Source organism: Streptomyces sp. NPDC002476 (assembly GCF_042889785.1).
Taxonomy (GTDB): domain Bacteria; phylum Actinomycetota; class Actinomycetes; order Streptomycetales; family Streptomycetaceae; genus Streptomyces.
On the sequence record NZ_JBIARH010000006.1, the window covers coordinates 57,672 to 171,493 of the forward strand.

The 113,822-nt window shown below is 71.7% G+C and carries 98 protein-coding genes, 5 tRNA genes, 3 pseudogenes and 1 riboswitch (2 of these 107 cut by a window edge); of the genes and pseudogenes, 24 read left to right on the forward strand and 82 right to left on the reverse strand.

Annotated elements, in window-relative coordinates:
• From ispG to ACFYXM_RS09305, 7 genes are all read right to left on the reverse strand, one after another.
• Window positions 1-456, reverse strand: the start of a protein-coding gene (gene ispG / locus ACFYXM_RS09275; RefSeq protein ID WP_389288382.1) for a flavodoxin-dependent (E)-4-hydroxy-3-methylbut-2-enyl-diphosphate synthase. It extends 699 nt beyond the left edge of the window; the window shows 456 of its 1,155 coding nt (coding positions 1-456); its start codon is at window positions 454-456; its stop codon lies beyond the left edge, outside the window.
• A 202-nt stretch (window positions 457-658) separates the two neighbouring features.
• On the reverse strand, window positions 659-1,969 hold the full coding sequence (locus tag ACFYXM_RS09280; protein WP_389288383.1) for a M50 family metallopeptidase: 1,311 nt from the start codon (window positions 1,967-1,969) through the stop codon (window positions 659-661).
• Window positions 1,966-3,219 (reverse strand): 1-deoxy-D-xylulose-5-phosphate reductoisomerase, encoded by a 1,254-nt coding sequence (gene dxr, locus ACFYXM_RS09285; protein ID WP_389288384.1) that lies wholly within the window; start codon window positions 3,217-3,219, stop codon window positions 1,966-1,968. Before dxr ends, ACFYXM_RS09280 begins: the two co-directional genes overlap by 4 nt.
• A gap of 327 nt (window positions 3,220-3,546) precedes the next feature.
• Window positions 3,547-5,493 carry an acyl-CoA dehydrogenase family protein gene (locus ACFYXM_RS09290; RefSeq protein ID WP_389288385.1) on the reverse strand — a complete coding sequence of 649 codons (1,947 nt, stop codon included), beginning with the start codon at window positions 5,491-5,493 and terminating at the stop codon, window positions 3,547-3,549.
• Between the two features lie 399 nt (window positions 5,494-5,892).
• Complete coding sequence (locus tag ACFYXM_RS09295; RefSeq protein WP_389288386.1) at window positions 5,893-7,338, reverse strand: aldehyde dehydrogenase family protein; 1,446 nt, start codon at window positions 7,336-7,338, stop codon at window positions 5,893-5,895.
• A gap of 158 nt (window positions 7,339-7,496) precedes the next feature.
• A complete protein-coding gene (locus tag ACFYXM_RS09300; protein WP_389288387.1) occupies window positions 7,497-9,113 on the reverse strand; it encodes a PucR family transcriptional regulator in 1,617 nt (538 codons plus the stop codon).
• 174 nt (window positions 9,114-9,287) lie between these two features.
• A complete protein-coding gene (locus ACFYXM_RS09305) occupies window positions 9,288-11,774 on the reverse strand; it encodes an ATP/GTP-binding protein (RefSeq protein ID WP_389288388.1) in 2,487 nt (828 codons plus the stop codon).
• A 298-nt stretch (window positions 11,775-12,072) separates the two neighbouring features.
• Here ACFYXM_RS09305 and gabT point away from each other — a divergent pair, with 298 nt between their 5' ends.
• Together gabT and ACFYXM_RS09315 are read left to right on the forward strand one after the other, a co-directional pair.
• Entirely contained in the window at window positions 12,073-13,413 is a 1,341-nt protein-coding gene (gabT, locus tag ACFYXM_RS09310) for a 4-aminobutyrate--2-oxoglutarate transaminase (protein WP_389288389.1), read from the forward strand.
• Window positions 13,414-13,560: 147 nt separating this feature from the next.
• Window positions 13,561-14,433, forward strand: a complete 873-nt coding sequence (locus ACFYXM_RS09315; RefSeq protein ID WP_389288390.1) for a phosphatase PAP2 family protein — start codon at window positions 13,561-13,563, stop codon at window positions 14,431-14,433.
• On the opposite strand, the pseudogene ACFYXM_RS09320 reads toward ACFYXM_RS09315, so the two are convergent.
• From ACFYXM_RS09320 to ACFYXM_RS09355, 8 genes and pseudogenes are all read right to left on the reverse strand, one after another.
• Window positions 14,430-14,697 (reverse strand): annotated as a pseudogene (locus ACFYXM_RS09320) (chitinase); the annotation flags it as partial. The gene ACFYXM_RS09315 and the pseudogene ACFYXM_RS09320 sit on opposite strands and share 4 nt — an antisense overlap.
• Window positions 14,698-14,713: 16 nt before the next feature.
• Window positions 14,714-15,175: a hypothetical protein gene (locus tag ACFYXM_RS09325; RefSeq protein ID WP_389288391.1), complete on the reverse strand. Its 462-nt coding sequence runs from the start codon at window positions 15,173-15,175 to the stop codon at window positions 14,714-14,716.
• A gap of 150 nt (window positions 15,176-15,325) precedes the next feature.
• On the reverse strand, window positions 15,326-16,747 hold the full coding sequence (locus ACFYXM_RS09330) for an NAD(P)/FAD-dependent oxidoreductase (protein WP_389288392.1): 1,422 nt from the start codon (window positions 16,745-16,747) through the stop codon (window positions 15,326-15,328).
• Between the two features lie 58 nt (window positions 16,748-16,805).
• Complete coding sequence (locus ACFYXM_RS09335) at window positions 16,806-17,606, reverse strand: ABC transporter permease (protein WP_073792016.1); 801 nt, start codon at window positions 17,604-17,606, stop codon at window positions 16,806-16,808.
• Window positions 17,606-18,535, reverse strand: a complete 930-nt coding sequence (locus ACFYXM_RS09340) for an ABC transporter permease (RefSeq protein ID WP_389288393.1) — start codon at window positions 18,533-18,535, stop codon at window positions 17,606-17,608. Before ACFYXM_RS09340 ends, ACFYXM_RS09335 begins: the two co-directional genes overlap by 1 nt.
• On the reverse strand, window positions 18,532-19,689 hold the full coding sequence (locus tag ACFYXM_RS09345; RefSeq protein WP_389288394.1) for an ABC transporter ATP-binding protein: 1,158 nt from the start codon (window positions 19,687-19,689) through the stop codon (window positions 18,532-18,534). Before ACFYXM_RS09345 ends, ACFYXM_RS09340 begins: the two co-directional genes overlap by 4 nt.
• Window positions 19,690-19,848: 159 nt before the next feature.
• Window positions 19,849-21,099: a PotD/PotF family extracellular solute-binding protein gene (locus ACFYXM_RS09350; protein ID WP_389288395.1), complete on the reverse strand. Its 1,251-nt coding sequence runs from the start codon at window positions 21,097-21,099 to the stop codon at window positions 19,849-19,851.
• A 42-nt stretch (window positions 21,100-21,141) separates the two neighbouring features.
• Window positions 21,142-22,656, reverse strand: coding sequence for a gamma-aminobutyraldehyde dehydrogenase (locus ACFYXM_RS09355; protein WP_389288396.1), 1,515 nt, complete (start codon window positions 22,654-22,656; stop codon window positions 21,142-21,144).
• Window positions 22,657-22,867: 211 nt separating this feature from the next.
• Between ACFYXM_RS09355 and ACFYXM_RS09360 the strand changes: the two genes are divergently transcribed.
• Window positions 22,868-23,407 (forward strand): NADAR family protein, encoded by a 540-nt coding sequence (locus ACFYXM_RS09360; protein WP_389288551.1) that lies wholly within the window; start codon window positions 22,868-22,870, stop codon window positions 23,405-23,407.
• A 102-nt stretch (window positions 23,408-23,509) separates the two neighbouring features.
• Here the strand turns inward: ACFYXM_RS09360 and ACFYXM_RS09365 are convergent, their stop codons facing one another.
• The gene (locus ACFYXM_RS09365) at window positions 23,510-24,151 is read right to left on the reverse strand and encodes a DUF4190 domain-containing protein (protein WP_389288552.1); all 642 of its coding nucleotides are present in this window, start codon (window positions 24,149-24,151) and stop codon (window positions 23,510-23,512) included.
• A gap of 242 nt (window positions 24,152-24,393) precedes the next feature.
• On the opposite strand from ACFYXM_RS09365, the gene ACFYXM_RS09370 reads away from it, so the two are divergent.
• The 3 genes from ACFYXM_RS09370 to ACFYXM_RS09380 all read left to right on the forward strand — a co-directional run bounded on the left by ACFYXM_RS09370 (window position 24,394) and on the right by ACFYXM_RS09380 (window position 27,286).
• Window positions 24,394-25,428 carry an adenosine deaminase gene (locus ACFYXM_RS09370; protein WP_389288397.1) on the forward strand — a complete coding sequence of 345 codons (1,035 nt, stop codon included), beginning with the start codon at window positions 24,394-24,396 and terminating at the stop codon, window positions 25,426-25,428.
• A gap of 232 nt (window positions 25,429-25,660) precedes the next feature.
• Window positions 25,661-26,401 (forward strand): glycerophosphodiester phosphodiesterase, encoded by a 741-nt coding sequence (locus ACFYXM_RS09375; RefSeq protein ID WP_389288398.1) that lies wholly within the window; start codon window positions 25,661-25,663, stop codon window positions 26,399-26,401.
• A gap of 87 nt (window positions 26,402-26,488) precedes the next feature.
• Window positions 26,489-27,286, forward strand: a complete 798-nt coding sequence (locus tag ACFYXM_RS09380; RefSeq protein WP_389288399.1) for an SAM-dependent methyltransferase — start codon at window positions 26,489-26,491, stop codon at window positions 27,284-27,286.
• A 249-nt stretch (window positions 27,287-27,535) separates the two neighbouring features.
• Here ACFYXM_RS09380 and ACFYXM_RS09385 read toward each other — a convergent pair whose 3' ends face one another.
• A complete protein-coding gene (locus tag ACFYXM_RS09385; protein ID WP_389288553.1) occupies window positions 27,536-28,699 on the reverse strand; it encodes a PotD/PotF family extracellular solute-binding protein in 1,164 nt (387 codons plus the stop codon).
• A 241-nt stretch (window positions 28,700-28,940) separates the two neighbouring features.
• A complete protein-coding gene (locus ACFYXM_RS09390; RefSeq protein WP_389288400.1) occupies window positions 28,941-30,380 on the reverse strand; it encodes a gamma-aminobutyraldehyde dehydrogenase in 1,440 nt (479 codons plus the stop codon).
• 164 nt (window positions 30,381-30,544) lie between these two features.
• Between ACFYXM_RS09390 and ACFYXM_RS09395 the strand changes: the two genes are divergently transcribed.
• The 4 genes from ACFYXM_RS09395 (at window position 30,545) to ACFYXM_RS09410 (ending at window position 34,585) form a co-directional block, all read left to right on the forward strand.
• Window positions 30,545-31,051, forward strand: coding sequence for an Lrp/AsnC family transcriptional regulator (locus ACFYXM_RS09395; RefSeq protein WP_389288401.1), 507 nt, complete (start codon window positions 30,545-30,547; stop codon window positions 31,049-31,051).
• Window positions 31,036-32,415, forward strand: coding sequence for an aspartate aminotransferase family protein (locus ACFYXM_RS09400; RefSeq protein WP_389288402.1), 1,380 nt, complete (start codon window positions 31,036-31,038; stop codon window positions 32,413-32,415). Before ACFYXM_RS09395 ends, ACFYXM_RS09400 begins: the two co-directional genes overlap by 16 nt.
• Window positions 32,416-32,684: 269 nt before the next feature.
• Window positions 32,685-33,422: an ABC transporter ATP-binding protein gene (locus ACFYXM_RS09405; RefSeq protein WP_389288403.1), complete on the forward strand. Its 738-nt coding sequence runs from the start codon at window positions 32,685-32,687 to the stop codon at window positions 33,420-33,422.
• Entirely contained in the window at window positions 33,404-34,585 is a 1,182-nt protein-coding gene (locus tag ACFYXM_RS09410) for a hypothetical protein (RefSeq protein ID WP_389288404.1), read from the forward strand. The genes ACFYXM_RS09405 and ACFYXM_RS09410 overlap by 19 nt, the downstream gene beginning before the upstream one ends.
• Before the next feature lie 123 nt (window positions 34,586-34,708).
• On the opposite strand, the gene ACFYXM_RS09415 is transcribed toward ACFYXM_RS09410, so the two are convergent.
• From ACFYXM_RS09415 to rpsB, 9 genes are all read right to left on the reverse strand, one after another.
• Complete coding sequence (locus ACFYXM_RS09415; RefSeq protein WP_389288405.1) at window positions 34,709-35,734, reverse strand: ABC transporter ATP-binding protein; 1,026 nt, start codon at window positions 35,732-35,734, stop codon at window positions 34,709-34,711.
• Between the two features lie 22 nt (window positions 35,735-35,756).
• Complete coding sequence (locus ACFYXM_RS09420; protein WP_389288554.1) at window positions 35,757-37,370, reverse strand: ABC transporter permease; 1,614 nt, start codon at window positions 37,368-37,370, stop codon at window positions 35,757-35,759.
• A 140-nt stretch (window positions 37,371-37,510) separates the two neighbouring features.
• A complete protein-coding gene (locus ACFYXM_RS09425; protein ID WP_389288406.1) occupies window positions 37,511-38,641 on the reverse strand; it encodes a thiamine ABC transporter substrate binding subunit in 1,131 nt (376 codons plus the stop codon).
• Between the two features lie 73 nt (window positions 38,642-38,714).
• Window positions 38,715-38,832, reverse strand: a riboswitch (TPP riboswitch).
• Between the two features lie 247 nt (window positions 38,833-39,079).
• Window positions 39,080-40,186 (reverse strand): 23S rRNA (adenine(2503)-C(2))-methyltransferase RlmN, encoded by a 1,107-nt coding sequence (gene rlmN, locus ACFYXM_RS09430; RefSeq protein ID WP_351516841.1) that lies wholly within the window; start codon window positions 40,184-40,186, stop codon window positions 39,080-39,082.
• Window positions 40,187-40,326: 140 nt separating this feature from the next.
• Window positions 40,327-41,412 carry a phosphatidate cytidylyltransferase gene (locus ACFYXM_RS09435; RefSeq protein WP_389288407.1) on the reverse strand — a complete coding sequence of 362 codons (1,086 nt, stop codon included), beginning with the start codon at window positions 41,410-41,412 and terminating at the stop codon, window positions 40,327-40,329.
• Window positions 41,412-41,969, reverse strand: coding sequence for a ribosome recycling factor (gene frr / locus ACFYXM_RS09440; protein ID WP_335938695.1), 558 nt, complete (start codon window positions 41,967-41,969; stop codon window positions 41,412-41,414). Before frr ends, ACFYXM_RS09435 begins: the two co-directional genes overlap by 1 nt.
• A 180-nt stretch (window positions 41,970-42,149) precedes the next feature.
• Complete coding sequence (gene pyrH / locus ACFYXM_RS09445; RefSeq protein ID WP_389288408.1) at window positions 42,150-42,926, reverse strand: UMP kinase; 777 nt, start codon at window positions 42,924-42,926, stop codon at window positions 42,150-42,152.
• Window positions 42,927-43,086: 160 nt separating this feature from the next.
• Window positions 43,087-43,941 (reverse strand): translation elongation factor Ts, encoded by an 855-nt coding sequence (tsf, locus tag ACFYXM_RS09450; RefSeq protein ID WP_389288409.1) that lies wholly within the window; start codon window positions 43,939-43,941, stop codon window positions 43,087-43,089.
• A 99-nt stretch (window positions 43,942-44,040) separates the two neighbouring features.
• The gene (gene rpsB / locus ACFYXM_RS09455; RefSeq protein WP_351516836.1) at window positions 44,041-44,916 is read right to left on the reverse strand and encodes a 30S ribosomal protein S2; all 876 of its coding nucleotides are present in this window, start codon (window positions 44,914-44,916) and stop codon (window positions 44,041-44,043) included.
• A gap of 355 nt (window positions 44,917-45,271) precedes the next feature.
• On the opposite strand from rpsB, the pseudogene ACFYXM_RS09460 reads away from it, so the two are divergent.
• Window positions 45,272-45,823, forward strand: a pseudogene (locus ACFYXM_RS09460) (peptidoglycan DD-metalloendopeptidase family protein); the annotation flags it as partial.
• A gap of 238 nt (window positions 45,824-46,061) precedes the next feature.
• On the opposite strand, the gene ACFYXM_RS09465 reads toward ACFYXM_RS09460, so the two are convergent.
• From ACFYXM_RS09465 to ACFYXM_RS09545, 17 genes are all read right to left on the reverse strand, one after another.
• On the reverse strand, window positions 46,062-46,628 hold the full coding sequence (locus ACFYXM_RS09465; RefSeq protein ID WP_351516862.1) for a helix-turn-helix domain-containing protein: 567 nt from the start codon (window positions 46,626-46,628) through the stop codon (window positions 46,062-46,064).
• A gap of 116 nt (window positions 46,629-46,744) precedes the next feature.
• Complete coding sequence (gene whiG, locus ACFYXM_RS09470) at window positions 46,745-47,581, reverse strand: RNA polymerase sigma factor WhiG (RefSeq protein ID WP_073784900.1); 837 nt, start codon at window positions 47,579-47,581, stop codon at window positions 46,745-46,747.
• A gap of 248 nt (window positions 47,582-47,829) precedes the next feature.
• Window positions 47,830-48,996 carry a DNA-processing protein DprA gene (locus ACFYXM_RS09475; RefSeq protein WP_389288410.1) on the reverse strand — a complete coding sequence of 389 codons (1,167 nt, stop codon included), beginning with the start codon at window positions 48,994-48,996 and terminating at the stop codon, window positions 47,830-47,832.
• A 110-nt stretch (window positions 48,997-49,106) separates the two neighbouring features.
• Window positions 49,107-50,732: a YifB family Mg chelatase-like AAA ATPase gene (locus ACFYXM_RS09480; RefSeq protein ID WP_389288411.1), complete on the reverse strand. Its 1,626-nt coding sequence runs from the start codon at window positions 50,730-50,732 to the stop codon at window positions 49,107-49,109.
• Window positions 50,732-51,088: a YraN family protein gene (locus ACFYXM_RS09485; RefSeq protein WP_351629591.1), complete on the reverse strand. Its 357-nt coding sequence runs from the start codon at window positions 51,086-51,088 to the stop codon at window positions 50,732-50,734. The genes ACFYXM_RS09480 and ACFYXM_RS09485 overlap by 1 nt, the downstream gene beginning before the upstream one ends.
• 290 nt (window positions 51,089-51,378) lie before the next feature.
• Window positions 51,379-51,687 (reverse strand): DUF2469 domain-containing protein, encoded by a 309-nt coding sequence (locus tag ACFYXM_RS09490; RefSeq protein ID WP_043444228.1) that lies wholly within the window; start codon window positions 51,685-51,687, stop codon window positions 51,379-51,381.
• Window positions 51,688-51,751: 64 nt separating this feature from the next.
• On the reverse strand, window positions 51,752-52,240 hold the full coding sequence (locus ACFYXM_RS09495; RefSeq protein WP_389288412.1) for an NUDIX hydrolase: 489 nt from the start codon (window positions 52,238-52,240) through the stop codon (window positions 51,752-51,754).
• Window positions 52,230-53,048 carry a signal peptidase I gene (lepB, locus tag ACFYXM_RS09500; protein ID WP_389288413.1) on the reverse strand — a complete coding sequence of 273 codons (819 nt, stop codon included), beginning with the start codon at window positions 53,046-53,048 and terminating at the stop codon, window positions 52,230-52,232. The genes ACFYXM_RS09495 and lepB (ACFYXM_RS09500) overlap by 11 nt, the downstream gene beginning before the upstream one ends.
• Window positions 53,049-53,100: 52 nt before the next feature.
• Window positions 53,101-54,006, reverse strand: a complete 906-nt coding sequence (gene lepB, locus ACFYXM_RS09505; RefSeq protein WP_389288555.1) for a signal peptidase I — start codon at window positions 54,004-54,006, stop codon at window positions 53,101-53,103.
• Window positions 53,906-54,982 (reverse strand): signal peptidase I, encoded by a 1,077-nt coding sequence (gene lepB / locus ACFYXM_RS09510; protein WP_389288414.1) that lies wholly within the window; start codon window positions 54,980-54,982, stop codon window positions 53,906-53,908. The genes lepB (ACFYXM_RS09505) and lepB (ACFYXM_RS09510) overlap by 101 nt, the downstream gene beginning before the upstream one ends.
• Window positions 54,975-55,745 (reverse strand): signal peptidase I, encoded by a 771-nt coding sequence (gene lepB / locus ACFYXM_RS09515; protein ID WP_389288415.1) that lies wholly within the window; start codon window positions 55,743-55,745, stop codon window positions 54,975-54,977. Before lepB (ACFYXM_RS09515) ends, lepB (ACFYXM_RS09510) begins: the two co-directional genes overlap by 8 nt.
• Before the next feature lie 45 nt (window positions 55,746-55,790).
• Entirely contained in the window at window positions 55,791-56,141 is a 351-nt protein-coding gene (rplS, locus tag ACFYXM_RS09520) for a 50S ribosomal protein L19 (RefSeq protein ID WP_148839582.1), read from the reverse strand.
• Window positions 56,142-56,303: 162 nt separating this feature from the next.
• Window positions 56,304-57,125, reverse strand: a complete 822-nt coding sequence (gene trmD, locus ACFYXM_RS09525) for a tRNA (guanosine(37)-N1)-methyltransferase TrmD (RefSeq protein ID WP_351629602.1) — start codon at window positions 57,123-57,125, stop codon at window positions 56,304-56,306.
• Window positions 57,125-57,742, reverse strand: a complete 618-nt coding sequence (rimM, locus tag ACFYXM_RS09530) for a ribosome maturation factor RimM (protein WP_389288416.1) — start codon at window positions 57,740-57,742, stop codon at window positions 57,125-57,127. The genes trmD and rimM overlap by 1 nt, the downstream gene beginning before the upstream one ends.
• Before the next feature lie 285 nt (window positions 57,743-58,027).
• Window positions 58,028-58,267, reverse strand: a complete 240-nt coding sequence (locus ACFYXM_RS09535) for an RNA-binding protein (RefSeq protein WP_005311361.1) — start codon at window positions 58,265-58,267, stop codon at window positions 58,028-58,030.
• Between the two features lie 2 nt (window positions 58,268-58,269).
• Window positions 58,270-58,707, reverse strand: a complete 438-nt coding sequence (gene rpsP, locus ACFYXM_RS09540) for a 30S ribosomal protein S16 (protein WP_073784878.1) — start codon at window positions 58,705-58,707, stop codon at window positions 58,270-58,272.
• 156 nt (window positions 58,708-58,863) lie between these two features.
• Entirely contained in the window at window positions 58,864-59,457 is a 594-nt protein-coding gene (locus ACFYXM_RS09545) for a hypothetical protein (protein ID WP_328906096.1), read from the reverse strand.
• Between the two features lie 622 nt (window positions 59,458-60,079).
• Between ACFYXM_RS09545 and ACFYXM_RS09550 the strand changes: the two genes are divergently transcribed.
• Window positions 60,080-60,940, forward strand: a complete 861-nt coding sequence (locus ACFYXM_RS09550) for a class I SAM-dependent methyltransferase (protein ID WP_389288417.1) — start codon at window positions 60,080-60,082, stop codon at window positions 60,938-60,940.
• Window positions 60,941-61,143: 203 nt separating this feature from the next.
• On the opposite strand, the gene ftsH is transcribed toward ACFYXM_RS09550, so the two are convergent.
• From ftsH to ACFYXM_RS09580, 6 genes and pseudogenes are all read right to left on the reverse strand, one after another.
• Window positions 61,144-63,057 (reverse strand): ATP-dependent zinc metalloprotease FtsH, encoded by a 1,914-nt coding sequence (ftsH, locus tag ACFYXM_RS09555; protein WP_389288418.1) that lies wholly within the window; start codon window positions 63,055-63,057, stop codon window positions 61,144-61,146.
• A 323-nt stretch (window positions 63,058-63,380) separates the two neighbouring features.
• Complete coding sequence (gene ffh / locus ACFYXM_RS09560; RefSeq protein WP_360104065.1) at window positions 63,381-64,928, reverse strand: signal recognition particle protein; 1,548 nt, start codon at window positions 64,926-64,928, stop codon at window positions 63,381-63,383.
• A 314-nt stretch (window positions 64,929-65,242) separates the two neighbouring features.
• Window positions 65,243-67,168 (reverse strand): annotated as a pseudogene (locus ACFYXM_RS09565) ([protein-PII] uridylyltransferase); the annotation flags it as partial.
• A 137-nt stretch (window positions 67,169-67,305) separates the two neighbouring features.
• Complete coding sequence (locus tag ACFYXM_RS09570) at window positions 67,306-67,644, reverse strand: P-II family nitrogen regulator (RefSeq protein ID WP_389288419.1); 339 nt, start codon at window positions 67,642-67,644, stop codon at window positions 67,306-67,308.
• On the reverse strand, window positions 67,641-68,999 hold the full coding sequence (locus ACFYXM_RS09575) for an ammonium transporter (RefSeq protein WP_389288420.1): 1,359 nt from the start codon (window positions 68,997-68,999) through the stop codon (window positions 67,641-67,643). Before ACFYXM_RS09575 ends, ACFYXM_RS09570 begins: the two co-directional genes overlap by 4 nt.
• Window positions 69,000-69,555: 556 nt before the next feature.
• A complete protein-coding gene (locus ACFYXM_RS09580) occupies window positions 69,556-71,031 on the reverse strand; it encodes a hypothetical protein (protein WP_389288421.1) in 1,476 nt (491 codons plus the stop codon).
• A 441-nt stretch (window positions 71,032-71,472) separates the two neighbouring features.
• Between ACFYXM_RS09580 and ACFYXM_RS09585 the strand changes: the two genes are divergently transcribed.
• Entirely contained in the window at window positions 71,473-72,132 is a 660-nt protein-coding gene (locus ACFYXM_RS09585) for a bifunctional DNA primase/polymerase (RefSeq protein ID WP_389288422.1), read from the forward strand.
• Window positions 72,133-72,335: 203 nt separating this feature from the next.
• Here the strand turns inward: ACFYXM_RS09585 and ftsY are convergent, their stop codons facing one another.
• Complete coding sequence (ftsY, locus tag ACFYXM_RS09590; RefSeq protein ID WP_389288423.1) at window positions 72,336-73,547, reverse strand: signal recognition particle-docking protein FtsY; 1,212 nt, start codon at window positions 73,545-73,547, stop codon at window positions 72,336-72,338.
• A gap of 180 nt (window positions 73,548-73,727) precedes the next feature.
• Between ftsY and ACFYXM_RS09595 the strand changes: the two genes are divergently transcribed.
• Window positions 73,728-74,201 carry a cytosine permease gene (locus ACFYXM_RS09595; RefSeq protein WP_389288424.1) on the forward strand — a complete coding sequence of 158 codons (474 nt, stop codon included), beginning with the start codon at window positions 73,728-73,730 and terminating at the stop codon, window positions 74,199-74,201.
• Between the two features lie 58 nt (window positions 74,202-74,259).
• Window positions 74,260-75,228, forward strand: a complete 969-nt coding sequence (locus ACFYXM_RS09600) for an LLM class flavin-dependent oxidoreductase (RefSeq protein WP_389288425.1) — start codon at window positions 74,260-74,262, stop codon at window positions 75,226-75,228.
• A gap of 55 nt (window positions 75,229-75,283) precedes the next feature.
• Here the strand turns inward: ACFYXM_RS09600 and ACFYXM_RS09605 are convergent, their stop codons facing one another.
• From ACFYXM_RS09605 to ACFYXM_RS09620, 4 genes are all read right to left on the reverse strand, one after another.
• Window positions 75,284-76,702: a sugar porter family MFS transporter gene (locus ACFYXM_RS09605; protein ID WP_389288426.1), complete on the reverse strand. Its 1,419-nt coding sequence runs from the start codon at window positions 76,700-76,702 to the stop codon at window positions 75,284-75,286.
• 237 nt (window positions 76,703-76,939) lie between these two features.
• Complete coding sequence (locus ACFYXM_RS09610) at window positions 76,940-80,587, reverse strand: AAA family ATPase (RefSeq protein ID WP_389288427.1); 3,648 nt, start codon at window positions 80,585-80,587, stop codon at window positions 76,940-76,942.
• Window positions 80,588-81,239: 652 nt separating this feature from the next.
• Window positions 81,240-81,452, reverse strand: coding sequence for a hypothetical protein (locus ACFYXM_RS09615; protein WP_389288428.1), 213 nt, complete (start codon window positions 81,450-81,452; stop codon window positions 81,240-81,242).
• A gap of 440 nt (window positions 81,453-81,892) precedes the next feature.
• Complete coding sequence (locus ACFYXM_RS09620) at window positions 81,893-82,174, reverse strand: acylphosphatase (RefSeq protein WP_389288429.1); 282 nt, start codon at window positions 82,172-82,174, stop codon at window positions 81,893-81,895.
• A gap of 168 nt (window positions 82,175-82,342) precedes the next feature.
• Between ACFYXM_RS09620 and ACFYXM_RS09625 the strand changes: the two genes are divergently transcribed.
• A complete protein-coding gene (locus tag ACFYXM_RS09625; RefSeq protein ID WP_389288430.1) occupies window positions 82,343-83,275 on the forward strand; it encodes a CAP domain-containing protein in 933 nt (310 codons plus the stop codon).
• A 48-nt stretch (window positions 83,276-83,323) separates the two neighbouring features.
• On the opposite strand, the gene mutM is transcribed toward ACFYXM_RS09625, so the two are convergent.
• The 9 genes from mutM to ACFYXM_RS09670 form a co-directional block, all read right to left on the reverse strand.
• A complete protein-coding gene (mutM, locus tag ACFYXM_RS09630) occupies window positions 83,324-84,184 on the reverse strand; it encodes a bifunctional DNA-formamidopyrimidine glycosylase/DNA-(apurinic or apyrimidinic site) lyase (protein WP_389288431.1) in 861 nt (286 codons plus the stop codon).
• An 81-nt stretch (window positions 84,185-84,265) separates the two neighbouring features.
• Complete coding sequence (rnc, locus tag ACFYXM_RS09635) at window positions 84,266-85,087, reverse strand: ribonuclease III (protein WP_389288432.1); 822 nt, start codon at window positions 85,085-85,087, stop codon at window positions 84,266-84,268.
• Between the two features lie 19 nt (window positions 85,088-85,106).
• Entirely contained in the window at window positions 85,107-85,280 is a 174-nt protein-coding gene (gene rpmF, locus ACFYXM_RS09640; protein ID WP_003965982.1) for a 50S ribosomal protein L32, read from the reverse strand.
• 2 nt (window positions 85,281-85,282) lie between these two features.
• Window positions 85,283-85,954, reverse strand: coding sequence for a YceD family protein (locus tag ACFYXM_RS09645; RefSeq protein ID WP_389288433.1), 672 nt, complete (start codon window positions 85,952-85,954; stop codon window positions 85,283-85,285).
• Between the two features lie 184 nt (window positions 85,955-86,138).
• A complete protein-coding gene (locus ACFYXM_RS09650; protein ID WP_389288434.1) occupies window positions 86,139-87,227 on the reverse strand; it encodes a cell division initiation protein in 1,089 nt (362 codons plus the stop codon).
• A 98-nt stretch (window positions 87,228-87,325) separates the two neighbouring features.
• Window positions 87,326-87,805 carry a pantetheine-phosphate adenylyltransferase gene (gene coaD / locus ACFYXM_RS09655; RefSeq protein ID WP_386608159.1) on the reverse strand — a complete coding sequence of 160 codons (480 nt, stop codon included), beginning with the start codon at window positions 87,803-87,805 and terminating at the stop codon, window positions 87,326-87,328.
• 26 nt (window positions 87,806-87,831) lie between these two features.
• On the reverse strand, window positions 87,832-88,416 hold the full coding sequence (gene rsmD, locus ACFYXM_RS09660; RefSeq protein ID WP_389288435.1) for a 16S rRNA (guanine(966)-N(2))-methyltransferase RsmD: 585 nt from the start codon (window positions 88,414-88,416) through the stop codon (window positions 87,832-87,834).
• Window positions 88,417-88,573: 157 nt separating this feature from the next.
• Window positions 88,574-90,880 carry an ATP-dependent DNA helicase RecG gene (gene recG / locus ACFYXM_RS09665; RefSeq protein ID WP_389288436.1) on the reverse strand — a complete coding sequence of 769 codons (2,307 nt, stop codon included), beginning with the start codon at window positions 90,878-90,880 and terminating at the stop codon, window positions 88,574-88,576.
• A 182-nt stretch (window positions 90,881-91,062) separates the two neighbouring features.
• On the reverse strand, window positions 91,063-92,685 hold the full coding sequence (locus ACFYXM_RS09670) for a DAK2 domain-containing protein (protein ID WP_389288437.1): 1,623 nt from the start codon (window positions 92,683-92,685) through the stop codon (window positions 91,063-91,065).
• Window positions 92,686-92,941: 256 nt separating this feature from the next.
• Between ACFYXM_RS09670 and rpmB the strand changes: the two genes are divergently transcribed.
• The gene (gene rpmB, locus ACFYXM_RS09675) at window positions 92,942-93,127 is read left to right on the forward strand and encodes a 50S ribosomal protein L28 (RefSeq protein ID WP_030928661.1); all 186 of its coding nucleotides are present in this window, start codon (window positions 92,942-92,944) and stop codon (window positions 93,125-93,127) included.
• A gap of 122 nt (window positions 93,128-93,249) precedes the next feature.
• Here rpmB and thiD read toward each other — a convergent pair whose 3' ends face one another.
• Window positions 93,250-94,086, reverse strand: coding sequence for a bifunctional hydroxymethylpyrimidine kinase/phosphomethylpyrimidine kinase (gene thiD, locus ACFYXM_RS09680; protein ID WP_389288556.1), 837 nt, complete (start codon window positions 94,084-94,086; stop codon window positions 93,250-93,252).
• A gap of 86 nt (window positions 94,087-94,172) precedes the next feature.
• Window positions 94,173-95,144, reverse strand: coding sequence for a thiamine-phosphate kinase (locus ACFYXM_RS09685; protein WP_389288438.1), 972 nt, complete (start codon window positions 95,142-95,144; stop codon window positions 94,173-94,175).
• A gap of 323 nt (window positions 95,145-95,467) precedes the next feature.
• Between ACFYXM_RS09685 and ACFYXM_RS09690 the strand changes: the two genes are divergently transcribed.
• Window positions 95,468-95,701, forward strand: coding sequence for an Lrp/AsnC family transcriptional regulator (locus ACFYXM_RS09690; RefSeq protein ID WP_389288439.1), 234 nt, complete (start codon window positions 95,468-95,470; stop codon window positions 95,699-95,701).
• A gap of 20 nt (window positions 95,702-95,721) precedes the next feature.
• Window positions 95,722-96,207, forward strand: coding sequence for a DUF3515 domain-containing protein (locus ACFYXM_RS09695; protein WP_389288440.1), 486 nt, complete (start codon window positions 95,722-95,724; stop codon window positions 96,205-96,207).
• Window positions 96,208-96,367: 160 nt separating this feature from the next.
• Here ACFYXM_RS09695 and ACFYXM_RS09700 read toward each other — a convergent pair whose 3' ends face one another.
• The 3 genes from ACFYXM_RS09700 to ACFYXM_RS09710 form a co-directional block, all read right to left on the reverse strand.
• On the reverse strand, window positions 96,368-97,525 hold the full coding sequence (locus tag ACFYXM_RS09700) for a D-alanine--D-alanine ligase family protein (RefSeq protein ID WP_389288441.1): 1,158 nt from the start codon (window positions 97,523-97,525) through the stop codon (window positions 96,368-96,370).
• Between the two features lie 233 nt (window positions 97,526-97,758).
• Window positions 97,759-98,769, reverse strand: a complete 1,011-nt coding sequence (locus tag ACFYXM_RS09705; RefSeq protein ID WP_389288442.1) for an NAD(P)H-dependent glycerol-3-phosphate dehydrogenase — start codon at window positions 98,767-98,769, stop codon at window positions 97,759-97,761.
• On the reverse strand, window positions 98,766-99,518 hold the full coding sequence (locus tag ACFYXM_RS09710; protein WP_389288443.1) for a lysophospholipid acyltransferase family protein: 753 nt from the start codon (window positions 99,516-99,518) through the stop codon (window positions 98,766-98,768). Before ACFYXM_RS09710 ends, ACFYXM_RS09705 begins: the two co-directional genes overlap by 4 nt.
• A 216-nt stretch (window positions 99,519-99,734) precedes the next feature.
• On the opposite strand from ACFYXM_RS09710, the gene cofC reads away from it, so the two are divergent.
• Window positions 99,735-100,361, forward strand: a complete 627-nt coding sequence (gene cofC, locus ACFYXM_RS09715) for a 2-phospho-L-lactate guanylyltransferase (protein ID WP_389288444.1) — start codon at window positions 99,735-99,737, stop codon at window positions 100,359-100,361.
• A gap of 10 nt (window positions 100,362-100,371) precedes the next feature.
• A complete protein-coding gene (locus ACFYXM_RS09720) occupies window positions 100,372-100,575 on the forward strand; it encodes a hypothetical protein (RefSeq protein ID WP_389288445.1) in 204 nt (67 codons plus the stop codon).
• Between the two features lie 146 nt (window positions 100,576-100,721).
• On the opposite strand, the gene ACFYXM_RS09725 is transcribed toward ACFYXM_RS09720, so the two are convergent.
• The 4 genes from ACFYXM_RS09725 to leuC form a co-directional block, all read right to left on the reverse strand.
• Window positions 100,722-101,354 carry an HU family DNA-binding protein gene (locus ACFYXM_RS09725; protein ID WP_389288446.1) on the reverse strand — a complete coding sequence of 211 codons (633 nt, stop codon included), beginning with the start codon at window positions 101,352-101,354 and terminating at the stop codon, window positions 100,722-100,724.
• A gap of 143 nt (window positions 101,355-101,497) precedes the next feature.
• Window positions 101,498-101,725, reverse strand: coding sequence for a hypothetical protein (locus tag ACFYXM_RS09730; protein WP_073784807.1), 228 nt, complete (start codon window positions 101,723-101,725; stop codon window positions 101,498-101,500).
• Window positions 101,726-101,829: 104 nt separating this feature from the next.
• Window positions 101,830-102,423 carry a 3-isopropylmalate dehydratase small subunit gene (gene leuD, locus ACFYXM_RS09735; RefSeq protein WP_389288447.1) on the reverse strand — a complete coding sequence of 198 codons (594 nt, stop codon included), beginning with the start codon at window positions 102,421-102,423 and terminating at the stop codon, window positions 101,830-101,832.
• A 5-nt stretch (window positions 102,424-102,428) separates the two neighbouring features.
• The gene (gene leuC / locus ACFYXM_RS09740) at window positions 102,429-103,859 is read right to left on the reverse strand and encodes a 3-isopropylmalate dehydratase large subunit (RefSeq protein WP_389288448.1); all 1,431 of its coding nucleotides are present in this window, start codon (window positions 103,857-103,859) and stop codon (window positions 102,429-102,431) included.
• A 174-nt stretch (window positions 103,860-104,033) separates the two neighbouring features.
• Here leuC and ndgR point away from each other — a divergent pair, with 174 nt between their 5' ends.
• Window positions 104,034-104,750 (forward strand): IclR family transcriptional regulator NdgR, encoded by a 717-nt coding sequence (gene ndgR, locus ACFYXM_RS09745; RefSeq protein ID WP_073784801.1) that lies wholly within the window; start codon window positions 104,034-104,036, stop codon window positions 104,748-104,750.
• 270 nt (window positions 104,751-105,020) lie between these two features.
• Here ndgR and ACFYXM_RS09750 read toward each other — a convergent pair.
• From ACFYXM_RS09750 to ACFYXM_RS09790, 9 genes are all read right to left on the reverse strand, one after another.
• Window positions 105,021-105,093, reverse strand: a tRNA-Glu gene (locus ACFYXM_RS09750).
• Window positions 105,094-105,119: 26 nt separating this feature from the next.
• A tRNA-Gln gene (locus ACFYXM_RS09755) sits at window positions 105,120-105,191 on the reverse strand.
• Window positions 105,192-105,203: 12 nt separating this feature from the next.
• A tRNA-Glu gene (locus ACFYXM_RS09760) sits at window positions 105,204-105,276 on the reverse strand.
• Window positions 105,277-105,337: 61 nt separating this feature from the next.
• Window positions 105,338-105,410 (reverse strand) — tRNA-Glu (locus ACFYXM_RS09765).
• Between the two features lie 26 nt (window positions 105,411-105,436).
• Window positions 105,437-105,508, reverse strand: a tRNA-Gln gene (locus ACFYXM_RS09770).
• An 87-nt stretch (window positions 105,509-105,595) separates the two neighbouring features.
• Window positions 105,596-106,315: an HAD family hydrolase gene (locus tag ACFYXM_RS09775; protein WP_389288449.1), complete on the reverse strand. Its 720-nt coding sequence runs from the start codon at window positions 106,313-106,315 to the stop codon at window positions 105,596-105,598.
• A 336-nt stretch (window positions 106,316-106,651) separates the two neighbouring features.
• Entirely contained in the window at window positions 106,652-108,124 is a 1,473-nt protein-coding gene (gene gltX, locus ACFYXM_RS09780; RefSeq protein WP_389288450.1) for a glutamate--tRNA ligase, read from the reverse strand.
• A complete protein-coding gene (locus ACFYXM_RS09785; protein WP_389288451.1) occupies window positions 108,117-108,893 on the reverse strand; it encodes a fumarylacetoacetate hydrolase family protein in 777 nt (258 codons plus the stop codon). The genes gltX and ACFYXM_RS09785 overlap by 8 nt, the downstream gene beginning before the upstream one ends.
• A gap of 146 nt (window positions 108,894-109,039) precedes the next feature.
• Window positions 109,040-109,228 (reverse strand): hypothetical protein, encoded by a 189-nt coding sequence (locus ACFYXM_RS09790; protein WP_389288452.1) that lies wholly within the window; start codon window positions 109,226-109,228, stop codon window positions 109,040-109,042.
• Between the two features lie 580 nt (window positions 109,229-109,808).
• Here ACFYXM_RS09790 and ACFYXM_RS09795 point away from each other — a divergent pair.
• Window positions 109,809-113,645, forward strand: a complete 3,837-nt coding sequence (locus tag ACFYXM_RS09795) for a nitrate- and nitrite sensing domain-containing protein (protein ID WP_389288453.1) — start codon at window positions 109,809-109,811, stop codon at window positions 113,643-113,645.
• 9 nt (window positions 113,646-113,654) lie between these two features.
• On the forward strand, window positions 113,655-113,822 hold the start of the coding sequence (locus ACFYXM_RS09800) for a roadblock/LC7 domain-containing protein (RefSeq protein WP_362021331.1). 246 nt of this gene lie beyond the right edge of the window; only the first 168 of its 414 coding nucleotides appear in the window; the start codon lies at window positions 113,655-113,657; its stop codon lies off the right edge, out of view.

Here is a 113,822-nt window from a genome sequence, read left to right on the forward strand (position 1 = left end):
GTCCAGGGAGCCCGCGTTCACGCCGATGCGGATCGGGGTGCCGTGGTCCTTCGCCGCCTTGGCGATCTCCTTGACCTGGTCGTCGAACTTCTTGATGTTGCCCGGGTTCACACGGACCGCGGCGCATCCGGCCTCGATGGCCGCGAAGACGTACTTCGGCTGGAAGTGGATGTCCGCGATCACCGGGATCTGCGACTTCCTCGCGATGGTCGCGAGCGCGTCCGCGTCGTCCTGCGTAGGGCACGCCACGCGCACGATCTGGCAGCCCGACGCCGTCAGCTCCGCGATCTGCTGCAGCGTCGCGCCCACGTCCGACGTACGGGTCGTGGTCATCGACTGCACCGACACCGGCGCGTCCCCGCCCACCGCGACCGACCCGACCTGGATCTGGCGGCTGACCCTCCGGTCGGCGAGCTTGGTCGGAACGGACGGCATTCCGAGAGAAATCGCAGTCATGCGCTGAGCATCCCCAAGGTGTGGATCGAGGTCCCGAGTTCGGCGGGCTCCGGCCTTCGAGATTACGGCACCGGGAGCGCCCCGGAGCACACCGCATCCTGGAGCGCCGCGTTCCGGTACGGTCCGGACACACGCTGTGTGCCGGGCCGTCACCGTTGGTGCACCGGCCGGTCCTCCGGGGCGCTCCGGCCGAGCCGGCAGGTCAGGTGATCTTGACCGGGTTCACGATGTCGGCGACCAGCACCAGCAGCGTGAAGCAGATGAAGACGCCCGCCACGACGTAGGCGACCGGCATCAGCTTGGCCACGTCGAAGGGGCCGGGGTCGGGCCTCCTGAAGACCCGGGCCACGTTGCGGCGCAGCGCCTCCCAGAGCGCCCCTGCGATGTGTCCGCCGTCGAGCGGCAGCAGCGGCAGCATGTTGAAGAGGAACAGCGAGAGGTTGAAGCCCGCCAGCAGGAACAACATCATCGCGACCTGGTTCTGCGCCGGAACGTCCAGCGTCATCACCTCGCCGCCGATCCTGGCCGCGCCCACGACACCCACCGGCGAGTCGGCCTCCCGTTCACCGTCGCCGAAGGCGGCGTCCCACAGGCCGGGGATCTTGGACGGGAGGGCGATGATCGAGTCGACGCCGCTCTCGATCATGTCTCCCATGCGGACCACCGAGTCACCGAAGGAGAGCGGGACGATCTCGGTCTGTGCGGCGAAGCCGAGGTAGCCGGCCTTCACGTACTCGCCGGGGACGACCTCGCCCCGGGAGTCCTTCTTGGCGACCGCGTTCTCCTTGAGCACGGCGTGGAGGGTCGTCTCCTGGCCGCCGCGCTGGACGGTGATGGTGGCCGGGCCGATGGTGTCGCGGATCTTCTCGGAGAGCGTGGCCCAGTCGTCGACCTTCTGGCCGTCGAAGGCGACGATCCGGTCGCCCTTCCGGAGCCCGGCGGCCTGCGCGGGCGAGACGTCGTCGGACTTCTTGCAGGTGTCGCGGTTCTCGCTCTGCGGGATCACGCACTTCTGGACGCCCGCGACCTCGGTGGTCTGGGTCTGGAACCCGAACGCCATGGCCACGCCGAGGAAGATGCCGACGGCGAGGACCAGGTTCATGAACGGTCCGGCGAACATCACGATGACGCGCTTCCACGGCTTGCGCGTGTAGAAGAGCCGCTTCTCGTCGCCGGGTTCGAGTTCCTCGAAGGCGGCGGACCGGGCGTCCTCGATCATGCCGCGCCATGGGGACGTGGAACGGGCCTCCAGCCGGCCGTCCGGCCCCGGCGGGAACATGCCGATCATGCGGATGTAGCCGCCGGCCGGGATCGCCTTGATCCCGTACTCGGTGTCGCCCTTCTTCCGTGACCAGATCGTCGGTCCGAAGCCGACCATGTACTGGGGGACGCGGATCCCGAAGAGCTTCGCGGTCGACAGGTGCCCGAGTTCGTGCCAGGCGATGGAGAACAGCAGGCCGATGACGAAGACGGCGATGCCGAGAATCGTCAACAGGACCGTCGAAATGCTCATGCGCGCGCCTCCGCTGTCGCCTTCGCCGAGAGTTCACGGGCCCGGGCACGTGCCCAGGTCTCCGCTTCCAGGACGTCTGCGACCGTGAGCGAAGTTCCCGCGGCGGGGGTGCCGTGCTCGGCCACCACCGCCGTGACCGTATCCATGATGCCGGTGAACGGCAGCCTTCCCGACAGGAACGCGTCGACGCATTCCTCGTTCGCGGCGTTGAAGACGGCGGGGGCGGTGGAGCCGAGCGTGCCCACGTGCCGGGCGAGTCCCACGGAGGGGAACGCCTCGTCGTCGAGGGGGAAGAACTCCCAGCTGGACGCCTTCGACCAGTCGAAGGCGGGCGCGGCGTCCGGGATGCGCCGGGGCCAGCCGATACCGATGGCGATCGGGCCCCGCATGTCCGGGGGCGTGGCCTGGGCGAGGGTGGAGCCGTCGGTGAACTCCACCATCGAGTGCACGTACGACTGGGGGTGCACCACGACCTCGATCCGGTCGAACGGGATGTCGTAGAGGAGATGCGCCTCGATGACCTCCAGGCCCTTGTTGACAAGGGTGGCGGAATTGATCGTGATGACCGGTCCCATGGCCCAGGTCGGGTGGGCGAGGGCCTCCTGGCGGGTGACGCCGGCCAGCTCCGCGCGGGTGCGGCCCCGGAAGGGTCCGCCGGACGCGGTGACGACGAGCTTGCGCACGTCGGCACGGGTGCCCGCGCCCAGGGCCTGGAAGAGGGCGGCGTGCTCGGAGTCGACCGGGATGATCTGGCCGGGCTTGGCCAGCTCCTTCACCAGCGGGCCGCCGACGATCAGCGACTCCTTGTTGGCGAGGGCGAGGGTGCGGCCCGCGCCGAGGGCGGCGAGGGTGGGGGCGAGACCGATGGAGCCGGTGATCCCGTTGAGCACGGTGTGGCAGTCGGTGGCGGCGAGTTCGGACGCTGCGTCGGGTCCGGCGAGGATCTCGGGGAGCGGTTCGCCCGCCCCGTACCGCTCGCGCAGCGCCTCGCGGAGGGCCGGTACGGCGTCCGGCGCGGAGACGGCGACGGCGCGCACCCGCAGTCGATGCGCCTGCTCGGCGAGCAGGCCGACCCGTCCGCCCGCGGCGGCGAGACCGGTGACGCGGAAGTGGTCGGGGTTGCGCAGCACCAGGTCGATGGCCTGGGTGCCGACGGAACCGGTGGAGCCGAGGATGACGAGATCCCGGCGGCCTTCCGCGGCATCGAAGACGAGGTGCGGGTCGGCGAGGGGGGCAGGGCTGTCGCTCATGCCCCCCATTGTTGCCGCATCGGCCGTGCCCGTGGACAGGGCGTCCCCCGTGCGCGGCCGGGCGGCCCGTCCTTACGACCTGGGGAGCAATAGAGAGCGGGCTCCCGACGCCCTGCGACTCCGCCTCCCGCGTTGTCGTCGGTCACCGACGCCACGCGTCGCCTCCCTCCTCCGCCTTGGACTCGAAGCCGCACGACGCCGCTCGCTGATCCACTCCCTATTGCTCCCCAGGTCGTTGGGCCGCCGGGCCCACGATCGGGCGGCTCAGCGGCCCGGCGGCCCGGTGGCTCGGCGGCCCGGCGGCTCGGCGGTCCGGTGGCCCGGCGGTCAGCGCACGCGGCGGCGGACGTCGTCCCGGGCACTGGGCCCCGGGGTGGCGTCGGCGATCCACGGGCCGTCGTCGCTCGGGTCGATGACGCCCTCCTCCAGCCAGGTGTACGCGCCGGACAGGATGCCGTCGACCAGACGCCGGTCCTGGTCGTCGGTGTTGGACCACAGGCGGGTGAAGAGTTCCTCGACCCGGATGCGGGACTGCCGGCAGAAGGTGTCGGCGAGCCGGTACGCCTCGCGGCCGTGGTCGCCGGTGGAGCGCAGGTGCTCGGCACGGACGCAGGCGGCGCTCGTCGCGAAGAGTTCCGCGCCGATGTCGACGATCCGGCCGAGGAAGCCCTGTTTGGTCTCCATCCGGCCCTGCCAGCGCGACATGGCGTAGAAGGTGGAGCGCGCGAGCTTGCGCGAGCAGCGTTCGACGTACCGCAGGTGCGAGGAGAGGTCCGGGAGCCCGGGATGGGTGAACTCCCCGTACGTGCGGGGCAGTTGCCCCGGTCCGGCGACGAGCCTGGGCAGCCAGCGGGCGTAGAAGCCCGCCGCGTTCGCCCCTGCCCTCGCCTTGGCGGCGAGGGGTTTGTCGGGGTCGATGATGTCCCCGGCGACCTTCAGGTGGGCGTCGACGGCCTCGCGGGCGATCAGCAGGTGCATGATCTCGGTGGAGCCCTCGAAGATCCGGTTGATCCGCAGGTCGCGCAGGAGCTGCTCGGCGGGGACGGCGCGTTCGCCGCGGGCGGCGAGGGACGCGGCGGTCTCGAAGCCCCGCCCGCCGCGGATCTGGACGAGTTCGTCGGCCATCAGACAGCCCGTCTCGGAGCCGTACAGCTTGGCGAGGGCCGCCTCGATCCGGATGTCGTTGCGGTTCTCGTCGGCCATCTGGGAGGCGAGGTCGACCATCGCCTCCAGGGCGAAGGTGGTCGCGGCGATGTAGGAGATCTTGGCGCCGACGGCCTCGTGCCGGGCGACCGGGCGGCCCCACTGCTCGCGCGCCGCCGACCACTCGCGGGCGATCCCGAGGCACCATTTCCCGGCGCCGACGCACATGGCGGGCAGCGAGAGCCGTCCGGTGTTGAGCGTGGTGAGGGCGATTCTGAGCCCGGCGCCCTCGGGTCCGATACGGTTCGCGGCCGGGACCCGGACGCGGTGGAAGCGGGTGACGCCGTTCTCGAGGCCGCGCAGGCCCATGAAGGCGTTGCGGTGCTCGACGGTGATGCCCGGGGAGTCCGCCTCGACGACGAACGCGGTGATGCCGCCCTTGTGGCCGTCGGACTCGGGGACGCGGGCCATCACGACGAGCAGGTCGGCGACCACGCCGTTGGTGGTCCACAGCTTCACGCCGTCGAGGACGTAGTCCTGGCCGTCCGGGACCGCCGAGGTGGCCAGCCGGGCCGGGTCGGAGCCTACGTCCGGCTCGGTGAGCAGGAACGCCGAGATGTCGGTGCTCGCCAGCCTGGGCAGGAACGCGTCCTTCTGCTCCTGGGTGCCGAAGAGCTTGAGCGGCTGCGGTACGCCGATGGACTGGTGGGCGGAGAGCAGCGCGCCGATCGCGGGGCTGAGCGAGCCGACCAGTGTGAGGGCCTTGTTGTAGTAGAGCTGGGTCAGCCCGAGTCCGCCGTACTTCGGTTCGATCTTCATCCCGAGGGCGCCGAGTTCCTTGAGGCCGTTGATGACCTCGTCGGGGATCCGGGCCTCGCGCTCGATGACGGCGCCGTCGACCTCGGTCTCGCAGAACTCGCGCAGCCGGGCGAGGAACGCCTCGCCGCGCCGGACGTCGTCCGGGGACGGCAGCGGGTGCGGGTGGATCAGGTCGAGCCGGAAGCGCCCGAGGAAGAGTTCCTTGGCGAAACTGGGCTTGTGCCAGTCCTGTTCGCGGGCGGCCTCGGCCACCCGGCGCGCCTCGCGCTCGGTGACCGTGGGGGTGTTCTTGGGTGCGGATGGGGCGGACATGAGGAACTCACCTCGCCGCAGCGTGGGGGTGGGCGGACGCGGCCGGTCCGGGCGGGGCGCGGATGCCTGCCGTGCCGTACCGAACGGTGCTACGTGTCCTGATCTACCCGATGCGCGGGCCCGCCGCCATCGGTGGCCGCCGATCGGGTCGGCGGCCACCCCGCCGGCCGTTCCCGCCGTGACAGGGCGGCCCGGGAGTGTGCGGGGAGCGCGCGGTCGTGTCCGCCTCCCGCCCCGCGTACGCGTGTACGGCCGGGCCGGGAGGGCGCGGACACGCGAAGGCGGCCGCAGCCCCCGCACAGTGGGCTGCGGCCGCCTCCGTCGCCGCCCGCCCCTCGCTGTCCAGGCGGATGGGAGCGGGCGGTACCGGTGGGCCGGGTGTCGTTCCGGTTCCGGGATCTACAGGGCGAGGCCGGTGAGGACCATCACGCGCTCGTAGGTGTAGTCCTCCATCGCGTAGCGGACGCCCTCGCGGCCGACGCCGGACTGCTTGGCGCCGCCGTACGGCATCTGGTCCGCGCGGTAGGAGGGGACGTCGCCGATGATCACGCCGCCGACCTCCAGCGCGCGGTGGGCGCGGAAGGCGGTCTGCAGGTCGTGCGTGAACACACCGGCCTGGAGGCCGTACTTGGAGGAGTTGACGGCGGCGAACGCCTCGGCCTCGCCGTCCACCTTCTGCACCGAGAGGACCGGTCCGAAGACCTCCTCGTGGGCGAGGGTGGCGTCCTGCGGCAGGTCGGCGAGGACGGTCGGCGCGTAGGTGGCGCCGTCCCGCTTGCCGCCGGCGAGCAGCTGGGCGCCGCCCTGTACGGCCTCGTCGACCCAGGACTCGACGCGCTTGGCGGCGTCCTCGCTGACCAGCGGGCCGACCTCGGTGGCGGCGTCGGACGGGTCGCCGGTGACCTGGGCCTCCACGGCCGCGACGATCTTCGGGACGAGCCGGTCGTACACCGAGGCGTCCGCGATGACGCGCTGCACCGAGATGCAGGACTGGCCGGCCTGGTAGTTCGCGAAGGTCGCGATGCGGTTCGCGGCCCAGTCCAGGTCCTCCTCGGAGGCGTAGTCGCCGAGGACGACGGCGGCGGCGTTGCCGCCGAGCTCCAGGGTGCAGTGCTTGCGCGGCACCGACTCCAGGATCGAGTAGCCGACCGGACCGGAACCGGTGAAGGAGATGACGGGCAGGCGCTCGTCCTGGACCAGGTCGGGCATCCGGTCGTTGGGGACGGTCAGCACGGACCACGAACCGGCCGGGAGGTCGGTCTCGGCCAGGATCTCGCCCAGGACCAGCGAGGAGATCGGGGTGGCCGGGGCGGGCTTCAGGATGATCGGGGCGCCGACGGCGATGGCCGGGGCGACCTTGTGGGCGCTCAGGTTCAGCGGGAAGTTGAACGGGGCGATGCCGAGGACCGGGCCGCGCGGGAAGCGGCGGGTCAGGCCGAGGCGGCCGGTGCCGCCCGCGTCGGTGTCGAGGCGCTGGGCGTCGCCACCGTTGAAGCGGCGGGTCTCCTCGGCGGCGAACCGGAACACGGAGACGGCGCGACCGACCTCGCCGCGGGCCCACTTGATGGGCTTGCCGTTCTCGGCGGAGATCAGCTGGGCGATCTCCTCGGTGCGCTCCACCAGGCGCCGTACGACGTGGTCGAGGGCGGCGGCACGGACGTGTGCCGGGGTCGCGGCGAACTCCTCGCGCACGGCGTGCGCGGCCGCGACGGCCTCCTCGATCTGCGCGTCGGTCGGCACGCCGACGGTGCCGACGAGCCTGCCGTCCCAGGGGTTGGTGACGTCGAAGCTGTCCTCACCGGTGGCCCGGCGGCCGGCGAGCCAGAAGGCGTGGGTGGAAGTCATGGAGGTTCCGGCCCTTCGGAGTCGTGGGGTGTGCTGCACCCCACCGTAGGGCCGAACGCCCGGCCTGGCGTTTGTCCGACGTGGAGCAGTGCGCCCCGGGCTTGCTACGGATTGTCCGATGTGGCGCGGGACCGGGACACTCCTCGGCGCGACGGCCCTCAGAGCCCGGGCGGCGTCTCCTGCGCGGGCGGGGTGCTCGTGGCCTTCAGGGCCAGCCACAGCTCCATCCGCACGTCCGGGTCGTCCAGCGAGCGGCCGAGGATCTCCTCCACCCGGCGCATCCGGTAGCGCAGGGTGTGGCGGTGCACGCCCAGGTCCGCCGCGGCGGCGTCCCACTGGCCGTGGTGGGAGAGCCAGGCGCGCAGCGAGGCGACCAGGTCGCCGCGCCCCTTCGCGTCGTGCTCGCGCAGGGCCCGGAGCATTCCGTCGGCGAAGGCGCGGACGGCGTCGTCGGCCAGCAGCGGCAGCACGGAGCCCGCCACCAGTTCCTCGTGCTCGACCAGTGCCCTGCTCCGGCGCCGGGCCACCGACAGCGCCTGCTCGGCCTGCTTGTAGGCGGCGGAGACGCTGGTGGGGCCCGACGGTGCGGAGAGGCCCACGATCACCCGGTCCTCCTCCTGCGCCGCCGGTGCGCGCGCCGGACGCGCCTCCCCGGTCTCCCTGGCCTCCCTGGCCTCCTGGGCCTCCGCGTGCACCGTGCAGGCGGCGACCACCGCTCCCCCGTCCGCGGCGAGGACGACGAGCCGATCGCCCTCGGGGACGGCCAGCAGCGCCTCGCCGGTCCGGAAGGCCGCGGCCTCCAGCGCCTCGCCCAGCGCCACCGGTGCGCGGGGGCCGTCCGCCTCGGCGATGAGCAGCCGGAACGGGGCGTCGAGCAGTCCCCCGTACAGGTCCCCGGCGACGGCCCTGGCGTGGTCCGGCCGGCCGGCGAGCAGCATCCGCAGCACCGCCGCGCCCAGCCGCTGCTCGGCGTCCTGGAGGGAGCGGGAGCGGGCGGTGGTGAGGGTCAGCAGGGCGACCGCCGAGTGCACCGCGTACCGCTCGGCGGTGCCGAGTGCCGCGCCGGTGCCGACGGCCAGCGCGCCCCGGACCCGGCGGCCGGTGCCCAGGGTCTGGAGCTCGACCCGGTCGTCGGTGCCGCCCACGACCACACTGGCCGGGGCGGGGCGTTCGCGCAGCCGCTCCACGTCGGGCGTGAGCCGGGCGGCCCGCCGGGCGGCCCACTCGGGGGCCGAGGCGACGACGGCGCCGGAGGTGTCGTAGAGCGCGGCCCAGCCGTCGACGTGCGCGGCGAGCCGGGCGAGGAGTTCACCGGGGCCGTCGCCCGACACCGCTGCCTTGGTCAGCTCCCGCTGGGCGGCGAACCCGGCCGTCACCGCCTGGTACTGGTCGGCGGCGATCGTCGAGGAGACGGCCTTGGCGATGGCGATGAACGGGGTGCGGCGCGGCACCTCCAGCAGCGGGAGGCCCGCCTCCTCGGCGGCGTCGATCAGGGCCCGCGGCACCTCGTCGTAGTTCACGCCGACGGCGAAGCCCAGGCCGACGACCCCGGCCCCGGCCAGCCGCCGCACGTACCGCCGCATCGCCTCGGGGTTCTCGGCGTCCAGGTTGGTGGCGGTGACGAGCAGGAACTCCCCGCCCTCCATGTACGGGACCGGGTCGGGCAGTTCGCTGGCGTGGGCCCAGCGGACGGGCACGTCGAGCCGGTCCGCCGCCGCACGCACCCTGAGTCTGAGCGCCGAGTGCTGGACGAGCGAGGCGAGAGTGGGGGGCATGGGGACCGTGGGACCTCGGGCAGTCGTTCTTCGCCGTCCCGTACGAACGGCTGCCCTCAATTCTGCCAGGGCGGCGCAGTCCGCGGCGACGGCTCGGCCGCGCCGCCACCGCCGCCCGCGCGTACCGGCGCCGTCGCCCCGTGCTTCCTGAGCCGGTCGCCCGGCCTCCCGGGGTCAGTCGCCCAGCCGTACCAGCAGCGGCGGCGCGTGCTCACCGTCGACCGACGTCAGCGAGAGCACCGCGTGCCCCGGGGGCAGTTCGTAGGCGAGCGCGGAGGCGGACCAGCGTTCGCGCTCCACCTGCCGCACGGTGACGGCGTCGACGGTGACCGCCTTGCCGGTGGCGAGCTTGCGCAGCGCGTGCATGGCGCGGGTGAACGGCTGGTCGGCGAAGACCCCGTGCTGGGCCACCTCGCGGACCGAGACCCACTCCTTGCCCCAGGTCTCCGAGAACCGCTTCCCGTCCCAGGTGGTGACGCCCGAGAAGATCATCCCGCAGCCCACCGCGCCCAGCAGGGACGCGTGCAGCCCCTCGGGGACGTCGTCGACGGTGCGCAGGGCGAGCACCGCTCCGGCGTTCAGCGGCCTGAGTCCCCTGATCCCCTGGATGGTCCGGGCGGTGAGGGTGTGGGTCGCGTCGTCCAGCACCAGACAGGCGAACACCGACCGGTCGGTGCGGGTCTCGGCCATCGCGTTGAACTGCGCGAGGACGAGGCGGGCCAGCACCCTGGACGCCGCCGCGTGGGCGCGTTCCGGGAGGTCGATCCGGACCCTGAGCGGATGCTGCCCGAAAGCCCGCAGGGAGAAGGGCCGTGCGTCCTCCCCGGTCGCGAAGAACCCGGCGAACGCGGGCCGGTCGAGGAGGGCTACGCGGTCGGCGAGCAGCGCCGCGGGGTCCGACCCGGCGCCCGCCTGCCGGGTCCGGGCGTCGAGTTCGCGGAGCATCGCGGCATGGCCGCCCGCCTCCAGTGCGCGCCGCAGTGCGCCGAGGGCCCTCTCGTCCCCCGCGAGCAGTTCCCGCAGTTCGGGGACGGACGGGAAGTGTCCGTGGACCGTCCGGTAGGGGCCGAGCAGTTGTCCCAGGGCCAGGGCCGCGCGCCGGCCGTCCAGTTCGGGGATGTCCCCGGCCAGCCCCTCCGCGAGGGTGGCCGCGGCCTCATCGGGGTCGGTCGATCCGCCGTACAGGTCGAAGTCGTGGACGGACGAGGGGTCGCCGATCCTGACGACGACGTCGTACGCGTCGTCGGGTCCCAGGGGCGTGCCCGCGGCACCGACGGCGAGCACCGCCACCGCACCGGTCAGCGCCTGGAGGGCGAGCGTCTCGACGACGGGACGCACCAGCCCGGTCGTCTTGCCCGCGCCGGCCGGGCCGACCGCCAGCAGGGACGTGCCCAGCACGGCGGGGTCCAGGGCGACCCCCGAGCCCCGGCGCGCGTAGGGGTTGCGTTCGTCGTCCGCGCAGCCGCCGATGCGGACCTGGCCGGTCAGCAGGTCGTGGCGGGCGGTGCGCAGGGGGAGGTCGCGGTGGCCCGAGGGGTGCAGGAAGGCGTCGGCGCCCCGGCGCACCACCGTCTCGTCGAAGGACGCCGGGCCGTCGTGGCGGGACCGGGCCCGTGTCCAGGCGTGGTGGACGCGCACGCAGTCCACGTCGTTCAGACGTCCGCCGCGCACGGCCGAGGTGAGCACGTCCGCCGCGGCGGTCAGTCCCGCGGCCCGCAGCGCGGGCCACCGGGCGGCGTCCGTCCCGGAGGCGGGCGACGGGCCCTGCCCGGCCGCGGGAGGAACGGCCTCCGGAAGGCCGCCCGCCGGCCGCGCGGCCGCGCGGCGCGCCGACCGGGCGCGGAGGGCGGCGCGCCAGCGTCCGGCCCGGGCGAAGGGCCACACGACCGCGGCGATGACCAGGGCGTATGCGCTGTAGGCGACCACCGCCGCCAGGTACGCGCTGCCGCCGCCCTGCAGCCAGCTCTGCGGGATCAGGTAGAAGACGACGTCCAGCAGGGGCACCGTGCTGTTCCCGACCAGCCACAGCGCGAACAGGGCGCCGAGGCCCGAGGCCCACAGCCGGGCCCGGTCCGTGTTGGATCCCGCCCAGTGGCGGAAGATCCCGGACCAGTGCCCGAGGCGGGCGGCCCACAGCCCGGCGAGCAGCACCAGCAGCTGGTAGTAGAGCGTCTCGATGCTGTACGCGGCGCGCGGGACGTAGTCCGCCCGCAGCGTCTCGAACACCCACCAGTCCCCCGGTGTGATCGCCACCAGGGGCACCTTCACGTACGGGATGCGGAAGTCCGCGAGCAGCGCCCAGACCAGCAGCCAGAGTCCCAGCGTGATCAGCGGCCCGAGCAGGGAGGGCCGGGGCGGCTTCTCGGCGGGCCGCGGCACGTATCCGTACCGCCAGATGCCGGGCGCGGCGGCGGGGCGGAGGGCGTTCAGCCACTCGGCGACCGGCGGCCCGGTCCGCGGAAGCCCGGCGGGCATCGGCGGCGCCGCGGGGGGAGGCCCGGCGGGCCTGGGCGGGGCGGCGGGCGGCGGTCCGGCCGGGCGCGGCACCACGTGCCGGGAGGCGCCGGGGCTGACGTGCCCCTGCTGCGTACCGTCCTCGCCCCGCACATCGTGCGGGTCACCGCTCGTGCCCCGCGCGCCGTGCACGTCGTCGCTCTTCATGAACCGTCGCCCCCCTGACCGGCCGGGTCCGTCCGCTGCCCCGGTCAATCTAGTGCCCCTCCCGGTGCTGTCCGCCCCGTCGCGCCGCCCGGGGTGCGCGGCGGGTCCGGCGGGGCTCCCGGGCGGCGGCCGTACGGGTGGTGTCCGCGCGTCCCGGCACCCCCGCGTCCGGTGCGTGCTATGTCCGCGACGGACAACGCCGCACGGCCACCACTCCCGAACGGAACATGCCGGACCCCCGGTCCCGCCCCTAGCCTGCAGGCAGAGAAGCGTCCGAAACACCCCACAGGAGCCCCGCATGACCTCTCTTCCGCAGGAGCGCCGCCTCGTCACCGCCATTCCCGGCCCGAAGTCGGTGGAGCTTCAGGCCCGTCGTACCGCGACGGTGGCCGCAGGCGTGGGCTCCACCCTGCCGGTGTTCGCCGCGCGCGCCGACGGCGGGATCATCGAGGACGTGGACGGCAACCGTCTGATCGACCTCGGTTCCGGCATCGCCGTCACGTCGGTGGGCGCCTCCGCCGAGGCCGTCGTACGCCGCGCGTCCGCCCAGCTCGCGGACTTCACCCACACCTGCTTCATGGTCACGCCGTACGAGGGCTACGTCGAGGTCTGCGAGCGGCTCGCCGAGCTGACGCCGGGCGACCACGCCAAGAAGTCCGCGCTGTTCAACTCGGGCGCCGAGGCCGTCGAGAACGCCGTCAAGATCGCCCGCGCGTACACCAAGCGTCCCGCGGTCGTCGTCTTCGACCACGGCTACCACGGCCGTACCAACCTGACGATGGCACTGACCGCCAAGAACATGCCGTACAAGCAGGGCTTCGGCCCGTTCGCGCCCGAGGTCTACCGGGTGCCGGTGGCGTACGGCTACCGCTGGCCCACCGGTGCCGAGAACGCCGGGGCCGAGGCGTCCGCCCAGGCCATCGACCAGATCAACAAGCAGATCGGCGCGCAGAACGTCGCCGCGATCATCATCGAGCCGGTGCTCGGCGAGGGCGGGTTCATCGAGCCGGCCAAGGGCTTCCTCCCGGCGATCGCGCAGTTCGCCAAGGACAACGGCATCGTCTTCGTCGCGGACGAGATCCAGTCCGGCTTCTGCCGCACCGGCCAGTGGTTCGCCTGCGAGGACGAGGGAATCGTCCCGGACCTGATCACCACCGCCAAGGGCATCGCGGGCGGCCTGCCGCTGTCCGCCGTGACCGGCCGCGCCGAGATCATGGACGCCGCGCACGCCGGCGGCCTCGGCGGAACCTACGGCGGCAACCCGGTGGCCTGCGCCGGTGCGATCGGCGCCATCGAGACGATGCGCGAGCTGGACCTGAACGGGAAGGCGAAGCGCATCGAGGAGATCATGAAGGGGCGGCTCGCCGAGATGCAGGCGAAGCTGCCGAACGGCGACGTCATCGGCGACATCCGCGGCCGCGGCGCGATGATCGCGATCGAGCTGGTGAAGTCCGGTTCGAAGGACCCGAACCCGGAGGCCGCCGCGAAGCTCGCCAAGGCGTGCCACGCGGAGGGCGTCCTGGTCCTCACCTGCGGCACCTACGGCAACGTCCTGCGCTTCCTGCCGCCGCTGGTCATCGGCGAGGACCTGCTGAACGAGGCGCTCGACGTCCTCGAACAGGGCTTCGCCGGCGTCTGACCCGTGCGACCCCCGGACCGGTCCGCGGCCCTGCTCGCGGGGATGGTCCGGGGGCCTCGTGAGGGCTGTGAAGAAGGTGTGCGGGGCCGATGGCGGGATCCGTTTCCGGCTGTCGGTCCCCCTCCCGCTGCCGTACGGTTTCCGCAGATGAGAGAAACACCCCGCCCGCAGGGGACTGCCGGCGACGCCGGGCCGACGCTTCCCCAGCACCGTCCCGGCCGTGCCCTCGCGCACACCACTGGAGCCTCCGGCTCCGGAACTCCTCACCGATCGGATGGCCGCGCGCCCCAGACCCCCCGGGGCGCGCGGCACACCGGTCCGGCCGGCCGCCCCGGAACCTCCCCCCCTGTTCCCGGGCGGCCGGCCCTTCTCGTTCTCCTGGCTTGCGGGCTCCTGGCCCTCCTCGCGCTCGTCACCTGGCAGGTCGCGGCCGACGGACCGCTGCGCGGGGCGGACGAGCGGGCCGCCCGGGCCGTCGTCGGACACGGCCCCGCCCCGCTGACCGAGTTCCTCGCCGATCTCGGCAACGCACAGGTCGCGCTCCCCGTGCTGGGGTGCGCGATCGTGTGGGCGCTGCTGCGCGGGGAGCGGCGCGGGGCGTTGTACGCGGCGCTCGCCATGGCCGCGGTGCCGCTGCTGGTCGTCCCGCTGAAGGACTGGATCGCCCGCCCGGGACCGCTGACCGGGGCCACCGGTTACTACCCCTCCGGCCACGCGGCGACGGCCGCGGTGGCGTACGGCGCGGCGGCGCTGCTCACCGCGCGGTGCGCGCGGGACGCGGGCGGTGAGCGGTGGGCGCGGGGCGGGCGGCGGTGGGTGCGGACATGGATGATGCCCGTCGCCGCCGTCCTGCTGACGGCGGGGACGGGCATCGGTCTGGTGCTGCGCGGCTATCACTGGCCGCTGGACGTGCTGGGCAGCTGGTTCCTGTCCGGACTGCTGCTCCTGCCGTCGTACCGGGTGGGCCGCGCCGGGAGCGGGACGCGTCGGCGGCCGAAGCAGGCGTCGAAGTTCTTCTAGAACTCCCCGTTGTCGAAGCGGTCCCAGTTGATGGACCACGTCATCAGCCCGCGCGGCCCCGGCCGGGTGCCGTGGGTGGTGTACGAGCCGCGGTCGGTCTTCCTGGTCAGGCAGTTGAGCGCCTTGGCGGCCTCGGCGGGCGAGGTGTGGCCGTGCCGGCCCGGGTGGAGGCGGGCAGGCCGATGGCGACCCGGTCCGGTCACCGGCCGCCGGGAAGCCGGTGAGCAGCATGTGGGTCACGGCGATGTGGAAGTCGCGTCGACCGCTACCTGACTCGTCGTCAATTACCGTTTCTCTCGGCCTTCATGGCCGCCGCTTCATGCATCGCGAGTTCGAGGAGCGTCGCGTCGTTGAGCACTCCCGAGCCGTCCGGCGGGATGAGCCAGCGCACCGCACCGACGACCCGGCGGCCCGGATGCGGCACGACGATCCACGCGCCCCGGCCCGCACCGCGCACCCCGGTGCCGATCCAGCCGTCGACGGTGCCCGGCGGCACGAAGAAGCCCATGCGGGCGTCGCCGAAGTCGGAGAGGACCGGCCCCGGCCGGTCGACGAGACGGGTGAGCACGTCGAAGGTGGGATGCCCCAGGTCCCCGGGGAGAATCAGCACGTCCCAGCGCCTGCCCGCGGGAAGGAGCGCGACCCCCCTGGGATCGCGCTCCCACATCCACCGGCAGGCGTCCGGGTCCGGCGCCACCGATACCAGCCACTCGACCGCTGCCCTGACCCCCGCGCCAGCCATGACCGGCCCTCCGTTCCGTATCGACCGGCTCCGTGTCGCCGGTACGTCCACACGGGGAGAGAGGGGTGACGCCGTTCCATTACGCGAGTTGCTTACCCATTGGCAGTGACATAGGTCACGCCGCCGGGTGGTCCCTGCGCGGGGCGGCGGTCAGCTGTCGAAACCGAGCCCCAGGCGGTCCATGGTCCGCAGCCACAGGTTGCGGCGCCCGCCGTTGTCGTCCGCCCTGGCCAGGGACCTCTTGGTGAGTTCGATCCCGGCCCAGGCGAAGGGCTCCGGGGGGAACGGCAGCGGCTTGCGGCGGACCATCTCCAGCCCGGTCCGCTCGTTGCGTTCGCCCGCCAGCAGGTCGAGCATCACCTCGGCCCCGAACCGGGTGGCCCCCACGCCGAGCCCGGTGTACCCGGAGGCATAGGCGACCCTCCCCCCGTGGGCGGTGCCGAAGAACGCGGAGAAGCGGGAACAGGTGTCGATCGCCCCGCCCCAGGCGTGGGTGAAGCGGACCCCGGCCAGCTGCGGGAAACACTCGAAGAACTGGCCCGCGAGCTTGTGGAACGTCTCCGGACGCTGGTCGAGGGCCGCGCTCAGCCGGCCGCCGTACGGATAGACCGCGTCGTAGCCGCCCCACAGGATCCGGTTGTCGGCCGACAGCCGGAAGTAGTGGAACTGGTTGGCGCTGTCGCCGAGCCCCTGCCGGTTCTTCCAGCCGATCGCGTCGAGCTGTCCGGCGGTGAGCGGTTCGGTCATCAGCGCGTAGTCGTAGACCGGGACGGTGTACGGACGCACGCGCCTGACCAGCGAGGGGAAGATGTTGGTGCCGAGGGCCACGTGCCGGGCGAACACTCTCCCGTGCCGGGTACGGACCGTCATTGCCCCGGCGGCCCCGGACAGTTGGAGGCCGGGAGTGTTCTCGTACATCCGCACGCCCAGTCCGAGGCAGGCCCGCTTCAGGCCCCAGGCCAGCTTGGCGGGGTGCAGCATGGCGACCCCGCGCCGGTCCCACAGCCCGCCCAGGAACGTGGGCGAGTCGACCTCGGCGCGCAGCGCGTCCCGGTCCAGGAACTCCAGCCCCGTGAAGCCGTGCCGCTCGGCCTCCCGGTGCCAGTCGCGCAGTTCCTCCAGCTGGTGCGGCTGCGTGGCGACGTCGATCTCGCCGGTGCGTTCGAATTCGCAGTCGATGGAGTACCGGGCGACGGCCGCCTCGATGGCGTCGAGGTTCCGCGCGCCCAGTTCCTCCAGCTTCTCGATCTCGTCGGGCCAGCGCTCCAGGCCGTTGGGCAGGCCGTGGGTCAGGGAGGCGGCGCAGAACCCGCCGTTGCGGCCCGAGGCGGCCCAGCCCGCCTCGCGGCCCTCGATCAGGACGACGTCCCGCCCGGGATCGCGTTCCTTGGCGATCAGCGCGGTCCACAGGCCGCTGTAGCCGCCGCCGACGACGAGCAGGTCGCAGTGCTCGTCCGCGGTGAGCGGGGGCAGCGCCTCGGGCCTGCCGGGGTCGTCGAGCCAGAACGGGACCGGGCTCGTGTCGGAGAGTGAGAGTGATGACGCAGCGGTACGCATGGCTTTGGGGGCCATGGCTTCCAACTCCTTCGGGGCTTTCCGTAGCGCGCCCGCGTTAGCCGTCCGTCGGACGTCAGCGGGCGCTGTTCCTCCGCCGGTTCGCGATCAGCTGACCGGCGACGACCACCAGGACGGCGATGACGAACATGGCCGTTCCGATGACGTTGATCTGCACGGGCGTACCGCGTTGCGCCGATCCCCAGACGAACATGGGGAAGGTCACGGTGGAGCCCGCGTTGAAATTGGTGATGATGAAATCGTCGAAGGAGAGCGCGAAGGCGAGCAGCGCTCCCGCCGCGATCCCGGGGGCGGCGATCGGCAGCGTCACCCGCAGGAAGGTCTGCACAGGTCCCGCGTACAGGTCGCGGGCCGCCTCCTCCAGCCGCGGGTCCATCGACATCACGCGCGCCTTCACGGCCGTCACCACGAAGCTCAGGCAGAACATGATGTGCGCGATGAGGATCGTCCAGAACCCGAGCCGCGCCCCCATGTTGAGGAAGAGCGTGAGCAGCGAGGCGGCCATGACGACCTCGGGCATCGCCATCGGCAGGAAGATCAGCGAGTTGATCGCGCCGCGCGCCCGGAAGCGGTAGCGGACCAGCGCGAAGGCGATCATCGTGCCGAGGACGGTCGCGCCCAGCGTCGCCCAGGCGGCGATCTGGAGGGACAGCGACAGGGAGCCGCACATGTCGGCCACTCCGCACGGGTCCTTCCAGGCGTCCGTGGAAAAGTGCTGCCAGGCGTAGTTGAAGCGCCCCTTCGGCTTGTTGAACGAGAACACCATCACGACGACGTTCGGAAGGATCATGTAGGCGAGGGTCAGCAGACCCGCGATGACGACGAGGTTCCGTCGTATCCAGCGCAGTACGGGCATCAGACCAGGTCCTCCGTCCCGGAGCGGCGGATGTAGACGGTGACCATGATCAGGACGACCGCCATGAGGATGAAGGAGAGCGCGGCTGCCGTCGGGTAGTCGAGCACGCGCAGGAACTGGGTCTGGATGACGCTGCCGACCATCTTGGTGTCGGTGGAGCCCAGCAGTTCCGCGTTGACGTAGTCGCCGCTGGCCGGGATGAAGGTCAGCAGCGTTCCGGAGACGACCCCCGGCATGGAGAGCGGGAAGGTCACCTTGCGGAAGGTGGTGGCGGGGGTGGCATACAGGTCGCCGGCCGCCTCGTGCAGCCTGCCGTCGATCCGTTCCAGCGAGGTGTAGAGCGGCAGGATCATGAACGGCAGAAAGTTGTACGTGAGACCGCAGACCACGGCCATCGGGGTGGCCAGCACCCGGTTGGACTCGGTCCAGCCGAGCCAGCCGGTGACGTCCAGGACGTGCAGGGTGTTCAGTACGTCGACGACCGCGCCGCCGTCCGCGAGGATCGTCTTCCAGGCCAGCGTGCGGATCAGGAAGCTGGTGAAGAACGGCGCGATGACCAGCACGAGGACGACGTTGCGCCAGCGCCCGGCCTTGAACGCGATGAGGTACGCGAGCGGGTAGCCGAGCAGCAGGCACAGGAGCGTGGCGGTGCCCGCGTAGAGCAGGGACCGGACGAACTGCGGGTAGTAGTCCTTGAGCGCGTCCCAGTACGTCTGGAAGTGCCAGGTGACCTCGAAGCCCTTCTCCAGGGACCCGGTCTGCACGGACGTCGACGCCTGGTAGACGAGCGGCAGCGCGAAGAAGACGACGAGCCACAGGATGCCGGGGAGCAGCAGCCAGTACGGGACGAGGCGTCTGCGGGTGGAGGCCCTGCGGACCTCCGGTTCGGTGACGGGCGCGGCGGGCGGCGCCTCCTCGGTGACGGTCACGCCGCGTCCTCCACCGTCTCCACGCCCGCCGCGATGTCCTGATCGGCGTCCAGTCCGAAGGTGTGCGCCGGGTTCCAGTGCAGGACGACCTCGGCGCCGGCCGTGAGTCCGGCGCGCCGCTCGACGTTCTGCTCGTAGACCTGGAGCGCCCTGCCGGCCGGGCTCTCCACCACGTACTGGGTGGAGACGCCGATGAAGCTGGAGTCGGTGATCCGGCCGGTGACCCGGTTGCGGCCGTCGGCTATCGTGTCCGCCTCGTCGGCGGGGACCAGCGACATCTTCTCCGGTCGCACCCCGAGCAGCAGCCTGCCGCCGCTCGTGGCCGGGGCGCTGCATCGCTCGCGGGGCAGCCGCAGCTTCCCGCCGCCGGCCGTCACGACGACCTCGCCGCCCTCCGTGCCCGCGGCGACGATCTCGGCCTCGATGAGGTTGGAGGTGCCGAGGAAGTTGGCGACGAACGTCGTCCTCGGGTTCTCGTACAGGTCGGCGGGGGCGCCGAGTTGCTCGACCCGGCCGGCGTTCATCACCGCGACGGTGTCGGCCATGGTCATGGCCTCCTCCTGGTCGTGGGTGACGTGGATGAAGGTGATGCCGACCTCGGTCTGGATGCGCTTGAGCTCCAGCTGCATCTGGCGTCGCAGCTTGAGGTCGAGGGCACCGAGCGGCTCGTCGAGGAGCAGCACCTGCGGGTGGTTGATCAGGGCGCGGGCGACGGCGACGCGCTGCTGCTGGCCGCCGGAGAGCTGGTGGGGCTTGCGCTGGGCGAAGTCGCCGAGCTGGACGAGGTCCAGCATGTCGGCGACCTGCTTCTTCACCGACTTGATGCCGCGCCGGCGCAGGCCGAAGGCGATGTTCTCGGCGATGTCGAGGTGCGGAAAGAGCGCGTAGCTCTGGAAGACCGTGTTGACGGGCCGCTTGTACGGGGGCAGGTCGGTGATGTCCCGGTCGCCGAGCCGGATCGTGCCGGTGGTCGCCTCCTCCAGGCCCGCGATCATGCGCAGGGTGGTGGTCTTGCCGCAGCCGGACGCGCCGAGGAGCGCGAAGAAGGAGCCCTGCGGGACGGTCAGATCGAGCGGTTTGACGGCGGTGAAGGAGCCGTACGTCTTGCTGATCCCGGTGAGGCGGACGTCGCCGCCGGTCTGCTGCTGTGTCATGGGTCGCGGTCCCAGTGGTGTGTCGGGTCCCAGTGGTATCAGGGGAGGTCGGACGGGAAGGGCGGAGCGGTCGGGCGGCGGGAGAGCCGGTGGGCGTGGCCGGGTACCGACGCGGGTGGCCGGAGGTCCGGGGAAGCGGTCGGGCTCCGGCGGAGGCGGTCAGGCTCCGATGAGCTTGGCGAACTTCTCCTCGTACGCCGTCTCCTCCTCGGCGCTGAGCGAGCGGAAGGCGTGCGACCTGGCCGCCATCTCCTCGTCGGGGAGGATCAGGACGTTGTCGGCCATCGCCTTGTCGATCTTCGCCAGCTCGTCGCGGACCCCGTCCACCGGGCAGACGAAGTTGATGTACGCGGCGAGCCGGGCGGCGGTCTTCGGCTCGTAGTAGTGGTCGATGAGCTTCTCGGCGTTGATCTTGTGCCGGGCGTTCACCGGGACGAGCAGGTTGTCGCTGGATATGACGTAACCGGCGGCCGGGATGGCGTACTTGATGTCCGGATTGCCCGCCTGGAGCTGGATGATGTCCCCCGCCCAGGCGACGCAGGCGGCGATGTCGCCCTTGTCGAGGTCGGCCGTGTAGTCGTTGCCGGTGAAGCGCCGGATCTGCCCCCGGTCGACGGCCTTCTGGATCCGGCCGATGGCGGCGTCGTAGTCGGCGTCCGTGAACGATCCGGGGTCCTTGCCCATGTCGAGCAGGGTCAGGCCGACGGAGTCGCGCATCTCCGAGAGGAAGCTGACCCGCCCCTTCAGCTTCGGGTCGTCGAGCAGCTGGGTGACGGAATCGACCTTGCGGCCCCCGGTCGCCTTCGCGTTGTACGCGATGACGGCGGGGATGCCCGCCCACGGGTAGGAGTGGGCGCGGCCGGGGTCCCAGTCCGGCGAGCGGAACTGGGCGGAGAGGTTCGCGTAGGCGTGCGGCAGGTTCGACGCGTCGAGCCGCTGTGCCCAGCCGAGCCGGACGACGCGGGCGGCCAGCCAGTCGGTGAGGCAGATGATGTCGCGCCCGGTGTCCTGGCCGGCCGCCAGCTGGGGCTTGATCTTCCCGAAGAACTCGACGTTGTCGTTGATGTCCTCGGTGTACTTGACCCGGATCCCGGTGCGTTTCGTGAACGCCTCCAGGGTGGGCCGGTGCTTGCCGTCCCCGGTGACGTCCATGTACTCGGTCCAGTTGGAGAAGTGGACCTCCTTCTCCTTCGCCGAGTGGTCGTCGGACGCCGCGGCGGCGTCCCCATCCCGCTGCGCGGGCGGGATGCCGCACGCGCTCAGCGTGCCCAGTCCGCCGACCGTGAGCGCCCCCAAACCGGCGGCGCGGAGCAGCGACCGGCGGGTCAGGGCGCCCCGGCCGCCGGTCATGCTCCGCCGCATCGCGGCCAGTTGGGCCGCCGAGAGGCGCTCGGGCTGGTAATGCTCCATGCGCGTTGCCCTTTCGGATGGGTGGGGCCGGGGCCGGCCGGGCTATCGGTCCCCGAAGATCGTGCGGTGCCAGTCCTTGCGGGCGACCGCGGTGTTGTCGTACATGACGTGCTTGACCTGCGTGTACTCCTCGAAGGAGTACGAAGACATGTCCTTGCCGAAGCCGCTGGCCTTGTATCCGCCGTGCGGCATCTCGCTGATGATCGGGATGTGGTCGTTGACCCAGACGCAGCCCGCCTTGATCTCGCGGGTGGCGCGGTTCGCCCGGTACAGGTCGCGGCTCCAGGCGGAGGCGGCGAGTCCGTACGGGGTGTCGTTGGCGAGGCGGATGCCCTCGTCGTCGGTGTCGAAGGGCAGCACGACCAGGACGGGGCCGAAGATCTCCGACTGGACGACCTCGCTGTCCTGGGCGGCGTCGGTGATCAGGGTCGGCCGGTAGTAGGCGCCGTCCGCGAGCTCACCGCCGGGGGCCTCGCCGCCGGTGACGACGGTGGCGTACGCGCGGGCCCGGTCGACGAAGCCGGCGACCCGGTCCCGCTGGGTGTGGCTGATCAGCGGGCCGAGGTCCGTGGACGGGTCGAACGGGTCGCCGAGCCGGACGGTCTCCATCAGCTCCGCGACGCGGCGCACGAAGGCGTCGTACAGCGGGCGCTGGACGTAGGCGCGGGTGGCGGCGGTGCAGTCCTGGCCGGTGTTGATGAGCGCCCCGGCGACCGCTCCGTTGGCCGCGGCCTCCAGGTCGGCGTCGTCGAAGACCACGAAGGGGGCCTTGCCGCCGAGTTCGAGGTGCAGTCGCTTGACGGTGGCGGTGGCGATCTCCGCGACCCGCTTGCCGACCGCGGTGGACCCGGTGAAGGAGGTCATGACGACGTCCGGGTGACCGACGAGGTGCTCGCCCGCTTCCTTGCCCACGCCGGTGACGATGTTGATCACGCCGTCCGGAATGCCCGCGGCGGTGGCCGCCTGCGCGAACATCAGCGAGGTCAGCGGGGTGATCTCGGCGGGCTTGAGCACGATGGTGTTGCCCGCGGCGATCGCCGGGAGGATCTTCCACGCGGCCATCTGGAGCGGGTAGTTCCAGGGCGCGATGGAGCCGATGACGCCGATCGCCTCGCGGCGTACGTACGAGGTGTGGTCGCCGTCGTACTCGGCCGCCGACCTGCCCTCCAGGTGGCGGGCGGCGCCCGCGAAGAAGGAGGTGTTGTCGACGGTGCCGGGCACGTCGAACTCGGTGGACAGCTTGATCGGCTTGCCGCACTGGAGGGACTCGACGTACGCGAAGTCGTCAGCCTGTTCGGCGAGCACGGCGGCGAAGCGGTGCATCGCCTCGGCCCGTTCGGCGGGCGTCGCGCCCGACCAGCCGGGGAACGCCTCGCGGGCGGCCGCGACGGCCGCGTCGACGTCGGCGGTGCCCGCCAGTTCGTAGGTGTACACCGCCTCGCCCGTCGCCGGGTTCACCACGTCGTGGTGGCGCCCCGATGTGCCGGGCCGCAGCTTTCCGCCGATGTACTGTGCGCCGTCCGCGAACCGGTCCCGCACCTGGATGGTGTTGCCCATGACGCTCTCCTCCGCCGCGTTCGCACGAGGCGCGCGGCGTAGTTCCTGCTGGAATTGAGTGCCGATCCTGGCAGAGGCACTCAACCCCAACAAGTGATTCCGTTGTTGCCTTTTGGTTACGCAACGGAATCCTTCGACCATGTGTCGCGTAGACGCGGAATTACGGGACGGAGTGTCAGTGGCGGATGCCAGACTCACGTGCATGGGACACATGGACGACCTCCTGGCGCGGACCCGGCGCGGCGAGAAGGTGAAGTACCTGCGCTTCTGGGGGCACCGCCCACTGCCCGACGGGCGCGTCGGCGCGAGCTGTCTGAGCCAGTGGTGGCCGTCGCCGTTCGAGGTCGACGGTGTACGGTACGCGACGGCGGAGCACTGGATGATGGCCGGCAAGGCGCGGCTGTTCGATGACGCGGAGGCCGAGCAGCGGGCCGTGGCGGCGAAGGGCCCGGCGCAGGCGAAGAAGGCGGGCCGGCTGGTCCGCGGCTTCGACGAGGCGATATGGGAGCGCGAGCGGTACGCCCTGGTGGTGGCGGGCAACGTCCACAAGTTCGGGCACGATCCGCGGCTGCGGGAGTTCCTGCTCGGCACCGGGGAGCGGGTGCTCGTCGAGGCGAGCCCCGTGGACCGGATCTGGGGCATCGGGCTGGCGGCGGACGATGCGCGCGCCCAGGACCCCGCGGCATGGCGGGGGCTGAATCTGCTGGGGTTCGCCCTGATGGACGCGCGGACGGCGCTGCGCGCGGGCTGAGCCGTACCGCGCGCCGACCGGACCGCAGGGACAGGAGTGGCGGGGGCGGACGGCCGGACGGGCCCACGTGCGACCCGTCCGGCCGGAGCGCGCCCGTCCCGGCTATCGCGTGACGTCGACGACCAGGGACGTGGAGTAGGGGTCCTCGTAGGTGGACTCGTCCTCGAATTCCTCGGGGTGGGCCACGACCACCCAGATCATGAAGGTGAGGAACGCCGCGCCGAGAACCAGACCGACGGACCCCATGATGATCCCGGCGAGCGCCTGGCCGCTGTTGTCGGCCTCGCCCCGGCCCGCCCGCTTGCGGCCCAGGATGCCGAAGACCAGGGCGAGCACGCCCAGGACGATGCCCGGTATCCCCCACATGCAGAGCAGGCAGAGGGACAGGATGCCGAGCACCATGGCCGCCGTCCCCATGCCGTTGGCCGGTGGCGCGGTGCCCCAGGCCGCCTGCGGGTATCCGGTGTACCCCGGGTACCCGTACTGCGGTGCGGGCGCGGCGGGGTAGCCGTACTGCCCCACCGCGGGCGGGATCTGCTGCCCCGGCCCGTTCGGCGCGATCGGCGGGGGCGGTACCGCCCCGAACGCCGCGCCCGGGCCCGGCACGGACCCGCCCGGCACGGCCGGGCCGGGGGTCGGCGCGGCCGGTGCGTGCCCGTGCTCCGCCCCCGGCATCGAGGTGACCGTCGGCTGGTCGTGGACGGCCGGCGGCCGGGGCTCCCCGGCAGGCTTGTCCAACGGCACCTTCCGCGGATCACCGGTCGGCCTGTCCGGCGGGACGCTTCTGTTCGGCGGAGCCCATGGATCGCGCGGCGCCGCCCCGTCCGCGGGCTGCTGTGTGTTGTCTGACATGGGCCTCCCCCATCGTGGTCCCGTCATGCTACGACCCGTCCCCCTGCCCGGGGACCGGGCCTACGATGATGCCCGTCCCCCGCCCGGCCACCCGCGCCCGGCAGTCTCGACGTCCCACGCCACCGGAGAGTCCGATGACCGATCTGCGCCCCTTCATCGCGGGGCTTCCCAAGGCGGAACTGCATGTCCACCATGTCGGTTCCGCCTCGCCCCGCATCGTCGCCGAGCTGGCGGCGCACCACCCCGACTCCAGGGTGCCCACCGACCCCGAGGCGCTGGCCGACTACTTCACCTTCACCGACTTCCGTCACTTCATCGAGGTCTACCTCTCCGTCGTGGACCTGATCCGCACCCCGGAGGACGTCCGGCTGCTGACGTTCGAGGTCGCCCGGGACATGGCCCGGCAGAACATCCGCTACGCGGAGCTGACGGTCACGCCGTTCAGCTCGACCCGGCGCGGCATCCCCGAGCGGGCGTTCATGGAGGCGATAGAGGACGCCCGCAAGGCCGCCGAGGCGGAACTCGGGGTGGTGCTGCGCTGGTGCTTCGACATCCCCGGCGAGGCCGGACTCGAAGCCGCCGAGGAGACCACCCGGCTCGCCGTGGACCTGCGCCCCGAAGGACTCGTCTCGTTCGGGCTCGGCGGCCCGGAGATCGGGGTGGAGCGCCCGCAGTTCAAGCCCTTCTTCGACCGGGCGATCGCCGAGGGCCTGCACTCCGTTCCGCATGCCGGGGAGACCACCGGGCCGCAGACCGTCTGGGACGCGCTGACGCATCTGCGTGCCGAACGCATCGGCCACGGCACGCACTCCGTCCGCGACCCGGAAGTGCTCGCCCATCTCGCCGAGCACCGCATTCCGCTGGAGGTCTGCCCGACCTCGAACATCGCGACCCGCGCGGTGGCCGACATCGAGCAGCACCCGGTGAAGGAGATGGTGCGGGCGGGCGTCCTGGTCACCATCAACAGCGACGACCCGCCGATGTTCGGCACCGACCTCAACAACGAGTACGGGGTGGCCGCCCGGCTCCTCGGTCTGGACGAGCGCGGCCTCGCGGGCCTGGCGAAGAACGCCGTCGAGGCGTCGTACCTCGACCCGGCGGGCAAGCGGGCCCTGACGGCGGAGATCGACACCTACACGGCCGGCCGGCTGGAGCGGACCGCGCTCTGACGTGCCGGTGCCAGGGCGCCACCGTGACCGCACGGCCGCCGACGCCCCGGCACCGCCCTCCGTGCGACCGCCGACGCGCCCCGGCCGGCACCACGGCAGGTCCGCACGCCCACCGGCCCCGGCCGCCGACGGACCCGGTCGGCACCGCGCCGTCGGCACGCCCCCGGCCTCGGCACGCCCGGCCGCACCACCGCCGCGTCCCCCGCTCGTACCCACTCGTCACAATGGCCGCATGGCCAGCACCGCCGACCTCGCCTCCACTCCCGCCACCGCCCGTCGCGTCACCGCCGTGGCTCATCGCGGCGACCCGTACCGTGCCCGCGAGAACACCCTCGCCTCGATCCGGTCCGCCCTCGAACGGGGCGCGGACGCGGTCGAGATCGACGTGCGGGTCACCCGCGACGGCGTGCCCGTCCTGCTGCACGACGCGACGCTGGACCGGCTCTGGGGCCACGACGTGCGGCTCGACCGGCTCACCCACGACCGGCTCGCCGAACTGACCGGAGGCGGCGTGCCCACGCTGCGCGAGGCGCTGCGCGCCTCCGGAGGGCGCCGCGTCATGGTCGACCTGCCCGGTTCCACCGACGCCTCGGTGCGCCGGATCGTCGGCGTGATCCGCGACTGCGGCGCCGACGGGCGGGCGTACTACTGCGCGGGAGCCGTCGCGATGCTGCGGGTGCGGGCCGCCGACCCGTCGGCCGAGATCGCCCTGACCCGCACGAGGCTCGCGCCGCCGGGAGCCGCGCTGCTCGAAGCCGTACGGCCGCGCTGGCTGAACTACCGGTTCGGCCTGGTGGACCGGGACCTGACGGACCGTCTGCACCGGGACGGCCTGCTGGTCTCCGCCTGGACCGCCGACACCGGGCTCACCATGCGCCGCCTCGTCCGCGCCGGGGTGGATTCCATCACCACGAACCGCATCGACGTCCTGCGTGGCGTGCTGGCCGGGCACCGGCCGGTCCGGTCCTCCTGACCGCCCTGCACGACCGGTCCGGCATCATGGACACAGCCGCATCCGCTGTGATGCCGGCCCCGGCCCCGGATCCAGAGGAGCAGCGCCGTGTCCGAACCGAGCACCCCCCTTTCCGACCGCATCCGTTCCGACATCGCCCACAACGCACGGGTCTGGAACCACTGGCTCGGCGGGAAGGACAACTATCCCGTGGACCGGGAGGTCGGCGACCAGGTCACCGGCATGTACCCGAGCATCGGCGAAGTGGCCCGCGCCGACCGGGCCTTCCTCGGGCGGGCCGTCCGGCATCTGGCCGGTGAGGCGGGGATCACCCAGTTCCTGGACATCGGCACCGGGCTGCCGACCGCCGACAACACCCACGAGGTCGCCCAGCGCACCGCACCCGGCGCCCGCGTGGTGTACGTCGACAACGACCCGATCGTGCTCGCGCACGCCCGGGCGCTGCTCACCAGTTGCCCGGAGGGCGCGACCGAGTACGTCGACGCGGACGCGCACGACCCCGAGAAGATCCTGCGGACGGTCGAACCGACGCTGGATCTGACGAAGCCGGTCGCGGTCATGCTGCTCGGCATCCTCAACTTCGTCATGGACACCGACGAGGCCCGGCGCATCGTGCGGACGCTGATGGACGCGATGCCGTCCGGCAGCTACCTGGCCCTCACCCACCCCACGACGGAACTGGGCGGCGAGGGCAACGAGGCGGCGATGCGCTTCTGGAACAAGAACGCCACCCCGCCGATCACCGCCCGCAGCCGCGCCGAGTTCGCCTCGTTCCTGACCGGGCTCGACCTGGTCGAGCCGGGCATCGTCTCCTGCGCGCGCTGGCGTGCGGAGCCCGGCGCGGTGGAGGTCGCCCAGTTCGGCGCGGTGGCGCGCAAGCCGTAGTGGGTGCACGGGCGGTGCGGGCGCGCCCCGGAGCCGAGGTCGCCTCCGGGGCGCCGAGGACCGCCCGGCCGCGTCACCCCCGGCCGGCGTGTTCCGGGTCGGCGGGTCTCCGGTCACGCACGGCTGCGACTCGGCCACGCCGTGATGTCGGCCTCGACCGCTCGGCCCGCTCATGGGCCCGGGCACGCCGTCGGCGAAGACCCGCCCCGAGGGGCAACGACCCCCGGGTCACGGCCACCGCGCCACGGTTCAGAGCCCCACGACGGCGTTCCACCTCTTCGCGAACTCGGTGCGCTCCTCGGAGGTGATGTCGCGGGCGATGGCCAGCCGGCTGCGCATCGCGTCGTCGGGGAAGATCAGCGGGTCCTCGGCGAGCGCCGCGCTCTCCTCGTCCTTGGCGGAGGCCAGTACGTCGCGGGCGGCGGGGACGGGGCAGACGTAGTTGACCCAGGCGGCCAGTTCGGCGGCGACCTCCGGGTCGTAGTAGTGGTCGACGAGCTTCTCGGCGTTGCGCTTGTGGCGGGCGAGGTTGGGGATCATCAGCGACTCCGCCCACAGTTCGGCCCCCTCCTCGGGGACCACGAACTCGATCTCCGGGTTGTCCGCCTGGAGTTGGATGACGTCGCCCGAGTACGCCTGGCACGCGAGCACGTCGCCGGTCGAGAGGTCCTTGATGTAGTCGTTGCCGGTGAAGCGGCGGATGTGCCTCTTGCGCACGAGCTTCTCGACCTGGTCGCAGATCAGGTGGAAGTCGTCCGGCCGCCAGCGGGTGATGTCGACGCCGTTGCCCTGCATCAGGAGCGCGAACGACTCGTCGAGCCCGGACAGGAGCGTCACCCTGCCCCGCAGGTCGTCCGCCCACAGGTCGCTCAGGTGCCTGATCTCGCGCCCGAGCCGCTTGCGGTTGTAGGCGATGCCGGTGATCCCGGACTGCCAGGGGACGCTGTGCGTACGGCCCTGGTCGAAGGCGGGCGAACGCAGCTGCGGGTCGAGGTACTTGGCGACGTTGGGCTGCTTCGCCCGGTCCATCTCCTGCACCCAGCCGAGTCGTACGAACCGCGCGGCCATCCAGTCGCTGATGACGATCAGGTCGCGGCCGGTCTCCTGATGGTTCATCAGAGCAGGGCTGATCTTGCCGAAGAACTCGTCGTTGTCGTTGATCTCCTCCGCGTACGTGACGGAGATCCCGGTGCGCTCACGGAACGCGTCGAGGGTGGGCCGCTTCGAGGCGTCCTCGTCGTCGGTGTCGATGTAGAGCGGCCAGTTCGCGAAGTGCAGGGAACGGTCGCGGGCCGAGGTGTCGCGTCCGGCGCGGTCGCCGGGCTCCACGTAGGCGGCGGGTACTCCGCAGCCGGCCAGCACGGCACCGGTCGCCGCGGCTCCGAAGGCGCGCAGCAGGGACCGGCGGGACATGGGGTTCTTCGGGGTTGCTCGCACCCGCGCAGGATGCCCGGCGGCGGCGTCGCGGGCAATGGACCAACCGTCCAGCGGCACACGCCCCGTCCGCACACCCTGTCCAGGACGCCCGCCCGGGAGCCGGGGGCGGACGGGGGCACGGCAGGGGCCCCGGATCCGGCGCGGGCACGAATGCCGGCACGGGCACAGGTGCGGCCCCGGGCGTGTGCCCGGGGCCGCAGAGGCTGTTGACGGAGGGTCAGCCGTCGAGCGAGGTCATGACGTGCTTGATGCGCGTGTAGTCCTCGAAGCCGTACGCGGAGAGGTCCTTGCCGTAGCCGGACTTCTTGAATCCGCCGTGCGGCATCTCGGCGACGAGCGGGATGTGGGTGTTGATCCACACGCAGCCGAAGTCGAGGTTCTTGGACATCCGCATGGCGCGGGCGTGGTCCTTGGTCCACACCGAGGAGGCCAGCGCGTACTCGACGCCGTTCGCGTACTCCACGGCCTGGGCCTCGTCCGTGAACTTCTGGACGGTGATGACCGGGCCGAAGACCTCGTTCTGGATGATCTCGTCGTCCTGCTTGAGGCCGGAGACGACGGTCGGGGCGTAGAAGTAGCCCTTGTCGCCGACCCGGTGGCCGCCCGCCTCGACCCTGGCGTGGGCGGGGAGGCGCTCGATGAAGCCGCTGACCTGCTTCAGCTGGTTGGCGTTGTTCAGCGGGCCGTACAGCACGCCCTCGTCGTCCGGCTTGCCGGTCTTCGTGTCGGCGGCGGCCTTGGCGAGCGCGGTGACGAATTCGTCGTGGATGGACTCGTGGACCAGGACACGGGTGGCGGCCGTGCAGTCCTGACCGGCGTTGAAGTAGCCCGCGGTGGAGATGCCCTCGACGGCGTTGGCGATGTCGGTGTCCTCGAACACCACGACCGGCGCCTTGCCGCCGAGCTCCAGGTGGACCCGCTTGACATCCTTGGCGGCGGACTCGGCGACCTGCATGCCGGCCCGTACCGAACCGGTGATGGAGGCCATCGCCGGGGTCGGGTGCTCGACCATCGCGCGGCCGGTGTCGCGGTCGCCGCAGATGACGTTGAAGACGCCCTTGGGGAGGATCTGACCGATGATCTCGGCGATCAGCACGGTCGACGCCGGGGTGGTGTCGGACGGCTTGATGACGACGGTGTTGCCTGCGGCGAGCGCCGGGGCGAACTTCCAGACAGCCATCATCATCGGGTAGTTCCACGGCGCGACCTGCGCGCACACGCCGACCGGCTCACGGCGGATGATGGAGGTGAGGCCCTCCATGTACTCACCGGCCGAGCGGCCTTCGAGCATCCGCGCCGCACCCGCGAAGAAGCGGATCTGGTCCACCATCGGCGGGACCTCTTCGGTACGGACGAGCTCGATCGGCTTGCCCGTGTTCTCCGACTCGGCGGCGACGAGGTCCTCGGCGCGCTCCTCGAAGGCGTCCGCGATCTTCAGCAGGGCCTTCTGGCGCTCGGCGGGCGTGGTGTCGCGCCAGGCGGGGAAGGCCGCCGCGGCGGCCTCCATCGCGGCATCGACGTCGGCCTGGCCGGAGAGCGGCGAGGTCGCGTAGACCTCCTCGGTCACCGGGTTGATCACATCAATGGTCCGCCCGTCAGCGGCGTCCCGGAACTCTCCGTTGATGTAGTTGCGCAGACGGCGCACCTCGGTGGTCACAACCACCCCTCCTGTCACACACGTCCTATGGGTGAGATGTCCACCCTAGTCGCTCGGGTGTCGCTTTCGACATGCCCAACCACGGTGAACTTCGGATTCAGTGTGATCCAGAGCCTCAAACAACGAATTTCATCGATCCGGGGTTGCCAGACCGACGAGTCCCGGTGCACAGTGGATGTGTGGCCAGTCGCAGCGCAGACTCCAGGAACGGGAACGGATCGCCCCCCGTGGTCGATTCCGTGTCCCTCGCGATCATCGAGCAGCTCCAGGAGGACGGGCGCCGCCCGTACGCCGCGATAGGCAAGGCCGTCGGCCTGTCCGAAGCGGCCGTACGGCAACGCGTCCAGAAGCTGCTCGACCAGGGAGTGATGCAGATCGTCGCCGTCACGGACCCGCTCACCGTGGGATTCCGGCGGCAGGCGATGGTCGGCATCAACGTCGAAGGCGACCTCGACCCCGTGGCCGAGGCGTTGTCGGCCATGGCCGAGTGCGAGTACGTGGTGATGACCGCGGGCTCCTTCGACCTGATGGTGGAGATCGTCTGCGAGGACGACGACCACCTGCTGGAAACGATCAACAAACGCATCCGGGCCCTCCCCGGCGTGCGCTCCACCGAGAGCTTCGTGTACCTGAAGCTCAAGAAGCAGACCTATATGTGGGGAAGCCGATAGCCGTGAGCAAGGACCTCAGCCGAACCGCGTACGACCACCTGTGGATGCACTTCACCCGCATGTCGGACTACGCGAACGCGCCCGTTCCCACCATCGTGCGGGGTGAGGGCACCTACATCTTCGACGACCAGGGCAAGCGCTACCTCGACGGCCTGTCCGGCCTGTTCGTGGTCAACGCCGGCCACGGCCGTCACGAGCTCGCCGAGGCGGCCTACAAGCAGGGGCAGGAGCTGGGCTTCTTCCCGGTCTGGTCCTACGCCCACCCGAAGGCCGTCGAACTGGCCGACCGCCTCGCCGACTACGCGCCGGGCGACCTCAACAAGGTCTTCTTCACCACCGGCGGTGGCGAGGCCGTCGAGACCGCCTGGAAGCTGGCCAAGCAGTACTTCAAGCTCCAGGGCAAGCCCACCAAGTACAAGGTCATCTCGCGCGCGGTCGCCTACCACGGCACCCCGCAGGGCGCCCTGTCGATCACCGGCCTGCCGGGCCTGAAGGCCCCCTTCGAGCCGCTGGTCCCCGGCGCGCACAAGGTCCCCAACACCAACATCTACCGCGCCCCGATCCACGGCGACGACCCGGTGGCCTTCGGCCGCTGGGCCGCCGACCAGATCGAGCAGCAGATCCTCTTCGAGGGCCCCGAGACCGTCGCCGCGGTCTTCCTGGAGCCGGTGCAGAACGCCGGTGGCTGCTTCCCGCCGCCGCCCGGTTACTTCCAGCGCGTACGCGAGATCTGCGACAAGTACGACGTGCTGCTCGTCTCCGACGAGGTCATCTGCGCCTTCGGCCGCCTGGGCACCATGTTCGCCTGTGACAAGTTCGGCTACGTGCCGGACATGATCACCTGCGCCAAGGGCATGACCTCGGGCTACTCCCCCATCGGCGCCTGCATCGTCTCGGACCGGATCGCCGCGCCGTTCTACGAGGAGGGCAACACCTTCCTGCACGGCTACACCTTCGGTGGCCACCCGGTGTCCGCGGCGGTCGCTCTCGCCAACCTCGACATCTTCGAGCGCGAGGGCCTCAACCAGCACGTCCTGGACAACGAGAACGCCTTCTTCACCACGCTGCAGAAGCTGAACGACCTGCCGATCGTCGGCGACGTCCGCGGCAACGGCTTCTTCTACGGCATCGAGCTCGTGAAGGACAAGGCCACCAAGGAGACGTTCAGCGACGAGGAGACCGAGCGCGTCCTGTACGGGTTCCTCTCCAAGGCGCTCTACGACAACGGCCTGTACTGCCGTGCCGACGACCGCGGCGACCCGGTCGTCCAGCTCGCGCCGCCGCTGACCTCCGACCAGGCGACGTTCGACGAGATCGAGGGCATCCTGCGCAACGTCCTGACGCAGGCGTGGACCAAGCTCTGACCCGCAGATCCGTCCGCCGACCGGCCACGGACCGGCCGGCGGACGGAATCCGGTGCCCGACCGCTGCCTGACGACCGCCCGACCGGCGGTCGTCCTCTACGGTCCATGACGGCCCGGGTGCCCCCATTCGAGTGGGATGGGGTGCACCCGGGCCGTGTGCTGTGCCCAGACCCCGGTCCGGGTCCCTACGGTGCCGAGTGACCGATCGGCCCCCGCATCGTTCCCCCGTACGGGGGACGGGACTTACGATCTGAACCGAGGTGTACACCATGGTGGCCCCGCCGGACAACGACGTGATCTGGGCGCGTTCCCTCCAGCACTCCCACAACGGCTCGCCCGCGCTCGGCGGAGTCTCCCTGGGCGTCCGCGACGGCGAGATCCTCGCCGTGACGGGCCCGAGAGGCAGCGGCAAGACGACCCTGTTGCTCTGCCTGTCCGGTCAGTTGGTGCCCGAGCAGGGCGAGGTGTGGTTCAACAGCGTCCCCGTCCACACCATGGGCCCCCGGCTGCGCGAACGGCTGCGCCGTGACAGGTTCAGCTGGATCGCCCCCGTACCGCAGCTCGTCCCGGAGCTGAACGCCTGGGAGAACGTGGCACTTCCGCTGTTCCTGCGCGGCACCACGCACCGGGAGGCGAAGAAGACCGGCCTGGAGTGGCTGGAGCGGCTCGACATCGGCGCGTGCGCCAAGCAACGGCCGCACACCCTGCTCCAGGGAGAGCGCCAGCGGATCGCCGTGGCCCGCGCGCTGGCCGGCTCGCCGACGGTGATCTTCGCCGACGAGCCGACCGCGGCCCTGCACCACGCCGACCGGGCGCACGTGCTGCGCACCCTCACCAGCGCCGCCCGCTCGCACCGCATCACGGTGGTGCTCGCCACCCATGACGCGGAGGTCGCCTCCCTCGCCGACCGTACGGTCCCGCTGCTGGAAGGCCGCCGCGTCGCCACCGTCGCCCTGCCCGCCGTATCCGATGCGGAGGGCCGCGCGGCGTGCTCGCTCTCCGTCTAGCCCGGGGCTCCCGTCCGCTGGTCCTGCTGCGCAGGCTGCTCGTCGCGGCAGCCTCCGCCGGGGTCGGCTTCCTGCTGCTGTGCGCCCTGGGCTACGCGTCGGGGCACCCGGACCGGCCCACCGCCGCGCTGCAGCGGCTGCTGTGGTGCTTCGTACCGCTCGCCGCCACCGTGCAGTTCGCGGTCGCGGTGGCCCGTACGGACCCCAGCACCCGGCCGCGTTCCGGACTTTCCGCCGTGGGCCTGGGGCCCGTGAAACTCACCGTACTGGCCGCCGTCTCCACCGCCGTCTCCTGCACGCTCGGATCGGTGGTGGCGCTGCTGGTCTTCCTGCACCTGCGCGGCGATCTGTCCGGGCTGCCGTTCGACGGCGCCGCGGCCGGACTGCTCGACGCCCGGTCCCCGCTGCCGCTCGCCGCCGCGCTGGTGCTGCTGTCCCTGGTCCCGGTGTCCGCGGCCGTCGCGAGCGGGATCGCGTTGCGCGAGCGGCCCGTGGTGGTCCCGCTGCCCGACGAGGGCCCCGCGGACGGCCCGCAGGAGGAACACCCCGCTCCGGCGACGCCCCCGGGCGGGCTGCCGTGGGGCGTGGCCCTGACCGCCGTGGGCCTTGCCGTCGAGTCGTACATGAGCCGCGGTGACGGGCACAGCCTGCTCCCGCTCCCGGGCCGGCTCGACGACAGCCCTGCCGGGGTGCTGGCGGGGTGGGCGCTGACGGCGATCGGCCTGGCGATGGCCGGGCCCGGCCTCGCGTACCACTGCGGCCGGCTGCTGCAGTCGGCGCGCCCCGGCGCCGTACGGCTGCTGGCCGGACGAGTCCTCATGGACGAGGCCCGCCGGATCGGCGGGCCGCTCGGCGTGGTGTGCGCGGTGCTCTCGGCGGCGGTCGCCGTGGACGCGCTGCACGGAACGGGGCCGCGCCCCTTCGGCCCGCTCACCGTGCTGGGCTCGGTGCTCGTCCTCGGCTGCACCGCGGCCACGCTGCTGACCTCGGCCCTGGATGCCAGGCAGGATCGTGCCCGGACGTCACGGACGCTGCTGCGGCTCGGCGCCCCGGCCTCGGCGCTGCGGTACGCGACGGCGCTGCGCGCCGCCGTCCTGCTGGTGGTGTTCGCCCCGCTGACCTGGCTGGTCGCCGAGCTGGCGGCGCTGCCGCTGACCGTCTGACGAGGCCGTCCCCGCGGGCGCGGGCGCCGAGCGGCGGTCGCGGATCCCGCGGGCGGCGGCCGATGGGGGCGCGGGCCGGTCACCCTCCGACGGGGCGGCCCGCCCGGTCGCCCGGAGCCCGCGTCACCGTTCGGCGGGCAGCACCACGCACTCCGCCGCGTCGAAGCGGACCCCGACCGTCTTCCCCTCCCCGGGGACGTCGCGCAGCGCGCACTCCGCTTCAAGAGCCGGACCGCGCTGCGGCGTCAGCCGCACGGCGACGCGATCGCCCCGGAACGTGCGCGCCCCGACCGCGCAGCGCAGCCCCTCCTCCGGGGCACCGATCCGCACCCCGGCCGGACGCACGAGCAGGGCTCGCTCCCCCTGCGGCGACCCCTCGGGCACCGGGACCCCGCCCCACGCCGTGTCGGCGACCGCACCGTCCACCGTCGCCGCGACCACGTTGTCGAAGCCGAGGAACCGGGCGACGAACGCGGAAGCGGGCCGCTTCCACACCTCCAGCGGCGTGCCCGTCTGGGCGATGTGCCCGTCCCGCATCACGACCACCCGGTCGGCCAGCGCGAACGCCTCGCCCTGGTCGTGCGTGACGGCCAGCACCGTCGTGCCCAACCGACCGAAGAGCGTGCGCAGTTCGGCCACGAGGCGTTCGCGCAGACCGCGGTCGAGCTGGCCGAGCGGCTCGTCCAGCATCAGCAGCTTGGGACGCGGGGCGAGCGCTCGCGCGAGGGCGACCCGCTGCTGCTCGCCTCCGGACAGCGCGGCGACGGCGCGCCGCTGGGCGCCCGGCAGGCCCACCAGGTCGAGGAGCTCGCCGACCCGGCGCTCCTGATCGCGCCGGGACACCCCGCGCATCCGCAGCCCGAACGCGACGTTGGCGCCGACGTCCCGGTGCGGGAAGAGCTGGTGGTCCTGGAACATCAGGCCGAGACCCCGCCGGTGCACCGGCACCCCCGCCTGGTCCGCCCCGTCCAGCAGCACCCGGCCGCCGTCCGTCCTCTGGAGCCCGGCGACCACCCGCAGCAGGGTCGACTTGCCGCTGCCGCTCGGTCCCAGCACACAGACGATCTCGTGTTCGTCGACCTCCAGGTCCACCCGGTCGAGCGCGGTCCGCTCGCCGAAGCGGACCGTGGCCGATTCCAGTGTCAGCATCGTCAGAACTCCCCGGACATCCCTAGAACTCGCCGGACCGGTCCGTGCGAATACGTTCGAGCAGCAGCAGCGAGACCGCGCAGACCACCATCAGAATGGTGCTGAGCGCCATCGCCTGGCCGTAGTTGAGCTCACCGGCCCGGCCCAGCAGCCGGGCCACCGCGACCGGCAGCGTCGGCCGGTCGGGCCGCGCGATGAACACCGTCGCGCCGAACTCGCCGAGCGAAACGGCGAACGCGAAACCGGCCGCGACCAGCAACGCCCGCCGCACCAGCGGGAGATCGACCTCCCGCCAGGCCCGCAGCGGCGACGCCCCGAGCACCGCGGCCGCCTCCCGGAGCCGGCCGTCCACCGCGCGCAGCACCGGCAGCATGGTCCGCACGACGAAGGGCACGCCGACCAGCGCCTGGGCGAGCGGCACCAGGATCCATGACGTGCGCAGGTCCAGAGGCGGTTTGTCCAGGGTGATCAGGAAGCCGAAGCCGACGGTGACCGCCGACACTCCGAGCGGCAGCATCAGCAGCGCGTCGAAACCGCGCACGAGCCGCCCCGCGCGCCGGGTCAGCGCCGCCGCGGCCAACCCGCCGACGACCAGCGCGATCACGGTCGCGACCAGCGCGTACGCCACGGAGTTCCCGATCGCTTCGAGCGGCGCGACCAGGAAGGTGCCGCCGCCCGCGTCCACGGATCCCAGGGCGCGGTAGAAGTCGAGGCCGTGGCCGTCCGGGGTGTCCAGCGAGCGTTCCACCAGCACCGCGAGGGGCAGCAGGATCAGCACCAGCACGGTCAGCAGCACCGCGCCGAGCAGCGCCCACTGCCCGGCCCCGCGCGGCCTGCCGGCGGTCCGTTCCGGATCGACCAGCCTCAGCGCGGTCTCCCTGCGCCGTACGGTCCAGGCGTGCACGGCGAGGATCGCGCCCACCGCGGCGAACTGCGTCAGCGTCAGCACGGCGGCCGTCGGAAGGGCGAGGAGCTGGGCGGTCTGCCGATAGATCTCCACCTCCAGCGTGGCGTACCCGGGGCCGCCGAGGATCTGCACGACGCCGAAGGAGGTGAAGGTGAAGAGGAAGACCATCAGCGCGGCGGCGGCCACGGCGGGTGCGAGGGCCGGCAGCGTGACCCGTCGCCAGGCCGCGAACCGTCCGGCGCCCAGCACCCGGGCGGCCTCCTCCTGCCGCGGGTCGAGCTGCGCCCACAGACCGCCGACGGTTCGTACGACCACCGCGTAGTTGAAGAAGACATGGGCGAGGAGAATCGCCCACACCGTGGTGTCGAGGCGCACCCCCCAGAGTTCGTCGAGGAACCCGCCGCGCCCCAGCAACGCCAGGAACGCCGTCCCGACGACGACGGTCGGCAGGACGAACGGCACGGTGACCACCGCCCGCAGCAATTGCTTTCCGGGGAAGTCGAGGCGGGCGAAGACGTACGCGCCGGGCAGCGCGACGAGCAGCGTCAGCGCGGTCGAGGCGAGCGCCTGCCAGGTGGTGAACCACAGGACGTCACGGATCTCCGGCCGGGCCAGCACCTCGCCGATCCGGCCGAACTGCCACACGCCGTCCACCTTCAGCCCCCGGCCGACGATCGCGACGACGGGGTAGGCGAAGAACACCGCGAAGAACGCCACGGGCACGGCCATCAGGGCCGGCCGCACCGCGCCGGCGCCCACTCGCCGGGCCGCCGTCCGCGCCGCGTCCGTCGTGCGCCCGGCGCGCGGGCGCGGACCCGTGACGTCCGCGCCCTTCGCCGCCGCGCCCGTCCCCTGTGCGGCGGTCCCGGCTACTTCACGACGAGTGAGGACCACGACTGGACCCACTGCTCACGGTTCTTGGCGATCAGGTCGGGGGCGACGGTCGTCGGCTTCTCGACGGTCGTGCCGAACTTCGTGAACAGATCCGGCAGCTTCGCTTCCGGGACGACCGGGTTCACGAACATGTTGAGCGGCATGTCCTCCTGGAACCGCTTGCCGATCAGGAAGTCCAGCAGCGCCTTGCCTCCCGCCTCGTTCTTGGCGCCGTTCAGCAGGCCCGCGAACTCGATCTGCCGGAAGCAGGTCCCGGTGGCGACCCCGGTCGGGGCCTCGGCCGGCTGCGGCTTCGCGTACAGCACCTCGACGGGCGGGCTGGAGGCGTACGAGACGACGAGCGGACGGTCGGCCTTGGCCTTCCTGCCACCCGCGGAGCCGGAGAACTCGTCGTTGTACGCCTGCTCCCAGCCGTCGACGACCTTGACGCCGTTGTCCTTCAGCTTCTTCCAGTAGTCCTGGTAACCCTTCTCGCCGTAGGCGGCGACGGTGCCGAGGAGAAAGCCGAGGCCGGGCGAGGAGGTCGCCGCGTTCTCGGTGACCAGGAGGTTCTTGTAAGCGGGCTTCGCCAGGTCGTCGAAGGTCTGCGGCGGGGCGAGCTTCTTGTCGGCGAAGTACTTCTTGTCATAGTTCACGCAGACGTCGCCGGTGTCGACCGGCGTGACCCGGTGCCCGGCGTCCAGCCGGGCAGCGGCCGCGACCCGGTCGATGCCCTTCGCCTCGTACGGCGTGAACAGGCCGCTGTCCAGGGCGCGGGAGAGGAGGGTGTTGTCGACGCCGAAGAACACGTCTCCGCGCGGTGAGCCCTTGGTCAGGATCTCCTGGTTGAGCGCGACTCCCGCGTCGCCGCTCTTGAGGACCTTGACGGTGTAGCCGGTCTCCTCGGTGAACTCCTTCAGCACCGCGTCGGACGCGTTGAAGGAGTCGTGGCTGACGAGCGTCACGGTCTTCGGGCCGGCGCCCTTCGTGCCGCCGGATCCGGAGGACGACGTGTCGGAACTCCCGCACCCGGCCAGTGCCGTGATGCCGAGCGCGGCCACGACGGCCGTGGCCGTAAGGCGTACGGACCCGCGCGTGGTTCCCGTGGTCCTGCGCGTGGTGGTCATGATGGATTCCTCCTGGGTTTTGGCCAGGAAGAGACGCGGCCCCGCCCGCGGGACGCGGGCAGGGCGCAACAGCATGAGTTGATGACCGAACTTCCTACCCGGAATGACCCGGGCGAGGTTCAGAGGGTCTGCGGACGACCGGTCCCCCGGTGCCGCACTCTCAGCGCTGTGGCGCTCCCCTGTCGGAATATGAAGTTGATTTCCGGGCCAGGTTACACGGGCGGCCCGGCCGGGCCGCCGGGGCCTCGGCGCCCGGGCGACGCCGGAGGCCCGGAGCCCTTGACGCCCCGTCCGCCCCGGAGTCCGGCCGAACCACCTCGGGCCCGGCGAACGCCGGTCCCGGTACTCCCGTGGAACCGGCGAACGCCGCTCTCGGCACTCCCGCGGGCCCGGCGGACTCCGGCCTCGGTATTCCCACGGACCCGGCGAACGCCTGTGTCAGCGCTCGGCCGCCGCCAGCTGCCCGCAGGCCCCGTCGATCTCCTGGCCCCGGGTGTCCCGTACGGTCACCGGCACCCCGTGCGCCGCGATGGCCTCGACGAACGCCTTCTCGTCCTCGGGCCGGGAGGCGGTCCACTTCGAGCCGGGTGTCGGGTTCAGCGGGATCAGGTTGACGTGCACCCGCTTGCCCTTGAGCAGCCGGCCGAGCAGATCGCCCCGCCACGCCTGGTCGTTGATGTCCCGGATCAGCGCGTACTCGATGGAGACGCGACGGCCGGACTTCTCCGCGTACTCCCACGCGGCGTCCAGCACCTCGCGCACCTTCCACCGGGTGTTCACCGGGACGAGGGTGTCGCGCAGCTCGTCGTCCGGCGCGTGCAGCGAGACGGCGAGACGGCACTTGAAGCCCTCGTCGGCGAAGCGCAGCATCGCGGGCACCAGCCCCACGGTGGAAACGGTGATCCCGCGCTGCGAGAGCCCCAGCCCGTCCGGCTCCGGGTCGGTCAGCCGTCGGATCGCGCCGACCACGCGGTTGTAGTTGGCCAGCGGCTCGCCCATGCCCATGAAGACGATGTTGGAGAGCCGCGCCGGTCCTCCGGGCACCTCTCCGTCGCGCAGCGCCCGCATGCCGTCCACGATCTGGTGGACGATCTCCGCGGTCGACAGATTGCGGTCCAGACCGGCCTGCCCGGTGGCGCAGAACGGGCAGTTCATCCCACAGCCCGCCTGCGAGGAGATGCACATCGTCACCCGCTCCGGATAGCGCATCAGCACGGACTCGACGAGCGTCCCGTCGTGCAGCTTCCACAGCGTCTTGCGGGTGGTGTCGTCGTCGCAGCTGATGTGACGGACCACCGACATCAGCTCGGGGAACATCGCCTCGGCGAGCTTCTCCCGCGAGGCGGCCGGGATGTTGGTCCACTCGGCCGGGTCGTGCGCGTACCGCGCGAAGTAGTGCTGCGAGAGCTGCTGGGCGCGGAACGGCTTCTCGCCGATCGCGGCGACCGCCTCCTTGCGCTCGGCGGGCGTGAGGTCGGCGAGATGCCGCGGCGGCTTCTTGGCTCCGCGGGGTGCGACGAAAGTGAGTTCTCCGGGCTTAGGCATGGTCCGTCCAGTGTCGCAGACGCAGCGACGAGGGCCCGCCGCCCTGTGGACAACGTCCTGTGGGCAGCGGGCCCTCGCCTGAGAACGCGCAGGTCGGAACGGGCGGACCGTCCCGCGGGCTCAGAGCCTGCCGGGTGCTCTCAGCCGGAGCCGACGAACAGCACCAGCAGCAGCCAGACCACCGGAGCGGTCGGCAGCAGCGAGTCCAGCCGGTCCATGATCCCGCCGTGTCCCGGCAGCAGCGTGCCCATGTCCTTGATGCCGAGGTCCCGCTTGATCATCGACTCGCCCAGGTCGCCGAGGGTGGCGCTGACCGCGACCGCGAGCCCCAGCAGCAGCCCCTGCCACCAGGCACCGCCGTCGATCAGGAACTGCATGCACAGGGCACCCGCGACCATCGCGAAGGCGACGGCCCCGAAGAGGCCCTCGCGGGTCTTCCCGGGGCTGATGCGCGGCGCGAGCTTGTGCTTTCCGAAGCGCCAGCCGACGGCGTACGCCCCTGTGTCGCTGACCACGGTCAGCAGCAGGAAGGTGAGCACCCGCTGCGGCCCGTCGTCCGCGGTCAGGAGCATGGCGACGAACGTGGCGAGGAACGGCACGTAGAACGCGGCGAACACACCGGCCGTGACGTCCTTGAGGTAGCCCTCCGGAGGCTGGGCCATCCGCCAGGCGAGAACCGCGAGCGCGGTCAGTGCCACGGCCACCCAGGCGCCCTCGGCGCCCTTCATGTACCCGGCCACCACCATCGCCGCACCGCCGACCGCCAGCGGCACGAGCGGCGCGTTGATGCCCTTGCGCTCCGACAGCCGTGAGGTGAGCTCCCACAGGCCCACGACGACGGCGACGACGATCACCCCGACGAAGACGGCCTTCACGACGAACAGCGAGGCGACGATGACGGCGCCGAGCCCCACCCCGACCCCTATGGCGGCTCGCAGATCGCGGCCCGCATGTTTCTTCTGCGGGGACGGTGGCGCGGTGGACATGGGCTCCTGCGGCTTCTCGTCGCGGAACAGGGGGCCGCCGTTCCGGCGTGCGCCCCCCTGCTCCCGGTCGTCACGGTCGTCAGCGTCTCCACCTGCGTCAGGGGCGTCCGGCACGATGGGCATGGGCCGAGTCTGCTGGGCGTCATACACATCGTGCGCGGGACCCGCCGGGGCAGCATGCATCTCGGGCGCAGCCCACGGACCGGCTCCCGGCGTGGCGCCCCAGGAAGAGTCGTTCATCAGACTTCGAGCAGCTCGGCTTCCTTGTGCTTGAGCAGCTCGTCGACCTGTGCGACGTACTTCGCGGTGGTGTCGTCGAGCTCCTTCTCGGCGCGACGCACCTCGTCCTCGCCGGTCTCCTTGTCCTTGACCAGCTTGTCGAGCGCCTCCTTGGCCTTGCGGCGCACGGCCCGGATGGAGATGCGGGAGTCCTCGGCCTTGGTCCTCGCGACCTTGATGTAGTCGCGGCGGCGCTCCTCGGTGAGCTCCGGGAAGGTCACCCGGATGATATTGCCGTCGTTGCTCGGGTTGACGCCGAGGTCCGAGTCACGGATGGCCTGCTCGATGTTGCGCAGCGCGCTCTTGTCGAACGGCGTCACGACGGCCATGCGGGGCTCGGGCACCGAGAACGAGGCGAGCTGGTTGATCGGGGTCAGCGCACCGTAGTAGTCGGCGACGATCTTGTTGAACATCGCCGGGTGGGCGCGGCCGGTCCGGATCGCGGCGAAGTCCTCTTTCGCGACGACGACGGCCTTCTCCATCTTCTCCTCGGCCTCGAGGAGGGTTTCTTCGATCACCACGTGCTCCTGCGTGTCTTGGGTGGGCCCGGCGTGCTCGGGCCCGCGGATCTGCGTCGCGTCCTCACCTGCACGGTGTCCGACCGGCAGGCCGTTGTCCATCCTCCGGGGCGCCGTACCGGGGCTTTCCCCGCGGGTCCCGTACCCTGCCCGCGGCTTCCCGGGGACGTCTCCCGGTCCTCAGGCCCGGGTGCCCTGGTCACTCACGAGCGTGCCGATCTTCTCACCCTTGACCGCGCGGGCGATATTGCCCGTGGCCGTCAGCTCGAAGACGAGGATCGGCAGCTCGTTGTCACGGCAGAGCGTGATGGCGGTGGCGTCGGCGACCTTGAGGTCGCGCGCGAGCACCTCGCCGTATTCGAGCGCGTCGAACTTCACCGCGTCGGGGTTGGCCTTCGGGTCGGAGTCGTAGACCCCGTCCACACCGTTCTTGCCCATCAGCAGGGCCTGGGCGTCGATCTCCAGGGCCCGCTGGGCGGCGGTGGTGTCGGTGGAGAAGTACGGCATGCCCATGCCCGCGCCGAAGATGACGACGCGCCCCTTCTCCAGGTGCCGCACGGCGCGCAGCGGAATGTACGGCTCCGCGACCTGCCCCATGGTGATGGCCGTCTGGACGCGGGAGTCGATGCCCTCCTTCTCCAGGAAGTCCTGGAGCGCCAGACAGTTCATGACCGTGCCGAGCATGCCCATGTAGTCGGACCGGGCCCGGTCCATGCCGCGCTGCTGGAGTTCGGCACCGCGGAAGAAGTTCCCGCCGCCGATCACGACCGCGATCTGTGCGCCGTCACGGACGACCGCCGCGATTTCCCGGGCGATGGCGTGCACGACGTCGGGGTCGACACCGAGTCCCCCGCCGCCGGCGAACGCCTCTCCGGACAGCTTCAGCATGAAGCGCCCGGGTACCTTGTCGTCATCGCGCTTGTGGTCGCCTTTGGCGGCGTCCGCGCCCTTGTTCATGGGGATTCTCCTCGTGCACATACCAAGAAGGCCATTGCCGGTGGGTCTGGTGTCCCTCAGCGGCAATGGCCTCCTCGTCAGATCTGCGGTCGTACGGCATGGGTGCGGCCGACGACTGCACCGGACCTCCTGCGGGGTCCACCGTTGTTCGCGGACGGACTCAGATGCCGACCTTGATGCGCGAGAAGCGCTTCAGGGTGACACCGGCCTCGTCCAGAACCTTCTGGACCGACTTCTTGTTGTCCTTGGCGAACGCCTGCTCCAGAGCGACGACCTCCTTGAAGAAGCCGTTGACCCGCCCCTCGACGATCTTCGGGAGAGCAGCCTCGGGCTTGCCCTCCTCGCGGGAGGTGGCCTCGGCGACACGGCGCTCGTTCTCGACCGTCTCGGCCGGGACGTCCTCGCGGTTGAGGTACTTCGGGGCGAAGGCGGCGATGTGCTGCGCGACGTCCTTGGCGACCGCTGCGACTGCCTCGTCCGAGGCGGTCCCCTTGTCCAGCTCGACCAGGACGCCGACCTGCGGCGGGAGGTCGGGCATGGTGCGGTGCATGTACGCGGCCACGTAACCGTCGGTGAACTGCGCGAAGCGGTCCAGGACGATCTTTTCGCCAAGGTTGGCATTGGCCTCGTCGACGTACGCCTGGACGGTCTTGCCGGCCTCGATCTCGGAGGCGAGCAGCGCGGCCAAGTCGGCCGGGGAGGTCGCGGCGACGTGCGCGGCGAGCGTGTTGGCGACGCTCTGGAACTTCTCGCCCTTGGCGACGAAGTCCGTCTCGCACTTCAGCTCCAGCAGGACGCCGGAGGTCTTGTCCTCGGAGATGAGGGAGACGACGGCACCGTTCTCGGCGGAACGGCCCTCGCGCTTGGCGACGCCCTTCTGACCCTTGATACGGAGCGCCTCGACGGCCTTCTCGACGTTGCCCTCGGCCTCGTCCAGCGCCTTCTTGCAGTCCATCATGCCGGCGCCGGTCAGCTCGCGGAGCTTCTTGACGTCAGCGGCGGTGTAGTTCGCCATGAGTCTGTGTTTCTCTCTCGAAGTCTGAAAGATCTACGGGTGAACGGCGGGGGCGGTGCTCGTGGCACCGGCCCCCGCCGTCATCAGCCGTGACGGGTGTCAGGCCTGCTCGGCGTCCGCGGCCGGGGCCTCGGCCTTGTCGGCGTCCGCGGCCTTCTCGGTCTCGGCGGAGGACTGGACCTCGGCGTCGGCCTTCTTGTCGCCCTCGAGCAGGTCGCGCTCCCACTCCGCGAGCGGCTCACCGGCGGCCTTCTCGCCCGGCTTCGAGTCACCGGTGGCGGCACCGGAGCGGGCGATGAGGCCCTCGGCGACGGCGTCGGCGATCACGCGGGTGAGCAGGGTGACGGAGCGGATCGCGTCGTCGTTGCCCGGAATCTTGTAGTCGACCTCGTCGGGGTCGCAGTTGGTGTCGAGGATCGCGACGACCGGGATGTTGAGCTTGCGAGCCTCGCCGACGGCGATGTGCTCCTTCTTGGTGTCGACGATCCAGACGGCGCTCGGCACCTTCTGCATCTCGCGGATACCACCGAGGGTCTTCTCCAGCTTGGCCTTCTCGCGCGAGAGGACCAGGAGCTCCTTCTTGGTGAGGCCGGAGGCGGCCACGTCCTCGAAGTCGATGAGCTCCAGCTCCTTCAGGCGCTGGAGGCGCTTGTAGACGGTGGAGAAGTTGGTGAGCATGCCGCCGAGCCAACGCTGGTTGACGTACGGCATACCGACGCGCGTCGCCTGCTCGGCGATGGCCTCCTGGGCCTGCTTCTTGGTACCGACGAACATGATGGAGCCGCCGTGGGCGACGGTCTCCTTGACGAACTCGTAGGCGCGGTCGATGTACGACAGCGACTGGAGCAGGTCGATGATGTAGATGCCGTTGCGCTCGGTGAAGATGAAGCGCTTCATCTTCGGGTTCCAACGACGGGTCTGGTGACCGAAGTGGACGCCGCTCTCCAGCAGCTCCCGCATCGTGACGACGGCCATGGCCGTACTCCTTGGGGTACTCGGTTGTCGCGACCGCAGGATTGCTGTCGCGCCTGACGCCCCGACGCGCCGTGCCACGAAGGACCGAGGAGCGCGGCCACCGTCCGCGAAGAGGGAGGTGGCGGGGCGTGCGAAGTCGACCCGGTGACCCGGATCGCCATAGGAAGTGTACGGGACGGGCCGGGTGCCGGGTGACGGCGCTGTCCACAACCGGTCGGTAGTCCACAGATCCGGTTCATGATCCCCGCGGATCCGGGCGGTGCGGGACGGTTCCGTCATGCGACGCGCATCCGATCCGACGGCTTCCCGCCGCGCGCCCGTCCGTGGGCGCCGGCTCCGTGCCGCACCCGCCGTGATGGCGACCGCCGGCCTTCTCGCGCTGCTGTGCGGCACCGCGACCGGGGCACCGGTCTCCTTGCGCCCGGCCGTCCCCGCCGTGGCGGCATTCCCGGCCACGTCCGTGGGTGCCCCCGTGCCCGTACCGGCTCGCGACCCCGTTCCCGGGCCACGGTCCGCGCCTGATCCCGCGCCCGGGCCGCCGCCCGTGGGTGATCCCGTGCCCGAGCCCCTCCCCGCCCCGCCGTCGCGGTCGGGCGGCGCCCGGAGCCGACCGCTCGCCGGGCGTCCCACGATCGTCCGGGGCTGGGAACCACCGGCCGGTGCCTACGGGCGGGGCCACCGCGGAGTGGATCTCGCCGCGGCGCCGGGCGCGGCGGTGCTCGCGGCAGCCACGGGACGCGTCTCCTTCGCGGGGCGGGTCGCGGGGCGCGGAGTGGTGACCATCGAGGTGGCCGGCAGCGGCGACCCGCCGCTGCGGACCAGCTACGAGCCGGTGCGCGCGCTCGTCACCGCGGGCGAGCGGGTGGCGGCCGGTCAGCGCGTCGGCGTGATGGAGGCCGGGCCGTTCCACTGCCCGTCGGGCTGTCTGCACTGGGGGCTGCGGCGCGGTGACACGTATCTGGACCCGCTGTCGCTGCTGCCGCCCGAGCTGCTGCGGCGGGGGCCGTCCCGTCTGCTGCCGGTGTTCGGCGTACCGGAACCGGGTGGGTCGACCGAGGGGGCCGGGGACGGACTCGCCGCCCCCGGCGTTCTGTTCGCCGCCTCACGACGTGCCGTTCCGCCGCGCGCCGCCCGACGGCCCGCTGTCAGTCCCGTGCGCCCTGTACGCCGCGCAGGACCATGGCCACGGCGGTGTCCGCGATCACGGCAGGCTCCTCCGCCACGCCGAGCTCGATACGCCGGACCGCGGCGTCCACGGAGCCCTGTACCAGCATCGCCGCCAGTCGCGGCTGCTCGTGGCCCAGTTCGCCGAGCGCCTCGACGATCATGGCGATCAGGCCGCCGTGCGCGGCTCTGATCTTCTCGCGGGCCCCGGCGTCCAGCTCGCTCGCCGAGATCGCGACGACCGCCCGGTGGCGGCGGTCGCCGACGAGGTCCAGCTGCCGACGCACATACGCCTCGATCTTCCCCTCGGGCGTGCCGGCCTGCTCCATCGCGCTCTCGACCTCCGCCGCCCAGACGGGGAAGTCGACGGCGCACAGCTCCTCGACGACGGCCGCCCGGGAACGGAAGTACTCGTAGACGGAGGACCTGGCGAGGCCCGTGCGCTCGGCGAGGGCGGGGAAGGTCAGCGCCTCCGTACCGCCCTCGGACAGCAGGGAGCGGGCGGCGTCCAGGAGGGCGCCGCGCTGCATGGTCCGGTGCTCGGCCACCGAGGCCGCTCGAATCCTGGGCACAGGTCCACTTTACGGCGAGCGGTGTTCGAGCGGGGGTGCGCGGCCCCGATCAGTGGCCGAAGCCATGCGTGCGGCACGGGCCGACGGTGGTCTCAGCGTCCGGCGTCGGCCAGTTTCGCCCGCAGTTGCAGCACCGATTTGGTGTGGATCTGGCTGACCCGGCTCTCGGTGACGCCCAGCACGTTGCCGATCTCGGCGAGGGTGAGGCCCTCGTAGTAGTAGAGCGTCACCACCGTCTTCTCACGCTCCGGGAGGGTGTTGATCGCCCGGGCGAGCAGCCGTCTGAGCTCGCGGTCCTCGGCGACCTCGACCGGGTCGTCGGCGGTGGTGTCCTCCAGCGTGTCCATCAGGCTCAGCCGGTCACCGCCCTCGCCGCCGACGTGCAGCAGCTCCTCCAGCGCGACCACGTTCGCCAGGGACAACTGACTGAAGACCGAGTGCAGTTCCTCCAGCGTGATGCCCATCTCGGCGGCGACCTCCGGCTCGGAGGGGGTGCGCCGCAGCTGCGCCTCCAGGGTGGCGTAGGCACGCTCCACGGCCCGCGCCTTCTGACGCACCGAACGCGGGATCCAGTCCAGCGCCCGCAGCTCGTCGATCATGGCGCCCCTGATGCGCGTGATCGCGTACGTCTCGAACTTGATCGCGCGCTCGATGTCGAACTTCTCGATCGCGTCGATCAGCCCGAAGACCCCCGAGGAGACGAAGTCGGCCTGCTCGACGTTGGAGGGCAGGCCCACACTCACCCGGCCCGCGACGTACTTCACCAACGGCGAGTAGTGCAGGATCAACTGCTCCCGCAGCCGCTCGTCGCCCGTGGACTTGTAGGAGCGCCACAACTCGTCGAGCGAGGAGGGGGCGGGAGGGCGCACAGTGCCACGCGCAGCCGGTGGTACTGCCGCGCGGTCAGACCCGGAGGTGTGCTGGGGCATGTGGTGCCTTGAGCCGTTCTGCCGTGAAGTGGTGGGGCCGGGAGACTTGTGTCGGATGCGGAGTCGTTGTGAGCGTAGCGTGATTACGACGTCGCGGTCCGCGCAGGACTGCGGATCGGCGCCGTGCGATTCTGGCCGATCGGGCACGACTGCGGTCCGGGACCGTCACCGCGTGCGGCGGCCCCGGACGTGCCGCTGAAGGGCCGGCGAGGGTCATCGGCTTCACCTTTTCACCCGAATGCGCCAGGTCAAGAACCGCCTCGCCGCGCGTCGCCATTGCATGTCCGCCTCCGCGTCAACTGCCATCCGTCGCCATGTCGTTCGACGAACCCCAGTGAGTGCAGTTCGTACAACCGACCGAAGGCCTCGTCGGTACTGGTTCCGGCCGCGCGGGCGACGTCACGGCCAGTGACGATGCCGCCGTACGGCAACGCGTCGAGGACCCGCGCGGCGTCGGCGTCCAGCAGGTCCCGCGGGTGGACGGGCCCCTGCGCGAGAGGGACGAGAGCGCCGATGTCACCCACCAGTTCGACGACTTCCGCGGCACTGGTCACCAGGACGCCCTCGCCGCGCAGGAGTTCGTGGACGCCCGCGGACAACCCGCTGGTGGCCGGGCCCGGCACGCCCATCGTGAAGCGGCCGAGCCGCTGTGCGGCGCGTGCGGTGACGAGCGAACCGCTGCGGTGCTCGGCCTCGACCACGACGGTTCCGCGCGTCAACGCGGCGATGACCCGGTTCCGCACAATGAATCTGCTGCGGGTCGGATGATCGGACGGCGGCAATTCGCCGACGACGATTCCCTGTTCCGCCATGCGTCCGATCAACTCGGCGTGCCCCCGGGGGTAGGCGACGTCCACCCCGCAGGCCAGGACCGCCATCGTCGCCCCGCCGACGGCGAGCGCGCCGCGGTGCACCGCCGCGTCCACGCCGAAGGCCGCTCCCGACACGACGACCCACCCCAGTTCCGCGAGCCCCGCGCCGAGGCTCGCCGCCATGTGGGACCCGTACGGCGTACAGGCCCGGGCACCGACCACGGCGACCGAGCGCAGCGCCCAGAGCCGCAGGTCACGTGGCCCGCGCACCCACAGGCCCGTCGGTCTGGCGTCCCCCAGGTCGTCGAGCTGACCGGGCCACTCCAGCTCGCCGGGGCAGACGAACCGCCCGCCGAGCGCGGCGATCGCCGCCAGGTCCCGCTCCGGTTCGACGCCCTCGGCCCGTAGGCGGTAGCCGCCGAGACGTTTCGCGGTCATGCCCTCCAGCCGTTCCGCGCTGCCGTCCCCGGCCCTGATCCGCCGCAGCAGCTCGACGGCCCCGTACTCGCGCAGCCATCGGCCGCCCCGCTCGTCCCCCGGCTCCAGAATGCGGGTCAGCGCGACCCGCGCCAGCCGTTCCCCGTCGTCGAGCACCGTTCCCACTCCCTCCGGCGCGCCGCGCCCGGACCGCGGTCCCGTTCCCCCGCCGTGCTCCGGTGACCGGTCCGAAAGGCGGCGCGGCTCCTGCGGCCGGCCGCGGTCCGCCCGGGGCGTCACGCCGCACCGGCCTTCACCGGGGCACCCCGCGGAATACCGGTCCGCAGCTCCAGCGCCGCCGCGACGTCGGACGCCTCCGGCCGGTCGGCGCCGCGCAGATCGGCCACCGTCCACGCCACTCTGAGGACCCGGTCCAGGCCCCGGGCGGTGAGCAGTCCGCGCTCCATGTCCCGTTCCGCCTCCAGGAGCGCGCCCGGTGCCAAGGTCAGCCGGGTGCGCAGTTCATGGCCGGGGACCTCGCTGTTTGTGCCCCATCCCGTACCGGCCAGGCGGTGCGCCGCCCGCGCCCTGGCCTCCCGGACCCGGTCGGCGACGACGACCGTCGGCTCCCCTCTGCCGCCCTGCCCCATCAGGTCCTCGCGCCCGACCCGGTCGACGGACACCCGCAGATCCACGCGGTCGAGCAGGGGGCCGGAGAGCCTCGCCCGGTAACGCCGGACCGCCGAGGGCGGGCATTCGCAGCCGGCACCACCGAGGGAGTGCCGGCCGCACGGGCAGGGGTTGGCGGCCAGCACCAGCAGGAATCTCGCGGGCAGCCGCACCACTCCGGCGCTCCGCGCCACCACCACGTGCCCGGACTCCAACGGCTGGCGCAACGCGTCCAGCACCCGTACCGAGAATTCCGGGGCCTCGTCCAGAAAGAGGATGCCCCGATGGGCCAGGGAGACCGCGCCGGGCCGCGGCAGACCGTTGCCCCCGCCGACCAGTGACTGCATCGTCGCGGAGTGGTGCGGTGCGCAGTACGGCGCTCGGGTGACCAGAGGCTCCCCCGGCGGCAGGAGCCCTGCCACGGAGTGCAGGGCGGTGACCTCCAGGGCCTCCGCCCTGGTCAGCTCCGGCAGGATGGCCGGCAGCCGCTCGGCCAGCATGGTCTTGCCCGCGCCCGGCGGGCCGGTGAGCATCAGATGGTGGCCGCCCGCCGCGGCGACCTCCAGTGCCCTGCGGGGCAGCTCCTGTCCCGCGACGTCCACGAGATCCGGCACGCCGCCGTCGCCCCGGCCGGAGCCTCGGACGAGGCCGGTGCCGGTCCCGGCACCAGGCACCAGCAGCCCGGCCAGCATCGTGTCCGGGCGCCCCTCGTCGTCGCCCCTCGTTTCGTCCGGCACCGGCTCGTCGCAGAGCACCGCGATCAGCTGCCGCAGACTCCGCACCCCGAGCACCGAGACGCCGGGCACCAGCGCCGCCTCCCCTGCGGTCTGCTCGGGCACCACGACCTGGCGGTAACCGGCCTCCGCCGCGGCCAGCACGGCGGGCAGCACCCCCCGGACCGGCCGCACCCGGCCGTCGAGGCCGAGCTCCCCGATCATCACCACATCGGCGATGGACGCCGGGTCGATCCGCTCCGCCGCCCCCAGCACCGCGCAGGCCACCGCCAGATCGAAGCCCGAGCCGCCCTTGGGCACGGAGGCCGGCGAGAGCCCGACCGTGAGCTTCTTCTGCGGCCATTCGGCCCCGGAGTTCACCACCGCGGCCCTGACCCTGTCCCGGCTCTCCACCAGGCTCTTGTCCGGCAGGCCCACCAGGGTGAATGCCGCCACCCCCGCCTCCAGGTCCGCCTGGACCTCCACCACCACGCCCTCGACGCCCACCAGCGCCACCGAGCACGCCCGCGCGAACCCCATCAGGCCACCCCCCGCACGTGCTCCACGACGGGTGCCCCGCGCCGGGGCAGCACCACCCCGACCAGGTCGATCCTGACCCCGCCGGACGGCCCGCCGTGCCGGTGCAGCCAGACCTCCGCCAGATGGCGCAGCCGTTCCGCCTTGGCCGGTGTGACGGCGGCCATCGGGTGCTCGAACGGCCCCGCTCTGCGCGTCTTCACCTCGCACAGCACGAGCACGTCGCCGTCCAGCGCGACGATGTCGATCTCACCGGCGCGACAGCGCCAGTTCCGTTCCCGTACGGACATGCCGGCGTCGGTCAGCAGCCGTGCCGCCAGATCCTCGCCGTACCGCCCGAGCGCTCCCCGTGCGTTCATGTCGGAACCACCTCCGGGACCGACTCTGACGCGTCCGGCCCCGGCTTGTGGATCTTGGTGGACAACTCCGGGATTGTGGATATCCCGGCCACTCGTGCGAGGGAATCGGCCCCGAGGAGGGATCACGGTCCCGCGAAACGGGCAGTTCCCGAAACGGGTGGTCCCGGCCGAGGGCGATCCCTCGTCGGGGACGAAACCCTGGGCGGGGACGTTCTCCGCGCGGGAGAACCCCCCGCGGACAGCCCCGCCCCTGGGGGAGAGCAGGATCAGCCGCCCCCCTGAGAGCGGGCTCAGCCGCCCGGGAGTTCGAGATCGCTCTTGTTGAGCTCCTCGATGTTGACGTCCTTGAACGTCAGCACGCGTACCTGTTTGACGAAGCGGGCGGGCCGGTACATGTCCCAGACCCAGGCGTCCGCCATCGACACTTCGAAGAACACCTCGCCCTGGACCGAGTGCACCTGCATCTCGTAGTCGTTGGTGAGGTAGAAGCGCCGTTCGGTCTCGATCACGAATTTGAACAGACCGACGACGTCTCGGTACTCCCGGTAGAGCTTCAGCTCCATCTCGGTCTCGTACTTTTCGAGGTCCTCGGCGCTCATTGGCATGTTCCCCTTCAGCCGTGCGTCCCCCTATTGTGCGCCAGGGCCCGGCTTCCCCGGGTGCTCAGGCGAATTCGGGGGACAGAACCACTGGCGTACGCGGAGGACCCTCGTCGAGCAGCGTGCGCAGCAACTCGGCGAGTCTGGTCGGGTACACCGTCTCACGCGCCGCCGACAGTTCGGCGGAAGTCCACCATCTCAGCCCCGCGACGCTGCGCTGTTCCAGCCCGGTCAGCCCACGGGTGTCGGTGGCGGTCTGCGTCGTACGGGCGAGGTAGTACCACTCGTCCTGCTCCCAACGGCGCCCGTCGAAGGGGAACGAACACATCCGCCGCCAGAGCAGCGGGCCCAGCCGGACATCGCTGATGCCGGTCTCCTCAGCGAGCTCGCGCAGCGCGGCCTGTTCCCGGGTCTCCTCGCCCTCCAGGCCGCCGCCCGGGGTGAACCACCAGGTGGACGTGGGGTCCGCCGGTTCGTATCCGTGGATCAGCAGGATCCGGTCCTCGGGGTCCAGCAGCACCACACGGGCGACCTTCCGCTTCTCAACGTGCATCCGTCGCCGTCCCTTCCCGCCGTTCCGGTGCCGATCGCCCGCCCGGTGCCGACCGCGTCCCCTGTACCGACCGCTCCCCCTGAGCCGATCGCCGCTTCCGGGCCACGCGTGCGGCCCCCGCCGCGATCGGGCCGTACGCGGCGCCGCCGAGGATGAGCACCATGCCCGCCACGACGGCGGCCAGTTGCAGGCGCAGAGGGCCGGGCGACGAGACTCCGCCGGGCAATGAGGCGAAGGCCGCCGGCCGCTCGACCATGCCGTCCATCGGCCAGGCGATGGCGTCGACCCGGGCTCGTACCGCGCCCCGCGGCACGGAACCCTGTCCCGGGTCGTCCAGATGGACCCGCGAGTCGAGGGAGGACCGGCGTTCGTCGCCGAGCAGAAAGAGCTGCCCTTCGGGCACATCGGCCGAGAAGCTGTTCCCCGAGGCGGGCTCCCGCTGCTGCAGATACGGTTCCTCAACGGCCCGGCCGTTGATGGTGAGCCGGCCCTTGTCGCAACAGGCGATCGTGTCCCCACCGATTCCGACGACCCGCTTGACCATGGGCATGTCGCCCCAGGCCGGATCGGTGAAGACCACCACGTCGCCGCGGCGCACCTCGTCGCCGTCGATCCGCTGGGCCAGCACCCGGTCACCGGCGTGCACCGTCGGCGTCATGGACTCGGTCGGCACCGTGTACGGCTGGTACACCACGGCTCCCCAGGCGAAACCGCCGAGGAAGAGCACACAGCCGACGGCCACGGCCAGCCCCGACAGCGTGCTGCCGAGCCGCCCATGGCCGTCGCCCGTACGTCCTGTTCCACTCATCCCAGCGTCCCTCCCCGTAGGAGATCGGCAATCGCTGATCCGAGTCGGCACCCTACCCGGCGGTACGCCCCCTGGTCAGCCTCCTGCGGCGCCACAGGACGAGGGGCACGGCACCGGCCAGGCCGAGCGCCCCGGGGGCCAGGCTCATCGCCGTGTTCACCGTCGTGTTGATCCCGGGCTGGTCGAAGGTCTTCGGGACGGGCAGGGTCGCCCAGCGGTTGATCGGCCACGCCACGACGATGGCGCGTCCGACGACCTCGTCGTTGGAGACCGTGCCGCCTCCGGGCAGCTCCTGGTGGTAGCGGGAGTCGAGGGAGTTCTGGCGGTGGTCGCCCATCACCCAGATCCGGCCCTCGGGAACCGTGATCGGACCGAACGGCTCGTCGTTGCAGGGCGTGTTCCCCGGGAAGATGAAGGACTTGTCGTCGAGGGCCTTGCCGTTGACCACGACCGGGCCGTCCTTCTTGCACTCGACCGTGTCGCCGCCGACTGCGACGACCCGCTTGATCAGGTCCTTCTCCTCGGCGGACGGCATCAGTCCGATGAAGCTGAGGAACTTCTGCACCACGTTCGGCTCGGGTGCCTGGGTGTCCTCCAGCCAGCCGCCCGGGTCGTGGAAGACCACGACCTCGCCGCGTTCCGGTTCCGCGCCGAACCAGGGCGTCAGCTTGTCGACCAGCACCCGGTCGCCCCGTTGCAGCGTGTTCTGCATCGAATCCGAGGGGATCGAGAACGCCTGCACCAGAAACGTCTTGATCAGCAGCGCGAGAACCAGCGCGATACCGATGAGCAGGGGCAGCTCCTTCCAGAAGGAGCGCGGCTTCTGCTGTCCCGTACCACCGCGCGAGGAGTCGCCGTCAGTCCCCGCTCGGTCCGCCGTCGCCCCGTCGGACCCGACGTTCTCCGGCTTGTCCGGCCGGTCCTCGGGTTCGTGTCCGGATCGTGCGCCGACCGCCAAGTCCCCCACATCCACTCCTTACTCCGTGCCACCGCCCGCGTCCCAGCCGACGCAGGCCCACCACTCCCATAACGAGCGGGAGTTCCGCAGGGGTCGGGAGAGGGATCATTCCGTCGGGATCCCTGGACGACACACTATTCGACGGGCCCGATACCGGGGCCGTCCCGGCGCGCGCGTCAGGTACCGAGTCGAATGTCGCCGGTTCGTCCAGCTTTCGCCAGTGGGAGAAGGGCCAGGCGATCACCACGGCCCGTCCCACGACGCTGTCCTCGGACACCGTGCCGTGCTCCGGCTCGTCCAGGTGATAGCGGGAATCGGCAGAATCCGAACGGTGGTCGCCCATGACGAAGATCCGCCCGGCCGGAACCTTTACCTCGAATTTGATGAGGGAGGGCGGGTTGCCGGGGTGCAGATAGGGCTCGTCGAGCGGTTCGCCGTTGACGGTGATCCGGCCGTCCTCGCCGCAGCACCTCACGGTATCGCCGCCGACCCCGACCACGCGTTTGATCAGGTCCTGTTCATCGTCGGACGGCAGCAGTCCGACGGACGTCAGCGCCTGCTTCGCCTGCGCCACGACGACGGGCGCGTCCTTCTTGCCGGTGTCCTCCTGCCGCAGCCAGCCGCCCGGGTCCTTGAAGACGACCACGTCGCCACGCTCGGGCCGGGAGCCGAACCACGGCGTCAGCTTGTCCACCAGTACCCGGTCGCCGATCCGGATGGTCTGTTCCATCGATCCCGTGGGGATCACGAACGCCTGTACCAGGAAGGTCTTGAGGACGAGCGCGATCAGCAGCGCCGCGAGGACGAGCAGCGGGATCTCCCGGACGGCCGCCCCGCGCCGTCGCCGCCGGACCCTGCGGGCCCGCTTCCGGCGCTCCGCCCTGGTCGGCAGGGGATGTGCGGGCGCAGAACGTATGCCGTCCGGGCCCGATGCCTCCGGACCGTCGTCGCCCCGTCGTCGGCCGCGGTCACCCATGGGCTCCACCCGTCGGTGCCTGTACGCCGGTGAAGGCGCCGCTGCCCGGTAGCGAGCCCGTCCGGCCCGGCGGCCAGCCGATCCAGTCCACCCGGCCGACCACCATGTCGACCGGGACCATGCCGCCGCCGGGATCACCCAGATGGTCGCGCGAGTCGCGGGAACGGGAACGATGGTCGCCCATCACCCACAGCGTGCCGTCGGGGACGACGATGTCGAAGCGCACCCGGGACGGCTCGTCCCCCGGATGCAGGTACTCCTCCGTGACGGAGCTGCCGTTGACCTCGATCCGCCCGCGCCGGTCGCAGCAGACCACCCGGTCCCCTCCCACGCCCACCACCCGCTTCACGTAATCGGTCTCGGCGGGCTCCGCCAGCCCCAGGGACGCCGCCGCTCCGTGCAGCAGACCGGTGACCGGATTCTGCCTCGGTGGTTCGCGGACGAAGGATCCGGTGCCGTCGAAGACCACCACGTCACCGCGGCCCGGCGCGGAGCCGAAACGATACGCCAGCTTGTTCACCAGCACCCGGTCGCCCACTTCGAGGGTGGGTTCCATCGAACCGCTCGGGATGAGATAGGGCTGCACCACGAAGGTACTCAGGAGCAACACGAAGACCGCGCAGACGGCTCCGGTCACGGCGGTGCGCCGCCATGACACCGAGGCGATCAGCCGGGAGACATGCGCGAAGCGCGACCGTCCCTCCGACCCTGCTGCGGGTGCGGAGGAGCGGTCGCGCTCCGAAGGCTGGGCTTCCGTGTCCATCGGGGCCAGAGCTTAACCGGCCGACCTGTGGACCCGGGAGTCGGTTCAGTTGTCGCGCTTCTCCTTGATCTTCGCGGCCTTGCCGCGCAGCTCACGGAGGTAGTACAGCTTGGCGCGACGGACGTCACCGCGGGTGACGAGCTCGATCTTCTCGAAGATCGGGCTGTGCACCGGGAAGGTGCGCTCGACGCCGACGCTGAAGGAGACCTTGCGGACCGTGAAGGTCTCGCTGACACCGGCGCCCTGGCGGCGGATGACGACGCCCTTGAACTGCTGGATACGGGAGCGGTTGCCCTCGATCACTCGCACGTGGACGTTGACGGTGTCACCGGGGCGGAACGCCGGGATGTCGGTACGCAGCGACGCGGCATTGACGTCATCGAGCAGGGAAGCCATTTTGTCTGCTTTCTTCGCCGATGCCACAGGTCATCGACGGGAGGTCGTGAGGATGGGATGCCGCGCGCGCCGGGCGGGCGTCTGGACCGCTCCCCCGCGTACGGAGGAGGCGACGGCCGTTCCCCCTGTGGCAGGGGCGCTCGCCGGACGCACAGCAGCGTCCTATTCTTCCACGGCCTCGGGTCTGCGCCAAAATCGGCCCCCGGGTTCCGGGGACCAGCCGAGGATGGAGAGGATCTCGCGGTCCTTCTTGTCGAAGCCGCTCGCCTCGCAGCGCTCGATGAGGTCGGGCCGGTTGAGCGCGGTGCGGCGGAACGCCTCGTCCCGGCGCCAGCGCGCGATCCTGCCGTGGTGGCCGCTGAGCAGGACCTCCGGGACGCCCCGGCCGCGCCACTCGGGCGGCTTGGTGTAGACGGGCCCCTCCAGCAGGTTGGCCATCGCGCCGGGGGCGAAGGAATCGTCCTGGTGCGACTCCGCGTTGCCGAGCACTCCGGGCAGCAGCCGGGCCACCGCCTCCGTGATCACCAGCACCGCGGCTTCCCCGCCGGCCAGCACATAGTCGCCGATGGACACCTCAACGACCGGTATGCGGGTCGCGTACTCGTCCATCACCCGTCGGTCGATGCCCTCGTAGCGGGCCGGGGTGAAGATCAGCCACGGCCGCTCGGAGAGCTCGACGGCGAGTTCCTGGGTGAACGGACGGCCGCTGGGCGTGGGCACCACGAGCACCGGGGCGTGCGCCCCCGCCTCGTAACCGCTCGCGAGGACGTCGTCCAGCGCGTCCCCCCAGGGCTCGGTCTTCATGACCATGCCGGGGCCGCCGCCGTACGGGGTGTCGTCGACCGTGTTGTGCCGGTCGTACGTCCAGCCCCGCAGATCGTGGACGTGCACGTCGAGCCGGCCGCGGGCGCGGGCCTTGCCGACCAGGGAGACGTTCAGCGGTTCCAGGTACTCGGGAAAGATCGTGACGACGTCGAGACGCATCAGGCGTCCTCTCCGGAGCCGGACGCCCAGGTCCCGTCGGCTCGGGTTCCGCCCTCCCGGACCCCGTCCGCCGCGTCCTCGTCGCGCGAGGACGCGATCACGGCCTGGGTCTCGTCGATCAGCCCCGGCGGCGGAGCGATCACCGCGCGCTGCTCCTCCAGGTCGATCTCGGTGACGATCTCCTCGACGAACGGGATCATCACCTCGCCGCCGTCCGGCCGCTCCACGATGAACAGGTCCTGGGACGGCAGATGCGTGATCTCGGTGATCCGGCCGATCGCAGTGCCGTCGGCGAGGACGACGTCGAGGTCGATCAGCTGGTGGTCGTAGAACTCCTCGGGGTCCTCCGGGAGCTCGGCCGGGTCGACCTCGGCGATCAGGAGCGTGTTGCGCAGCGCCTCGGCGGCGTTGCGGTCGCGCACGCCCTCGAAGCGCAGCAGCAGCCGCCCGCTGTGCACCCGGCCGGTCTCGATCGTCAACGGTCCGGCGGAGGCCGGATCGGTGGCGAGCACGGCCCCGGGCGCGAGCCTCAGCTCCGGCTCGTCCGTACGCACCTCGACCGTGACCTCGCCCTTGATGCCATGGGCACGGCCGATCCGCGCGACTACCAACTGCACCTTGTGTTTCTCCTGTCCCTACGACCCTGTTCCACGTTCCACCCGACCCCGTCCCAGGTCCTGTCTTCAAACCGCCGCCTGCCGTGCGACGCCTGGCACGCACGGGTCTCCCCTGTTCGAGCGAAGCCGAGAACTCGGGGAAGCACCAGATGCCGCACGGCCCGGCCTCCGGCCGAACGACGACAGTTCGAAGACAGGACCTACGACGCCCCGCACCCCTGTCGTACGACGACGGGCCGGGGCGGGCTCATGGCCCTCCCCGGCCCGTGCCGGTGTTCAACTTTCTCAGCGAACCTGGTCCACATCGACGAGGTCGACGCGGATACCACGACCGCCGATGGCGCCCACGACGGTACGCAGCGCGCGTGCGGTGCGGCCGTTGCGGCCGATCACCTTGCCGAGGTCATCGGGATGGACCCGGACCTCCAGCACGCGACCGCGGCGCAGGTTGCGCGAGGCGACCTGCACGTCGTCGGGGTTGTCGACGATGCCCTTCACGAGGTGCTCGAGAGCCTCCTCGAGCATGCTCAGGCCTCGGTCGACTCGGCGGGAGCGGCCGCGTCAGCAGCCTCGTCCGCCTTCTTGTCGGACTTCTTCGCCTTCTGCGTGATGGCCTCGCCCTTGGCCTCCTCGCCGTCGCCCAGGCTCTCGAAGAGGGCCCGCTTGTCGGCCTTCGGCTCCGGCTGCAGCAGCGGCGCGGGGGCCGGGAGACCCTTGTGGGCCTGCCAGTCACCGGTGAGCTTCAGGATCGCGAGAACCGGCTCGGTCGGCTGGGCGCCGACGGAGAGCCAGTAACGCGCGCGCTCCGAGTTGACCTCGATGCGCGAGGGGTTCTGCACCGGGTGGTACAGGCCGATCTCCTCGATGGCCCGGCCGTCACGGCGGGTACGGGAGTCGGCGACGACGATGCGGTAGTGAGGCGAACGGATCTTGCCCAGACGCTTCAGCTTGATCTTGACTGCCACGGGAGTGGTGTCTCCTGGTCTATGACGTGATTGGGCACGACGAGATGCCACGTGGGGTTGCGGTACTCGGGTGCCCGATGGACGCGTCAGCCGGAGGAGAGAGGGGTCCTGTGCGGCTGTCGAGTACAGCTGGCTATTCTGCCACACCCCATGAGGTCACCTCACAGCGACCGCCGCTTCCGGAATGCGGAACGGCTTTCCGCAGCCTCCGCAGACGATCGGCGCCTGCGCCAGGACCGACGGAACGACCCGCACGTTGCGCCCGCAGTCGCAGACGGCCTTGACGCGGACACCTCCCCCGGAGGAGCCGTGCCGGGCGGCGGGCCCGCGGAACGAACGCTTGGTGTCGGCGGCGGTGGCGACGGTGTGCGCCTTGAGTGCGCGCTGCAGCCGCTCGATCGTCGGGCGGTACCGGCGCTTGGCCTCGGGATTGAGCGTGACCAGCGAGAAGCCGCTGCTGGGGTGGGGCTCCTCGGCGTGGTCGAGACCCAGTTCCTCGGCGATCGCGAGGAATCGGCGGTTGTGATAACGGCCGGCCCGCGAGGTGTCACGCACACCTCGCGCGGCGGCGATGCCATGGACTGCCTCGTGCAGCAGTCGCTCGAATGAGAGTTCGGCGCCACAGGCGGACGAGGACTCTCCGATCAGGGACTCGGGAGCGGCGAGATCCGGCAGCTCGGGGTGGTACCGCTGAATGTCGGCCCACGCCTGCGCCAGCTCCGCGGCAAGTACAGGTGGTGTCGTGCTCACGTCGTGACAACGAGCGCGAGTGCCCCGGTGTTCCGATTCCGGGCCATCCCAAATAATTTGCACGTACCAGTCAGTTGCCATTGATGCGTCCTGACGAGGGCGGGTGCGCAGATCTGCGGAGAAGTCTCACAGCTCACGCCAAGGTGGTACGTAGCGACTGGTACGCCTGGACGTGTAGACGGGTGTGTAGACGGCAACCGTACGCGGGCCGCCCGGCGGCCTCCGAGGCGGGTACGTGTTCCCGGGACGGGTACGGCGCCGCCGACGGGCGCACCGCCGTCGAGGACACCTGTCGGCCGGGGCGGCCGGGCGGGCGCCGCGCCGGCGGCGCGGCGTCCTCGACGTGCCCGGTTCCGCGTGTCGGGTGAGACTGGGGTGAGGAACGGGCAACAGGCGTACGGAGCATCCGCTTTCCGGTGTCCGCCTGTCGGCGCCCGTCAACCGGCGCCCGCGCGCCGCCGGGGCGGCCCCTGCGTGTCCTCGACGAGGAGACCGCCTCCCGGAGGCCAGTGGCGGGTGCGCGGTTCCCCGGCCCGTGGAGGGCGGCGCGGACGCGACGGGGGCACCACTCGGGCACGACCGATCGGACAGGACCGACCTCTCGGCGGATTGGGGCGCTTCCATGACACGTACGCTCGTCCGGCACCACGGCCACGCGGACACGGCCGGCACGGTGGCCCCCGGTACTCGCGCCCGGGACTGGGCGGAGATCCAGGAACGGATGCTCGCACCGCTGTACGAGGCGGTGTACGAGCGGCTCGAAGTGGGAAAGGGCACCCGATTGCTCTCGCTCGGCTGCGGCTCCGGTCTCGCGCTGCTGATCGCCGCCGGGCGCGGGGCGCGCGTCACCGGCGTCGACACCGACCCGGACCGGCTGGAGCTCGCACGGGCGCGGCTGCTGCCCGGTGCGTCGGGCGACGAGGGCCCCGGCACGGCGGGGCATCGGCTCGTGGCCGGTGATCCGTCGGAGGCGGCCCCGGTGGACGGAACGCCGTACGACCTGATCACGGCGTTCACCCCGCTCGCGTGCACGGACGGCGACGACGAGCGGCTCGTGGCGACGCTGCGCGCCGCCGTACCGCTGGCCACCCGGGGAAGCGCGGTCGTCCTGACCGGGTGGGGCCCGCCGGAGCGGTGCGCGACGGCGCCGGTGCTGCGGGTGGCGGGCCGGGGTGCCGACGGGGGCCGGGCGTCACGTTCCGGCGGCTGGCGTCCGCCGCGCCGGGACGACCTCGAAGAAGTGGCGTTCCGGGCGGGTCTGATGCCGGACGGTTCCGGGCGGGTGGCGTGCCCGTTCGGTTACCCGGACATGGAGAGCGCGGTCCGGGGACTGCTGTCCACCCGGCTGTTCGACAGGGCGGTGCGGGCGAGGGACCGGCGCCGGGTGGAGAGCGAGGTGGCGCGGGCCCTGCGTCCGCACCGGCGGCGGGACGGCAGCGTCTGGATGCCGAACGTCTTCCGCTATCTCGTGTGCACCGTCTGAGGCGGCTGTCCTGCCCGCGCGCGGCTACGACCCTGCTGGACCTGTCCTGTCACACCCGCCGGGGCGTCGGCCCCCCGCGCCCCCGAAAGGGCTCCCCCTGCTGCATGCCGCCGCCCGTACGCGGTCCCTTCCGTGCTCCTCCGTACGCGGGCCGGGGCGTCTTGAAACCTCGTCCCCGTGCACACGTCCGGTGATGGCGGTCGCTATGTGCCCGAACGGGTGATGCCCGCCGCCCGGTACGCCTCGGCCTCGTCCAGAGTCTCGTTCGCCAGCAGGGCCGCGGCCAGCGCGTCCAGGCGGTCCCGGTTCTCGCGCAGCAGCCCGCACGCCGCCTCGTAGCACTCGTCGACGATGCGCCGCATCTCGCCGTCCACGGCGTCCAGCGTCGAGGGGGCGGCCGACAGTCCGTACGCCTGCTGGGCGTCGCCCGGGATGGCCGTCAGTCTGCCGACCCTGGGGCTCATGCCCCAGCGGCCGACCATGCCCCGGGCCAGCTGGGTGACCTGCTCCAGGTCGCTCTCGGCACCGGTGGTGATGACTCCGAAGACGACCTGTTCGGCGGCCATCCCGCCGAGCGCGCCGATGATCCGGCCGCGCAGGTACTCCTCCGTGTACGCGTACTTGTCGGCCTCCGGTGTGGAGAGGGTGACGCCCAGGGCCCGGCCGCGCGGCACGATGGTGACCTTGCGGACCGGGTCCGCCCCCGGCTGGACCATGCCGAGCAAGGCGTGGCCGCTCTCGTGGTAAGCGGTCCTGCGGCGTTCCTCGTCGGACATGATCAGCGAGCGTTCGGCACCGAGCTGGATCTTCTCCAGAGCGTCCGAGATGTCGGAACGGTTCACCTCGCCCTGCCCGCGCCTGACGGCGAGCAGCGCGGCCTCGTTGGCCAGGTTGGCGAGATCGGCGCCGGTCATGCCGGGGGTCGTGGTGGCCACCTGGCCCAGGTCCACGTTGTCGGCGAGCGGGATCCGACGGGTGTGGATCTCCAGGATCGCCTCCCTGCCGTTCCGGTCGGGCGGGCTGACCTGGACGATCCGGTCGAAGCGGCCGGGCCGGGTCAGCGCCGGGTCGAGGACGTCCGCACGGTTGGTGGCCGCGAGGACGACGACGCCCTCGGAGCCGGAGAAGCCGTCCATCTCGGTGAGGATCTGGTTCAGTGTCTGCTCGCGCTCGTCGTGGCCGCCCATGCCGGTGCCTCCGCCCCGGGCCCGGCCGATGGTGTCGATCTCGTCGATGAAGACGATCGCGGGGGCGACCTTGCGCGCCTCCTGGAACAGTTCCCGGACCCGGCTCGCGCCGACGCCGACGATCATCTCGATGAACTCGGAGGCCGACGCCGAGAAGAACGGCACCCCCGCCTCGCCCGCGACGGCCCGGGCGAGCAGGGTCTTGCCGGTGCCGGGCGGTCCGACGAGGAGCACGCCCCCGGGCATCCGGGCGCCCATCCTCCGGTACGCCTGCGGGTTCTTCAGGAAGTCCACGACGTCGTCGAGTTCGCCCTCGACCTCGTCGATCCCGGCCACGTCCTTGAAGGTGGTGCGCTTGCCAGCCTCCAGTTCGACGGGCTTGGGCGGGGCCTTGCGGCCGAGGCCGCCGAGCCCGCCGCCCGTGCCCCGGGCCATCCGCCGGGCGACGAACACCCAGAGCAGCACGAGCAGCAGCATCGGTGCCAGCGAGATCAGCAGGTTCGCGAGAAGGCTCCGCTGCTGTACGACGGGCTCGGCCGTGACCGTGACATCGCTCTTGACCAGTTCGGCCCAGAGGTTGTCGTCCGCGAAGGCCGGGCGCTGGGTGACGAACCTGGTGTACTTGTGGTCGGTCCCCGGGACCTTCGCCTCCTTCTTGAGCTGCCCCTCGATGGCATCGCCCTTGGAGTAGATCTTGGCCACGTTCCCCGAGGTGACCTGCTTGCTGAATTCCGTGTAGGAGACCGACCGTCCCTCGGCGCCGTTGAAGAAGGACAGCACCAGGTTGGCGAGCAGGTAGACGGCGAGCGCGGTCAGCAGCAGCCCGCCCCAGCCTCCCGGCATCTTCCGGCCCTGCGGCGGGGGCGGCGGGGCGCCCTCGGAACGCCACGGCTGGTCGGTGCGATCGCGCGGAGGTACGGGACTGGTCACGCATGCTCCTCTTCCGGCAGCCGTTAGACGTGACATTAGATGAAAAGTCAGATCACGGCTTCTCGTGAGCCCGTCCGGTCGGCCCGAGGGAGGGAAACGCCACGGAGAACGCCGCGCGGGGCGACGACCACGGGAGGACGGCCGCGGGAAGACGTCCGAAGGCGACGGCCGGAAGGAGACGATCACAGAGCGGCTTCGGAGCACATGCGCGAGGGGCGCCCGCCGCCCTCGGGTTCCAGGAGTCTTTCACTGGAAACCGGAGTCGGCGGGCGCCCCTCGGGTACGGACCGTCGCACGGCCCGCGTCCACGGCTCGCGGTGCGGTCAGCCCATGAACTTCTTGAACTCGTCCGGCAGCTCGAAGCCCTTGTCGCCCGGGGCCGGAAGGCCGGGCGCACCGCCCTGCGCGGCCTGGGCGCGACGGGCAGCGGCGGCCTGCTCCTCGGCCTTGCGCTTCATCGGGTTGCCGCTCTTGCGCTTGCCCTTGGCCTGCTTGACCTGCTTCTTCTGACGGCCGGGGCCACCACCCATGCCGGGCATCCCCGGCATACCAGGCATCCCGCCGCCCTGCGCCATCTTCGACATCATCTTGCGCGCCTCGAAGAACCGCTCCACCAGGTTCTTCACCGCGCTGACCTCGACACCGGAACCCTTGGCGATGCGCGCCCGGCGCGAGCCGTTGATGATCGTCGGCTCGGCCCGCTCCTTCGGGGTCATCGACTTGATGATCGCGGCGGTGCGGTCCACGTCGCGCTCGTCGATGTTGTTGATCTGGTCCTTGATCTGCCCCATGCCGGGCAGCATCCCCAGCAGCTTGGAGATGGAGCCCATCTTCCTGACCTGCTCCATCTGGGCCAGGAAGTCGTCGAGCGTGAAGTCCTGCCCCTTCTTGGACGCCAGCTTGGAGGCCATCTTGGCGGCCTCTTCCTGGCTGAAGGTCTTCTCCGCCTGCTCGATCAGGGTGAGCAGGTCACCCATGTCGAGGATGCGGGACGCCATGCGGTCGGGGTGGAAGGCGTCGAAGTCGTCGAGCTTCTCACCGTTCGACGCGAACATGATCTGCTTGCCCGTGACATGGGCGATCGACAGGGCCGCACCACCGCGGGCGTCGCCGTCGAGCTTGGAGAGCACCACGCCGTCGAAGCCGACGCCGTCGCGGAACGCCTCGGCCGTGTTGACCGCGTCCTGACCGATCATCGCGTCGACGACGAAGAGGATCTCGTCGGGGCTGACGGCGTCACGGATGTCCGCGGCCTGCTGCATCAGCTCCTGGTCGATCCCGAGACGGCCGGCGGTGTCGACGATCACGACGTCGTACTGCTTGGACCGGGCGTGCTCGATCGAGTCCTTGGCGACCTGGACCGGGTCGCCGACGCCGTTGCCCGGCTCGGGGGCGTACACCGCGACACCGGCCCGGTCGGCGACGACGCTGAGCTGGTTGACGGCGTTGGGGCGCTGGAGGTCACAGGCGACGAGCAGCGGGGAGTGGCCCTGGCCCTTGAGCCAGCGGCCGAGCTTTCCGGCGAGGGTGGTCTTACCGGCACCCTGGAGACCCGCGAGCATGATCACGGTCGGCGGGTTCTTGGCGAACCGCAGCCGCCGGGTCTCGCCACCGAGGATGGAGACGAGCTCCTCGTTGACGATCTTGACGACCTGCTGGGCCGGGTTCAGCGCCTGGGAGACCTCGGCGCCACGCGCCCGCTCCTTGACGTTGGCGATGAAGGCCCGGACGACGGGGAGGGCGACGTCCGCTTCGAGCAGGGCGATACGGATCTCGCGTGCCGTGGCGTCGATGTCCGCCTCGGACAAGCGGCCCTTGCCCCGGAGGTTCTTGAAAGTCGCGCTAAGACGGTCGGAGAGAGTATCGAACACGGCGCTCGTCGGTCCTCGGGGTCGGGGGCATAGCAGATCGCTCTCTAGAGTATCCGGCTCGGGCAAGCGGCAGCCCCTGCCCGCCCTCTTCTGCCGACGAGGGCCGCGGCGCCGCGGTGGCGGGAGCGGTGTCCGCACCGGGCGCGCACGCGATGGACGGCGGTCGACGCCGGAACGTCCTGCGGCCGACGGGGAACATGTCCATCGGCATCCGCCCGGTGTCCACCAGGACGAGCATGCCGCCCACGCGGGCGAGCGCGCTCCCTCGCGCCTCACCGCAAGGCGTCCTCCAGAGCCTTCGCGAGGGGCGCCGCCTCCGCGTCCGCCGGCACCGAGCCGTCCTTCCGGGCCGGGGTCCCCGTCCGGGCGTTCAGGGCGAGGGCGGGCCCGCCGGTACGCAGGGTCTCGACGGCGAGCCGTTCCTCCTCGGCATCGGGCTCGGCGGGTTCCGGTTCTTCGGATTCCCGGCCGGCGAGCACGGCGGCGACGCGCCCGACCAGGTCGTCGACGAGCAGGGCGCGCCAGGCGGACCAGGCGGCGGGGCCGGTGGCGAGGGCGTCCGCCTCCGTGAGGGCGTGCAGGAGCTCCAGGGTGGACGGGGTGGAGACGGCCTCGGCGACGGAGCGGACGGTCGCGGGGTCGTCGAGGTCGCGCCGGGTCGCGGTCTCGACGAGCAGCAGGTGATGGCGTACGAGGGTGGCGATCACGCCCACGTCGTGCCGGTCGAAACCGATCCGGGCCGCCGTGTCCCGGGCGATGACCTCACCGGTGACCGAATGGTCGCCCGGCCGGCCCTTGCCGATGTCGTGCAGGAGCGCGGCGACGAGCAGGAGGTCGGGCCGTCCGACGCGCCGGGTGAGAGAGGAGGCCCGGACCGCCGTCTCGACGAGGTGGCGGTCGACGGTCCAGGTGTGGACGGGGTTGCGCCGGGGGCGGCAGCGGACGCGTTCCCAGTCCGGGAGCAGTCGGCCGATCAGCCCCTCGGCTTCGAGCGCCTCCCAGACGGGGACGGAGGCCCCGCCCGCGCCGAGGAGGATGACGAGTTCCTCGCGGGCCTCGGCGGGCCAGGGCACCGGGAGCGGGCGGGCGGTGGCGGCGAGGCGGCGTACGGCGTACCGGGAGAGCCCGGACCGGGCCGCCGCCGCGGCGGCGCGCAACGGCAGCACCGGGTCGCGTTCGGGGCGGGCGGTGCGGGCGAGGACGGCCTCGCCGTCGGCCTCGACCACGCCGTCGGCGAGCGGGGTGCGCTCGGTCCCCGCGGGCCTGCCGCCGCCGAGGAGGGCGCGCGGCCGGGGGCGGGCGGAGCGGGCGCGCAGGACGCGGTCGACCTCGCGCCAGGTGGTGTCCGCCGCGTACGAGACCGTGCCGGCGGCCTCGTACACCTGCCGGAGCAGGGCGTCGGCGTCGAGGAGTCCGAGGGCGGCGGCGACCTGGTCCTGTTCCTGGAGGGCGAGGCGTTCGGTGGCGCGGCCGGTGGCGAGGTGGAGTGCGTCCCTGGTGTCGAGGAGGACGCGGCGGGCCCCGGCGAGGCCCTCGCGCGGGGCGTCGGCGATCCACGAGGCGGCCACGGCCCGCAGGGCGGTGAGGTCGCGCAGTCCTCCGCGCGACTCCTTGAGATCGGGTTCGAGGAGGAAGCGCAGCTCGCCGTGGCGTTCGGCCCGTGCGCGGCAGAGTTCGGCGAGGGCGGGGAGCCGCCCGGGAGCCTGGTCGCGCCAGTCGGCGAGGACCGCGGCGCGCAGGGCGGCGACGAGGCCCGGATCCCCGGCGACCGGCCGGGCGTCCAGCAGTCCGAGCTGGACCCTGAGGTCCTCGCCGGCCGTCCGGCGGGCTTCCGCGGGGGTGCGTACGGAGTGGTCGAGCGCGATGCCGAGGTCCCAGACGGGGTACCAGAGGTGGTCGGCGAGGGCGGCGACGGCTCCGGGGCCGGCCCCGCCGTCGTGCAGGAGCAGCAGATCGAGGTCGCTGCGCGGGGAGAGTTCGCCGCGTCCGTAGCCGCCGACCGCGACGAGGGCGGCGCCCCCGACGCCGGTCCGCCCGGCGGCCGTGGTGAACAGCGCGGTGAGCCAGTCGTCGGTGAGCGACGCGAGGGCGGTGCGCCGCCGCGGCCCGGACCGCTCCGCCGCCCGCAGGAGGCGCAGGCGGGCCGCCGCGTAGCCGCCGGGTCCCGGGGCCGTGGATCCGGTGGTCACGTCGGTGGCCGCACCGGTGTTCACGTCGGGGGGCGCTTCGGCGCTCGTCATCCGGGTGCCTTTCGTTTCGGGGCCCCGGGGAGGCTGTGCGAGCCGCCCCGGGGTCCGGGCCGGTCCCGGGCGGCGTGCGCCCGGTCCTCGGCCGGCCGGAACGCGCCCCAGCACGCGTCCGGTCGGAGATGGTCCGCTCAGAGCGCGTCCGGGCCGCGTTCGCCCGTCCGGACCCGGACGGCGGTGTCGACCGGCACGCTCCAGACCTTGCCGTCGCCGATCTTGCCGGTCCGGGCGGCCTTCACCACGACGTCGATGAGCTGTTCGGCATCCTCGTCCTCGACGAGGACCTCGATGCGGATCTTGGGGACGAGGTCGACGGTGTACTCGGCGCCCCGGTAGACCTCGGTGTGGCCGCGCTGCCGTCCGTACCCGCTGGCCTCCGTGACCGTGAGTCCCTGGACGCCGAAGGCATGCAGGGCCTCCTTGATCTCGTCGAGCCGGTGCGGTTTCACGACCGCCGTGATGAGCTTCATGCGTCCACCTTCCTGGTGTGCCGTACCGCCGTGGAGCCGGTTCCCGGGGCCGCGTCTGCGGCACGCGGCGACGTTCCGCCGCCCGCTCCACCGAAGTCGTACGCGGTCTCGGCGTGCTCGGCCCGGTCGATGCCGGAGATCTCGTCGTCCTCGCCGACCCGCATCCCGATCGTCCGGTCCAGGAGGAAGGCCAGGGCCGCGGAGACGACCAGGGAGTACGCGAGGACGGAGAAGACCCCGACGGCCTGCTTGCCGAGCTGTTCGAGGCCACCGCCGTAGAAGAGGCCCTTGGCGGGGGACTGGACACCGCCGGTGGCGAAGAGACCGACGAGGAGGGAGCCGACGACACCGCCGCCGAGGTGGACGCCCACGACGTCCAGGGAGTCGTCGTAGCCGAACCGGTGCTTCAGGCCGACGGCCGTGGCGCACAGCACCCCGGCGACGGCCCCGACCGCGAGGGCACCGAGCGGGCTGACGGCGCCGCCGGACGGTGTGATGGCGACGAGGCCCGCGACCGCGCCGGAGGCCGCGCCGAGCGTGGTGAAGGAGCCGTGGCGGAGCTTCTCGTACGCGAGCCAGGAGAGCATCGCGGCGGCGGCGGCGACCTGGGTGTTGACGAACATGACCGCGGCGACGCCGTCGTCGTTGCCCAGCCACGATCCGGCGTTGAAACCGAACCAGCCGAACCAGAGCAGTCCGGCGCCGAGCATCACCAGCGGCAGGCTGTGCGGTCGCAGCGGGTCCTTCGCGAAGCCGACGCGCCTGCCGATGACGAGGACGACACCGAGGGCGGCGGCGCCCGCGTCGATGTGGACGGCCGTGCCGCCCGCGAAGTCGATGACGCCCATCTCGTAGAGCCAGCCGCCCGAGCCCCAGACCCAGTGGGCCACGGGGAAGTACACGACGGAGGCCCACAGCGTGATGAACAGGGCCCAGGAGGTGAACCTCACCCGGTCGGCCAGGGCGCCGCTGATCAGTGCCGGGGTGATGACGGCGAACATCAGCTGGAAGACGGCGAAGACGTACACGGGGATGGTGTGGCCGTCCCGGAGCTGGTTCAGGCCGATCCCGCTCAGCCCCACGTAGTCCGGGGCCCAGCCGACGACCGATCCGATGTCGTTGCCGAAGGCGACACTAAACCCGTAGAGCACCCACAGGACGGTGACGATCCCGAGGCTGATGAAGCTCATCATCAGCATGTTGAGGGTGCTCCTGACGCGGACCATTCCGCCGTAGAAGAAGGCCAGGGCCGGGGTCATGAGCATCACCAGGGCCGAGCAGATGAGCATGAACCCGGTGTTGGCGGCAGACAGGCTCGGAGGGGCTGCGGCGAGCGTCGTGATGCCTGGGGGCATCGGCGCCTCCTCGTCGTCGGAGCGGCCGCGGCCGGACGGACGGGCCGTGTGCGCAACCGCTGGGAAGGACCCGTGCGGGACCGTCGGAAAGGCCGCGTGCGGGACCGCTGGAAAGGCCGCGTGCGGGACCGCTGGGAAGGTCAGGTGCGGACCGCGGGGGAGGATGCGGGCCGTCGTGCACCACGAGAATCGCCCGGCGCGGTTTCCGGCGATGCCGCACGGTGTTTCGCGGCGGTGACGAACGCGTCCGGTGTGTTAAGTCCCCGTGAACCGTCGATGGCGCACGTGCCCCCGGGCACGTACGACGCCCGACGCCGCACACGGGCCGCGCCGGGCGCCCGCGAGAGCAGGGCCGGCCGGCCCCCTTCCGCGTCCCGCCGGGCTCACGCACCGGCTTCGCGCACCGGCCTCCCGTGCGCGCGCTTCACGTCGCCTCCCGCACCGCGGGCGGGAATGCGAACCGGCCACGCCGGCCACTCCGCGACCTGGCGATTGGGGGAGCCGAAGTCGATGTGTGCGGGGCGGCCGTCGTGGCCGGTGTCCGGGGCGCCGCCCGTCAAACCGCCTCGGCGGTTTCGGGCAGCTGCTCGGTGAGGAGGTCGGTCAGCCTGGCGACCTCGGGGATGTCCCCGAAGTCCCTGGCCGCGGTGTCGACGGTCTTGCGGAGCCGGGTGTTGACGCGTTCGGAACGGATCTTCTTGGCGATCCGGAGCGCCTTCTCGGCGAGCAGGGTGGACTCCTCGGGCTCGCGTTTGAGCAGGTGGACGCTTGCGAGACCGATCAGGTTGAGCGCGTAGGACCGCTGATGCTCGTCGTCCTGGCTGAACAACTGGACCGCCTTGCGCATGCGCGGTTCGGCGAGCCCGGCGTACGTGGGTCTGCGGCCCGCGATGTAGGCGAGGTCGCGGAACGAGTGGGAGTTCTCGCCGTTGAGCTCGGCCTCCGAGAAGAAGCGGATCCAGTCGGGTTCGGGCTCGCCGTCGATCCCGACGTCGAGGAACGTGTCCTCGGCCATCCGGACGGCTCGCTTGCACTTGGCCGCCTGGCCCATGTTGGCGTACGCGCGGGCCTCCATCGCGTACAGCATGGCCTGGGTGCGCGGGCTGGCGCAGTCGCGGCTGCCGTACTGGGCGAGGTGGATCAGTTCGAGGGCGTCGTCGGGCCGTCCGAGATGGATCATCTGCCGGCTCATGCTGGAGAGAACATACGAACCGAGCGGTTTGTCCCCGGCCTCTTTCGACGCGTGCAGCGCCAGAACGAAGTACTTCTGGGCCGTGGGCTGGAGACCGACGTCGTAGCTCATCCAGCCCGCCAGCTCGGCCAGCTCGGCCGCGCAGCGGAAGAGGCGCTTGGCGGTGGCCTCCGGCTGAGGCTCCTGCAGCAGGTCGGTGACTTCGTGGAGCTGGCCGACGACGGCCTTGCGGCGCAGACCGCCGCCGCACTGCGCGTCCCACTGGCGGAACATCGCCGTGGTCGACTCCAGCAGGTCGAGCTCGGGCCCCGAGAGCTTGGAGGGACGACGGGCCGCCGCGGCCGGCTCGGGCTCCGCGGGTCCGGAGGCGGCCACGGGCACCAGCCAGCGCTGCATGGGTTCGACGAGGGCGGGTCCGGCGGCGAGGGCGAGCGAGGACCCGAGGAATCCGCGCCGCGCGAGCATCAGATCGCTGCGCGAGAACTCGCTGAGCAGGGCGACGGTCTGCGGTCCGGCCCAGGGCAGGTCGACCCCGGACACGGAGGGCGACTGGTGCGCGGAGCGCAGTCCGAGATCCTCGACCGCCACGACCGAGCCGAAACGCTCCGAGAACAGCTCGGACAGAATGCGCGGAATGGGCTCGCGCGGCTGCTCGCCGTCGAGCCAGCGCCGCACCCGGGAGGTGTCGGTACTGATGTGATGCGCACCCATTTGCCGCGCCCGCCGATTGACCTGCCGCGCCAGCTCGCCCTTCGACCAGCCGCTGCGCACGAACCACGAACTCAATTGCTCGTTGGGGCGCCTACCGGCATTCGTATCGCCTGCGCCGCTGCCACTCACTGGAACGCCCCCATCCCGCTGAAACCGTCGCGATCCCGACGAACGCTGTCGCGCGAACCGCTGTGAGAATGCCCTGATCCGATGACGCCCATACGGAGACTGCACGCGATCGAACAGGAAATCGGGTTGCCTCCGGCATACCCGTGCGCGCACATACTTCCATGGTTCGTGTACCGACGGTAATCCTACGATCACCACCTCGGCGAGGGTGCCTGCGGAAACGCCACCATTCGCCACCCCTTCGGATGAACGCGAACGCCACGGGGCGCGATTCACTTGACACACGGTCGATCAATTGTGGTTGCAGCGACGCACGAAAGGGGCGCACGGCTCACGCCGCGCCACCGCGTGCGCACCGGCGCATCACGGATCGCGACGACGGGGTGTCATGCCGTCATTCCGCGTCGTAACCACCGGCGAGTCGGACCCGTTGGAGGGGGCATGGGCTTCACGATCGGCGGCATCCGCGAGATGCGCACCGGCTCACGACGCCGCGGCCGTACGGCCGAGAGCACGGCGGTGGCCGAGTACACAGGACTGTGGGGCTGGGCCGTGGCACCCGGAGCGCGCGTCGTGGACGGCCGCTGCTCGTGCGGGAAGGACCGGTGCCCATCCCCCGGCGCCCATCCCCTCGACTTCGCGCCCGAGATCCCGCCGGGCGCCGCGCTCGACGCGGCGGTGGAGGCATGGGCCCGGGTGCCGGGCGCCTCGCTGCTGCTGCCCGTGGGGCGCGGTTTCGACGTGCTGGACGTCGCGGAGGCCGCCGGGCGCCGGGCCCTGGCACGCATGGAACGGATGGGGCTGCCGCTCGGCCCGGTCGTGCAGACGCCGTCGGGGCGGGCGCGGTTCTTCGTCGCGCCGGGCGCCGCCGCCGAGCTTCCGCGTCTGCTCTACCGGTTGGGCTGGGACGACGCGGGGCTGGACCTCCGGGCGCTGGGCCCGGGCCACCACATCACGGCCCCGCCGTCCGACGAGGGCGGTCTCGGCCCCGCCCGGTGGCTGCGCCCGCCGGTGCTGGACACGGCGGCCGCGCCGCCCCCGGCCCGGCTGCTGCTGGGCACGCTGGCGTACAGCTGTCATCGCGCACCCCTGCGCGACTGACGTCGGCGCGCTTTCCCGCACATGCGGGCGTCCCCCGCGCGCGTTCGGCGTCCCCGCGCAAGAGGGTCCGACACCCGGCGAGAGGGTCCGACGCCCGAAAGGATCCGGCATGAAGTCGGACTCGGGAAAGGATCCCGCACGAAAGAGCCCGACCGCCGGAGTTCCGGCGGTCGGGCTTCTTCGTGAACGGGGCGGCGCGGGCGTCAGTCCCCGATCAGGGCGTCCACGAACGCCTCCGGCTCGAACGGCGCCAGGTCGTCCGGTCCCTCGCCGAGGCCGACCAGCTTCACCGGTACGCCCAGCTCGCGCTGCACGGCGACGACGATGCCGCCCTTCGCGGTGCCGTCCAGCTTCGTCAGCACGATGCCGGTGATGTCGACGACCTCGGCGAACACCCGGGCCTGCACCAGACCGTTCTGCCCGGTCGTCGCGTCGAGGACGAGCAGGATCTCGTCGAGCGGCCCGTGCTTCTCGACGACCCGCTTGACCTTGCCGAGCTCGTCCATGAGGCCGGTCTTGGTGTGCAGCCGCCCGGCGGTGTCGATGAGGACGACATCGGCGCCCTCGGCGATGCCCTCCTTCACCGCGTCGAAGGCGATCGACGCCGGGTCGCCGCCCTCGGGGCCCCGGACGGTACGGGCGCCGACGCGCTCGCCCCAGGTCTGGAGCTGGTCCGCGGCGGCGGCGCGGAAGGTGTCGGCCGCGCCCAGCACGACGCTGCGGCCATCGGCGACGAGCACCCGGGCCAGCTTGCCGGTGGTGGTGGTCTTGCCGGTGCCGTTGACGCCGACGACCATCACCACACCGGGGGTGTCCAGGCCGCTCTCGGTCTTGACCGCGCGGTCGGCGTCGGTGCCGATCAGCGTGAGGAGCTCCTCGCGCAGCAGGGCGCGCAGCCCTTCGGGGGTACGGGTGCCGAGGACGCGAACGCGCTCGCGGAGCCGTTCCACCAGCTCCTGGGTGGGGGCGACGCCGACGTCCGCGGTGAGGAGGGTGTCCTCGACCTCCTCCCAGGTCTCCTCGTCGAGGTTGTCCCGGGACAGGAGCGTGAGCAGCCCCTTGCCGAGGGAGTTCTGCGAGCGGGCGAGCCGGGCGCGCAGCCGGACGAGCCGGCCGGCGGTGGGCTCGGGTACTTCGAGGGCGGGGACGGCGAGCGCCTCCGGCCCGACCTCCTCGACGGCCTCCGCGACGGGCGCCTCGGCCGTGGGGGGAGCGACCTCCTCGATGGTGCGGCGCGGTTCCTCGCGCGGCGTCTCTGCTTCCTCGCCGACTTGGGGCTCGGCGGGAGGAGTGATGGTCGGCGTGCTCGGCGGCGCCGGGGGCAGCTGCTTCTTCTTGCGGCCGCTGACCACGAGCCCGCTGATCACGCCGACTGCGACCAGGGCGATGACTACAGCAAGGATGACGAATTCCATAACTCGTCCAGTATCAGCCACACCCGGCCGTGCGGGCCGCCCCGAGGAGCGGGCCGCGCGAGGCGCCACGGAGAATCACCCGCACCCCCGCATGGCCGTTATGCGCTTTTTCGTGACATTTACGGCAAAGGTGCGATCCCGCGTCCGCGCAGACAGACGCCCGGCTTCACGGTCCCGCGGGTGCGGGCGGTCGGACTCGGCGCCGCCATCAACCCGTTCCCGAGCCCGCTCAGCCTGTTCCTGAGCCCGCCGCCGATGACGACCGCGACGGGCTTCATGGACGCGTTCGCCTCCTTCCTGTCCCTGTTCGCGGTGACGTTCGCGGCATGGATCGGGGTCTTCGGCGCGGACCAGCCGCAAGGGCGCGTGTACGACCCGGCGGCGCTCCTGGACACCGGCCCGGGCGGCGGCTGCTGGTACACCGGCGGATTCTCCGTACCGGCGGCGGCCGCGTGTGCCGCGGGACCGGTCGCGGGAGTGCTCCCGACCGGCGCGAGCGGCTCTCCGGCCCACTTCCCGGCACCCGGCCCGGGCGGCACGGGCCGGGGCGGGTGGCCACCGTCCACCGTCTCCGGGGCGCTGCACGCGGCCCTGCCGCGGCCCGTCGCCGGGCACACGGGCGGACGGCGGGACGACGCACCCCTACACTTCTGACGGCACGTCAGATAGTGTCCGGCCTCGCCGAGTCCGACCGACGAAGAGGACACGCGTCATGGCCTTCACAGTGGTCCGGTTCAATCTCGTCGATCCCGCCGCAGGCCCCGAGTCGCTCTCGGCCCGCTACCGCGCCTCGCTGGAGATGGCCGCGTACGCCGACGAGCACGGGATCGACACCGTGCAGACCGAGGAGCACCACGGCGCCGAGAACTCCTGGCTGCCCTCCCCCTTCGTCTTCGCCGGGGCGGTCCTCGGCTCCACCCGCCGGATCGCCGTCACCGTCTCGGCGATCATCGGACCGTTGCACGACCCGCTGCGGCTGGCCGAGGACATCGCGGTCCTGGACCTGCTGAGCGCGGGCCGCCTGATCACGGTGGCGGGGATCGGATACCGGCCGCAGGAGTACGAACGGGCGGGCGTCGAGTGGACGAACCGCGGCAGGCTCCAGGACGAGCTGCTGGAGACCCTGGTGCGGGCGTGGACCGGGGAGCCGTTCCCGTACCGCGGCCGTACGGTTCGCGTCACGCCGCGCCCGTACACCCGGCCGCACCCTCCGCTGCTGGTGGGCGGCAGTTCGCGGGCGGCGGCGCGGCGGGCGGCGCGGTTCGGTCTCCCGTTCTTCCCGAGCGCGCATCTGCCGGAGCTGGAGACGTACTACCACGAGCGTCGGGCGGAGCTCGGGACGGACGGGTTCTGCATGATGCCGTCGGCCGAGACGCCCCTGCTGCACGTGTCCGAGGACCCGGACCGGACGTGGGCGGAGCACGGCGAGCACTTCCTGCACGAGGCGCGCACGTACGCCTCCTGGCAGTCCGCGGGCATCCGTTCCGCCGTGCGCTCGGCGGCGGGCACGGTGGGCGCGCTGCGGGACGAGGGCGTCTACCGGGTCGTCACCCCGCGGGAGTGCGCCGCTCTGGCCGGGAAGCTCGGCAGTCTGGTGCTGCATCCGCTGTGCGGCGGGATGCCCCTCGAGGAGGGTTGGCGCAGCCTGCGGCTGTTCTGCGAGGCGGTCGCGTCGCGCTGATCCGGCGCGCGGGCGGTCCACGCCCGGGGGCGGGGCGCGGGGGAACGGGCACGGGTCAGCCCATCTCCTCCAGCGCCTTGCCCTTGGTCTCCCGCACGAACCTGAGCACGAACGGAATGGAGAGCGTGGCGAAGCACGCGTAGATGATGTACGTGCCCGAGAGGTTCCAGTCGGACAGGCTCGGGAAGCTCGCGGTGATCAGCCAGTTGGCCATCCACTGCGCGGAGGCGGCGACCCCGAGCGCCGCCGCGCGGATCCGGTTCGGGAACATCTCGCCCAGGAGGACCCAGACGACGACGCCCCACGACAGGGCGAAGAAGAGCACGAACACATGGGCCGCGACGAGCGCCACCACGCCCTGGGTGTGCGGCAGCTTCCCGCCGACGAGCGGGGCGGAGAAGGCCCATGCCTCAAAAGCGAGGGCGACGGCCATGCCGGTGGAACCGACCAGCGCGAGCGGCTTGCGTCCCACCCGGTCCACCAGCGTCATCGCGATGACGGTACCGATGATGTTGATGATCGACGTGGTGAACGAGTAGAGGAACGACTCGCTCGGGTCGATGCCGACGGACTGCCACAGCGTCGCCGAGTAGTAGAACGCCACGTTGATGCCGACGAGTTGCTGGAAGACCGACAGGCCGATGCCGATCCAGACGATCGGCAGGAAGCCGAAGCGCCCGCCGAGCAGGTCCTTGAACGAGGACTTGTGCTCCCGGCGCATGGCGGTCTCGATATCGGCCACCCGCGCGTCGAGGCCGACGCCCTTGCCCTCGACCTCCTCCAGGATCTTCCGGGCCCGGTCCTTGCGGCCGATCGAGATGAGGAACCGGGGCGATTCCGGGATCGCCAGCGACAGCAGCCCGTACAGGGCGGCGGGGACGACCATCACGCCGAGCATCCACTGCCACGCCTCCAGACCGCCGATCCGGCCACGCTGATCCCCTCCGGCGAATTGCAGGATGCCGTAGTTGACCAGCTGCGAGACGGCGATGCCGACGACGATCGCCGCCTGCTGGAAGGAGCCGAGGCGGCCCCGGTAGGCGGGCGGCGAGACCTCTGCGATGTACGCGGGGCCGATCACGGACGCCATGCCGATGGCGAAGCCTCCGATGATCCGCCACATGGCCAGGTCCCAGAGCGCGAACGGGAGCGCGGAACCGACGGCGCTGATGGTGAAGAGCACGGCGGCGATCTGCATGCAGCGGATCCGGCCGATGCGGTCGGCGATGCGTCCCGCCGTGGCCGCGCCCAGCGCACAGCCGATCAGGGCGATGGCGATGACCTGGGCGAGTGTCGCCGAGCCGATGGCGTACCGGCTGCGGATCGCCTCCACGGCGCCGTTGATGACCGAACTGTCGTAGCCGAAGAGGAAGCCGCCCATGGCGGCGGCGGCCGTGATGAAGACGACATGGCCGAGGTGATCCGGTTGGGCGGCGCGGGCTCCGGACGCCGGTCCCTGCGCGGTGTCGGTCACATGAACTCCTGATGCCTGGACGCGTCGTCAGGTGCGGGCAACGAGCCGTGCGGGAAGCGTGCTCCCCAGGGGGGACACACCCCAGTGGGGCACAACTTTCCGGCTGCCACCACTTGAAGGGGCGGGGCGGACCGTACGACCGTCGCGTTCGGCTCCCGAAGGCACCGTCGCCGCATCGGCACCCGTCCGTTCGGGACGACGCGTGCGACGGGTTGGAGTGTCGAAGGCCGACGGGGCTCAGCGCAGCCGCTGGCTGATGACCTTGGAGACCCCGTCCCCCTGCATCGAGACGCCGTACAGCGCGTCGGCGACCTCCATCGTCCGCTTCTGATGCGTGATCACGATCAGCTGCGAGCTCTCCTGGAGCTCCTCCATGATCCGGATCAGCCGCTGCAGATTGGTGTCGTCGAGGGCCGCCTCGACCTCGTCCATCACATAGAACGGGCTGGGTCGGGCCTTGAAGATCGAGACCAGCAGGGCTACCGCCGTCAGCGAGCGCTCCCCGCCGGACAGCAGCGAGAGCCGCTTGACCTTCTTGCCCGGCGGCCGGGCCTCGACGTCCACGCCGGTCGCGAGCATGTTGTCCGGGTCCGTCAGGACGAGCCGCCCCTCACCGCCCGGGAACAGCCGCGAGAACACGCCCTCGAACTCCCGGGCCGTGTCCCGGTACGCCTCCGTGAACACCTGCTCGACCCGCTCGTCGACCTCCTTGATGACCTGCACCAGATGGGCCCGGGTCTTCTTCAGGTCTTCGAGCTGCTCGGAGAGGAACTTGTGCCGCTCTTCCAGGGCCGAGAACTCCTCCAGGGCGAGCGGATTCACCTTTCCGAGTTGCTGATACGCCCGTTCGGCCGCCTTCAGCCGCTTCTCCTGCTCGGCCCTGACGAACGGCCTCGGCCGGTTCCGCGGGTGTCCGGGATCGTCCGGCACCCCCTCGCCCACCGCGGCGGGCGAGGGGGGTACGAGCTGGTCGGGACCGTACTCGGCGACCAGGGCGGCCGGCTCGACGCCCAGCTCCTCCAGCGCCCTCGCCTCCAGCTGCTCCATCCGCAGCCGCTTCTCGGCGCCGATCACCTCGCCCCGGTGGACCGAGTCGGTGAGCTTGTCCAGCTCGTCCTTGAGCGCGCGGCCCTGGTCGCGCTCGGCCGTCAGCTCGCGTTCGCGCTCCGCCTTCGCTTCCTCGGCCGCGGACCGCTCGCGCTCGGCCCGTACGACGGACACCTCGACGTGGGCGAGCAGCTGACGCGCCCCGGACGCGACGGCGGAGGCCACATGGGCCTCGTGCCGACGCCGGGCGCGGCGCCGCTCGGCACGGGCCCGGACGTCGCGTTCGGCGCGGGCCGCCCGGTCGAGGGAGTCCGCGCGGCCCGCGAGCCCCTTGACCCGCTCCTCGTGGGTACGCACCTGGAGGCGGGCCTCCATCTCGGTCTGGCGGGCGTTGGCCCCGTCAGCGGCGAGCCGGTCGCGCACGGAGGTGTCCGGCTCCTCCTCGATGGGCGTCTCCTGGGCGACGAGCAGCCGTTCGGCCAGCTCCTCGGCCTCCTCCGTCGCCCGGTCGAGGGCTTCCTGGGCACGCGCGGCGGACGCGGTCGTGCGCTCGGCCTCACCCGCCGCGCCACGCGCCTGCCCGGCGAGCCGTCCCAGCCGCTGGGCCACCCTGGACTTCTCCCGTTCGGCGGCCCGGCGCCGTTCCCCCAGCTCCTCGACCTGCCGGGCGCACGCCTCGCGCCGCTCCCCCGCGAGCCGCTGGACCTCGGTCAACTCCGCACACCGCAGGGCCAGTTCCTCCATCTGGGCGGCAGCCTCGTCGACCGACGCCTGCGCCTCGAGGAGGCTGGGCGCCCCGGCGGAACCGCCGTGAGCGAAGTGGGCCGAGAGGATGTCGCCCTCGGCGGTCACGGCGGTCAGTCCGGGACGCTCGGCGACGAGGTCCTCGGCGTCCTCCAGCGTGCCGACCACCACGGTGTCCCGCACCAGTCCGCGCACGGCGTCCACCAGTTCGACGGGGCCGCGGACGAGGTCGGCCACGGCCGGCGGCGTCCCGACCGGTCCCGCACCGGCCCCGTCGGCCAATCCCGCACCAGTCCCCTCCGCCGGTCCCGCACCGGACTCCCCGGCCGGTCCCCCACCGGGACCGTCGCCCGGCCCCGCCGCCGGGCCTCCGACGGGGGCGCCCAGCAGCAGGGCCGCCCGCCCCGCGTCCTGCTTGCGCAGCAGCCGGATCGCCTCCGCCGCCGTGGCCGGATCGGTCACCGCGACCGCGTCCGCCGCGGCGCCCAGGGCCGCCGCCACCGCCACCTCGTACCCGGGCTGCACGAACAGGAGCTCCGCGGCCGGCCCGAGCAGACCGGGCAGCCGGCCTCGTGCGCCGAGCAGCGCGCCCGTGCCGTCCTTGCGGCGCAGCCCGAGGGCCAGGGCCTCGTGACGTGCCGCGACGGCCGCCCGTTTCCGTTCGGCGGCGGTGGCGGCCTCCCGGGCCGCGGAGAGCGCCGCCTCCGCCTCCGCGAGTTCCCGCCGGGCGTCCTCGTACCGCTCGCCGAGCTCCGCGTCGCCCGCGTCCAGGCCCTCGACCTCGGCCCTGAGCTGCTCGTACTCCTCCTGAGCGGCGACCGCCCGCTCCTGGGCCTCGTCCCGTGCGGCGGCGAGCCGGTCGATCTCGGCCTGGGCCGAAGCGGCCCTGCCACGGGCCGCGTTGACCTGTCCGCCGAGCCGGGCGAGCCCTTCGCGGCGGTCGGCGATGGCCCGGGCGGCGTCCTTGAGCCCGCGCTCCTCGGCGGCCAATCGCCGTTCCAGCTCGGCGCGGTGGGCGGCGGTGTCCTCCAGCGCGTGTTCCGCCGCCTCCAGGGCGGCCGTCAGTTCCGCCTCCTGCTCACGGATGCGGGTGGCCTCCCGTTCCATGTCCTCCGGATCGCGGCCGCGCCGCTCCTCCTCGACGGGCGCGGTGGCGCTCTTCACCCGGGCGTCGGCCAGCGAGATCGTGCCGCGTACCCGTTCGGCCAGCTGCGACAGCTCGTACCAGGTCTGCTGGGCCCGCTGGAGTCGCGGCGCCAGCCGCCGCACCTCCTCCTCCAGCCTCGCCTCGCGCGCCAGAGCCGCCTTGAGCGCCGCCTCCGCGGCCTCCCGGCGTTCCTTGAGCGCAGCCTCGTCCGCGAGCTCGCTGCGCAGCGCGGCACGCAGCGCGACCAGGTCGTCGGCGAGCAGCCGCAGCCGCGCGTCGCGCAGATCCGCCTGGATGACGGCGGCCCGCCGTGCCACGGCCGCCTGCCTGCCCAGCGGCTTCAGCTGCCGTCGCAGTTCGTCGGTCAGGTCCTGGACGCGGGCCAGATTGGCTCCCATCGCGTCCAGTTTCCGCAGCGCCTTCTCCTTCCGCTTGCGGTGCTTGAGCACACCCGCGGCTTCCTCGATGAACGCGCGACGCCCGGAGGGGTCGGCGTGGAGCACCGAGTCCAGCTGGCCCTGGCCGACGACGACGTGCATCTCCCGGCCGATACCGGAGTCCGAGAGGAGTTCCTGGATGTCCAGGAGCCGGCAGGTGTCCCCGTTGATCTGGTACTCGCTGCCGCCGTTGCGGAACATGATCCGAGTGATCGTCACCTCGGCGTACTCGATGGGCAGTGCGCCGTCGGAATTGTCGATGGTCAGCGAGACCTCGGCCCGCCCGAGCGGCGGCCGGCCCGTGGTGCCGGCGAAGATCACGTCTTCCATCTTCCCGCCGCGCAGGGATTTGGCCCCCTGTTCCCCCATGACCCAGGAAAGCGCGTCCACCACATTGGACTTGCCCGACCCGTTCGGGCCGACGACACACGTGATACCGGGTTCGAACCGCAGCGTCGTGGCGGAGGCGAACGATTTGAAACCACGCAGGGTCAGGGCCTTGAGATGCACGCCGCCGGACTCTACCTTTCGCGCTCGGTTTCACCGATGAAGGTGCAGTGCACATCAGACGGTAACGACCTGGGGAACCATAGGGAGTGGATCGGCGAGCGGCGTCGTGCGGCTTCGGATCCAGGGCGGAGGAGGGAGGCGGATGGGGCCTCCCCTGCTCGAACGCAGCTGAGCGCTCGCGGAAGGAGCGCCGGTGGCCGACCGACGACAACGCGGGAGGCGGAGTCGCAGGGCGTCGGGAGCCCGCTCCTATTGCCCCCCAGGTCGTAAGGGAAGGGGGGTATGTCCGGGGGACATGACGTGTGCGGCCTCCGGGCACTGCGGCCGTCCGAGCCCGGCGCACGCGGGAGCCGGAGCGAGAAGCCCGGCAGGGGACACCTGAAAAGCCCGGCCGCGGGGACCGGAAACCGGTCGCGGAGGAAATGGGTAGCGGAGACCGGGAAAGAAAGAAGGGACGCCGGGGCGCCCCTTGTGAAATCTTGCCGCGTTGTTGCGTATGCGATCTCGCTGGTGCAGCGGCACATGGTGGACCACGGACTTGTCACGCAGGTGACAGATCAAGAGCGATGATCTTCAATGATCCGGCGACGATCCGGGTGATGATCTCGAACGGTTGACGCGAGTGTTCCGACCGGGCCCCGAGGGCCATCGGTCAGGTCAGCGCCGGCTCCGCCCGAGGTACGTCGATGTCCATGCTGTCGAGCAGCGACTCTTGGTGCTGGGCGGCGGCGTTGAGCGCGTCGTTCTCGTGCTGAATCCGTACGAGCTCGGATTCGAGCTCCTGTACGCGCTGCTGGAGCCGTCGCATCTCGGCGAGGAGTCGCGGGTCGGAACCGCCGACGTAACCGAGAAGCGCCTTTGCCATGATGGATGGTCCTCCACACTGAGTGACCGACCGATGCGGTGTGGGTCGTGAGGGATTCGCACCCGCGGTGCTCGGCAGTGCTTCCATTCACTGCTGTTCTGCTGCCAAACAGCTCTGCCGAACAGCTCAGGTGCGCGGGGATTTCAGCGTCTCACCAAAAAGTTTGACGGTCAACACGATCACACCCTGCGGAGCCGGTCGGCCCCGGGGTGCGCGGCTTGGGCGATCATGCGGCGCGACTCTCCTGCGGGGGCCCTCGGGGGCGTGGAGATCATCCTTACTGCTGCAGCCTGGCACGCCAACCGAATCTTGGCAACCATCCGGTCATTCCGCAGGTCATTTCATGTGCACGGAGATGAGCGCACCCTCCGTCACCGCACGCCAATTATCGAACACGGGGCGAACACCCACCCCCGAAAGAATCACCCACTGGGGCCGGGTCAGCGGATCTCGAAGCCTTCGTAGCCGCCGCGCGGCGTGTCCCATATCTCAGTCACTCCGTCCACGCGCCCGGGTGTGTCGTCGGAGCGCAGCCACTCCAGCAGACGGTGGCAATTCTCACGCCGACCCTCGGCCACGACCTGCACCCTGCCGTCGTCGAGGTTGAGGGCGAACCCGGCGAGCCCGCCGATCTCCAGGGCGTTCTCCCTGGTGAACCAGCGGAAACCGACCCTCTGCACCCGACCGCGCACCCATGCGGTGAGCCGTACGTCTTCGTCCATGCACGAACGCTAACCGGTCGATCGCCCACCGCCGACCGGCCGATCGTCCTCGGAGCGCCTGCGGCCGAACGGCCATGGCGTACAGTCCCCCACGCACCTGACCTCACTCCGACGGGTGAAGCGCGTTGACGCCGAGGGTGGCGTCCATACCCCAGAAGGGCTCGGCAGATGGGACGCCATCGACGCTCCGCCGCAACTCCTGTCGTCCAGGACCGCACGACGGGCGACCCGGACCGGCACCGGAGCGCGCACCGCGGAAAGCGGCGCGGCGCTCCCGTCCGTACGGGGCTGATGGGCGTCTCCGCCGCCCTCGCGGTGGGAGCGGTCGCGGTGGCCTCGGGTCTGCTGCCCGGCGGCGACACCGACACGCTCGGCGGCGCGCCCTCGGACCGGGTGCGTACCGAGGGGGCCCCGGACCCGCTGGGCCGGGGCGGATCCCCCGCCGACCGCTCCGATCCGGCCGTCGGCCGCGGCGCCGGGCGTACGGAAGCCCCCGAGGCGCATTCCCCCACCGCCTCACCGTCCTCCGCCTCCCCGTCGGCCCCGTCCCGCGCCCCAAAGGCGTCCACACCGGCCGGCCGAACCGAGCCGTCCCGTTCCCCGGGCCCGGCGGACTCCGGCCGGGGCACCGCCCCGAGCGAGGCCGGAAGGTCGTCGGCCGCGACGCGGACCCCCGCCTCGTCCGCTCCGTCCGCGCGGAGGTCGAAGGCTGCCGCTCCCGCCGCCGAATCGGCCCGGGCCGGGGTCCTCTCCCTGGTCAACGAGGAACGGGCGAAGGCCGGTTGCAGCCCGGTCACCGCCAGCGCCTCGCTCGCCTCGCTCGCCCAGGACTTCAGCGAGGACATGGCCGCCCGCGCTTTCTTCGACCACACCGACCCCGACGGCCTGTCCCCCTGGGACCGCGCCTCGGACGCCGGGGTGCGCGGGCTGGCGGCCGAGAACATAGCCCGCGGCCAGGCCGACGCCCGCGCCGTGATGGATGCCTGGATGCACAGCGAGGGTCATCGCAGGAACATCCTCAACTGCGACTACAGGACCCTCGGCGTCGGCGTGCACCGTGGCCCCGGCGGCCCCTGGTGGACCCAGGAATTCGGCCTCTGAGCACGCCGGAAGACGGTCCCCCGCACCCGGAGCGCCTGCCGGGCGGGGTCAGGCAGCGGCACGCGGCGGCCGCTGGCAGCGCGGGCAGAAGTAGCTGGAGCGGTTCATCCACGCCCGGCGCCATATCGGCGCACCACAGCGTCGGCAGGGCTCGTCCTCCCGGCCGTACGCGTCCAGCGAGCGGTCGAAGTAGCCGGACTCGCCGTTCACGTCGACGTAGAGGCTGTCGAAGCTGGTGCCGCCCTGGTCGAGCGCCGCGTTCATCACCTCGCGCACATGGCCGAGCAGCTCGGCCGACTTCGGACGGGTCAGGGTGGCGGTCGGCCGGTCGTAGTGGAGCCGGGCGCGCCAGAGCGCCTCGTCGGCGTAGATGTTGCCGACCCCGCTGATCAACGACTGGTCGAGCAGGGCTCGCTTGATCGTCGTACGGCGCAGGCGCAGGGCCGAGTGGAACGCCGCGTCGTCGAAGAAGGGGTCCAGCGGGTCGCGCGCGATGTGCGCGATGGTGTCGGGCAGCCCGTCGGCGGTGTTCCCGTGGACCGAGAGGCCGCCGAAGGTGCGCTGGTCGACGAAGCGCAGCTCGGTGCCGAGGTCGTCGTCGAAGCGGATCCGTACCCGCAGGTGCTTCTCGTCGGGGGCGTCCTGCGGCTGCACGAGGAGCTGGCCGCTCATGCCGAGGTGGCCCAGCAGCGAGCTGGAGGCTTCGTTCAGCGGGACCCAGAGGTACTTGCCGCGGCGCATGGCCGTTCCGAAGCGGGCACCGCCGAGCTGGGCCGCGAAGTCCACCCCGCCCGCGAGGTGGCGCCGGACCGCACGCGGATGCAGCACCTCGACGTCCGTGACCGTGCGGCCGGAGACCCAGCGCTCCAGTCCCCGTCGTACGACTTCGACCTCGGGCAGCTCGGGCACGGTGTGGCTCCTCAGGGACTTTTCCAGGGTATCCGGACAGGGAAAACCCCCCGGTGCGCGGGGCACCGAGGGGTTCTGGGGTCAGGCCGGAGCGATGCCTGCGGACGAGGCGTCGGCAGGGGTGTCGGCGGCCCCTCCGTCGGCGGCGGATCCGGCTGCCGCCTCCCGTGCCTCCACGGCGGCGCTGATCTCGCGCCAGGCGGACTCCGCCGCCTGCTGCTCCGCTTCCTTCTTGCTACGGCCGGTGCCGGTGCCGTACGAGACACCACCGACGCGGGCGGCAGCGGTGAAGGTCTTCTCGTGGTCCGGTCCGGTCTCCGTGACGAGGTACTCGGGAACGCCGAGGTTCTCGCTCGCGGTGAGTTCCTGGAGGCTGGTCTTCCAGTCCAGGCCGGCGCCGAGGTTCGAGGACCTGTCGATCAACGGGTCGAAGAGCCGGTGGACCAGCTCCGAGGCCGCGTCGAGGCCCTGGTCGAGATAGACCGCGCCGATCACCGCTTCGAGGGTGTCGGCGAGGATGGACGCCTTGTCCCTGCCGCCCGTGCCCTCTTCACCGCGGCCGAGCCGGATGAAGGAGCCGAGTTCGAGGCCGCGGCCCACTTCCGCAAGTGCACGCGAGTTGACCACCGCGGCCCGCAACTTGGCCAGCTGCCCCTCGGGCAGATCGGGGTGGGTGCGGTACAGCGTGTCCGTGACCACGAGACCGAGCACCGAGTCCCCGAGGAACTCGAGCCGTTCGTTGGTGGGCAGGCCGCCGTTCTCGTACGCGTACGAACGATGGGTCAGCGCACGCACCAGAAGGGCGGACTCAAGGTGATACCCGAGCCGCCCTTCCAGAAGCGTGTGGGACGAGGCCGTGTTGACGTTGTCTGTCTGCTTCTTGCCGTTCGACAACTCAGACATCGAGCCTCTCACCAGCCGCTCAGACCTCGAGGACCTGGCGCTTGTTGTACGTGCCGCAGCTGGGGCACGCGATGTGCTGCAGCTTCGGCTCCTGGCAACGCTCGCACGAAACCAGGGTGGGGACCGCAGCCTTCCACTGCGACCGGCGGTGGCGCGTGTTGCTGCGCGACATCTTCCGCTTCGGAACAGCCACGGCTACTTCTCCTGCTTCTCGTCGACGCCCGCTTCGGCGCCGCCCATGTTGTCCTTCTCGCCGTCCTGAATGGTGTCGGCGAGTCCTTGCAGTGCCGCCCAGCGAATGTCGACGGCATCGTGGTGGTGACCGGGGTTCTCGTCCAGCCTGACTCCGCATTCGGAGCACAGACCAGCACAGGACTCCCGGCACACCGGCTGCATCGGCAGTGCGAGCACCACCGCGTCACGCAGCACTGGTTCGAGGTCGAACAGGCCGTCCTCGAGGAAGAGCCTGTCCTCGTCGTCCTCGGCGTCGTCGCCCGGTTCCGGCTTGATCGCACGGCCCCGGTCGTCGGCGTCAGGGTACGAGAACAGCTCCTGGAAGTCCGCCGCGACCTCCTGGCGCAGCGGCTCCAGACACCTTACGCACTCCCCCTCGGCCGACGCACGGGCGGTGCCTGTGACAAGCACCCCTTCCATGACCGATTCGAGGCGGAGCTCAAGCTCCACGGGCGAGCCTTCCGGCACGCCGATGACTCCGTCGACACCGAGAGCCGGTGAACCGGGTGCGTCCACCGTGCGAGTCAGCCGCTGGAGCGCACCTGGCCGCCGGCCCAGCTCGTGCGTGTCGAACACGAGAGGGCTGCGATGGTCGAGGTGGCCGTTCAGGGCTTTTCCTGCTTTCGAGATCATGAGCGTCACGCATCGTGGGAGGGCCGACCGGTTCCGGATCCGAAACGGGCAGCCGGGATCGCGGACATAGCGCGACCGAGGAGCCAGGATACTGGACACACCGCCCAGCTCCCAATCCGGTCCGCCCCGCCGCGGTCCTCTCCCGCTGCGCGGGGCGCACCGGGCGGCGCCCCTCACCGGCCGGTCAGCGGTCCTGCTCGTACTGCCGGAGCCGGTCCAGATCGATCATGCTGGTGTCGAACAGGCTGGTCTCGTCGAGGGCGCTCCCGCCCTGCGCCTGCTGGGGCTGTCCGGGCTGCTGCGCGGGCTGGTGCTGCTGCCAGCCGTCGTAGCCCTGGCCGGGCAGCTGGGCCCCGTTCTGGTCGTAGCCCTGCTGCTGGTGCTGCTGGTAGGCGGCGTACGGGTCCGGCTGCTGCTGGTACCCGTAGGGGTCCTGTTGCGGCTGTTCCTGATACTCGTACGTCTCCGCGTAGGCATGCTGGGTCCGGGCCGGGAAGTGCGACGGGGTCTGCTGCACGCCGGACTGCGGCTCCGGGGTGGCCAGCTCGGCGAGGCCGGCCCAGTGGTCCTCGTCGCTGACGTGCACCGGGTTGCCCGCCGCGTCCTGGGCCGCCATGTGCGCACCGAGCTCGTCGGTGGCGACCCGGCCGTGCAGTTTCTGCCTGCCCCGGCCGACCGCCTCCAGAGTCTTGGCGAGCACCGCCTCGAAGGCTCCGAACTTGGTGTCCACGTACTCGTCCGCGCGGCGCCGGAGGGTGTCCGGGTCGGTGCTGCGCTCGGGGGCCTCGGCGAAGTCCGGGTCCTCGTACCCCTGCTCGTCGTACGCCTGGCCGCGGCCGAGGAGCTTCTCGCGCCCCCGGTCGACGGACCCGATGGTCTTGGTGAGGACGACCTCGAAGTTGGCGAGCTTGCTGTCGACGTATTCGTCGGCCTCGGCGCGGACCTCGACGGCCTCCCGACGGGCCTCGTCGAGGATGCGGTCGGCCTCGGCCTGCGACTGCCGGGCGATCTCCGTCCCGGAGATCAGCGAACTGCGCTCGGCGTGCGCGGCCTCGATGATCCGTCCGGCCTCCTGGCGGGCCTGCTCGACCATCTGTTCCTGGCCGCCGATGAGCTCCCGCGCCTGGGCGAGCGAGCCGGGCAGGGCCTCGCGCACCTCTTCGAGCATCGCGAGCAGTTCGGCGCGGTTGACCACGCACGAAGCCGACATGGGCATGGACCGGGCACTGCCCACCACCTCGACGATCTCGTCGAGTCTCTTCTGCACGTCCACCGTGTGCTCGCCACTCTCTACAGCCGATTGGAGACGGACGGGACGACTGTACGGCCAGTCGGCGCCCACCCGACACCTGATGACGGGCCGTCGGTCGATCAGCGGGACCGCAACCGTTCGGCCAGCGCCTCCTGGACCACCGGGGGAAGCAGGTGGGAGACGTCGCCGCCCCCGGCGGCCACCTCCTTGACCAGGGAGGACGACAGGAAACTGTAGGCGGGATTGGTCGGCACGAAGAGCGTCTCGACGCCGGAAAGACCGATGTTCATCTGGGCCATCTGCAGCTCGTAGTCGAAGTCGCTGACCGCGCGCAGTCCCTTCACGATCGCCGGGATGTCGCGCTGCTTGCAGAAGTCCACCAGGAGGCCGTGGAAGGACTCGACCTGGACGTTGTCGAACTCCGCGGTGGCCTGGCGGATCAGGTCGATGCGCTCGTCGACCGTGAACAGCCCCTGCTTGGATTTGTTGATCATCACCGCGACGTGTACGACGTCGTACAGCTTCGAGGCGCGGCCAATGATGTCGAGATGTCCGTTGGTGATGGGGTCGAACGACCCCGGACAGACGGCGCGGCGCAACGTGGTTCCCTCGCTCTCCGGTGCGGTCATCGTGCGTCTTCGCACGTAGAGGCGGCGTGACCGTACCAAAGCGTGCCCTCGCCGTAGCGACGGGACCGCAGTGGCTCGAATCCCGCGGGCCAGCCGAATTCTCCGCCTCGGGTGCTGCGTTCCACGGTGACGAGTGCGTCCGGCGTGAGCCACCCCTGAGTACGGAGTGTGAGCAGGATCTCGCAGAGGTCGCCGTCGGTCACGGCGTAGGGCGGGTCGAGGAACACGATGTCGTACGGCACCGCGGGCGGGGGGCCCGAGACGATCTGCTCGGCCCTGCCGGTGCGGACCTCGGCACCGGGCAGCCCGAGGGCGCGGACGTTGTCCCGGACGACGCGGACGGCCCTGGGGTCGGCCTCGACGAGCAGGGCGTGGGCCGCGCCCCGGGAGAGCGCCTCCAGGCCGACGGCGCCCGACCCCGCGTACAGGTCCGCGACCCTGATGCCGTCGAGACCGCCCAGGAGGGATTCCCAGGTGGAGAAGAGGCCCTCGCGCGCACGGTCGGAGGTGGGGCGGGTGCCGGTGCCGGGCGGGACGGCCAGGAGGCGTCCGCCGGCCGCGCCGGCGATCACGCGGGTCATGGGTGTCTGGTCCTCGGTTCGTGGGTGGTCCGCGGGGTGCCGCGGTGCCGTGCCACCCACGATATGGCGTCGCGACGGATCGGGCCGCGCGCCCGTGCTCGCCCGCCTCCTCGTCCCTCGGCCCCGCTCTCCCGCCCCCCGGTCGGGCTCGTCCCCCTCAGCCCTTGTCCAGGTACTGCTCGCGCTCCTTGTCCAGCAGGGCGTCCAGCGCGGTCCGCAGCTCGGGCAGGTGCTCCAGCTCGGGGTCGGCGGCGACGACGGTCGTGGCCTCCTCCCGGGCGGCGGCGATGACCTCCTCGTCATCGATGACGGTGAGCACCCGCAGGGAGGAGCGCACGCCGGACTGGGCCTGGCCGAGGACATCGCCCTCGCGCCGCTGCTCCAGGTCGATCCGGGACAGTTCGAAGCCGTCGAGGGTGGACGCGACCGCGGAGAGCCGGGCGCGGGCGGGACTGGCCTCATGGGCCTCGGTGACCAGCAGACAGAGTCCGGCGGCCGACCCGCGGCCGACCCGGCCGCGCAGCTGGTGCAGCTGGGAGACGCCGAACCGGTCCGCGTCCATGATCACCATGACGGTGGCGTTGGGGACGTTGACCCCGACCTCGATGACGGTGGTGGCGACGAGGACGTCGGCCTGCCCCGCGGCGAACCGGCGCATCACCTCGTCCTTGTCGTCGGGGTTCATCCTGCCGTGCAGGACCTCGACGCGCAGACCGACCAGAGGGCCCTTGGCGAGTTGTTCGGCGATGTCCAGGACGGCGAGCGGCGGGCGCTTCTCGCCGTCGTCCCCTCCGCCTGGGCCGTTCGCGGCCCCGTCCGGGCCGTCGGCCGCCTTCTTCCGGGGCTTCGCCTTCCCGGCCGGCGCCTCGTCGTCGGCGTCGTCCCCGATGCGGGGGCAGACCACGTACGCCTGGTGGCCGTTCTCCACCTCCTCGCGGACCCGCTCCCAGGCGCGAGTGAGGAAGTGCGGCTTGTCCTTGGCGGGCACGACATGGCTGGCGATCGGCGAACGGCCGGCCGGCAACTGGTCGAGCACGGAGGTCTCCAGGTCGCCGAAGACGGTCATGGCGACCGTACGGGGGATGGGGGTGGCCGTCATGACCAGCAGGTGCGGCGGCTGCTTGCCCTTGGAGCGCAGGGCGTCGCGCTGTTCCACCCCGAAGCGGTGCTGTTCGTCGACGACCACCAGACCCAGGTCGTGGAACTTCACCTTGTCCTCGATCAGGGCATGGGTGCCGATCACGATCCCGGCCTCGCCGGTGACGAGGTCCAGCAGGGCCTGGCGGCGGGCGGCCGCGCCCATGGAACCGGTGAGCAGCACCACCTTCGTGCCCTGCTCGCAGCCGCCCGACGCCCGCCCGTCGCCCGACCGGCGCCCCTCCTGAAGAGGCGCTTCGCGCCATAGTCCCCAGTTCCCGGCCAGTTCCCCCATCATCTCGGTGATGGAGCGGTGGTGCTGCTGGGCGAGCACCTCGGTGGGGGCCAGCATGGCGGCCTGCCCGCCCGCGTCGACGACGCCCAGCATCGCGCGCAGCGCGACCATGGTCTTGCCCGAACCCACCTCTCCCTGGAGCAGCCGGTGCATCGGGTGCTCGGTCGCCAGGTCGTCGAAGATCTCGGCGGATACCTTCCGCTGGCCCTCGGTGAGGGTGAAGGGCAGCTTGGCGTCGAAGGCGTCGAGCAGCCCACCGGACCGGGGCCTGCGGGCCACGGCCGGGAGCTGGGTGTCCGTGTAGCGGCGACGGGCCAGCGCGACCTGGAGGACGAACGCCTCGTCCCACTTCAGGCGGTCCCGGGCGAGGGCGATGTCCGCCTTGGTCTGCGGACGGTGGATCTTCAGCAGCGCCTCCGGGAGCGAGGCGAATCCACGGCCCTCGCGCAGCGCGGGCGGCAGCGGGTCGACGGCCTCCTGGGCGCTGGGCAGCACGGTGTCGACGGCCTTCGCGATCCGCCACGAGTCCAGTTGCTTGCAGGCGGGGTAGATCGGCAGCAGCCGCCCGGCGAAGGCGTCCACCGCCTCCGCGGCCTCGTCGGTGTCCTGGACGTCCAGCAACTGGTACGTGGGATGGGCCAGCTGGAGCTTCCGGTTGAAGACGGACACCTTGCCCGCGAACATGGCCCGCCGCCCCGGCAGCAGCTCCTTGTGCGGCTTGTGGACCCCGTGGCCGAAGAAGACCAGCTGGAGACGGCCGTGCCCGTCGGTGAGGGTCACTTCGAGCCGCTTGCCGCGGCCGTTGTTGAACGTCAGCACGCGGGCGTCGGCGACCTGGGCGACCACCGTCACGTGCTCGTCCAGCGGGAGGTCGGTCAGCGCCGTGAGCCGGCCGCGCTCCTCGTACCGCCGCGGGTAGTGGTGGAGCAGATCACCGACCGTGTGCAGGTCGAGGTGGTCGGCCATCACCTTCGCGGTGGCTCCGCCGAGCAGCTTCCTGAGGGGTTCATCGAACGCAGACACGCGATCCATTGCACACCACACCACTGACAGATGCCGGACGCGCACCACTCGGAACGTCCGATTCCGCTGCTCGGGGCAGTGGCCGTGCCTCCGTCGGCGGCCGGGCGTCCGGGAACACCCCGCCCGTGGTCCGTCGTCCCGTGCACGGACGCTCACCGAGCGGCACCGTCCGGCGGGTCGGCGGTGGGCGGCTACTCCACCCCGATCAGCAACGGGGCGCTCTGCCGGCCGCCCCGGTACACCACCGTGTCGACCGCCAGATGCCCCTCGCGCACGTGTTCCTCCAGCGCGTCGGCCAGGCTGTCCGGGACGTCCTCGCCCAGGACGAGGGTGACCAGTTCGCCGCCCGCCGCCAGCATGCGGTCGAGCACGCCGCGGGCGGTCTCCTGCACGTCCTGGCCGATGACCGCGACGTCGCCGTCGATCAGGCCCAGCACGTCGCCGGTCTGGCAGATGCCCGCCATGGTCCACGACTGCCTTTCGGCGACGGCGAGTTCGGCGTAGCGGGTGGCACCGGCGGCCGCGGTCATGGCCACCACGTCCTCGTCGAAGCTGCGGCCGGGTTCGTGTACGGCGAGGGCGGCGACGCCCTGGACGGCGGCCCGGGTCGGGATCAGGGCGACCCTGACCCCCTCGGCGCGGGCCTGCTCGGCGGCGGCAGCGGCGGTGTGCCGCAACTCGGCGTCGTTGGGCAGCAGGACGACCTCGCGGGCGTGCGCCCGGCGGATCGCGTCGACGATCTCGCCGCTGGCGGGCGGCTCCCCCGGGCGTGCCAGAACCGTCGTCGCCCCGGCCTCCTCGCACAGGCCGCGCAGCCCGTCGCCGGGGACCACCACGACGACGGCACGTTGCACAGGTTCGGCGTGGGGAATCACCCGGTCCGCGCCGAAGTGGGTGATCCGGATGCGGTACGGGCGCCCGGCCTCGACGCCCGCCTCCACCGCCGCGCCCGCGTCGTCGACGTGCACATGGACGTTCCACAGTCCGTCGCCGCCGACCACCACCAGCGAGTCGCCGAGCCCGTCGAGCCGCGCCCGCAGCCGGTCCACGGCGTCGTCGTCCGCCTCAAGCAGGTAGATGACCTCGAATGCCGGTCCGCCCGCCGCGCAGTCCCCCGGCACCGGCGCGACGGGCAGCGGGGCCACCGGCCCGGCTGCGTACGCGGGTTCGGGCGCCCGCCCGGAGACCGCCTCGACGAGTGCCCCGAGCACCGTCACCAGGCCGCGGCCCCCGGCGTCCACGACCCCGGCCCGGCCCAGCACCGCGAGTTGCCCGGGGGTCGCCTCCAGGGCCGCTCGCGCCCCCTCGTACGCTGCCCGAGCCACCGCCGCGGTCCCGGCGGCGCCCGCCGTGCGCGCGGCGGCCTCGGCGGCCCGGTCGGCCACGGTGAGCACGGTGCCCTCGACGGGGTGGGCGACGGCCCGCCGGGCGGCGACGGCGGCGGCGGACAGCGCCTGGCGCAGGTGATGCGCGTCGTGTCCGTCGGCCAGCACCCCGGCCATTCCGCGCAGCAGCTGGGCCAGGATCGTGCCGGAGTTCCCCCGGGCGCCGATCAGTGCCCCGTGCGCCATGGCCCGTACCGCGTCGGCGGTCGCGGGCACGGTCGCACCGGTCTCGTGGGCGTCGAAGACGGCCTCGACGGCCCGGACCGCGGACTCCGCGGTCAGGTAGAGGTTGGTGCCGGTGTCCCCGTCGGCGACCGGGTAGACGTTGATCGCGTCGATCGCCGCGCGCTCCCGGCCCAGCGCCTCCAGGGCCAGCGAGCACCAGGTGCGCACCGCGACGGCGTCCATGTCGTCGGCGGGCTGTGGCACCTGTGGTCCTCCTCGGAATCGGCCGGTGGGGGTCGGCTGCACCGCAGAGTAGTCCCCGCGCGGCGATCCCAGGCCGGGACGGGCGGGACCGGGGCGGCGGAAGCCATGGTAGTTTCGTTCTGCCGAAGCGGTCGTTGTATGCTGCTTCGGTTGCCCGATGCGAATCGGGCCATTCCTCCGGTACCGCCACTTCAGTCACATGATTCCGGCGCGCCGGATTTCACTGTAAGTGCATCTGAAGTCTTTGGAGTGACCCGTGGCTGCCAACTGCGACGTCTGCGGCAAGGGGCCGGGCTTCGGCAACAACATTTCGCACTCGCACCGCCGTACGTCCCGTCGCTGGAACCCCAACATCCAGCGCGTGCGTGCCGTGGTCGGTCGGACGCCGAAGCGGCTCAACGTCTGCACCTCGTGCATCAAGGCCGGCAAGGTCGCGCGCTGACGTCCCCGTCGTAGCGCAGCCTTCCGGTTGCCCGAAAAGCCGGTCCATCTCGGTGGACCGGCTTTTTGTTGTGCGCTCGCGCCACGGCCGGGCGCGGGGCCGTTCACGGCGCGCGGGACCGCTCACGCGCCGCGCGCCCTCCAGCCGTGGTCGACGGGCCCGATCCCGGCGCCCAGCGGGAAGCCCGCCGCGATCGCCCCGGTGACGTAGTCCTTCGCGTTCCGCGCCGCCGTGGGCACGTCGTGTCCCAGGGCCAGCCCGCAGGCGATCGCCGAGGCGAAGGTGCAGCCGGTGCCGTGGGTATGGCGGTTGTCGTGCCTGGGTGCGCGCAGCCAGTGTTCCCGGTCGCCGTCGGTGAGGAGGTCGACGGGGGCGCCCGGCAGATGGCCGCCCTTGATGACGACCCACCGCGGCCCGAAGCCCAGGACCGCGTCGGCGGCCCGCCGCATCCCGGTCTCGTCCGTGACGGTCAGCCCGGTGAGCTGCGCCACCTCGTCCAGGTTCGGGGTGGCGACCGTGGCGACCGGCAGCAGCCGCGTGCGTACGGAGTCGAGCGCTTCGGCGGCCAGCAGCGGATCTCCGTGCTTGGAGACGCCGACCGGGTCGACGACGGCGGGGGCGTCCGTGCCGGCGAGGAGTCCGGCCACCACCTCCACGAGCGCGGCCGACGACAGCATGCCCGTCTTCACCGCCCGCACCCCGATGTCGTCCACCACGGCGCGGTACTGGGCGCGCACCGCCTCGGCCGGCAGTTCCCAGGCGCCCCGCACCCCCAGGGAGTTCTGCGCGGTGACGGCGGTCAGCACGCTCATTCCGTGCACGCCGAACGCCATCATCGTCTTCAGGTCGGCCTGGATGCCCGCGCCGCCGCCGGAGTCGGATCCGGCGACGGTGAGCACGCGGGCGGGTGCGGTGACGGGCTCGGCGGCGGACACGACGGCAGGCGTGGCGGCAGGCATGGGCATGTGCCGAATCTACTGGGCGCTCGTCGCGCCCCTGCCGCGGGGCGATGCCCGACGGCGGGCGGCGCCTTCGGCGCTCCGGATCAACGGGCGTCCTCTATGCCCCCGAAATGGTCCCAGCCGCTCTTGCTGGTCCAGGGCGCCCCGTCGACCGTCACCTGGGGCAGCGCCGAGGAGTTGAGGACCTCCCCGATCACCTTCCAGCGGGCGGGCAGCTTCACGTCCGGCGGAAACGTGGCGACGATCGCGTGGTCCTCTCCCCCGGTCAGCACCCACTGGAGCGGGTCCACGCCGACTGCCTGACCGATGTCGGACATCTGCGTGGGGATGTCGATGAGGCCGGAGCGGATGTCGATCCTGACCCCGCTGGCCTCCGCGATGTGCCCGAGGTCGGCGACCAGTCCGTCGCTCACGTCGGTCATCGCGGTGGCGCCGAGCCCGGCGGCGGCGGGGCCCGCGTGGTACGGCGGTTCGGGGCGCCGGTGGGCCTCGACGAAGGCGCGGGGCGAGCGGAAGCCGCGCGAGAGGACGGCGTAACCGGCGGCGGACCAGCCGAGCCAGCCGGTCACGGCGACGACGTCGCCGGGCCGGGCCCCGGCCCGGGTGACCGGTTCGTGATTGCGCAGATCGCCGAGCGCGGTGATCGAGACGGTGATCATGTCGCCGCGCACCACGTCCCCGCCGACCACGGCCGCTCCGGCGACCTGGCACTCGTCGCGGAGGCCGTCCATCAGCTCCGCGGCCCAGGTGACCGGGAGTTCGGCCGGGACCACCAGGCCGAGCAGCAGCGCCGTAGGCACGGCGCCCATGGCGGCGATGTCGGCGAGGTTCTGCGCGGCGGCCTTGCGGCCGACGTCGTAGGCCGTCGACCAGTCACGGCGGAAGTGCCGTCCCTCCAGCAGGATGTCCGTGCTGGCCACGACCCTGCGGTCGGGAGCGGAGACGACCGCGGCGTCGTCGCCGGGGCCGAGCCGTACCGCCGGAGTGGTGGTGAGCCGGGACGTCAACTCCCTGATGAGCCCGAACTCCCCCAACTCGCCCACGGTTCCCTTCACCGAGTCCCACCTCTCATCTGTCGCGCCGGACGGTCGCCCGGGCCGCCTGGACGGCCCGGGATCCGGTTCGTGGACCGGCCGCCGCCGCAGGGAGCAGTCTGCACCGGTTCCCGTCGGCGCGCGCTACCCCCTCCCGCACCGCCGCGCCAGCGGTCGCGGGCCGTCATTGCTGTCGGTACTGTCAAGGCATACGTCAACTCGAGCCGTGCCCGTGCCACGCTGTGGGCGGCAACCGGCCCCCGGGTCTCCCCGCGGCCCGCGGCGACGCGATACCGTGGCGTCCCTTTCCCCCACATGATCCTCGTGGCCGCCCTGGAGGTTCCGTGGTACAGGCGTACATCCTCATTCAGACCGAGGTGGGCAAGGCGTCGACCGTCGCCGAGACCATCTCCAGTGTTCCGGGAGTGATCCGGGCGGAGGACGTCACCGGCCCCTACGACGTGATCGTGCGCGCGCAGGCCGACACGGTCGACGAACTCGGCCGCATGGTGGTCGCGAAGATCCAGCAGGTGGAAGGCATCACCAGAACCCTGACCTGCCCGGTCGTCCATCTGTAGTCCCCGTCTACGCTGGACCGGTGACATCATCATGCCGCCGGTTCGGCCATCCCGTGCTCCTCGGTCCGTCCGTCGCCGCGCTGCTGCTGGCCGCGGTGGGCTGTTCCTCGGACGCGGCCCCGTCGGTCACGATTCCCACGCCGTCCGCGGAAGCCGCGGCGTACTGCCGCGCGCTGCACGAGGAGCTGCCGGAGACCGTCGCCGGACTCGACCGCGGTGACACCGCGACGAAGTCCGAACTGACCGCCCAGTGGGGGGACGGAGCGATCGTACTGCGCTGCGGCGTCCCCCGGCCCGCGAAGATGGACGACCCCTCGGCCAAGGCCATCGAGGCGAACGGCGTCGACTGGATGCTGGAACAGCCGGACGACGGCGGCCCGCTGTTCACGACCACCTACCGCAAGGCGTACGTCGAGGTGCGGCTCTCCGAGGCGTACGCCCATGACGCGAGCCCGCTGGCCGCGTTCGGCCCGGCCGTGCTGAAGACGGTGCCCGCCGCCCTGTGACCCCGGCGGCGGGGTGTCACGCGCTCCGTGGTGCCGTACAGGGGCGTGCGCGGGTACGTGTGCCGCAGGGCGCGGGCGCCGTCCGTGGAACACACGCCCTGCGGTACGGCGCGCACGCCCCGCGCGGACGGCACACGCACCGCACGTGGACGGCCCCGTCTCAGCGCAGGCCGGTCGGCCGGTTCAGCGCTGCCCCGATCAGCCGGTCCACCAGCTCCGGGTAGCTCACACCGCTCTCCTGCCACATCCGCGGGTACATGGAGATCGGGGTGAAGCCGGGCAGGGTGTTGATCTCGTTGATCACGAAGTCGCCGTCCTCGGTGAGGAAGAAGTCGGCGCGCACCAGGCCCTCGCAGGACACGGCCTCGAACGCCTCGATCGCCAGGCGCTGGACCTCGGCGGTCTGCTCCTCGGTGAGCGGGGCGGGCACGATCCCGGAGGCCGAATCGATGTACTTGGCCTCGAAGTCGTAGAAGTCGTGAGAGGTCACCGGCGGGATCTCGGCGGGCACGCTGGCGCGCGGCCCGTCCTCGAACTCCAGCACCCCGCACTCGATCTCGCGGCCCCGCAGCAGCGACTCGACCAGGAACTTCGGGTCGTGGCGGCGGGCCTCCTCGATCGCCTCGTCGAGCCCGGACAGATCGTCGACCTTGGTGATGCCGAAGGACGAACCGGCCCGGGAGGGCTTCACGAACAGCGGCCAGCCGTGGTCCCCGGCGAAGTCCACGATGCGCTTGCGGACGGCGGACGGGTCCGCGTCCCACTCGCGGGGGCGCACCACGAGGTACGGGCCGACCGGCAGCCCGAACGAGGTGAAGACCCGCTTCATGTACTCCTTGTCCTGACCGACCGCCGAGGCAAGCACCCCCGCGCCGACGTACGGCACACCGGAGAGCTCCAGCAGCCCCTGGAGGGTGCCGTCCTCTCCGTACGGGCCGTGCAGCACGGGGAAGACGACGTCGACCTCGCCCAGCGCCTTGGGCACCGAGCCGGGCTCGCTGTACGTCACTTCACGGCTGCCGGGGTCGACGGAGAGCACCACGCCGCCCTCGGTGGACTCGGCCAGTTCGGCCACGTCCGGCATCCTGCGGTCCGCGATGGCCATGCGTTCGGGTTCGTCGGCGGTGAGCGCCCAGCGGCCGTCGGTCGTGATGCCGATCGGCAGGACGTCGTACTTGGTCCGGTCGATGGCGCTCAGGACGGCGCCGGCCGTGACGACCGAGATGCCGTGTTCGGAGCTGCGGCCGCCGAACACGACGGCCACGCGCGGCTTACGGAGCTGCCGCTCCGGGCTCTGGGTGAGGTTCTCGCTGCTCATATCGCGTTGAGCGTACCTGCTGGTACCACGCGCGTCAGCGCGGCCGGGGCCGTCGGAGCGGTGGCGGCGGACGCCCTTCACCGCCACCGCGCGCCCCGGAACCCGCCGCCCGGCGCGCCCCGCTCCCGGCTGCCCATACCTGCGCGCCGCCCACGCCGTACACGTCGTCGGCGCCTCCCGGCCCACGGCGCCGAGCGGGACCGGCACCGTGCGGGACTCGGGCCGCCCCGGTCTCAGCGCCGCTCGGGCTTCGCGCTGCGCGCCATCAGCTCGCGCAGCGCGACCACCGGCGGCTTGCCCCCGTGGACGATGTCGACGACCGTCTCGGTGATCGGCATGTCGACGTCGTACCTGCGCCCCAGATCCAGCACCGATTCACAGGACTTGACGCCCTCGGCGGTCTGCTTGGTGACCGCGATCGTCTCCTGGAGGGTCATGCCCCGGCCGAGGTTGGTGCCGAAGGTGTGGTTGCGCGAGAGCGGCGAGGAGCAGGTCGCCACCAGGTCGCCGAGGCCCGCGAGCCCGGAGAAGGTGAGCGGGTCGGCCCCCATGGCCAGGCCGAGCCGGGTCGTCTCGGCGAGCCCCCGCGTGATCAGCGAGCCCTTGGCGTTGTCGCCGAGCCCCATGCCGTCCGCGATGCCGACGGCGAGACCGATGACGTTCTTGACCGCGCCGCCGAGTTCGCAGCCGACGACATCGGTGTTGGTGTACGGACGGAAGTAGGAGGTGTGGCAGGCGGCCTGGAGGCGGCAGGCCACGGACTCGTCCCGGCAGGCGACGACCGCCGTGGTCGGACGGCGTTCGGCGACCTCCTTGGCGAGGTTGGGACCGGTGACGACGGCGATGCGCTCGGCGGAGACCTTGGTCACGTCCTCGATCACCTCGCTCATCCGCTTCGCGGTGCCGAGTTCGACGCCCTTCATCAGCGAGACGAGGACGGTGTCGGAACCGAGGTGCGGGGTCCAGTCGGCGAGGTTGGCGCGCAGGGTCTGCGAGGGCACGACGAGCACGGCGAAGTCGGCGCCGTCCAGCGCCTCGACGGCATCCGTGGTGGCCCGGACCGACGCGGGGAGTTCGATCCCTGGCAGGTAGTACGGGTTGGTACGGGTCGTGTTGACTGCCTCGGCGACCTCAGCACGGCGGCCCCAGAGGGTGACCTGGCAGCCGGCGTCGGCGAGCACCATGCCGAAGGCCGTACCCCATGAGCCGGTTCCGAAGACGGCCGCCTTTACGGGGTGCGTCACTTGGGTCCCTTCCCTTCGGCCTTGCGGCGCTGTTCCTCACGGGCCGTGCGGTGGTCGTACGGCTGCGCGGGGGCCTTCTCGCCCCGCACGATCTCCAGCTGCTCGGTCACCGCGGCCATGATGGCCTCGGTGGCCTCGCGCAGGACCTCGGGCGTCGGCTCCTTGTCGTAGAACCGGGTGAGGTCGACGGGCGGCCCGGCCTGCACCCGGAGCGTTTTGCGGGGGAAGAGCCGCAGCTTCTTCTCCTTGGCGTACGGCGGCATCGCCAGATTGGCGCCCCACTGCGCGACCGGGACGACCGGGGCCTTCGTGAGCAACGCCACGCGGGCCGCACCGGTTTTGCCGGCCATCGGCCACATGTCGGGATCCCGGGTGAGGGTGCCCTCCGGGTAGAAGGCGACGCACTCGCCGCGTCCGATGGCGTCGACGGCGGCGCGGAAGGCGTCCAGCGCATTGGTCGTCTCGCGGTACACGGGGATCTGCCCGGTGCCGCGCAGCATCATCCCGACGAAGGGGGTCTTGAAGAGGCCCGCCTTGGCGAGAAGACGCGGCACACGTCCGGTGTTGTACTGGAAATGGGCGTAGGAGAGCGGGTCCAGATACGAATTGTGATTGATCGCGGTGATGAATCCGCCATCGGCCGGAATGTGCTCCATTCCCCGCCAGTCACGCTTGAACAGAACCACCAGCGGCGGTTTCGCGATGACCGCCGCCAGGCGGTACCAGAAGCCGATTCTGTGGCGGGACACTCGGACACCTTCCTGTAAGGACCTGAACTCTGCCTGGCTACTGACGGTCAAGTCTCGCCCCAGGCCCCTGCTCTGTCGAGAACACCGTACGCCCCGCTTTCCGGACCGACTCCTCGGGTTCTCGCGCCGGCAGGCGAGAATAGGCGGCGACGCGCAGCGAGGGGGGAGATCGCCACGAACACCGACCCGGCCGGCCCGACCGGTTCCTGGACCCTGGTGGTCCCGTTGAAGCCCTTGGCCCTGGCCAAGAGCAGACTCACGCCCACGACCGGCGACGCGCTGCGCCCGCGACTGGCCCTCGCGTTCGCCCGGGACACGGTGGCCGCCGCCCTGTCCTGCCCGTCGGTACGGGATGTGGTCGTCGTCACGGACGACCCCGGGGCCGGTGCGGCGCTCGCGGCGCTCGGCGCGGACGTCGTGCCCGACGAACCGGGCCGGGGGCTCAACGCGGCCCTGGCGCACGGTGCGCGGACGGTACGGTCCCGGCGTCCCGTGGCGCCCCTCGCCGCGCTGGGCGCGGACCTCCCCGCGCTCCGTCCCGCCGAATTGTCCCGGGTACTCGAATTCGCCGCAGCATTTCCCCGCACATTTGTCACGGATGCTGCGGGAATCGGAACGACATTCCTTTCTGCCGCACCCGGGGCGGAATTGCGTCCACTTTTCGGCGGCCCCTCCCGGGCCCGGCATCTCGACTCCGGCGCGGTGGAAATCGGCCTGACGGGCATCGATTCGGTACGCCAGGACGTGGACACCGGCGAGGATCTGCGCGCGGCCCTCGGCCTGGGCGTCGGCCCGCACACGACGGGATTCCGGGCCACCGGCGCCGCACCGGCGGACCGATAGGCTGCCGTCCATGCAGGCGACCGCGTACACGTACGACCCCGAGACCCGCACCGGCAGTGTGCTCCTCGACGACGGCACTCCGGTGGATTTCGGCTCCCAGGCCTTCGACGCGGGCGGTCTGCGGCTGCTGCGCCCCGGGCAGCGGGTGCGGATCGAGGGCACCGGCGAGGGCGCGGAGCTGCGGATCACACTGGTGACCCTGCAGACGTTCTGAACGGCCGCCGCCCCTCCGCGGCACACCGCGGACTCCATGACGGGCCGCGGGCTCCCCGGGGACCGCGAACCCCGTGACAGCCGCGGGCCGGGCTCCCCCGAAAGGAACCCGGCCCGGCGCGTACGAGCGGCCTGCGCTGCTCGGCCTCACTTCTTCCGAGCGGTGGCCTTCTTCGCCGTGGTCTTCCGCGCGGTGGTCTTCTTCGCGGGCGCCTTCTTCGCCACGGCCTTCTTGGCCGGTGCGGTCTTCTTGGCCGCCGCCGTCTTCTTCGCCGCGGCCGCCGTGGTCTTCTTCGCCGCCGTCGTCGTCTTCTTGGCCGCGGTGGTCTTCTTCGCGGCGGCCTTCTTGGCGGCGGCGGTCTTCTTGGCCACTGCCTTCTTCGCCACAGCCTTCTTCGCCACGGCCTTCTTGGCCGCGGCCTTGGCAGTCGTACGGGCGGAAACACCGCCCGTGAGGCTGCCCTTGGGCGCCTTCTTCACGGCCACGTCATGCTTGGGAAGCTTCTTCGAGCCGCTCACCAGGTCCTTGAAACCCTGGCCCGCGCGGAAGCGCGGCACCGAGGTCTTCTTGACCCGCACCCGCTCGCCCGTCTGCGGGTTGCGGGCGTAACGGGCCGGGCGGTCGACCTTCTCGAACGAGCCGAAGCCGGTGACCGAGACCCGGTCCCCCGCGACGACCGCACGGACGATCGCGTCGAGCACCGCGTCGACGGCGTCCGCGGCCTGCTGACGGCCGCCGAGCTTGTCGGCAATCGCTTCTACGAGCTGCGCCTTGTTCACGTCTTCCCCTTCGGAGACATTGCCAGAACGAAAGTGTTCAAGCGTTTTCGCACGTTAGGCAGATATATACCGCAAATCAAACACGAAACGGGCTAATCACCCTAGTGCCGCAACGAAGTCGACCGCTGCATCGTTCCGCAGAGTCACTCACCTTCGGGGAGTCGGCCCTCGTCGAGGTCCTTCATCAACCGGTCCAGACGCCTTGCCGCATCCGGGAGATCGTGCTTAGCCGCGGCCGTGATGACCAACAGCTTCCGGGACAGCGCCATCCGTACGCCCTCCGGGACTTGCAGTGCGCGCACTCTTGTGTGCGCTTCCTTCAAACGGTCGGCGACTTGGCCGTAAAGCTCGAGTTGGCTGTCGCGTTCCATGCACCGATTGTGCCATCTGAGGCGAGTTGTCGCCCGATGGGGTCTCAACAAGCGACTGCGCCCCCTGCCGGGAGGCAGAGGGCGCAGTCATGGAAACGTCCTGCTCAGACCTTGAGCGTACGTGGTTTGAAGGCCGGCCTGGCCGCCTCGTACGCCGCGATGTCCGCTTCGTTCTGAAGGGTGAGGCTGATGTCGTCCAGCCCGTTCAGCAGACGCCAGCGGGCGTTCTCGTCGAGTTCGAAGTCCGCCGTGATGCCCTCGGCGCGGACCTGCCGGGCCTCCAGGTCGACGGTGATCGCGGCCGTCGGGTCGGCCTCGGTCAGCGCCCAGATCCGGTCGACGGTGCCCTGGTCGAGCACGACGGTCAGCAGGCCGTTCTTCAGCGAGTTGCCGCGGAAGATGTCGGCGAACCTGGAGGAGATGACGGCCTTGAAACCGTAGTTCTGCAGCGCCCACACGGCGTGTTCGCGGGACGAACCGGTGCCGAAGTCGGGACCGGCCACCAGGACCGTCGCGCCGTCGCGCTCCGGGCGGTTGAGGACGAAATCGGCGTCCTTGCGCCATGCCTCGAAGAGCCCGTCCTCGAAGCCGTCGCGGGTGACCTTCTTCAGCCAGTGGGCGGGGATGATCTGGTCGGTGTCGACGTTGCTGCGGCGCAGCGGGACGGCCCGGCCGGTGTGCGTGGTGAAGGCTTCCATGTTTCTCAGACTCCAGCGGGCGTACGGACGTCGGCGTCGGACAGGTCGGCGGGCGAGGCCAGGTGACCCAGCACGGCGGTGGCGGCGGCGACCTGCGGGGAGACCAGGTGCGTACGGCCGCCCTTGCCCTGCCGGCCCTCGAAGTTGCGGTTCGAGGTGGAGGCGGAGCGCTCGCCGGGGGCCAGCTGGTCGGGGTTCATGCCGAGACACATCGAGCAGCCGGCGTGCCGCCACTCGGCGCCCGCGGCGGTGAAGACCTTGTCCAGGCCCTCCTCGACGGCCTGGAGGGCGACGCGTACGGAGCCCGGGACGACCAGCATCCGTACGCCGTCGGCGACTTTGCGGCCACCCAGGACGGCGGCCGCGCCCCGCAGGTCCTCGATCCGGCCGTTGGTGCAGGAACCGACGAAGACGGTGTCCACGTCGATGTCGCGCAGCGGCTGCCCGGCGGTCAACCCCATGTATTCCAGGGCCTTTTCGGCGGCGAGCCGCTCCGATGCGTCCTCGTACGAAGCCGGGTCGGGGACGCTGGCCGACAGGGGCGCGCCCTGGCCGGGGTTGGTGCCCCAGGTGACGAACGGCGCCAGTTCGGCGGCCTCGATGACAACCTCGGCGTCGAAGACCGCGTCGTCGTCGGTGCGCAGCGTCTTCCAGTACGCGACGGCGGCGTCCCAGTCCTCGCCCTGCGGGGCGTGGTCGCGGCCCTTCAGATAGGCGAAGGTGGTCTCGTCCGGGGCGATCATTCCGGCGCGGGCCCCGGCCTCGATCGACATGTTGCAGACGGTCATCCGGGCCTCCATCGAGAGCTTCTCGATGGCGGAGCCGCGGTACTCGATGATGTAGCCCTGGCCGCCACCGGTGCCGATCCGGGCGATGATCGCGAGGATCAGGTCCTTGGCGGTGACGCCCTCGGGCAGTTCGCCGTCGACGGTGATCGCCATGGTCTTCGGGCGGGCCATCGGCAGCGTCTGGGTGGCCAGGACGTGCTCGACCTGGCTGGTGCCGATGCCGAACGCCAGCGCGCCGAAAGCGCCGTGCGTGGAGGTGTGGGAGTCGCCGCACACGACCGTCGTGCCGGGCTGGGTCAGGCCCAGCTGGGGGCCGACCACGTGCACGACGCCCTGCTCGACGTCGCCCAGCGGGTGCAGCCGCACCCCGAACTCCGCGCAGTTCTTGCGCAGGGTCTCCAGCTGGGCACGGGAGACCGGGTCGGCGATCGGCTTGTCGATGTCGAGGGTCGGAGTGTTGTGATCCTCGGTGGCGATGGTGAGGTCGAGACGCCGCACCCGGCGGCCGGCCTGGCGGAGGCCGTCGAACGCCTGAGGGCTGGTGACCTCGTGCAGCAGGTGCAGATCGATGAAGAGGAGGTCGGGCTCGCCCTCGGCGCGCCGGACGACGTGGTCGTCCCAGACCTTCTCCGCGAGTGTCCTACCCATCGCTTTCCCTCCGGCCGGCGTCTTCGCCGGCCCAACTAGAGATGTGGTGCGCCACCGTCCGGACCCCCGAGCGGGGCGGTGGCCGCGGGCCGTTGTGCGGCCGCCCTTCCAGGTTGGCAACTTCCGCCGAAAATTGAACTTGCGTTTCACAGAGTGAGACGGGAGTATCGTCGTATGGACAACTCTAGCGGCGTCGGCGTTCTCGACAAGGCGGCTCTGGTCCTGAGCGCCCTGGAGTCCGGCCCGGCCACCCTCGCCGGGCTGGTCGCGGCGACCGGGCTCGCACGACCCACGGCCCATCGACTCGCCGTGGCACTGGAACACCACCGTCTGGTGGCGAGGGACATGCAGGGCCGTTTCATCCTCGGCCCCCGGCTGGCGGAGCTGGCCGCGGCGGCGGGCGAGGACCGCCTGCTGGCGACGGCCGGGCCGGTGCTCACGCATCTGCGTGACATCACGGGCGAGAGCGCGCAGCTCTACCGGCGCCAGGGCGACATGCGGATCTGCGTGGCGGCGGCGGAGCGGCTGTCCGGTCTGCGGGACACCGTGCCGGTCGGCTCCACGCTCACCATGAAGGCCGGCTCGTCGGCCCAGATCCTGCTGGCCTGGGAGGAGCCGGAGCGCCTGCACCGCGGCCTCCAGGGGGCCCGCTTCACGGCGACGGCGCTCTCGGGCGTGCGGCGCAGGGGCTGGGCCCAGTCGATCGGTGAGCGCGAGCCGGGCGTGGCCTCGGTCTCGGCGCCGGTGCGCGGCCCCTCCAACCGCGTGGTCGCCGCCGTCTCGGTCTCCGGACCCATTGAGCGGCTGACCCGCCACCCGGGCCGGATGCACGCCCAGGCGGTCATCGACTCGGCGGCGCGACTCAGCGAGGCCCTGCGCCGGAACGGCTGACGGCGACCGCGACCCCCTCCCCCGCACATTCCGTCGCGCACGCGTCCCCGTACGACGCGTGACCTTCTCCCCCGGCCGCCCCAGCGTCGTGGCGGCCCCCTTCCAAATCCTCGCCGATGCCAAGTCCCCGTGCGGGCCACGGATATGACGGCGCGACACACCGCACCAGGAACACGCTGAGCCGCAACCAGCACGAGTCCCCAACTCGCCCCGCCCATACGCAAAAGGGCCCCTCACCGAAGTGAAGGACCCTTGTCCGTCCTGCTGTTGTACCCCCGACCGGATTCGAACCGGCGCTACTGCCGTGAGAGGGCAGCGTGCTAGGCCGCTACACAACGGGGGCTTGCTTCTTGCGTTTGCATTTCTGCGCTGGGCTACCAGGACTCGAACCTAGAATGACGGTACCAGAAACCGTAGTGTTGCCAATTACACCATAGCCCACAGTGATACAAGTACCCCCGACCGGATTCGAACCGGCGCTACTGCCGTGAGAGGGCAGCGTGCTAGGCCGCTACACAACGGGGGCCCTAGCGATCCTGCATCGAGTTCGACGGGAGCTACCCTGACGATCTCGCGGGAAGGATCTGTACCCCCGACCGGATTCGAACCGGCGCTACTGCCGTGAGAGGGCAGCGTGCTAGGCCGCTACACAACGGGGGCTTGTTTCCTGCGTTTGCATTTCTGCGCTGGGCTACCAGGACTCGAACCTAGAATGACGGTACCAGAAACCGTAGTGTTGCCAATTACACCATAGCCCACTGGAACGCAACCCCTTGCAGGGCCTTTGTTCCGGCTGCGCTTCCCGTTCGGATCTTTCGTCCCGCTCGGGCGGCGCAGGAAGAACATTACCCGAAGGTGTCCGGCGCTCCAAAACGGGTATCGCCCGCCAGCAGCCCGGGCAGCTGATCGAGCCCGCTGATACGGACGAGTTCGGGCCGTCCGCCGCGTCCGTCCCGGTCCAGCCAGATCCCCATGAGCCCCGCGGCGGCCGCGCCGCGGGCGTCGATGTCCGGCTCGTCCCCGATATACGCGACCTCCCCCGGCTCCAGCGCGAGCGCGTCGCATGCGGCGTGGAAGGCGCCGGGCTCGGGTTTGGAGATGCCCAACTCCACGGCGCACACCACGGCCTCGAACCGGTCCCGCACGCCGAGCGCGCGCAGCTTCCGGTCCTGGTTGTGGATGCTGGAGTTCGACAGCACCGCGTGCCGGAACCGGCCGGCCAGCCGGTCCAGGACGGGCAGGACGTCCGGGAAGAGCGACCAGGCGGCCTCGTAGTGGGTCGCGTGCCGAGCGAACCAGTCGTCGGCCTCGGCGTCGTCCAGCGACCGCGAGAGGAATTCCCGGACCCGGTCCCTGCGCTGCCCCGGGAAGTCCGTCTCCCCGGCCGCGAACCGCGCCCAGTGCGCATCGGCGAGCGCCCGCCACGCGCCGAGGGCCTGCTCGACGGAGCGGTATCCGTCGGGCAGGCCCTCCTGTTCGAGGTGCGTGCGCATGCCGGCACGGTCGGCGCCGCTGTAGTCGAAGATCGTGTCGTCGATGTCCCAGAGCACGGCTCGGATGACCATGCCACCGAACTTAACCCGGGCGGGGCCCCGCCGTCCCGGACTTCCCGATGCCGGGGGCCTGTCGGTACGGGACACGCGGACGGCCGTGCGCCGCGGCCCGCGTCCTTCCGTTCCCCGGTCGGCCGCCGGGACGCCGCCGCGTGACGAGCCCTCACCGCGCCCGGAGAGGGGGCCGGGCACCAGCCCCGGTCGGACGTCCACGAGGCGCCTCCGACGCGGCGTTCCCGGGCCCCGGCCGACCGGCAGGATCCCGGCGGTGCCTCACGGCCGGGAAACGCCTGGGGGCGGCGCCCGGAGATGATCCGGGTGCCGCCCCCTGCGGGCGTACGCCGGGGCCTACGCGGACAGCTTCGCCAGGGCGGCGTCGATGCGGGCGATGGTCTTCTCGCGGCCCAGGATCTCCAGGGACTCGAAGAGCGGCAGGCCGATCGTGCGGCCGGTGACCGCGACACGGACCGGGGCCTGGGCCTTGCCGAGCTTCAGGCCGTGCTCCTCACCGGCGGTGAGGATCGCGTTCTTCAGCGCGTCCGCGTTCCACTCGGCGTCGATCAGGTTGGCGCGGGCCGTGACGAGCAGGGCGTCGGAGCCCTCCTTCATCGCCTTGTTCCAGGACGCCTCGTCCTCCACCGGTGCGTCCAGGAAGAGGAAGTCGACGTTGGCCGTGATGTCGGAGAGGACCGTGACACGGGTCTGTGCGTGCGGGGCGATCGCGGCGAACCGATCCGCGTCGAAGGACTCCGGGGCCCAGGGGGCGAACGGGGCCTTCAGCCAGGGGCCGCACGCCTCGGTGAACGCCTTCACGTCCATCCTGCGGATGTGCTCGGCGTTGATGTGCTCGCACTTCTTCAGGTCGAAGCGCGCCGGGTTGGCGTTGACGTCCTTGATGTCGAACGCGGCCACCATCTCCTCGACGGAGAAGATGTCGCGGTCCTCGGAGATCGACCAGCCGAGCAGGGAGAGGTAGTTGAGCAGTCCCTCCGGCACGAAGCCGCGCTCGCGGTAGAGGTTGAGGGACGCCTGCGGGTCGCGCTTGGAGAGCTTCTTGTTGCCCTCGCCCATGACGTACGGGAGGTGACCGAAGGCGGGGATGTCCTTGGCGATGCCCAGCTCGATGAGCGCCTTGTAGAGGGCGATCTGGCGCGGGGTGGAGGAGAGCAGGTCCTCGCCGCGCAGGACGTGGGTGATCTCCATCAGGGCGTCGTCGACCGGGTTGACCAGCGTGTAGAGCGGGGCGCCGTTGGCGCGGACGATGCCGTAGTCCGGCACGTTGTCCGGCTGGAAGGTCAGCTCGCCTCGGACGAGGTCGGTGAAGGTGAGCGCCTCGTCGGGCATCCGGAAACGGACGATGGAGGTGCGGCCCTCGTTCTCGTACGTGGCGATCTGCTCGGCCGTGAGCTCGCGGCAGTGACCGTCGTAGCCGGACGGCTTGCCGGCGGCGCGGGCGGCGTCGCGGCGGGCGTCGAGTTCCTCGGTGGTGCAGTAGCAGTGGTACGCGTAGCCGCCCGCGAGGAGCTTCTCGGCGACGTCCTTGTAGAGGTCCATGCGCTGCGACTGGCGGTACGGGGCGTGCGGACCGCCCACCTCGGGGCCCTCGTCCCAGTCGAAGCCGAGCCAGCGCATCGAGTCCAGGAGCTGGTCGTAGGACTCCTCGGAGTCGCGGGCGGCGTCGGTGTCCTCGATACGGAAGACGAGGGTGCCGCCGTGGTGCCGGGCGAAGGCCCAGTTGAACAGTGCGGTGCGGACCAGGCCCACGTGGGGGTTGCCGGTCGGGGAGGGACAGAAACGTACGCGTACAGGTGCGTTAGCCACGCTTGATCACCTTGTTGGTGAGAGTGCCGATGCCTTCGATGGTGACGGCGACCTCGTCGCCGACATGGAGGGGGCCGACCCCCGCGGGGGTGCCGGTGAGGATCACGTCGCCGGGAAGCAGCGTCATCGCTTCCGTGATGTGGACGACCAGGTCCTCGATCGAGCGGATCATGTCGCTCGTCCGGCCGAGTTGTCGTTGCTCGCCGTTGACCGTGGCCTGGATGGTCAGATCGCGGGGGTCGAGGTCGGTCTCCACCCAGGGGCCGAGGGGGCAGGAGGTGTCGAAGCCCTTGGCCCGGGCCCACTGCTTCTCGCGCTTCTGGGCGTCGCGGGCGGTGACGTCGTTGGCGCAGGTGTAGCCGAAGACGACGTCCTTCACGCGCTCGCGCGGCACTTCGCGGCACATGCGGCCGATGACCACGGCCAGTTCGGCCTCGTGGTGGAGCTCGTTCGAGAAGGAGGGGTACTCGATGGCGTCGCCGGAGCCGATCACCGAGGTGGTGGGCTTGAAGAAGGCGACGGGGACGTCCGGCACCTCGTTGCCGAGCTCCTTGGCGTGCTCCGCGTAGTTGCGGCCGATGGCCACGACCTTGTTGGGGAGCACCGGCGGGAGGAGGCGGACCTTGCTCAACGGGACCTTGGTGCCGGAGAGCTCGAACTCGGCGTACGGGATGCCCTTGATGATGTCGAGGACGAGCCCGTCGGGACCCTCGCCCTCGACGGCGCCGAAGGCGACATTGCCGTCGATGGAGAACCTGGCGATGCGCACGGGATGCTGTCGCCCCTCACTTGCTGGCTGACTGAAGACTGACACTCCAGGCTAACGCCTCAGCCTGCGGGATCCGCCCGGAAGGAACGCCGTCCGGCACGGGGTCGCGAGGCGGCGCGCCGGGCCGTGAGGGGCGGCCGTGCGTACTACTCGGCGACCACGGCCGGGGCCGGGGCCTCCATCAGGATGGTGCGGCGGGGGTTGGCCGTCTGGGAGGGCAGCTCGACGGAGTGCTCCGGGCGTTCCGGCGTCGGCAGTTCGGCGGCGTCCTCGAGGTGCGCCAGCGTGGTGCGGCGGGGGTTGGCGATGTTGCGGAGCGTCTTCGTCGTCTTCATCTGTCGCTGGGACCCTGTCGGTACGGGCGCCGCCCGGAGGGGCGCCGGTTGTCGGATGTGCCATCCCTGTAAAACGCAAGGCTAAACATCGAATTCCCTTGGAAAGCCCGGATGAGACGGCGATCATCATGTGAGTTTGCTCACCATTCCAGGGATAAATGCCCCAATTCAGGCATGCGATGACCTGCGACAAAACAGACATTCATTAACTGAATCAGCCATTCCGCTCCTGATCATGTCGACTGGGACACCCCGCACCGCCCGCCCATTGATGATCAATATTCCGTTTTGTCCATGATCACCGTCCACCACTGGTTACCCCTCCATCACAACGGGTCACCCGCATCCCGCCCTGGCACGGGGCCCTTGTTGGAGATCCGGCACTGTGCTGGAATTCCACGCACCGCCGCGGGTTTTCAGGCCGGCGCGCAGGGGCGCAAGCAGCGCCGAGTGGCGGCGGAAAGGGGGAAGAGCGCCGGTCACTCACGACCGACAGGGGCGGAAACCTCGCCCCGTGACGCCGACACCGTCCCACCCGCCTCGCGCGGAGGGGGCGCCTGGTCCAGAGGTTGCGACGCTAGTGCAGGGACGTTTCAAGAGGGATGGCACCGGGTCACCCCAGGCCCGTCAGGGCCGGGGGGAAGCCGCGGCGGAGCCGGAGCCGCACGGCGGGACCGACCGCGGCTCCTCGCCCCAGCACGCCCAGGGCCCCGGACCCGCCAGATCCGGCGACGGGGACGACCGCCGTCCCGGCAGCGCGCCGGACGCCGCCGGCGGCGAGCCGGACGCGTCGTCCAAGTCCCGCGAGCCCTCCGGCGCGGGTTCGCGCATGGCCCTTCGCAACTGGCGCATCAGCACGCGCCTGGTCTCGCTGCTCGCGCTGCCCGTGGTCGCGGCGACCACACTCGGCGGTCTGCGGATCCATGAGTCCATGAACGACATGCAGCAGCTGGACCACATGCAGCTGCTCACCAAGCTGACCATGCAGGCGACCTCGCTCGCCCAGGCGCTCCAGGCGGAGCGCGACAGCTCGGCCGGTCCGCTGTCCCACGGCGGGACCACCAGCAACTACAAGGTCAGCGTTCCTCGCGAGAAGACCGACAAGGCGCAGGCCGCCTTCCTCGACGCGACGACCTCCATCGGCGACCCCTCCGGTGACGAGGCCCTCGAGGGCATCTACTCCAGCGTCAACCAGATCGCCACCCAGCTGGGCGACATCCGCGAGATCCGCAAGACGGCGTACGCCAAGGGCACGCCGAGCCTCCAGACCGTCGACCGGTACAGCCAGCTGATCACCTCGCTGCTGAGCCTCTCGCAGGACATGGCCCAGGCCACCAGCAACTCGGAGATGATCAAGCGGACCCGGGCGCTGGCGGCCTTCTCCTCCGCCAAGGAGTACGCCTCGATCCAGCGGGCGATCATCGCCGCGGCCCTGCCCGTCGGGGACAAGAAACCGCATCTCGACAAGAACGACCAGCAGTTCGGCAAAGCGGCGCTGGACAAGGAGGGCGCGGCCATGCGTTCCTTCGCGGCGGTCTACTCGGCCACCGGCAACAACGCCGCCGACCTGACCTCCACGCTGACCAACGGCAATCCGGAGATCAAGGCCGCCGAGACCTACGCGAAGAAGGTGCTGACAAGCCCCACGGGCCTGAGCGGCACGGCGCGCCGTTCCTACATGGACTGGTACGACCAGAGCTCCACCAAGATCAATGCCATGACGACCATCGAGGCCACCCTCCTCGGTGACATGGAGAGCAAGGCCCGCGAACTGCGCGACGAGTCGAAGCGCCAGGCGATCATCAGCGGTGCGCTCATCCTGCTGGTGCTCGGCGTCTCGCTGGTCGGCGCCTTCGTCGTCGCCCGGTCGATGATCCGTTCGCTGCGACGGCTCCAGGACACCGCTACGCGTGTCGCACAGGACCGGCTGCCCGAGATCGTCAAGCAGCTGTCCGAGGCCGACCCGCAGGACGTCGACACCTCGGTCGAGTCCGTCGGTGTGCACTCCCGGGACGAGATCGGCCAGGTGGCCGCGGCCTTCGACGACGTGCACCGCGAGGCGGTCCGGCTCGCCGCCGAGCAGGCGCTCCTGCGAGGCAACGTCAACGCGATGTTCACCAACCTCTCGCGCCGCAGCCAGGGCCTCATCCAGCGTCAGCTCTCGCTCATCTCCGAGCTGGAGTCGCGCGAGGCCGACCCGGATCAGCTGTCCTCGCTCTTCAAGCTCGACCACCTCGCGACCCGCATGCGCCGCAACGGCGAGAACCTCCTCGTCCTCGCGGGCGAGGAGCCGGGCCGCCGGTGGACGCGGCCCGTCCCGCTGGTCGACGTGCTCCGCGCCGCCGCCTCCGAGGTGGAGCAGTACGAGCGCATCGAACTGGCCGCGGTGCCCGCCACCGAGGTCGCGGGCCGGGTCGTCAACGACCTCGTGCACCTGCTCGCCGAGCTGCTGGAGAACGCGACGTCGTTCTCCTCCCCGCAGACGAAGGTCCGGGTCACCGGTCACGCGCTGCCCGACGGCCGGGTGCTGGTCGAGATCCACGACACCGGCATCGGTCTCTCCCCCGAGGACCTGGCCGCGATCAACGAGCGGCTGGCCTCGCCGCCCACCGTGGACGTCTCCGTCTCCCGCCGCATGGGTCTGTTCGTGGTCGGCCGCCTGTCGCTGCGCCACGGCATCCGGATCCAGCTGCGGCCCTCCGACTCCGGTGGTACGACCGCGCTGGTCATGCTGCCCGTCGAGGTGGCGCACGGCGGCAACCGCCCGGCCCCCGGTCAGGGACCCGGGCAGCAGCCCGCCGGGGCCCCCGGCGGGGCCCTGGGCGCGGGCGGCGGCCCCGGCGCGGCGGGCGGCCCCGGTGGCGCTCCCGCGGTCCCGGGAGGCCAGAACGGTCCGCGCGGCCAGGTCGGCGCGGGCCCCGGTCCGCGTGCGGCGCTGCCCACGCGGGACGGCGGTGCCCGCCGTTCGCCGGACGAGAAGGGCAGGCAGAACGCCGGATTCCCGTCCGACGGCGGTCCCCAGGACGTCCCGCGCCCGGCGCCGCGTCAGGGCGGCGGCCTCGCCGGTGCCTTCGGCAACGCCGCCCGGCTCGGCGCCCGCGGCCAGGGCGGCAACACCGGACATCCGGGGCCGAACGGGCCCGGCCTGTTCGACGAGAACCGCGGCAGGGGCCACCAGGACGCGCGTGGCCCGCAGGGCCGGCCGGACCTGGCCGCGTGGCAGGCTCCGCAGGCCCCGCAGCCTCAGCAGGCCCCGCAGGACCCGTTCGGCCACCCCGGCGCTCCGGCGGACTCCGGTCGTCAGCTGCCCCCGGTCGGCGGCCCGCGTGCCGAGCTGCCCGGCGGCACTCCCCTGCCGCAGCGCCCGCAGCAGGCCGGGTGGGGCACCGGGGACCCGGCGCAGCCGGACGCCCCGCGCGGCCACGAGGAGCCCGAGACCACCGGCCGGTTCCAGCTGCCGGGGAACCCGCAGCTCGCGCCGCGGCCCTCGCTGGACGACGACCGGCAGGGCCCCGGCTCCACCGCCGAGTTCGCGCGCCCCGACTTCTCGGCCCCCGCCCCGCAGGGCCAGGGTCCGCAGGGCCGGTCGCCGCTGGACGGGCCGTCCCAGGACCCGGCGGGCACCGGCCAGTTCGCCCGCCCCGACTTCGGACAGCAGCAGGACCCCGCGGGCACCGGTCAGTTCGCCCGTCCGGACTTCGGACAGCAGCAGGACCCGGCGAGCACCGCGCAGTTCGCCCGCCCCGACTTCGGGCAGCAGGCGCCCGCGCCCGTGCGGGACCAGGGTCTGTCGGCGCCGCGTCAGCGGAGCCGGGAAGACGAGGACTTCGGCGCCCCGCGTCCGCCCGCCGCGCCCACCACCGCCGGTGACGGGCAGTACCGTCCGGTCCCGCCGTCGCAGGCGCAGCCCGAGTCGCTGCCGACTGCGGCCGGTCCGGGCGACGGCCGTACGCCGCTGTACGACACCCTGGAGACGAACTGGTTCCACGGCCCGCAGCAGGGCGGCCAGCAGCCGCCCGCCGGGCCGCAGGGTCCGGCTTCCCCTGGGCACGCGGAGCAGGAGGATCCCCCGGCTCCCGCCGCGCCGCACCTCACGGGAAGCGACTCCGGTTCCCCCGCAAGCTCCTGGCGCCCCTCGCCGAACGACGAACTCGTACGGCAGGCGGAGCGGGCCAAGAATCCCGCGGCAGGCGGAGTCACCACGTCCGGACTGCCTCGCCGGGTCCCTCGCGCCAACCTGGTGCCGGGCACCGCCCAGCAGCAGAACCACCAGTCGGGTCCGCAGGTGTCGCGTGCGCCCGACGACGTGCGCGGGCGGTTGACCAATCTCCGCCGGGGCATCCAGCAGGGTCGGCAGGCCAACAACCAGTCGACCGGCAGTTTTCCACTCGGCCCCACTCACCAGCAGGAGCGTTAGTTGAGCCCGATGAGTCAGGCCGCGCAGAATCTGAACTGGTTGATCACCAACTTCGTGGACAACACCCCCGGGGTGTCGCACACGGTGGTGGTCTCCGCCGACGGACTCCTGCTGGCCATGTCCGAAGGTTTCCCCCGTGACCGTGCCGATCAGCTCGCGGCCGTCGCCTCCGGTCTG

Bases quoted from the DNA above. Each gene is read 5' to 3' on its own strand.
- ACFYXM_RS09280 (WP_389288383.1), bottom strand. From the start codon at position 1,969: ATGAGCATTTCGACGGTCCTGTTGACGATTCTCGGCATCGCCGTCTTC.
- dxr (WP_389288384.1), bottom strand. From the start codon at position 3,219: ATGAGCGACAGCCCTGCCCCCCTCGCCGACCCGCACCTCGTCTTCGAT.
- ACFYXM_RS09290 (WP_389288385.1), bottom strand. From the start codon at position 5,493: ATGTCCGCCCCATCCGCACCCAAGAACACCCCCACGGTCACCGAGCGC.
- ACFYXM_RS09295 (WP_389288386.1), bottom strand. From the start codon at position 7,338: ATGACTTCCACCCACGCCTTCTGGCTCGCCGGCCGCCGGGCCACCGGT.
- ACFYXM_RS09300 (WP_389288387.1), bottom strand. From the start codon at position 9,113: ATGCCCCCCACTCTCGCCTCGCTCGTCCAGCACTCGGCGCTCAGACTC.
- ACFYXM_RS09305 (WP_389288388.1), bottom strand. From the start codon at position 11,774: ATGAAGAGCGACGACGTGCACGGCGCGCGGGGCACGAGCGGTGACCCG.
- gabT (WP_389288389.1), top strand. From the start codon at position 12,073: ATGACCTCTCTTCCGCAGGAGCGCCGCCTCGTCACCGCCATTCCCGGC.
- ACFYXM_RS09315 (WP_389288390.1), top strand. From the start codon at position 13,561: ATGAGAGAAACACCCCGCCCGCAGGGGACTGCCGGCGACGCCGGGCCG.
- ACFYXM_RS09325 (WP_389288391.1), bottom strand. From the start codon at position 15,175: ATGGCTGGCGCGGGGGTCAGGGCAGCGGTCGAGTGGCTGGTATCGGTG.
- ACFYXM_RS09330 (WP_389288392.1), bottom strand. From the start codon at position 16,747: ATGGCCCCCAAAGCCATGCGTACCGCTGCGTCATCACTCTCACTCTCC.
- ACFYXM_RS09335 (WP_073792016.1), bottom strand. From the start codon at position 17,606: ATGCCCGTACTGCGCTGGATACGACGGAACCTCGTCGTCATCGCGGGT.
- ACFYXM_RS09345 (WP_389288394.1), bottom strand. From the start codon at position 19,689: ATGACACAGCAGCAGACCGGCGGCGACGTCCGCCTCACCGGGATCAGC.
- ACFYXM_RS09350 (WP_389288395.1), bottom strand. From the start codon at position 21,099: ATGGAGCATTACCAGCCCGAGCGCCTCTCGGCGGCCCAACTGGCCGCG.
- ACFYXM_RS09355 (WP_389288396.1), bottom strand. From the start codon at position 22,656: ATGGGCAACACCATCCAGGTGCGGGACCGGTTCGCGGACGGCGCACAG.
- ACFYXM_RS09360 (WP_389288551.1), top strand. From the start codon at position 22,868: ATGGACGACCTCCTGGCGCGGACCCGGCGCGGCGAGAAGGTGAAGTAC.
- ACFYXM_RS09370 (WP_389288397.1), top strand. From the start codon at position 24,394: ATGACCGATCTGCGCCCCTTCATCGCGGGGCTTCCCAAGGCGGAACTG.
- ACFYXM_RS09375 (WP_389288398.1), top strand. From the start codon at position 25,661: ATGGCCAGCACCGCCGACCTCGCCTCCACTCCCGCCACCGCCCGTCGC.
- ACFYXM_RS09385 (WP_389288553.1), bottom strand. From the start codon at position 28,699: ATGTCCCGCCGGTCCCTGCTGCGCGCCTTCGGAGCCGCGGCGACCGGT.
- ACFYXM_RS09405 (WP_389288403.1), top strand. From the start codon at position 32,685: ATGGTGGCCCCGCCGGACAACGACGTGATCTGGGCGCGTTCCCTCCAG.
- ACFYXM_RS09415 (WP_389288405.1), bottom strand. From the start codon at position 35,734: ATGCTGACACTGGAATCGGCCACGGTCCGCTTCGGCGAGCGGACCGCG.
- ACFYXM_RS09420 (WP_389288554.1), bottom strand. From the start codon at position 37,370: ATGGCCGTGCCCGTGGCGTTCTTCGCGGTGTTCTTCGCCTACCCCGTC.
- ACFYXM_RS09425 (WP_389288406.1), bottom strand. From the start codon at position 38,641: ATGACCACCACGCGCAGGACCACGGGAACCACGCGCGGGTCCGTACGC.
- rlmN (WP_351516841.1), bottom strand. From the start codon at position 40,186: ATGCCTAAGCCCGGAGAACTCACTTTCGTCGCACCCCGCGGAGCCAAG.
- ACFYXM_RS09435 (WP_389288407.1), bottom strand. From the start codon at position 41,412: ATGAACGACTCTTCCTGGGGCGCCACGCCGGGAGCCGGTCCGTGGGCT.
- pyrH (WP_389288408.1), bottom strand. From the start codon at position 42,926: ATGAACAAGGGCGCGGACGCCGCCAAAGGCGACCACAAGCGCGATGAC.
- tsf (WP_389288409.1), bottom strand. From the start codon at position 43,941: ATGGCGAACTACACCGCCGCTGACGTCAAGAAGCTCCGCGAGCTGACC.
- rpsB (WP_351516836.1), bottom strand. From the start codon at position 44,916: ATGGCCGTCGTCACGATGCGGGAGCTGCTGGAGAGCGGCGTCCACTTC.
- whiG (WP_073784900.1), bottom strand. From the start codon at position 47,581: ATGCCCCAGCACACCTCCGGGTCTGACCGCGCGGCAGTACCACCGGCT.
- ACFYXM_RS09480 (WP_389288411.1), bottom strand. From the start codon at position 50,732: ATGGGGTTCGCGCGGGCGTGCTCGGTGGCGCTGGTGGGCGTCGAGGGC.
- ACFYXM_RS09485 (WP_351629591.1), bottom strand. From the start codon at position 51,088: ATGAACGCACGGGGAGCGCTCGGGCGGTACGGCGAGGATCTGGCGGCA.
- ACFYXM_RS09490 (WP_043444228.1), bottom strand. From the start codon at position 51,687: ATGAGCGCCGAGGACCTCGAAAAGTACGAGACCGAGATGGAGCTGAAG.
- ACFYXM_RS09495 (WP_389288412.1), bottom strand. From the start codon at position 52,240: ATGCACGTTGAGAAGCGGAAGGTCGCCCGTGTGGTGCTGCTGGACCCC.
- lepB (WP_389288413.1), bottom strand. From the start codon at position 53,048: ATGAGTGGAACAGGACGTACGGGCGACGGCCATGGGCGGCTCGGCAGC.
- lepB (WP_389288414.1), bottom strand. From the start codon at position 54,982: ATGGGTGACCGCGGCCGACGACGGGGCGACGACGGTCCGGAGGCATCG.
- lepB (WP_389288415.1), bottom strand. From the start codon at position 55,745: ATGGACACGGAAGCCCAGCCTTCGGAGCGCGACCGCTCCTCCGCACCC.
- rplS (WP_148839582.1), bottom strand. From the start codon at position 56,141: ATGGCTTCCCTGCTCGATGACGTCAATGCCGCGTCGCTGCGTACCGAC.
- trmD (WP_351629602.1), bottom strand. From the start codon at position 57,125: ATGCGTCTCGACGTCGTCACGATCTTTCCCGAGTACCTGGAACCGCTG.
- ACFYXM_RS09535 (WP_005311361.1), bottom strand. From the start codon at position 58,267: ATGCTCGAGGAGGCTCTCGAGCACCTCGTGAAGGGCATCGTCGACAAC.
- ACFYXM_RS09550 (WP_389288417.1), top strand. From the start codon at position 60,080: ATGACACGTACGCTCGTCCGGCACCACGGCCACGCGGACACGGCCGGC.
- ACFYXM_RS09570 (WP_389288419.1), bottom strand. From the start codon at position 67,644: ATGAAGCTCATCACGGCGGTCGTGAAACCGCACCGGCTCGACGAGATC.
- ACFYXM_RS09575 (WP_389288420.1), bottom strand. From the start codon at position 68,999: ATGCCCCCAGGCATCACGACGCTCGCCGCAGCCCCTCCGAGCCTGTCT.
- ACFYXM_RS09585 (WP_389288422.1), top strand. From the start codon at position 71,473: ATGGGCTTCACGATCGGCGGCATCCGCGAGATGCGCACCGGCTCACGA.
- ftsY (WP_389288423.1), bottom strand. From the start codon at position 73,547: ATGGAATTCGTCATCCTTGCTGTAGTCATCGCCCTGGTCGCAGTCGGC.
- ACFYXM_RS09600 (WP_389288425.1), top strand. From the start codon at position 74,260: ATGGCCTTCACAGTGGTCCGGTTCAATCTCGTCGATCCCGCCGCAGGC.
- ACFYXM_RS09615 (WP_389288428.1), bottom strand. From the start codon at position 81,452: ATGGCAAAGGCGCTTCTCGGTTACGTCGGCGGTTCCGACCCGCGACTC.
- ACFYXM_RS09620 (WP_389288429.1), bottom strand. From the start codon at position 82,174: ATGGACGAAGACGTACGGCTCACCGCATGGGTGCGCGGTCGGGTGCAG.
- ACFYXM_RS09625 (WP_389288430.1), top strand. From the start codon at position 82,343: ATGGGACGCCATCGACGCTCCGCCGCAACTCCTGTCGTCCAGGACCGC.
- rnc (WP_389288432.1), bottom strand. From the start codon at position 85,087: ATGTCTGAGTTGTCGAACGGCAAGAAGCAGACAGACAACGTCAACACG.
- ACFYXM_RS09645 (WP_389288433.1), bottom strand. From the start codon at position 85,954: ATGATCTCGAAAGCAGGAAAAGCCCTGAACGGCCACCTCGACCATCGC.
- rsmD (WP_389288435.1), bottom strand. From the start codon at position 88,416: ATGACCCGCGTGATCGCCGGCGCGGCCGGCGGACGCCTCCTGGCCGTC.
- recG (WP_389288436.1), bottom strand. From the start codon at position 90,880: ATGGATCGCGTGTCTGCGTTCGATGAACCCCTCAGGAAGCTGCTCGGC.
- thiD (WP_389288556.1), bottom strand. From the start codon at position 94,086: ATGCCTGCCGCCACGCCTGCCGTCGTGTCCGCCGCCGAGCCCGTCACC.
- ACFYXM_RS09700 (WP_389288441.1), bottom strand. From the start codon at position 97,525: ATGAGCAGCGAGAACCTCACCCAGAGCCCGGAGCGGCAGCTCCGTAAG.
- ACFYXM_RS09720 (WP_389288445.1), top strand. From the start codon at position 100,372: ATGCAGGCGACCGCGTACACGTACGACCCCGAGACCCGCACCGGCAGT.
- ACFYXM_RS09730 (WP_073784807.1), bottom strand. From the start codon at position 101,725: ATGGAACGCGACAGCCAACTCGAGCTTTACGGCCAAGTCGCCGACCGT.
- leuD (WP_389288447.1), bottom strand. From the start codon at position 102,423: ATGGAAGCCTTCACCACGCACACCGGCCGGGCCGTCCCGCTGCGCCGC.
- leuC (WP_389288448.1), bottom strand. From the start codon at position 103,859: ATGGGTAGGACACTCGCGGAGAAGGTCTGGGACGACCACGTCGTCCGG.
- ndgR (WP_073784801.1), top strand. From the start codon at position 104,034: ATGGACAACTCTAGCGGCGTCGGCGTTCTCGACAAGGCGGCTCTGGTC.
- ACFYXM_RS09775 (WP_389288449.1), bottom strand. From the start codon at position 106,315: ATGGTCATCCGAGCCGTGCTCTGGGACATCGACGACACGATCTTCGAC.
- ACFYXM_RS09790 (WP_389288452.1), bottom strand. From the start codon at position 109,228: ATGAAGACGACGAAGACGCTCCGCAACATCGCCAACCCCCGCCGCACC.